Below are 102,752 nucleotides of genomic sequence, written 5' to 3' on the forward strand. Positions count from 1 at the left end.
TGCGCAAAGGTGGCGCGGGGTGGAGCAGCCCGGTAGCTCGTCAGGCTCATAACCTGAAGGTCGTTGGTTCAAATCCAACTCCCGCAACCAAAATTCAGCCCGCTAAGTCAATGACTTAGCGGGCTTTTTGCTGTGTGGATGCTCTGCGATTGAAGAGGTCGTGGAAGCGCTGTGGAAGCGCCGGGGAGAATATTGTAGCGAGAAATCGGCGGCGCGGAAGGGAGAGGAAATTTCGAATTGTTGCAGATGTGCAACACAAAGCTCGCAGCTAGCAGCAATGCGTCGATAGCTAGAGATCGTGTGCCGGCGAGCGGAGGGTATCGGATTTCCTTCTGGTCACTCCGTCCGACACGGCTATGGCCTGAGACGGCTCGTAATCTCCGTGGAAAAAGCCTCCCATCATGTCGCATGCGATTCTTGTTGGCGATTGAGGCATGCAAATAGTCTGGACCGGATCCCCAGATAGCAAATCTTGTGATGCATGCTAGAGCGGCTAGAGCAGTTTCGGCGTCGGTTGAGCCGCTGGCCAAGTGATGGCGCAACCGCGGCCTGATTCAAAATGATCGTTTGCTGAGGTTGCGTATGGCACGAGCTCAGCAGGACGACGGCGCGGGCTCTAATGCGGGTGGTGACGCTCGCGCCTGGATGTGCATGAGGCCTCCATCGTCGGATTGATTGGAGGACGGCAGAACATCACGCTGAACGAGATGATGGCGCACCAGTTGGGCGAGCGGCCGGTCATAACGCGCTAACCGCCTGGCTTCGTGGACGAGGCTGAACATTCAAAAAGGACCGCCCATGAACTGAGGGTCATAGGCTTGTATCTGCTGTGGACTCGGAGCCTGGTTCACGTCCTGTAAATGTGTGGCCGCTGATGTACATGCTCTGCATTTTATCTCGAGGATGCCGAAACAACTGTCAGAATTGAATCAAACGCAAACGAGACGAGTCTTCTCCTCGTACTCACTCCTTAAGGCTGCCTTAAGGATAGTGTTCAAGGGCGGTCAGGTCGGTCGGGCAGGTGCTATGCGAATTCTTGTCGTTGAGGATGATACGATCTTGCGAGATGGGCTGAAGGTTGGTCTATCAATCGCTGGCTTCAGCGCGGATGTAGTTGAGACCTGTGAGGAGGCTCATGCGGTGCTTCAAAACCACAGTTTCGACGCGCTTATTCTCGATTTGATGTTGCCCGACGGCTCGGGATTGGATGTCCTCAGGTTCTTGCGTGATCGTCATGACGGTACGCCGGTGCTTCTTTTGACCGCACGAGATAATGTTTCTGATCGGATCGTTGGACTCGACAATGGAGCTGACGATTATGTGGGTAAACCGTTCGATCTTGACGAGGTCACAGCTCGCCTGCGCGCACTGGTCCGGCGATCATCCGGGCGAGTGCGATCCTTTCTGGAGTGGCGCGACCTACGTCTTGATCCCTCGTCGCAGGCAGTTGAGCGGAGTGGCGAACTTGTCCGGCTGTCGCGCCGGGAGTTTTCTATCCTACATGCGCTGATGGTCCATCCAGGTCAGATACTCTCGAAAAGCCAGATCGAGGACAAGCTTTATGGTTGGCAAGAGGAGGTGGAAAGCAATGCCGTCGAGGTGCACATCCATCACCTAAGGGCCAAGCTGGGGGCTGCGATGATCCAAACGGTTCGTGGCATCGGCTATCGTCTTGGGGGCGAACCTTGATGCCCTCAATCAGCAATCGGCTTTTTTGGATCCTCGTACTGACCACCGGCATTGTCTGGTTGTCAGCTGTATTGTGGATTTTCCTCAGTACCCGCGCGGAGGTCGAACGTGTGCTTGATTCCCGCCTAATTGAAGCTGCGCGTATGGTAAGTTCCCTTGTGGTGAAGCAGGAAGTTGGGATTGATCCGGGCCTAACGGGGAGCGTCGGGCAGTCGGCTAGGGTGCATCCCTCGTACAACCGCCACCTTTCATGTCAGGTCTGGTCGCTGCAGGGAACGTTGATCGGTCGTTCAGATAGTGCCCCGGATCGAAAGCTTGCAGAGAGCACAGACGGTTTCTCGGAAACTGAGATCGACGGAGAGCAGTGGCGTGTCTATGCGGTCACCAATGCTGAACTTGGCGTCCGTGTTATGGTAGGGGACAATCTTAGGATACGCGACGGCCTGGTCAACGATGTCATTCGCGGCCTTCTGCTCCCGGTCATGTTGATCTTGCCTGCGCTTGCAGCACTGATTTGGCTCAGTGTGAGGCGTGGTCTGGCGCCTTTAAACAAGATTGCACATGACCTTGCGCGCCGACAGGCATGCGATCTCAGGCCGATCGCGAATGTCGAAACAGCCAGAGAGATTGTGCCAGTTCTTCAATCGTTGAATGGTCTTTTTGAACGTGTTGCGGGGCTGCGCGAGCGCGAGCGCAACTTCACTGCCTTTGCGGCACACGAACTGCGCACGCCGCTGGCCGGCCTGAAGACGCAGGCACAGGTTGCGCTCGCCAGTGATGATCGTACGATCCGAGATCAGGCTCTTCGCCAGATAATGATTGGCGTCGACCGCACCGGCCGATTGGTTCGGCAGTTACTCGATCTGTCAGCGGTTGAGGCGCGGGAGAAGGCGGATCGGCAAGATTTGGTGAATGCGGGAGAGATCCTACGTTTGTTAGCAGCGGAACTCAGTGATTCCACAAGGCGCGTATCAATCGAAGTATCACCCATACTAGATACGATCGAGCTTGAGATCGAGCCGGACCTGTTCATGCTTGCCGCACGCAATCTCTTCGAGAATGCAGTGAATCACTCGCCTCTGGGTGGCGCGGTTCGCTGTCGAACGGCGTCCCTAGGTGAAGGCGCCACTATCATCATTGAGGACGACGGCCCAGGCATCCCGGAGGAGGAGCTTTCCAGAGTGACTGAGCGCTTCTTTCGAGGGCGCAATAAGGTGCCCATAGGCTCGGGGCTCGGCTTGGCGATCGTTGAGCTGGCGCTTGGACGAAGCGGCTGGAGCTTGCAGTTGAGGAATCGGCCGACAGGTGGGCTGAACGCTGAGATAGTGCATCGACAGGCGTCGTAGGTGAGTTGTGGCCTAATGCCTGATCTGGAAGACAAGTTAACGACAGATCGCATCCCGGTCCTCCTGATGGACGTCCAGAAAAATCTTGAGATTGTTTTTTTTGCTCTGTTCTCCGTCAAGACGCTGACTCTTAAGGCTGCCTTAAGCTGAAGCGAGACGGATGGGGCACCGTGCGCGGTCAGGGAGCCCCGAGTGCCTAGTCAGCGCGATTTTGCATCATAGAAGGTCTTTGATCATCGCCGACGTGGAAGCGTATCGGTCTTCGGTAAAATTGGAGACCAGTATGGGGATAACAGGCTCCAGAGCATTGAGTTTCGCAAGATTATCGCATTTGTCGCGCGGCTGATTCGAGCCAGGAAAGGTTAATGTCGCCCGCATTTCGGACGTTTTGAGGAGAGCGAGCGAACATGTCGGAAGAAGGCGCATCGCGAGGAGGAACTATTTTTGAATACATCAAGCTCGCCAGAGATTTTGACCTCAGGCCCCTAAGGTATGTGCTTGCCGCAGCTGAACACATGAGCATCCGAGCTGCTGCCGAAATGCTGGATGTGGAGCCGTCCAGCGTCAGTAGGGCGATTCGAGATTTTGAGGACCGTATAGGCGTTGGCTTTTTCGAGCGCGGCCAGTTTGGTGTTCGGCTGACCGATGCGGGACGGAAGTTCATTGAGCAAACAGTCCCAGCGCTTCAGCAGATCGGACATGCAATTCATCATGCAGGTGCGGCAGGGCGTGCGGAGACCGGTACACTAAGGGTCGGGGTGATCTCAACGCTTGCCGGAGGTTTTCTGCGCGAACTCGTATCGAGATATGAGGCTGCTTACCCCGGCGTTTGGGTGGACATTTATGATGGTACAAGACCAGAGCACATTAAAGGCATTCGCACCCGAAAACTGGACATAGGCTTTTTTACCGGCAATGGTGAGGTAAAGGGGTGCGAAACTATAGAGCTTTGGGACGAGCGTGTTCACATCGCGATGGCTCGATCCCATCCCCTGGCACGCGAAAAACAGATTGATTGGCTTCAGTTGCGCGATGAGATGTTCATCATTTCTCGCTTCGGGCCAGGGCCGGAGATTCGAGATTACATTGTGCGACGGATATGTGACTACAGCACTTATCCGACGATCGTGTATAGGGATGTGCACCAGGACACTTTGATGCACATGGTAGCTATGGGAAAAGGCATCACTCCGGTCGCCGAGGCGTGGAGCTGCGTTCCGTTTCGGGACCTCAGCCTCATTCCGCTGAGCGCTGATGCGGATATCGTACCGTTCAGCGCTGTGTGGTCTCCGAGAAACGACAATCCGAGTTTGCGACGGCTGATAAAGTTCGCAGAGCGGCTGGCAACAGAATCATCGAGACAGAATTGGCTAGCTTAAAGCCTCGAGCTTGCATTCTTAGGCGGTGAAGGATGATTGCGTCTCCGGTGACATTCGCCGAAATTTGGCAAAGCCCCGATCCGTAGCGATGAAGCGCTCCAACATGGGGATGATCAGCTTCTTAGGATCAGCGGGGATGTGCCCCGTTTCTCGACCGAGCGCCTCCGCATAAGCGGCAAGATCTCGATACAGTGTTCCCGGTAAGTCCAGGGTCACTTTCACCGGCTTGTCCTCAGTGATCGGGCCGAGTTTCAACTTCGTCATTGGGGAACTCCGTAAGGTTCGAGGATGAGATCACGGGTGACAATTACGCGAACTGGGAAGCCTGGCCGGATCGTTAACGTCGGTGCCACCTGCAACTGACGGCGGATGATTTGCTGGCCAGCGTCATTGATCGTGTCCTGCGCCCCATCGCGAATGGCGCGGATGAGGCGGTCCTCGTCATCGACGGCAAGCTCGGCGCCGACGGCGAGAAGGGTCGACAGACCGGCGGCCTTCGCCAGATCCCACCAATGATAGTCGACGCCGTCTTCCAGCCCTGCATAGCCTTGCGTGTCGGCGCCGGGCTGGCGTTCGAGCACGATGGAGCGTCCGTTCGGCAAGATCAGCCTGTTCCAGACCAAGAGCACGCGGCGCTGTCCGAAGCCGACATCATTGCTGTATTCGCCGATGATCCGCGTTCCCTGGGGCACGAGGAGGATGCGTCCGGTGGGACTGTCATAGATATGCTCGGTCACCTGGGCCGTAATCTGGCCGGGAAGGTCGGAGCGGATGCCGGTGATGAGCGCGGCGGAGATCACCGCGCCCGCCTGCAGCACATAGGGCGATGCCGGCGCCATGACACGATCTGCTGAGACCGTGCGCCGATCGACGGCGGCGTTGAGGAAGGCGCTCTGCCGATCCTGGGCGGTGGGTGTTCCGATCTGCCCGGGAAGACCGAGGCCCGCGAGCGACGGATTGGTCATGGCGGGAGGTCCGGATGGAGCGCCAGTTCCAGGCCCGCTCTGGAAGAACACTCGGCTCGTCCGGGCGGCTTCTTCCTCGGCCAGGCGGCGTTGTTCCTCGGGATCGACCTGAGGTGTAGCCATAGCTGGGGGCACGACGGGCTGACCGCGATTCTGGGCGTCGAGGATCGGCCCCCCGAGATCGCCTGGTAAGGGCGGGCCGAGGACGGGTCCTGTGTAGTCGCGCGGCAGGCCGGCAAGACCATCGGCGGTTGCTCTGTTCTCTGTGGAATAGAGCTCTTCGTTGCCAGGCCCCCCTTCGCGCGTCTGCAACGCATAGATCAGCGCGCCGCCGATGCCGATGCTGGCGACCAAGCCTACACCGGCCAGCACCTTACGGGACAGCCGGGTGACGCGGGGGAGCTCGGCGCGCAAGCGCATGGTCGAGGCGGTATCGATGTTGGGCCCGCCAGGCGTCACGGCCTCATCGCGGTTATCGTCTTTGTTGCTCATGACGCTGGCCTCCCGTCTGTGCGGACAATCCTGACGGTTTGCTGGCGATCGCCGCCGCCGAGTCTCAGTTCGGCCGCGCCGAAGAGACGATCGACGATCAGGATGTTCTGGAAAATGCGGCTGTTGACGATTTGAGCTTCGCCATCGGAACCAATGACGAAGAGCGGCGGCATTTCGCCCTGGACGATGCCACGGGGGAACTCGACATAGACCCGTCGGCCATCATCATAAACCGTGATCGGACGCCAGGGCGGCGTATCGCCGGTCAGGCCGTAGCGATAATTGCGCGCCGAGGCGACGGGGATGACGGGCGTTGCCGGGACGCTCTGTCTCTGACCGGTGGGCGGCTGCGGATAGGCCCAGGCGACAGCGGGCATATAGGGCGCTTCGCCGGAACGCAGCTCGAGCATATAGACGCGGCGATCCGTCGTGACGACGAGATTGGTCGTGATGTCGGCGCGGCTCGGTTTGACGAGGATATGGACGCGACGGGTCGTGCCGCTGCCGCTTTCAGTATCGCCGATGATCCAGCGCGCCGTGTCGCCGGCTGCGATCGGGCCGGCCCCCGTCAGGCTCTCTCCAGGCTCAAGCGCGATGTTGGTGATCTGGCCTGGCGCCGCATAGACCTGATAGAGCGCGCCTTCGCTCCAAGGGTAAATCTGGATGGAGTTGAAATAGCCTTCGCGGCGAGGCTGCACGCGGGCGGCCGCGTTGGCGTTCTGGACGCGTCCTTCCGGCGTGCTGGCTGCGGTTCCACCCCTTGCGGGAGTCCATGCCGGCGGAACATGCAAGGGCCGTGGCCGCTGATCGGTAACAACCGCCGGGACGGCGGGCAGCGGCGGCACATCCGCGTCGTAGCTGATCTGGGGCGGCCGATTGGTTGCGCAACCGGCCAGTATGGTCGCGGAGAGCAGGACAATCGCCAGGCCGGGTTTACGGAAACCCTGAAACGCGGCTTTGCTCATCTGGGGGCGGCTCATTGGCTCATCTCCCGAGACCAGTTGATGGCGTTGACGTAGATTCCCAGCGGATTGGCTCGGAGGCGCTCAGCGTCCCGCGGTGTCTGGATCACGATGGTCAGGATCGCGGTCCATCGCTCGGTTCTGGAAAGTTGTCCGTTTTCGTAATGACGCTCGGTCCAGGCGACTCGGAAGCTGTCGGGGGACGCCCGGATCACGCTTGAGACTTCCACGGCGATCTGCTGACGGCCGACCCGTGTGAACGGATCATTGGCGCGGGCATAATCGTTGAGCGCTGCCGCGCCGCGATCCGTGGTCCATTCATAGGCGCGGAGCCAGTTCTGGCGCACGATGATGGCGTCCGACGGAATCGAACGGGTCTGCTCAATGAAGCGGGCAAGGTGGAAAGCGATCTGAGGGTCGTTGGGGCGATAGTCCGCCGAGGCGGGCGCGACGGTTTGCGCCTGGCCGAGATTGTCGACCTGCACCACCCAGGGCACAACGGTTCCGCGCGCGGACTGCCAGACCAGGGCCGCGGCAAACCCTGCTGTGAGAATCAGGCTGCCGAACGCCATGTAGCGCCAGTTTTTCGCCTGCACGCGGGCTGAACCGATGCGTTCGTCCCAGACCTGAGCGGCCTTCTGATAGGGCGTTTCAGGCGCCGGCGTTTTGCCAAAATGGGTTGCGGGTCGTTTGAAGAGGCTCATGAGCGATCACTTTCAGAAAGGTTGACGGAAGAGCCGCCCCCATGGCTGTCGCCGGAGCGCACGGCGTGACCGGCGGCTGAGACGCCGTGGCTGAGGGACTGGCTGCGTTTCATGCGCTTCGCCCAGTCAGGCGCTCCATCTCGCGGGGTGCTGGCGGAAGCGGCGTCGGCATCGGCGCCGCCAATAGTGCCCATGGTCGAGGAGCCGCCGGTGGCCCCAAAGCCGGCCTTCGCGCCTTCGGAGAAGCTCGACTTGACGCTTTCGCTGGCCTTCGACGCAGCGCGCTTGAGCGGTGACGCGGCCGCCGAACCGGCGGCGCGCGCGACGCCTCCAAGGCCCGAGGCCACGCCTGATGCGCCGGTTTGACCGAGGGAGCCGAGGCTGTAGGCCGAAGATGCAGCGCCGGCAGCGGCAGCACCGCTGCGCACTGCGGCAGCACCGCCGGAGACGGCGGCGGCCCCTCCCTTCATAGCAAGGCCTGCAGCACCACCAGCGGCAAGCGCCGCACCGCCAACGGCAAGGCCGGTTCCGACCGCGGCGCCTGCGCCGAGCTGCGGACCACCTGAGACGAGGCCGCTGGCGATGCCAGGACCGAAGATGCCCAGGCCGAGCAGCGACAGCGCGGCAAGGACGACGGCCATGGCCTCGTCAATCGTAGGGGTCTGGCCGCCGAAGCCTGAGGTGAACTGCGAGAAGAGGGTCGAACCGATGCCGATGATGACGGCTAGCGCCAGAACCTTGATGCCGGAGGACACGACATTTCCCAGCACGCGCTCGGCCATAAAGGCCGTCTTGCCGAACAGTCCGAAGGGGATCAGCACAAAGCCGGCGAGCGTCGTCAGCTTGAACTCGATCAAGGTGACAAAGAGTTGGATGGCGAGGATGAAGAAGGCGAGCAGCACCAGAGCCCATGCGAAGAGCAAGCAGGCGATCTGGATGAAATTCTCGAAGAAGGCGACCCAACCCATCAGATCGGAGATGGATTCGAGCAATGGTCGCGCGGCATCGAGGCCGGTCTGCGCCACCTTGCCGGGGCGAAGGAGATCCTGAACGGTGAAGCTGGTGCCCGAGCCCTTCAGGCCGAGGCCGGCGAAACTGTCGAAGACGATGTTCGCCAGGTTGTTCCAGTTGCCGATAATGTAGGCGAAGACGCCGACGAACAGCGTCTTTTTGACAAGGCGAGCGATGATGTCGTCATCGGCTCCCCAGGACCAGAAGAGCGCGGCAAGCGTCACATCGATGACGATGAGGGTTGTGGCGATGAACGCGACTTCGCCGCCGAGCAGGCCGAAGCCGGAATCGATATAGCGGGTGAAGGTCCCGAGGAATGTGTCGATGACGCCGGTGCCGCCCATGGATCACTGTCCTTGATTTTGATGTGGGGCGGCGGGCGCCGGAGCCCGACCGAGGAAACGGTCGCGGGTTTCGGCCCACACGCGCATGCAATCGGCGTCGCTGGCGGCCGCCTGGCCAAGCTGCTGGCACCGGCGCTGCGCCTCCCGTAGGGGATCGCGCACCGGCTCTGTGAGACGTGCGGGCTCCTCTAAGGGAGCATCCTCCTTCCGGGTCATCTCGATCGCCGTCGCTGTTACTGCGATGGCGACAAAGACGACGGCGCCCAACCGGGCCAGCAGCTTGCCATCCACGCGCGCGCCCTCAGTTGCCGTTGTTGAACATCTGCGCGTTGCCCGGCTGGTAGCCGGAGCCGGGCGTCAGGAAGCGACGGCGTTGCTCGCGGCCTTGTTCGGCCGCGGCCGCGCGTTCCGCCTCGGTCAGCGCGCCGGCTCGGCCATCAGCCGCAAGCAGTGCGACGAGATCGGAGAGCTGCTGCGATTGAAGGGCGAGGAGCTGGTTGCCGGCCTGTGTCGCCTGCAGCGCGCCTGTCGCCCCCTGACTTTGGCCGACCAGCGTCGAGACTTCGGCGCGGTTGGTGTCGATATTGCCGACCACGCCGGCCTGGACGCGCATGGCGTCCTGCAGGCCGCCAACAGTGTTCTGCCAGCGCGAACGTGCGTCGGCGACGAGTTGCTGGTCCGTCGTGGACAGCGAGACATTGCCGTACTGCTGCTGAAAGGCCCGATCGATGCTCTGCACGTCGAAGGCGATGTTCTGCGCCTGTTGCAGAAGCTGCTGCGTGCGCTGGAAACTCTGCTGAAGCTGCTGGAGCGAGGAATGCGGCAGGCTTGCGAGATTGCGCGCCTGATTGATGAGCATCTGCGCTTCGTTCTGAAGCTGCGTGATCTGCTGATTGATCTGTTGCAGCGTGCGAGCAGCGGTGAGCACGTTTTGAGCGTAATTGGACGGGTCATAGACAATCCGTCCGAACTGAGCGTGCGCCGGTGTCGTGAGGATCGGCGATAGGGCGATCGGGGTCGCCAGCATGGTCGCGGCCATGAACAGGGCGCGCGCGTGGGAACGATGGGTCGTCATGTCGTAGACTCCTTGGGGGCTGAGGGAACAAGATTGGCGAGATCGGGGATCAGGTCGGCGGCCCAATCGACACCGCGCAGGCGCAGCCATGCCGCCAGGAACCCGTCCGGCCCATGTTCGGCGAAGATTCGGGCGATGGCCGCCTGATCGGATTTTGAGGAAGCTGCGGTGAGCGCCAGGCCAACTTCAGAGAGACCCAGATCGAACAGGCGATTGCCGCGTCGCGACTGGCAGTAGTAGTCCCGCTTTGGGGTGGCCCGCGCGAGGATTTCGATCTGGCGATCGTTCAACCCGAAGCGACGATAGATGGCGGTGATCTGGGGCTCGATCGCGCGTTCGTTCGGCAGGAGCAGCCGTGTCGGGCAGCTTTCGATGATGGCCGGTGCGATCGCAGAGCCATCGATGTCGCTGAGCGATTGGGTGGCGAAGATGACCGATGCGTTCTTCTTGCGCAGGGTCTTCAACCACTCGCGGAGCTGACCTGCGAAGCCGTCATCATCAAGGGCGAGCCAGCCCTCGTCGATGATCAGTAGCGTAGGCGACCCGTCGAGGCGGTCGCCGATGCGGTGGAAGAGATAGGCAAGAACAGCGGGTGCGGAGCCGGTGCCGACAAGCCCCTCGATCTCGAACGCCTGCACTGCCCCATGCCCGAGATGTTCTTTCTCGGCATCGAGCAGCCGGCCATAAGGTCCGCCAACGCAATAGGGCCTCAAGGCTTGCTTGAGATCGTTCGATTGCAACAGCACGCACAGACCGGTGATGGTGCGCTCTTCGACCGGCGCCGACGCGAGCGATGTCAAAGCGGACCAGAGGTGTTCCTTCACCTCGGGCGTGATCTGGATGCCCTCGCGCATCAGGATGGCGACAAGCCAATCGGCGGCCCAGGCGCGCTCGGGCACGTCATGGACGCGCGCAAGCGGCTGAAGCGAGACCGAAGACTCGGCGCCCTCTGTCAGATCGCCGCCAAGGTCGTGCCAGTCGCCGCCCATCGCCAGGGCGGCGGCTCGAATGGAGCCGCCGAAGTCGAAGGCGAACACCTGCGAGTTTTCATAGCGCCGGAACTGGAGGGCCATCAGCGCCAGAAGGACGGATTTGCCGGCGCCGGTCGGACCGACGACGAGCGTATGGCCGACATCGCCGACATGAAGGGAAAACCGGAACGGGGTGCTTCCTTCGGTCTTGCCGAACAACAAGGGGGGCGACCCGAAGTGCTCATCCCGTTCCGGCCCCGCCCACACCGCTGAAAGCGGGATCATGTGGGCGAGATTGAGCGTGGAAATCGGCGGTTGCCGGACATTGGCGTAGACATGGCCCGGCAGCGAGCCGAGCCAGGCGTCCACGGCGTTGATCGTCTCGGCCATGGCGGTGAAGTCACGGCCCTGGACCACCTTTTCGACCAACCGGAGCTTTTCGTCGGCGATCCGAGGGTCGGCGTCCCACACCGTGATGGTCGCCGTCACATAGGCCTGGCCGGCATAGTCGGCCCCGAGTTCCTGAAGTGCGAGATCGGCGTCCGCGGCCTTGTTTGCGGCGTCGGTGTCAACGAGGGCGGACGCCTCGTTGGTCATGACCTCTTTCAGGATCGCGCCGATAGACTTGCGCTTGGCGAACCATTGCCGCCTGATCTTCGTGAGGAGCTTGGTGGCGTCGGTCTTGTCGAGCAGGATCGCCCGTGTCGACCAGCGATAGGGAAATGCGAGACGGTTCAGCTCGTCCAGGATTCCTGGCGTCGTCGCCGTCGGGAACCCGACGATCGTGAGGATTCGGAGATTGGATTTACCCAGACGCGGCTCAAGCCCGCCTGTAAGCGGCTGGTCGGCGAGCAACGCGTCCAGATAGATCGGCGTTTCGGGAACCCGCACGCGGTGACGGTTGGTCGAAACGCAGGAATGCAGGTAGGTCAGGGTCTCGGCGTCATCGAGCCAGCCGCACTCCGGCATGAAGCCGTCGAGCAGCGACAATACCCGGTCGGTTCGATCGACGAAGCCGCGCAGGACCTCATGCGGATCGACGCCGGCTCGGTCGCGCCCTTCATAGAGCCACGCTTCCGTGCGTGCGGCATCTTCAGCCGGCGGCAGGTAGGTGAAGGTCAGGAAGTAGCCGGAAATGAAGTGCGTGCCGGCCTCCTCGAAATCCGCCTTTCGCTCGGCGTCGACCAGAGCGGATGCCGGATCGGGGAACAGGCTTTCGGGATAGGTCGAGGCTTCGTGGCGCTGCGCCTCAACGAAGATCGCCCAGCCGGAGCCGAGACGCCTGAAGGCGTTGTTAAGGCGTCCGGCCACGGCGACCAGTTCGGCGGCGACCGCGCTGTCGAGGTCTGGACCGCGAAAACGAGCGGTGCGCTGGAATGAGCCATCCTTGTTGAGGACGGCGCCCTGACCGACCAGTGCGACCCAGGGCAGGAAATCCGCGAGGCGGCTGGCGGTACGGCGATATTCTGCAAGGTTCATCACAGGCGGCGCTCCTTCAGACGGACAGGTGGCCGGGGATGCGCAGATGCCTCCGGCCGACCTCGACGAAGAGGGGATCGCGCTTGGCGGCCCAGACGGCGGCGAAGTGGCCGACGACCCATATGGCGAGGCCGACCAACCACAGGCGCAGACCGAGGCCGACGGCCCCGGCGAGTGTGCCGTTCATGATCGCGATGGAGCGCGGGGCGCCGCCCAGCAGGATATGCTCGGTCAGCGCCCGGTGGACCTGCACGGTAAAGCCCGGCACCTCGTCGAGCTGTTCGAGGCCGCTCGCCATCAGACCAGCGCTCCGCCGCCGAATGAGAAGAACGACAGGAAGAAGCTGGATGCGGCGAACGCGATCGACAGGCCGAAGACGATCTGGATCAGACGGCGGAAGCCGCCGGACGAGTCGCCGAAAGCCAGCGTGAGGCCGGTGACGATGATGATGATGACTGCGACGATCTTGGCGACCGGGCCCTCGATCGACTGCAGGATCGACTGAAGCGGCGCTTCCCACGGCATGGACGAGCCGGACGCGTGCGCGGCCGGTGTGAGGATCAGGGTGGCGTAGGTGACGGCGACGGCCGTCGCGACATGGCGACGGAGGCGCAGGGTATGAGGGCTCATGATGGTTCTCCTGTTTCGGTGGGGGATGAGGTTGCGGGGATGACGCGGTAGTCGCCTTCCGGGCCGAGTCCATCGACGCGAGCAAGTTCGGCGAGCCGGCGCTGCGATCCACGACCGGCGAGGACGGCGACGAGGTCGATGGTCTCGGCGATCAGCGCCCTTGGGACGGTGACGACAGCTTCCTGGATGAGTTGTTCGAGGCGGCGCAGCGCACCGATCCCCGTGCCGGCGTGGATCGTGCCGATGCCGCCGGGATGGCCGGTGCCCCAGGCCTTGAGCAGGTCGAGAGCTTCAGAACCGCGAACCTCGCCGATGGGTATGCGGTCGGGGCGCAAGCGAAGGGAGGAGCGGACCAGATCGGACAGGGTGGCCACGCCGTCCTTGGTGCGCATGGCGACCAGGTTGGGCGCGGCACACTGGAGTTCGCGCGTGTCCTCGATGATGACGACGCGATCCGTGGTTTTGGAGACCTCGGCAAGCAGGGCATTGGTGAGCGTAGTCTTGCCGGTCGAGGTGCCCCCGGCGACAAGGATGTTTGCGCGCGAGGCGACAGCCTCACGCAGAGCCTCGGCCTGGTCCGCGGACATGATGCCGGACGCCACGTAGTCGTCGAGGGTGAAGACGGCGACGGCGGGTTTGCGGATTGCGAAAGCGGGCGCTGCGACGACCGGGGGCAGCAACCCCTCAAACCGCTCTCCCGTCTCGGGCAGCTCGGCAGACACCCGCGGATTGCCGGGGTGGACTTCGGCGCCGACATGGTGAGCGACGAGGCGGACGATCCGTTCGCCATCCGCGGGCGCCAGTCGTTCACCTGTGTCGGAGAGACCTTCGGACAGTCGGTCGATCCAGAGCCGGCCGTCGGGATTGAGCATCACCTCGACGATCGACGGGTCTTCCAGAAAGCGTGCGATGGCCGGTCCAAGGGCTGTACGCAGCATGCGCGCGCCGCGCGTGATCGCTTCCGATTTCTGGTGAGATGCCGCCATGTCGTCCCCTTGCGGCCAGGGACCGTTCAGCCGGCCCTGGATCGGGGACGATTAAAGGAGCCCGAAATTGGGCTGATTCAACAAGTCTTTGTCGTAGTAGTAGTGTGGCGTGCAAATACAGGAGAACGGCGGTATCGCCGAAGCCGAAGTTACGATGTATTTGAGGTGGTGGTGGCCATAAAGTTACGAATCGCAAGACCCCGGACGAAGTTTATTTTTAATAGAATGGTGTGTGATCGCCTGCTTATGACTTTCGTTCCAGAAATGCTGAAACGATTTCCCGATATCAATGATACGTGGGTTGTCTGCAGCGTTCTGGTTGGGGAGCTTGTTGCGATTTAGCGGAAATGCAGCGTTGTGCATTTCGCTTAGGTGGGTATGAGCGCGAATACAAGGCGGCTATCCGCTACCCTGAACTCCGGCATCCCGCTCGTTCGCACAGTCCATTTGCCAACCAGCCTTTGGTCGAGTGGCAAACCCCGATCCCGCCCTCTCCGATGGTCGAACCAATACGTGGTGCTGAAGCGTTACTGTAAAAGTGCCGTTGTCTGTGTGCTGGGCCGAAGGTGTGAACGATCTAGGATCGCCCGCGTCGCCCCTGACGCATGCAAGGCCGGACTTTCCCCGCCGGAAGGGTTTGTATTCGCTTTCGACCGCCGGATACCGACTGTGCGTCAGTCAATCAGCTTGGTAAGCCAGTTGGCCTCCTGTATGCCGGAATCAACCTTGCGCAATTCCTGCGCGAGGTCATCTGCTGTTTTCTGAACCTTGGTCACGTCGACGGCCGAACGGAACCGGACCTCGCTGCGTGTCCCGATCATCTGGGAGACTGTTGCTTCCGCCGCGAGGTCTCGCCAGGCGGCCTGGCGCTGGCGCAGGACATCACGTTTCGCCAGCGCGTCCGTCAAGGCGCCTTCCCCAAAGGCCGTGCTGCTGTTGGTTCGGTTGATGCGACCGATCAGCACCTCGAGCTCCAGGGCGAGGCGATCGTGCTCTGCCATCAGTTCCGATGGATCCTCCGCCGGGGAGTCGCCGTCCTGAACCTTGGCATTGCGCAGGGAGCGGGCCCTGATCTGTTCCATCCTTTTGGCGAGGTCACTGCGTAGCACCAGTGCTTCTGCAAGCTTCATAGTCTTATCCCGTAGGCATCATCTCAGTTGAAGACGCGAGAAACAAAGAACGGTGAGGCGTTACACGCAGACTACGATATGGCGTAATCAATGACCTCATCCGCATCACATTTCAGCTCGCTTCCGCCCGATGCAATTAAAATTCATGTTCCTTTTGGGGAACTAAACGTCGGTTGAGACGTAGTTATCCCCATACCGATACCGGGTAGGGGTACAGGATGTGCACGAAGAACGCAAAGCCGATTATCGCCTCTCTCAACCGGATCGCCGGCCAGGTTCGCGGCGTGAGCCAGATGGTCGAGGACGACCGCTATTGCATCGACATTCTCAACCAGATCCATGCGGTCAAAGCAGCTCTGTCAAAGGTCGAGAACCAGATTCTGAGATCCCATGCGGCAAACTGCGTTGAGGAAGCGATCGCGTCCGGCGACGCTGACCTTCAGCGCAGCAAGTTCAACGAGCTCGTCGAGGTGTTCGCGAAAGCAAAGCTTTAGGAGAAGGATCGCCAATGGCCACCCACACAGCAAAACATGCAGAGCTTCACCGGATGGTGATGGCTGACCACACGTGCCCTTATGGGCTGAAGGCGTTGGACCTTCTCAAGCGCGAGGGCTACGAGGTCGACGACCATCATCTGACCACCCGCGAAGAGACTGACGCCTTCAAGGCAAAGCATAATGTGAAATCGACACCCCAGACCTTCATCGGCGGCAAGCGGATCGGCGGTTATGACGATCTGGTCCTGTTCTTCGGTGGAGAGGTCAAGGACAAGAACGCGGTCACCTACACGCCGGTGGTTGCGCTGTTCGCCATGTCGGCACTGATGGCGCTCGCCGCGAGTTGGGCCGCGTTCGGCAACCTTGTGAACATACAGGCCGCCGAGTGGTTCATCGCTATCGCGATGTGCCTGCTTGCGCTGCAGAAGCTCAAGGATGTGGAAGGGTTCGCCACCATGTTCCTGAACTACGACCTGCTGGCGCAGCGTTGGGTCCGGTACGCTTACATTTATCCGCTCGCTGAGGCTCTTGCCGGCATCCTGATGATAGCAGGCGCTTTGATGTGGGTTTCTATTCCCGTGGCGCTCTTCATAGGCGGTGTCGGTGCGATTTCTGTTTTCAAGGCTGTCTACATCGACAAGCGCGAGCTCAAATGTGCGTGTGTCGGCGGCGATAGTAACGTGCCGCTCGGCTTCGTGTCCCTGACCGAGAACCTCATGATGATCGCAATGGCTGTCTGGATGATGCTTAAGCCTGCAATCATGATGCACTGACCAAAACAACGTCATTCGGGAGGACAAATCGATGACACATGATCATGCGGCGCATGACAGCAAGAAAGACAGCCACGGTGCCCACGGGCGACCCTATCTCATGTTCTGGGTGAACATGGTGCTTGGGCTCATCGTCATGTATGTCGTCATGTTCTCCATGATCGACGGTTGGGGCGACTTCCGAAACAACCTCAACATGTTCTACATGGCAGTCACCATGTGGGCGCCCATGGGCATCTTCATGCTGGCGACAATGCCTGGCATGTATCCGAAGCGCGGCGTGAACCTGGCTATGTATGTGCTTTTCGTTGTCCTGACGCTCGCCTCATTCTGGGCCACGCGCTCGCAAACGCTGATCGATGACCGCCAGTTCATCGAAAGCATGATCCCGCACCATTCCGGTGCGATCCTGATGTGTCGAGAGGCAAAGCTCACCGATCCCGAACTGGTCGCATTGTGTGGGGAAATCACAAAGGCGCAGCGTGAAGAGATCCAGCAGATGGAAACCATCCGCAATCGCCTGAACTGAACCACCGAGGCAGAAGTTCCGTTTGTAATAAGGTCGGGTCTGCGTTTGGGTAGAGCACGACCGATCCAGGTCGACAGGAAACAGACGCTCCTGTGTGTGTTGTCAGTTCCGCCTGAGCCCTGTGGTAGGCAGGCTTACGGCAAGCCAGCCAGGCTGGTATCGGTGAGCATCAGAACAGCTTTGCCGCGAACCTGATTATGCCCGACTTGCACAATTGCATCGGCCGCCTGGCTCAAAGGCATCACGGCGCCGATCACGGGTGACAGACCGAGGCTCTCGATTTCGACAATCATGAGCGAAAGCTGCGGATCGAAGGCGGGGCCATTCACGACAGTGCAGCTTACGCCTCGTTTCGCCCAGCGTTCAACAAAGTCACCGCCCGGCAAGCGCGTCACGGTCGCGAGGCGACCGCCAGGTCGAACCAGGCTGCATAGAAGTTCGTAGTCCGGGGACAGTGCGGTGTTAAGCACGGAATCGAACTGACCGAGCCCTTCGCTCCATTCCGGCTCTGCATAATCAATCGCCATGTCGGCGCCCGCCTGCGCGACGAGATCGATCTTTGCCGCTGAGGCGGTGCCCACGACCGAAGCGCCGCGCATTTTCTTGGCCAGTTGCACTGCAATGCTGCCGACGCCGCCGGAGGCCCCATTGACCAGGAGTCTTTGCCCCTGTTTCAGGTCCAGGCCGGTCGTCGCGCAAAACACGCTGGCCCATGCAGCGATCAACGTATCGGGCAAGGCGGCAGCTTCCTTATGGCTCAGCCGATCCGGCTTGCGGGCGCAGTATAGCGCAGGCACAGTTACGTATTCTGCGAAGGCTCCCGGCAAGTGCGCCGGAACATGGCCGAGTACGGCATCACCGACAGAAAATCCGTCGACGCCTGCCCCAATGGCTGCCACCGTTCCGGAGAATTCTCGGCCCAGAACTGCCGGCAGGTCGAACTGAATCAGATCCTTGAGATAGCCATTGATGGCATACCAGTCGAAGGGATTGACGCCGGCGGCGTGAACACGGACCAGCAGTTCACCCTCTCTGGCTGTCGGGCGTACGACAGTCATCAGCTTAACCGCCTCTGCACCCGTATAATCGTCGAAACATGCTGCCAGCATTGGCGTGCTCCTCAGTCGGCTGGCGGTGGCGCAAAGCGCACGCCGGATTCCATGTATAGATACAAATTGTGCGTTAGATTAATATGCATCCCATAAGCGTTGATGCAAGGAGGCACAGTTCCGGTGACTACGAACATCTTTGTACCTGAGTCAGGCCCTGAAGCATCCGACTGCAAGGCGCTCGCGTCGATCCTGTCCCGGATCGGCGACAAATGGACGGTGATGGTGGTCGGCGCTCTTTCCGACGGTCCCCGGCGGTACAATGAGTTACGGCGGATAATCGATGGCATTTCGCAGCGGATGCTGACGCTGACGCTCAAGGGCCTTGAACGCGACGGCTTGGTCAGCCGGACTGTCTATCCAACAGTCCCAACCCGCGTGGACTATGAATTGACCGAGCTCGGTCGAACGCTGATCGCCCCGCTCAAACCGCTGTTTGATTGGGCACGGCAAAACAGAGAGGCGATCGAAGCGGCCCGGGCGCGATTTGCAGAGCAGTAAGCAACCGGAGCTGCTATCGCACATCCGGTCTGTGACCACGCCCCTGCTACCGCGTCTCGGTCGCGAGTTTCACACCTACGCTCACCATGACCATCCCACTGATGCGATCGAGCCACGCGCGCATTGTTTCATTGAGCAGCAGCCGGCGCGCTTTCCCAGCAGTCCAGATTATCAGAGTGAACCAGGCGAAGGTCACGGTAATGTGGATGCCGACCAACATGGCGCCCCATGCGAGCGCCCCGGAACCTGATGGAAGGAACTGCGGCAGAATACTGATATAGAAGACGCCCACCTTCGGATTGAGCAGATTGGTGACCGCCCCGGTCCGTAGCGCCGTCCACGTCCCCATTTTCGTTTGCGGCGCATTGACGAGACCGCCGGCAGGAAGCTGACGGTGGAACGAGTGCCAGATCGCTGCCCCTCCGAGCCAGATGAGATACGCTGCTCCGGCGATGCGGACGAGATCATAGGCAAGCTGGGACGCGGCGAGCAGGGCTGTCAGGCCCGCGAGGCTGGCGCAGGCCCACCCCAGATATCCGACAGCGATGCCAATCACGGTTGCAAAGCCGGCCCTGCGACTGCTCAGCAAGGTGTGACGCAGCACCAGAAGCGTATCCGGACCCGGGGTCATCACACCAACGAGCGCGACCAAAAGCCATGCGAGGAGCAGCGTTGCGTCGTCCATCCCGTCCTCTGCCTTCTGGCGCTTTGACGTACCCTTGTTAGCACGCCGTGTGCCTTGCCAATAAGGCCATTGATGCATTTTGATTCAGGTAATGCAGGGAAAGGCTGCCGCTCAACTGAAGGCGTCGATCAGAAAATCCAGGAAGACACGTCTCTTCGGCGCGAGGTATTGACGTGAGGAGCACACTGCATAGAGCGTCGTTTCTGCCGTACCCCAATCCTGCAAAACGCATAGCAGCTGACCTGAGGCCCTGATCTCCTCCGGCTTTGGGGAGAGCCCTGGGTTTCACCTGAGCATCTCTCTTGTTCGCCGCAACGTACGCTCAGCTTGGCTTCCGTCAAAAATGCTCAGGGAGCCATTGACAACGCAGCACATGAACAGATATTCAATTGTAATGTTCTGGTGTTTTCTGACTGATCGGCGATCGGTTTGTGAGCAGGGGTTCGTCTGATGCTGTCGCTCCTGCTTGAGAAGGCCACCATGGCCGGTCGGGTGCGGATGACGACAAGAGGCGGTGAGCAGGAGCGGACGACTGGGCGCAGAAGGTAGCGAATTTGGACGAGAAGAGCAAAGCCGGCAACAGACAGAGAGCGGTGAACCCTGTGTCGGCCGACTGAGCTGACCCACTACACGCTCACGCGAGCAGAAAGTACTTCGTATGGCCGTTAGCGCGAACGTTTGGTCCGTGTCACGAGGGGAATCCTATGGGCAATAAAGCAAATGAAGCCATGCAGTCGCGCCGGGGTTTTCTCAAACAGAGCGGCGCGATGCTTGGGGGTGTGGTTGCGGGGGCTGCGATTCCTGCCAGTGCTGTGGCTGAAGACAAGGCTGTAGCCGGCAGCAATCTTCCTCCAAATGTTCCGGAATGGATGCAAGTGCCCGGTGCCGATGTTGGTAGTGAACTTTATGGGGCACCTTCGCCATTTGAGGCCGAAGTGACCCGCATCGTACCGGATGGGCTCCAACAATACACATCTGCCTGGAGTTGGACGCCGATCGAGGAGCTTGATGGAACGATAACGCCCAACGGGCTGTTCTTTGAGCGTCATCATGGAGGCATTCCGGAGATAGACCCGGCACAACATCGCCTCATGATCCATGGGCTGGTAAATAATCCGCTGCTGCTGACTGTCGATGACGTCAGGCGCTTTCCTTCCGAGAGCCGTGTTCATTTTCTCGAATGCTCGGGGAATCCCAGCTTTAAGAAGGAGAGCCCCGGCTACAAGGGCATATATGCTGAAACGGCTTCACAGCTTGCAGGACTGGTAAGCTGCGCCGAGTGGACAGGGGTTCCAATTAGAACCCTTTTGCAGGAGGCAGGACTAAAACCGGAAGCGAAATGGATCGTAGCGGAAGGAGCGGATGCCGCTGCGCTTACCCGCAGCATTCCGATTGAAAAGTGCCTGGAAGACGGCATGATCGTCTACAGCCAGAACGGCGAACGGTTGCGGCCGGCCCAGGGTTATCCGTTACGAGTGCTCTTGCCTGGCTTCGAAGGCAACATGAATGTGAAGTGGGTTCGTCGACTTCACGTTACAGCCGAGCCTGCCTATTCCCGCGAAGAAACCGCAAAGTATACGGACCTCATGGCAGACGGGACGGCTCGGGAATTCACTTTCTACATGGAAGCGAAGTCGATTATCACGCGGCCCTCCGGCAAACAGACCATTGAAAAGGGCTTCAATGAAATCACTGGTCTCGCATGGAGTGGTCGCGGCAAAATTGCGACTGTCGATGTTTCCGTCGATGGCGGACAGACCTGGCAGCCAGCTCGGCTGCAGGAGCCTGTTCTCTCGCGAGCGCTTACTCGTTTCCGCCTGCCGTGGAGCTGGAATGGTGATCCCACAGTGATCATGAGCCGGGCGACCGATGAAACCGGCTATGTCCAACCCACTTTTGAGCAATTGACTGCCGTTCGCGGGATCAACTCCTTGTACCATAACAACGGAATTATACCGTGGAAGATCGTTGCGAATGGGGAGGTGTCCAATGCGTTCATTCAATCTTAGAACCGCTTTTGCGGTGACCTTTCTCCTAGGATTCGGCTCGCCATCTCAAGCACAAACTCTTCTGGGAATTGGCCAGACGCCATCGCCGGAACAAATCGCAGGCTGGAACATCGACATCAACCGGGAAGGCGTGAACTTGCCACCTGGAAACGGTAGCGTTGCATCCGGTCGGGATGTTTTCGAAATGCAGTGCTCCGCCTGCCATGGCGACAAGGGTCAGGGCGGCATTGGTGACAGGCTCGTTGGCGGAAAAGGCTCACTCACGACGAGCCAGCCAATCAAGACGGTCGGAAGCTACTGGCCCTATTCAGCGACATTGTTTGATTACATTCGTCGGTCTATGCCACTTCATGCGCCCCAAACGCTTAGCAATGACGAGGTCTATGCCGTCACGGCATATATTCTGAACTTGAACGGGATTATTCCGGACGGCACGACATTGGATGCGAAGTCCCTGCCAGCTGTCAAAATGCCTAACCGAGACGGTTTTGTTCAGGATCCAAGGCCAGACGTTTTTAATAAGCTTGAGGAGTAGATCTGCCACTACCCTGGCATTCTTATGTGCTCGAGCGCCAATGGAGTGCAGTTCGGCTTGGTTCGGCGTCTAAACATACTCGGCACCCGTAATAATGCTGAGGATGAGTGGAATTGAATAGGCCTGAACTGGCCAAATCTGGCGGGGAATTGAATTTTTCTTTAAGAACGAACAAGGAGATCAACATGTTCACAAGACGCAAGATACTTGTCGGTGCGACGGCGCTGACTGCCGTATCTGTAATACCTTCTTACGCGAACACCGGAACGAATCATGAAGTTCGGATGCTTAACAAAGGCGTTAAGGGCGTGATGGTGTACGAGCCGGATTTCGTGAGCGCATTGCCTGGCGATACTGTGACATTCATTCCCGCCGATAAGTCTCACAATGCCGAGAGTATCAATGGTATGCTGCCTGAAGGTGCGGAGCCCTTCAAGGGTAAGCTTAATGAGAAAATCGCTATCACCTTGCAGAGCGAGGGGGTCTATGGAGTTAAATGTGCTCCCCACTACGGCATGGGTATGGTGATGCTAATTTCCGTTGGGTCACCAACCAATATTGATCAAGCAAGAGCAGTCAAGCACCCTCCGAAAGCAAAGAAGCTCTTTGAAGAACTGCTTGGTGCGGTTCCGGCCACCTGAGCCTGGTCGAATCCATTATCTCTGCTCCGCCCGGAATTGACCGGGAATTGCCTGTAATTCTATAGAGCAGCCAGTTTGGCAGTAATTTGCAAGGCTGCGGTCTCTCCAGGAAAAAACGGAGTCTGGAACCATAGGTTGGATAGGCGTGTGCCGCGGACGTCGCGTGGCTCCTGTATGGGGAAACTGATAAATGGAGTTGCCCCTAGAAGAGTTGTCCGGCATTCGCCGCCGATCAATGAGAAGCTTTTTCTGGGCGCCATGCGTCTCGCGTTTTGCGATAGTTTGCCAGCAACATGCGATACTCAAGCCGTCTTCCAGCTGATAAACAGCCCGCTTTCCTTGCCAACCTCAAGAACACCATTGCCGGCCTGAAACGCTTCGGAGATCGCATCCCGAAACGCGGCAAGTTGCGCCTCGTCGGCCCTGTCACCGGGCGGGTAGGAGGTGAGGGCAAGGAATACGTCCTCCGGCTCCGTTACTCGCAGACGGGCCGGGTGCTGCGTCATGGTCATATTGCCGAACCGCGCCTGCATGAATTGCTCGGCAGCTTCGTAACCGAAGGAAGCGCCGGCCGGGTCCAAGGGGGCGCTGCCAAACACGGTTGTCAGCGCATACAACTCGCGCATGTTCCCGCCCCCGTTCGTCGTCACCGCAAGAAATCCGCCTGGCTTCAAAACCCGGTGCATTTCCGCAATCCCCTTTGACGGGTCGGGGAGGTGATAGAGCATGTGCATGGCGATGACGGCATCAAAGGAACCGTCCTCGAAAGGCAGGGCGGTCGCGTCGGCCTGCTGGCCTGTGATCGATGCAAACGGCAATGGGCCGCATCGCTCAACGGCTTCCTGAACCATGCCCGGCGACAGATCGGAAAGGGTGAGGTTCAGGTTGTCCGGCAACTCACTCGCGGCGCTCGCCCAAAACCAGCCCGGGCCACATCCAACATCCAGAACGTTGTCGCCAGCGTTAAGGGGCAGTTGCTTTGCCACCCACGGAAACCAGCCGATTTCGGCAATCGTGTATTCACTATTCAGTCGAGCGCGGGCCGCAAGCTTCCGGCTGTCGCCATATTGCTCTGCGTTGCCGGACTTTATTGGCGACATGGACCTCTCTCTTCTCGCGGGAATCTCAGAACCCGCGGCATATGCTCAACTTAGCCTCCATCCCAAAATCCTCAAGAAGTCGTTGACAACATAACACATGAACAGATATTCAAGTGTTATGTTCAGCAGTGTGCCGGGTGCCTGCTGATCGGTTTGTAAGCCCGGTCGGGTCTCGTGATGTCGCTCGCGCTCGGGAGGAAGACCACCAGGGGCGGACGAACGGCGCGAGCCTGGACGAGAGAGAGGCAATGCCCGGATCAGGCAGAGAGATGTCGGCCTTGTTTGTCGGCCGATAGCGCTGACCGTCTGCGCGCTCACTCGAACATGAAAAATATCGTAGGGCAGCGCGCACGTGGGTTGCAGACTCCCAATTGCCATCGAAAGAAGCGGATGCAACCCAATACCATTCAGGCCGGCATGGCGGCCGTGCTTTCCGGCGAACGCAAGGGTGTCTTCAGCAAGCTGCTGTTCGCCGGGCCTGCCGTAATCGCCTCGATCGCCTATGTGGATCCCGGCAACTTCGCGACCAACATTCAAGCCGGCGCCGGCTACGGATATCAGCTGCTTTGGGTCGTCTTGTTGGCAAATCTGATCGCGATGCTGTTCCAGAGCCTGTCGGCTCGCCTTGGCATCGTCACCGGCAAGAACCTTGCCGAAGTGTCCCGGGACAATCTGCCCAGACCGGTCGTATGGATCATGTGGGCTGTAAGCGAGATTGCGGCGATGGCCACCGATCTTGCCGAGTTTCTCGGGGGAGCGATCGGGCTCGCTCTTCTGTTTGACCTGCCTATCTTCTGGGGGATGGCGGTGACGGCCGTCATCACCTACGGCATTCTTATCTTTGAAAAGAAGGGCTTTCGCACGATGGAGCTGGTCATTGGCTCCATGGTCGCAATTATCAGCCTGTGCTACGTGATCGAACTGGTGATCGCCCCCGTCAGCTGGGACGATGCGCTAACCGGATTGACGACGCCACAACTGCCCGACGCCGCAGCACTGACTATTGCGGTGGGAATTATCGGGGCAACGGTCATGCCGCACGCGATTTACCTGCATTCGAGCCTGACGCAATCTCGCGTCAAGGTCCGCAATGAGGCCGAGCGTCGGAAAGTCCTGCGCTATTCGAATATCGAGGTGGTCATCGCGCTCGCCATAGCCGGCATGGTCAATATGGCAATGGTCATCATGGCGGCGAGCGCCTTCCACCAGGGCAATAGCAACGTAGCAGAGATCGAAACGGCGTATCACATGCTGACGCCGATTCTTGGGGCGGCAGCCGCTTCGGTATTTCTGGTTTCTCTGATCACCTCTGGCATTTCCAGTTCGGTCGTCGGCACGATGGCAGGGCAGATGATCATGCAGGGGTTCCTGCATTTCCGGGTTCCGGTATGGCTGAGGCGTTTCGTGACCATGGCTCCTGCCTTCGCTGTGGTGGCGATGGGTGTCAATCCAACGCAAGCGCTCGTCATGAGCCAGGTGGTTCTGTCGATCGCCTTGCCCGTGCCGATGCTTGCGCTGGTGGCCTTCACGTCCCGGCGCGACCTGATGGGCGCGTATGCGACTGGTCCAATCATACGCTTCCTGGCCGTTGCCGGCGCCATACTTGTGCTTGGGCTGAACTTCCTGTTGCTCGCTGGCACTCTTGGCGTGCAGTTGCCTATGATCAATGGGAATAGCTAAGGTGGCGCGCGCGGTGCACGAACAATTCGGGCCATTCCTGCCGGGTCAGCCTTGGCGACGGACTTCCGCGCGACAGCAATACAATCAGAGTTTCAGCAAAGGAGGTGACAATGTCCACACTAGCAGACGTCAGGGTTGGTATGACCGTGATTGGCGCCGATGGCGCCCCGGTCGGAAAGGTCGCCGCCATTACAGGCGACCGTATAGCGCTCGAGGCCGTTGAGGCCGGCCAGCATGCAGGGCACACGCATTATGTGCCAGGAGGCCTGGTCACGATCGTCGAAGACGGAACGGTCCGGCTGTCGGCAACGGGCGCCAATGCGGTGCTGCTCGATGAAGAGCAGGATGGATCTTCGGCGGACTGAAATCGATGCACAAGGCGACTTGTCTCAGGCAAGTCGCCAACAAGCCGCGCCTTAGACGGGCAGGCGAACAGGGTGTTGCACCCGCCCCGATAGCTCACCTGTTTTTGTCAAAGCGCGCTCTCGCCGCGACGATCGTTTCCCGATTGCCCATTGCCCAGTCGGCGAGCACGCTCAGCGGACCTATCAACGAATGCCCGAACGTGGTCAGTTCGTACTCCACCTTTGGCGGGCTGGTGGGGTAGGCGTGGCGATCGACCAGGCCGTCGCGCTCCAGTGCCCGCAGCGTGATCGTCAGCATGCGATGCGACAGGCCGGGAATTGCACGCTGAATGGCGTTGAAGCGCAGGGGGCCTGAGCCAAGAACCCCCACGACCATGACCGTCCATTTGTCGCCAACCCGGTCGAGAACTTCCACGACGGCGCGACAGTCTTCGGGATCACGATGATCCTTCACGATCACACTTGTCTTCTCGTCTCCAGACAATCTGCGCCTCCGAACAGGCGATACGATCAGGAATGATCGTATCGAAGAAAAAAGTGCGTTCTTGTCCTTCTATCGCGGCGCGCGCATATTTGCACGCACTATATGTTCGTAGCGATAGATTGGATATTGCATGAAGATTGGCGTCAGTGGTGCAAGCGGGCAACTTGGCAAAGTGGTTGTGGCCGAACTGGTCAGGCTGGGAAGCGGACACGACGTCGTCGCGATCTCGCGTACGCCGCAATCGGGCGCTGCCGGGATAGAAGGCCGCCATGGTGACTATGACCAACCGGAGACGCTGAAGGACGCCTATCGTGGCCTGGACAGGCTGCTTCTCATTCCAAGCGCCGACATGCGCCCCGGTGTGCGAGGCCGACAGTTCAAGGCGGCCATTGACGCGGCCGTCGAAGAGGGTGTCGGGCATATCGTCGTGGTCTCAACGGCCGGCACCCGCGAGGCGGTCGAGCCCTCGATGTTCGCGGCCTATTGGGATGCCGAGCAGCACCTGATGAGAGTCGCGCGCCAATGGACCATTCTGCGCATGAACTTCTATGCAGAGTCGTTCGCCCAATTCGTTCCCATGTCTCTTGGTTCGGGCGTGCTGACCGGCGTCGGAGAAGGAAATGTTGCCTTCGTCTCACGCGATGATGTCGGTGCGGCAGCAGCGGGCATTCTGTTGGGCAAGGGTAAGCCAGGTGCGATCTACAACGCCACAGGCCCTGTCGCTCTCTCCGGTTCGGCGCGCGCGGCGGTGATAGCCGAGGTGACCGGCAAGCCAATGAGCTTCGTGATCCTGGACGAAGAGCAACTGAGGGCAGGCATGACGAGCGCGTCCGTACCGGAGCCGCTCGTCAATGCGATGATCGAGATCGAGACGAAATTCGCCGAGGGCAGCTTCGACGTGGTGACGGGCGATGTCGAGAAGCTGGGCGGGCGCAAGCCTCGCAGTCTCCAGGAGGTCCTGCGAGTAGCCCTGTCGCAGGGATGATCGGGGTCACTATTGCTAAGCGGGAGAGGAGCGTCCCATGGCCATTCAACAGCGCGCTGTGCGCAAAATCGACTGGTGGAATATCGGATTGTGGGCGGCCCAGCTTGTGCTGGCGCTGGTCTTCGGTTCGGCAGGCGTGATGAAGCTGTTCATGCCGATAGAAACACTGGGGACGTCACTGAACTGGGTGACCCATTCTCCAGCCCTGCTGGTGCGCTTCATCGGCTTTGTCGAACTGGCGGGCGCGATCGGGATGATCCTGCCCGCCGCCACGCGCATCCTGCCTTGGCTGACGCCGCTTGCCGCACTCGGTTTCGCCGTGATCCAGGTTCTGGCGATAGGTGTCCACGCTTCCCTGGGTGAACTGGCCCTATCGCTGCCTTTGAACCTGGCTCTGCTTGCGCTGTCCGCATTCGTGATCTGGGGAAGAACGCGCAAGTCTGTGGTGACATCCCGATCCTGACCATGCCTGCGGTCGCGGCAAGGATTGGTGCGGGGCAAAATGTCGTCGCGCGAGCTGGTGCCATAGCGGTCCGACCGGATCCAGATTTGTTCGACAAGGGAGTTGACCATGACTGACCTGACCATCGACCTTTACACCGATGTTTCGTGCCCCTGGTGCCTGATCGGCCAGTATCGTCTGGACAAGATGCTGGCGGAGCGTTTTGCCGACGCCTGTGTTGACATCGTGCATCACCCGGTGTTGCTGGTTCCGGACTGCCCGCCCGAGGGCGTGCGGGTCGCCGATATGCTGCGCCTGCGGCACGGTATTACGGATCCCGCTCAGGCCTGGCATCGGCCGCAGGCGGAAGCCCGACTGTCCGGCCTCGAGGTCGACCTCGCCAAGTTGCCATTCGCCTATCGTACCCAGCCGGCACATACGCTCATCCGGCTGGCGCGGGATCGGGGGACCCAGCACGCTCTGGCGGTCGCGCTGTCGCAGGCCTACTATATCGACCTCCAAAACATCTCCGACCCGGCCGTGCTTGCCGATATCGCGTCCAGGTACGGCTTTGAACATGATGAGGCCCACGCGTTTGCGACCGATCTCGCCGAACTGGCCTTGACCGAAAGAGAAGCCCAGGCGTCTCGTGAGGCTGGCGTGGGGACCGTCCCCCATTTCGTTTTCGGCAAGGACATCATGTTGACAGGTGGCCGGAGCGAAGATGAACTGGGGGCTGCAATCGAGCAAGGTCTGACCAAGCTTACAGCGTAGACCTCTCTGTCATTTGAGCAATCGGCCTATGCCTGTGCCGCTCGATGGACCGGCAACAGCGTGTCACTTTAGTGATGCTGCGTGGAGATCAGGCGTTGCGCGGCGGCCCTGGCCTTAGAAGCGGCGTCGAGATCCGAGGCGACATGGGCACGGACGATCGCGCCTTCGATCAGCATCGCGATCGTGTCTGCAACTTCGAGGACAGCAGGGTCGGAGCCGAACATCTTGCCAACGTGAAGCCTGATCAAATCAAGCATCGCTGTTTTGTTTCGTGCGCAAAGCTGGTGCACCGGGTGGTCCGGGCTGCTGAACTCGGCACTGACATTGATGAAATAACATCCGTAGAAGGCCTGAACCGACGGGTCGCGCCCTTTGAAAAGATCATCCAGGGCGTCGAATATCGCGTTCAGCGTTGCTTCCCCGTCTGCCGCTCCCTCTATGCGCGCATTGAGCCACGAGAAGTATCGTCGGTCGCAATAATCGACGGTGGCCGCGACCAGATCGTCTTTGCCGGGGAAGTGGTTGTAGAGCGTTTTCTTCGCCACTCCGGATTCAGCAAGCACACGATTGATGCCGACCGCATGCACGCCGTGCCGATAGAAGAGCTCGAAGGCTGCGGTGACCAGTTGTTCTCGCTTGTCCATTGGCGGCGGCCTCGTTTGTTTCGGATGCCGTATTGACATATGGAGACCGATTTGTCTACTAGGAGTGAAGTAGACCGATTGGTCTCCCCCTAACAGAAAGAGGCGCACCCCATGCAGACAGATCAAAACAACCCCGCTCGAAATGACTCGACCACCTATGATCTGGTCACCATCGGTTCCGGATCGGCAGCAAGAGCCGCCGCGAACGAGGCGCGCAGGCTCGGCAAGACCGTGGCGATGATCGAGCATGGAGCCGCCGGCGGGACGTGCCTCAACGTTGGCTGCGTTCCTTCAAAGTTCCTGATCGCAGCCGCGGCGGCTCGTTTTTCTGCGCAGCATAGCAGGTTCGCAGGTATCGAGACTTCCGCAAGTGGCGCTAATCTTGGGCTTCTCGTCGACGACAAGGATCGAATGATCGGTGGGTTTCGGGAAGCATTCCATGTCAAGGGACCGATTGAGGCTGGTATCGACGTGCTGCGCGGCACGGCGTCCTTTGCCGCGTCCGAGAGCGCCGACTTTGTGGAGCTGACTGTCAGCAAACCCGATGAAGAGGCGGTACGAGTTCGCGCCGGACAGGTCCTCATCGCAACCGGCGCAGCTCCGTTCATCCCGGATATTGCAGGGCTCGGCGACGTCGAGGTCCTGACCTCGTCGTCAGCGATGGCCCTTGATCGTGTGCCTGCGTCGCTGCTGGTCATCGGCGGAAATGCGATCGGCCTCGAACAGGCTCAACTGTTCTCCCGGCTGGGGGCCAAGGTCACTGTCGTGGAAGTAGCGCCTCGGATTGCACCCTTCGAAGATCCGGCCATCTCGACCGCCCTAATGCTGGCCTTGTCGGAAGAAGGGATCGAATTCCGTACGGGCGCCAACCTGACGAGGGTCGAAGCTCAGGATGGCGGGGTTCGCGCAACGATCGCGATTGGTGACGACACCTATCAGCTTTCAGCGGAGAAGCTCCTGATGGCGACCGGGCGCCGGCCCGTGACGGGAGATCTCGAGCTCGAAATGGTCGGCGTTCAGACCGGTCCGCGTGGCGAAGTGCCTGTTGACGAGTATCTTCGCACGGCGAACCCCCGGATCTGGGCCGCAGGCGACGTCACGGGGCTTGCGCAACTCGTCTATGTTGCCAGCGAGCAGGGAACGACTGCTGCCCACAATGCTCTGACCGGCGATCTGCGGGCGCTTGACTATACGACGCTGCCGCGTGTTACCTTCACCTCTCCTGAGGTCGCGGCCGTTGGGATGACACCGGCTCAGGCGCAAGCAGCAAAGATACCCTACGAGGTTCGGGAATTCCCTGTATCCTTCGTGCTTCGCGCGATCGTCGCACGCCATGCCAGCGGTCTGATCAAGCTTGTCTCCAATCGGGAGACGGACAAAATTCTCGGGGTGCACATGGTGGGCGAGGCCGCAGGCGAGGTGATTGCCGCTGCGACATATGTTTTGTCCGCGGGCTTTACGGTCACGCAGCTGGCAACGCTTTGGTCACCCTACTTCACCATGGCGGAATCCCTCAAGAACGTTGCGAAGGCCGCCCCGGTATCGCAGGGCTGACCGAATTTTCCCGCCGCTGTCACCTGATCGCATGACACGGGAGCGAGCGTCTTCATGGCGCTCGCTATCGCCAGTCGGCTGAGAGAAATTTCACCAGAACGGGATTTGGCATCCTTGCTCTACTGCACGACCCCGGCGATAGCGCCCGTGCGCGGCTTGATCGAGTGATCCTCGCCATCGAGGTCGGTTTCAAGGCGTTGCAGGATCGGGCAGTGCGGGCGGTGATCGCCATGGCAGGCGTTCACCAGCATCTGTAGCGTGTGGGACATGTCCTGGAGATCGGCGATCTTCCTTTCCAGTTCGTCGATATGCCCCTGGGCCAACCGTTTGACCTCTGCGCTCTGACGTGTCTCATCACGCCACAGGCCGAGAAGGTCGCCGATCTCTGCCACGGAAAATCCAAGATCCCGCGAGCGCCGGATGAAGCGCAGCATATGGACGTCCGTGTCGGAGTAGTCACGATAGCCGGATGCTGTCCGGTCGGCGGCCGGAATGAGGCCGGTCTGTTCATAGTAGCGGATCATCTTGGCGGAAACGCCTGAAGCCTTGGCAGCCTGTCCGATGTTCATTGTGTTTCTCCCGAAATGGCGACAGCCGACCCTTTATATAGGATCGGCTGTCTGGCTTTGTCAGTTTGCGGCCTTGAAGGTCTTGAGCCGCAGAGCGTTGCCGAGCACGAAGACGCTGGAGAGCGCCATCGCGCCGGCGGCGAAAACCGGCGAGAGCAGGATGCCGTAAGCCGGGTAGAGCAGACCTGCGGCAACCGGGATCAGCGCCGTGTTGTAGGCGAAGGCCCAGAACAGGTTCTGCCGGATGTTGCCGATCGTCGCCTTCGAAAGCGCGATGGCGTTCGGCACACCCTTCAGGCTTCCCGACATCAGCACGACGTCGGCCGCTTCGATGGCGATGTCGGTGCCCGTGCCGATTGCGAGGCCGACATCCGCCTCGGCCAGAGCCGGGGCGTCATTGATGCCGTCGCCCACGAAGGCAACCTTGCCATGCTCGGCCTTCAGACGGCGAACCGCATCGACCTTGCCGTCCGGCAACACTTCCGCCACCACCTCATCGATCCCCAGCCGCGCGGCGATTGCCTGTGCCGTGCGCTTGTTGTCGCCGGTGATCATCGCGACCTTGAGCCCAAGATCATGCAGCGCCCTGATCGCATCAGGCGTCGTCTCCTTGATCGGGTCGGCGACCGCGATGATCGCCGCCAGCTTGCCGTCGATCGCAGCATAGAGAGGCGACTTGCCCTCGTTCCCGAGGCGTTCGGCGGTGCTTGCGAAGCCGGCGACGTCGTGGCCGAGTTCGACCATGTAGCGGTCGGCGCCGATCTCGATGCGGTGGCCGTCGACACTTGCCTTGACGCCGAAGCCGGTAACGGATTCGAAGTCCGACACGGCGGGCAATGCAATGCCTTCCGCCTCGGCCGCATCGACGATCGCACGGGCGATCGGGTGTTCCGATTTGGCTTCGACGGCGGCAACGAGACCCAGGACAGGCGTCCGATCGAAACCGGCCGCCAGTTCGAGATCGGTCAGGGCCGGCTTGCCTTCGGTCAGCGTACCAGTCTTGTCGACGGCAACGACCCTGGCGTCCTTCAGCAACTGCAGCGCTTCACCCTTGCGGAAGAGAACACCCAGTTCCGCCCCGCGGCCGGTTCCGACCATGATCGAGGTCGGGGTTGCCAGACCCATCGCGCACGGGCAGGCGATGATCAGGACAGCGACTGCATTGACGAGAGCGAAGGTCAGCGCGGGCGAAGGTCCGAACCAGAACCAGGCGGCGAAGGTCAAGGCGGCGACGGCGAAGACGGCCGGCACGAACCACATCGTCACCTTGTCCACGATCGCCTGGATCGGCAGCTTGGAGCCTTGCGCTTCTTCGACCATGCGGATGATCTGCGACAACACCGTGTTGCCGCCGACCGCGGTCGCACGGATTGCGAAGGCGCCCTTCTGGTTGACCGTACCCGCAACGACTTCGCTGCCATTGGTCTTGGAGACCGGGATCGGTTCGCCGGTGATCATCGACTCGTCGACATAGCTTTCGCCTTCGACCACTTCTCCATCGACCGGAACCCGCTCACCAGGACGGACCTCGACAATATCGCCCGACTGCACAGAGTCGATCGGCATGTCGACGGTCCTTCCATCGCGACGCACGCGTGCGGTCTTGGCCTGCAGGCCGACCAGACGCTTGATCGCCTCCGAAGTCCTGCCCTTGGCGCGGGCCTCGAGCAGGCGGCCGAGCAGGATCAGCGTGACGATGACGGCTGCCGCTTCGAAATAGACGTTGACGGTCCCCGCCGGCAGGAAGCCCGGTGCGAAGGTTGCGACCAGAGAATAGCCGTAGGCGGCAAGCGAGCCGACCGCGACCAGCGAGTTCATGTCGGGTGCAAGACGCCACAGCGCCGGCAGGCCCTTGTCGTAGAATCGGATGCCGGGCACGAACAGCACCAGCGTCGTCAGCACGAACTGGAGATACCAGCTGTTCTGCATGCCGATGGTGGATGCGATCAGTTGATGGGCGCCGGGAATGAGGTGCGAGCCCATCTCCAGGATGAAGACGGGAGCCGTCAGCACCGCTGCGATGGTGAAGTCGCGGGTCAACTCACGGCGCTCGGCATCCTTCTTTTCCGCGCGCTCATCCGCTTCTGCCTGTCCGCTTGCCGCACTGGCGGCGGAGACGAGTTTGGCGTCGTAGCCCGCATTCTCGATGGCAGCGATCACGGCAGCCGCATCTGCGGCTCCCTGAATGGTCGCCTTCTCGGTGGCGAGGTTGACGACGGCATTGGTGACGCCGGGTACAGCCTTCAGCGCCTTTTCGACACGGCCGACGCACGAGGCGCAGGTCATTCCCTCGATTGCCACTTCGAGTGAAGCGGGTGCGGGCGCAGCAAAACTTGCCGGAACGCTATAGCCGACGTCCTCGACGGCCTTGACGAGTGTTGCGCGGTCGACCGTGGCGCTGGTCGTGATGCTTGCCTTTTCGGTGGCAAGATTGACGACAGCGTTCGAGACGCCGGGAACGGCCTTGAGAGCCCTTTCGACGCGGCCGACGCAGGATGCGCAGGTCATGCCCTCGATGGGCAGGGAAATGGCTGCGTTGGTTATGTCCGCAGCTCGAACAGGGGCATTCATAGCCGCCTCCTTTTTGGTTCAGGATTCGAGTTCGGACACAGATATGGTCCTTCCAACCATAGGAAGGTCAAGAGTGAATTTTCCTTTTGTTGGGGTCTTGACCTTCCCACCGTTGGAAACCCCACCTTGAGTGTCATGAGACCGAAGCAAGGAGATTTCTCATGGAACTCAGAATTGAAGGCATGACCTGTGGCGGCTGCGCCAAGTCGGTCACCAAGGCGATCCAATCGGTAGATCCGAACGCACGGATCGAGACCAATCCTGCCGCCCGCACCGTCAAGGTCGAGACGGCCGCAAGTCAGGCGGTGCTTCAGCAGGTTCTCGAAGAGGCCGGATATCCGGCCACCACGAACTGAGCTGGAGCCAGCACAATGAACAAGCTCACCCCGATCTTTATCGCAGGCGCCCTCGCTATCAGCGTGGGGCTTGCCATCGCACAGTCGCAGATGAACACGGAGAACACCATGCAAGGTCACGACATGCCGGGCCATTCGATGTCGGGGGCGTCGATGCCCACATCCGACAATCCTTCGACCAAAGCCTATATCGAGGCGAATAATCGCATGCATGCGGATATGACGGTGGAGTTCACCGGCGATGCCGATATCGACTTCATGCGCGGCATGATCCCCCACCATCAGGGCGCGATCGATATGGCCAAGATCGTTCTCGAATATGGCAAGGATCCCGAGGTCCGCAAACTCGCACAAGATGTGATCACGGCGCAGGAAGGCGAGATCGCCATGATGCAGAAGTGGCTTGCGGCCCGCGGCAAATAATGACGGCCGTCCGGCGACCGCCGTCTTTTCATCATCTGATGGTGTGAGATGGCGGTTGCGGGCGTTATTGTCGGCGTGGAGTCGTGAACAACTGTAGTTGGCTGGCGAAGAGGTTTGAAGCGATGCAACGGTTCTTCATCGCATTGCTGATGATCGTCTCGGTTGTCATGGTTGGCATCGCGGCGCCGGCGCACAGCGCCGGCATGGCCGCGACACCGCAGGCAACGGCCGCAGAACATGGTTCGCAGCATTCCAGCGCCGACAAGCCATCAACCTCATGCCATGCTGTAACGGTCTGTCAGGAAAACCCCAGTCTTTGCCAGTTTATCTGCGCCGGCATGATGATCTGGCTCGCAACTGAGCAGATGCCCGATACGATCTTCCCATCGAAAGCGAACTGGACGATCTCACATAAATCCAACCCGGATGGTGTGGTCCCCAGCCGCAACGAGCGCCCTCCCAACGCCGGTCTTTCCGAAAACCAGTGGCGGCGCTTGCGCCTGCCGACCTGAATTTCAGCGGGAGCGAAGTCCTCCCAGGAGACCGAAATGACACATATTTCACGACGCGGCTTTCTTGCCGCCAGCGCTGCCACCTTGTCCGCAGCAGCTCTACCGCGCCCGGCGTTTGCCCAAAGCGCTTTGTCGCTCAGCGCTGCAACACGCGTTCTGGACGTTGACGGGCGGGCCGCTACTGTTCTGGGCCTCGCGGGGCCGAACGGCCAGGGCCTGATCCTCAACCCGGGTGAGCGCTTCCGCGTCGATCTGACCAACAGGCTGGATGCACCGACGCTCATCCACTGGCATGGTCAGATCCCGCCCAACGAACAGGATGGCGTCCCGGACCTGCCGCGTCCGATGCTGCAACCGGGCGAAACGCGCTCCTACGATTATGAGCCGCTCGAAGGCACCTACTGGATGCATGCGCATATCCCGTTGCAGGAAATGAACCTTCTGGCTGCGCCGCTGATCGTGCGCAGCGCCGAAGACGTGAGGGCTGACCGCCAGGAGGTGGTGATGTTCCTTCACGACTTCTCGTTCAAGGCGCCCGAAGAGGTCATGGCAGAAATTACGGGTGGCCATGGCGGCGGTCATGACATGCACAATATGGGTGGTTCCGCGCCCGGAGCCGCGATGGACCACTCGGGCATGCAGATGGGTGGCTCGCCGATGCAGATGGACATGTCGTCGATGCAGGGCATGGCCATGGACCTGAACGACTATGACTGGGACGCTTACCTGACCAATGACCGTACCTTGACCGATCCGGACGTGATCCGGGTGGAGAAGAACGGCCGGGTCAAGCTGCGGGTGATCAACGGAGCCTCGGCCACCGTGTTCTGGATCGATACCGGCGCATTGTCCGCCCGCCTGGTTGCGGTCGATGGTCATGCAGTGGAATCCATCGAAGGCACCCGGTTCGGGATCGCCATGGGCCAGCGTCTCGATCTGGAGCTGGACGTTTCCGGAGAGGGCGCATGGCCGGTGCTGGCACTGCGCGAGGGGGCCAGGGAGCGCACGGGGTTGGTCCTTGCGACACCCGGTGCGACGATCCCAAAGCTTGAGGCGCTTGCAGAAACGAATGCGCCGGCCTTCGATATCGACCTGTCGCAGGAGCTGAAGCTGCGCGGCGCGGACAATCTTGCGGAGCGAGCGACGCAGCGCAGCCACATGGTCATGCTGGGCGGCTCGATGCAGCCCTATGTCTGGACGATCGACGGCAAGGTCTGGGGCGATCACAAACCCGTCGTCGCCAGGAGTGGCGAACGGGTCGAGATCATGTTCCACAACATGTCGATGATGGGACACCCAATGCACCTGCACGGCCATGTCTTCCAGGTCGTCGACATCAATGGAAGGCGGATCAGCGGTGCGCGCCGCGATACCGTCTATGTCCCCCCGATGGGCATGGTCACGGTTGCCCTCGATGCCGGCGAGGCAGCGCGCTGGATGCTGCATTGCCACCACATGCCGCATCTCCAGACCGGCATGATGACCGAGTTCAGCGTTTCCGCCTGATCGTAAAAGAGCTGCGCCGCGCAAGCGGCGCAGCTCTGTATGCTTGCGCTTTCGGTATTGGCGAGCCGACGGCTGCTGATCGCAAGGGCATACGCATGATAACCATACGGGCTTCCTGCTCCGCAAATCAGAGGAAAACAAAATGACCCTTTCCCGCCGACATTTGATGGCCCTTGCGGCTGTTGGAGTTGCCACCACACTGGCGATATCCGGGGCGCGTGCTCAAGCGCCCCTGCCTGAAATGGAGGTCGCGCGATCGGCCAGTTGCAGCTGCTGCGCCGTCTGGATCGATCATGTCCGCAATGCCGGTTTCATGGTTCGCGAGACAATTCGCGAGGATCTCGACGTCGTCAAAGCGCAACTTGGAGTACCTGTCGACTTGCAGTCGTGCCATAGCGCGACGATCGACGGCTTTGTCATTGAAGGACACGTTCCCGCAGCAGATATCCGACGGCTGTTACAGGAGCGGCCTGCCGCGGCTGGCCTGGCGGTTGCTGGTATGCCGATAGGTTCTCCGGGCATGGAAGTGCCAGGCCGGTCGGATTCCTATGACGTGATCCTGTTCGCCGATACGGGTCGGCAGGTATTCGCTCGACACTGATCTTGGTCATCCGCCCCGGCGGCAGCGTCCCGAGTGCAAGTTGCCGTAGTGGTTGCTGTAACGACCATCGCAGCAACCACTACATGTCCGGCTTATCCGCTCAGGGACTTGGGGTGAACGGGCTGACCCAGCCGCCGCCCGGCGCGGGATCCTTCGGCGGATAGGCCTGAGCGAGGTAATCGAGCAGGACCTTGCGCGTATCCGCGTCCGGCTCGAACATGTTGTGTTTCTGGGTCATCCAGGTCAGCGTCTCATCCCAGCGGTTCCGATCCATACCTTGCCGGGCAACTACCTTGATTGAGTGGCATCCCACGCAGTATCCGAACGTCTCGTCACGGCCCGGGAAATCCGGCATTGATTCGGGTGAATCATCCTGACTGAAGGCTGTGGTCGCGGAGAGGAGGACGGCCGCAGTCGTGGCTATCCGAAGTGCTCTGAACTTCAGCATGGTCAGCCCGCCAGGATCGCGATGCGATGCAGCGGGTTGGAGCCATAGCCCTGCGGATTCCAGTTCGTCGCGACATGCGGTTGAGCGACGCCTCTGGAGTCCGTCGCTCGCGCCCAGATCTCGAAATAGCCCTCGCTCGGCAGCTTGATGTCCCCGGTCCAGCGGACCCAGTCGTAGCGGTTCCGCGGTTTTGCCAGCGCCATCGAATGCCAGCGTTCACCGGCGTCAATCGAGACCTCGACTTTCGTAACTTCATGGTCACCGGCCCAGGCTGCTCCGCGTATACTGACCTGACGCGCGGAGACCGGGAGGCGCGTCCCATTCGCTGGCGCCGTAATGATTGACCGCACGGGCATCGAGGTCATATCTGCGAAGTTGGTTTTCCCATCAACGTTAGACCCTGGGATGAGTGGAACCGTCGGGATTCGGTAGGAGGTTCCACCCATTCCCTGGCCATCATGCGGCGTTGCGCGCACCAGGATGCGGTTGAGCCATTTCGAGGACAGCGAAGCAGGCCAGCCTGGCACCAGCAGACGCAAAGGCCCACCGTGAATATGCGGCAGCGGTTCGCCATTCATGGCCCATACGATCAGGCTGTGGGGTTCAAGCGCCTTTTCGATCGGCATGCCCCTTGAGATGGCGGCGCGTTCGGTGTCACCGGAGAGATGGGGATCGGCCCCAAAGTGACCGGTGAACTTGGCCGAAGACTTCAGCCCGCATGCCTGCAGCACGTCGGCCATCCTGACACCGGTCCATTCGGCACAGCCAGCACCGCCGTTCTTCCACTGGTTGCCACGCGCTGCAGGTTGAAAGAAGGAACGGCCATTGCCGCCACATTCCAGGACCATTCGGAAGGTGTGCTGGGTAAATTTCGATTTCAGTTCGGCGAGGGTGAGGATCAGGGGTGTGTCGACCTCTCCATCGACCCTGAGCTGCCAAGCCTCCATGTCATCCACCTCATCCGGGAGCTGGCCGTTGTTCCGGATGAAGAACTTCGAGATTGGTGTGGTGTCATCGTCGAGCAGGCTTTCCGGAGTCTCGGCAACAAGCGGCCGGTCACCGAGCAGAATGAGCCCCTTGTCCTTCCCCGGGAAGTCGAAGGGCTGAGGTCCGGTCGAGGCGCCACTGGCAGATGTACCTTGAGCGGCCGCAGGCGTGACGACAGCCAGACGAGGCAGCGCGCCGAACGCGACACCCAGGGCAGCAAGGCTCCCGCCGAGCACCAGTCGCCTGGAGGCACCGGACGAGAACGAGTGGTCCGCCCGGTGAACTTCCGCGCCTTCGTCAGCGTTTTCCCGCGTCGAATTCCTGTTGAGCATGTCATTCCTCCCAAAAAACACATTATCCCTTGAAAGAGACGACGGATAACAGGCCGGATTTATTCCATCTCGTGACGGATTATTCAGCGACCGCAGGCAGGCGCGACTCTTCGCGCTTCGGACAATGCAGCGATCTCGTCGCCTGGCAAGTCCGCATCTTCTACGGTGAGGCGCGCAACGAGCGCGGCGGCGTCTTCCGAAGCCAATTCGCCGTCCACATAGGCGTTGAGGCTTTCCCAGGGAACAGTGCGTTCTTTCCTCACAATGCTATCGATCATTGTTTTTTGCCAAGGCTGCGGGCGGGCGATAGTTTCCGCCCTCTATGGCCTCCAGAAGGCTCAGTCTTGCGCGGCTCAGGCGGCTCATTACCGTACCAACCGGCACGGAGAGGATTTCTGCCGTCTCGATGTAGCGAAAGCCTGCCAAGTCCACGAGCTCGATGATTTCGCGATGCTTGGGCTCCAGGCGCTCCAATGCCTGCCGGACGGTGATAGCCGCAATAAGAGGCTGATCGCTACACCATAGGAAGGTTTCGGGCACCGCATCTTTCGCATTTTGAGACACTCTCTGGTGGCGGTGGTCATCGATCCAGACATTACGCAGTATTGCGAAAAGCCAGGGTCGCAATCTGCCATCCTCTTCAGGTGGCGATGCCGCCAGCGCTCTGACCGCACAGGCCTGCAGCAAGTCGGCGGCGTCTTCGCGGTCGCCGCATAGCCGAAGCGCGTAGGAAAACAGTCGCTGCCAATTTTCGCGCAAGGCACGTTCAACTGCGAACTGCCGGGCCATTTCCTCAAGTGACCCGGTCTGGATTTTCTGGTTCGGGCTCGTGCAGGTGGCGACCCACACGGTCGAGCAGATCCAGCAACTCGGCCTCATCCACCGCATCAGCCAGCATGAGAGTACGAACGATCGGATCAGCGAGAAGCTCATCAATAGTTAGTTCGGGTGAGCATGCGCTGTTGCAGTTCAAGGCTCTCGATCTCCGTCGTTCAGGTTGAGGTGTCGGGCGTGAAAAACACGTCCGCATGCATATCGTCGCTCTGCAGGCCGCGGGCGAAGACTGCTTCCATTGTGGCGTCGACCATGGCGGGCGGCCCGGCGACGTAGGCCTTCCATCCATCGAAGTCGGCGAGATCCTCGACTATTGCCTGGGTGACAAAACCGCGCCGATAGCCTTGCGTGGCCGCCTCCGACAGGACAGGGGTGAAGGAAAGCGTCGGGTGTCGGCCGGCCAGACTCCTGAAGTGATCGACCAGATAGAGATCGCGCTCGGTGCGGGCTCCGAAATAGACGTGGATCGGCTGCTTCATGCCGTGCGCAAGGGCGGTTTCGACGATCGATTTGATCGGCGCCAGACCTGAGCCGCCGGCAACGCACAGGATCGGGCCGGAATGATGCTGGCGCAGATAGGATGATCCGAGGGGAAACTCGAGCCGGGCTCTATCGCCGATTTTCAGCGCGTCATGGACATGCTGGGACGCGACGCCGCCCGGGACACGGCGAACATGGAATTCCAGGCTGTCGTCGCCATGCCGGTTGGCCATCGAATAGCTGCGCGACGGCATGCCATCGAACCCGACCTGCGCATATTGTCCTGCGGAGAACAGCAAGGGCTCACCGTCCGAAGACGCAAGCCGCACAAGCTTGATATCGTGCGTCAGATCCTCGAGGCCGGTGACAACCGTCTGAATCTGCCGTGGCGTTTCGACGGCGTCATCGTCATCGCTGCCCAGCCAGGCGACGGCCGCATCCGTCTGCGGCACCGCACGACAGGCGAGGATCAGGCCGTCAGCCTTTTCGTCTTCGGTGAGCGCGAAGCGAGAATGCTGAAGGAGCTCAACCTCACCCTCGATCAGGCGCGACTTGCAGGATCCGCAACGGCCGGATCTGCAGCCATGCGGATAGGGGATGCCAGCGGCAAGTGCCGCATCGAGGATGGTGTGCCCATGCTCGACCTTCAGACTGGTTCGCGCCTGCCGGATATCAACGAGTTTTGGCGTCATGTCGGGTACTTACCTGGCCTCGGCCAATCCGAGAGCCTTGATGAGGCCGGGTTTCTGGCTGGGAAATGTTCCGTAGAAGACCTCCTCGCCGACGATGGTGATCGGGGCCACCCGGACGCCGGTGCGCGCTTTGGCTTCCTCGGCGATATCGCGATTGGTGAGGTCGCGCTCTTCATAGGTGAGGTTCTGCTGGTCGAGCCAACGCTTGAGCGCATGGCAGTCCGGGCAGGTGGGGGTCGTGTAGATCAGTATCGGTGGCGTGCTTTTCCCGGTCATCCTGTCTGCCTTTCGCGGATTTTGGCGTGTGGGCACGTCGACGAGCCATCAAACGAGAGCTGTCGAGGTGCGATTTTCAGCAGGTTGCGGGTTCCAGCGCTTGTAAGGTCAAGCCCGATTCTGTACCCACAGGAGAGATTTTGTGGTGTTCGGCGTAGAAATCCGCGCAACGCGGGAAGTTTTCGACCCGGACAGACACGGGGCTGTCGATCCGCGACGCGCTCTGGCGGGGCACTCCTTCTGCGGAGAACGCCCGACAAACAATGTGGACGGGGCCACGCCCTCACAGGCAGCTTTCGTCCCGAGCAAAGGTAGAACAGGCGAATGACGAGCCGGAAGACGAAACCCAAGGACGACACGCGGGAGGAACCGATCAAAGGCGGTGACACTGCGCCGCATAGCCACCTGGACCATTCCTCGCTGTCGCAAAACGAGGTCACGATCCTTGCGGAAACCTTCCGGCTGCTTGGCGATCCCTCGCGGCTGAAGATCCTGCTCAGCTGTCTGCCGGGGCCGATTTCGGTCGGCGACATTGCAGAAAAGCTGGAACTGTCCCTGACGCTCGTCAGTCACCATCTGCGCCTGCTGCGCGGGGCCCGGCTCGTCAAGGGCGAGCGGCAGGGCAAGCATATCTTCTATGCGATCGCCGATGAGCATGTCAGCCAGGTCCTGCAGGATATGGCCACGCATATCGCCGAGGACCATGCGGACGATTGATTGCGCGTGTGGGGCATAATTTTCCTACTAACACTTGAATAGCTGTTCAAGTGTGTTAATAAATCCTTCCGAAGCCACGCAGGACGTGCGCGAAAGCGCGCGCGCCCGCTGCGCCGGTCAGAAAGGAGATCGCAATGACAACTGGACTTTCAACGCCAGGCGTTGCCGGGGAACGGCTCGGCTTTCGCGTCGATGGCATGGACTGCGCGAGTTGCGTCGGCAAGATCGAGACGGCGTTGGGCCGTCTTGGGGGTGTCTCGGACGTTACCGTCAATTTCGCCAGCGAGACGCTGGTGCTTTCGCGCCAGACAACAAGCAAAACGACGTCAAAGGACATCGCCAAGAAGATCCGTTCGCTGGGCTTCGACGTGACTGAACTACCGGCGGCGGCGGTTCCCGCTGCTCCCGTAGAGCGTTCCGAGTGGCATTCCGGGCACGATCACAGTGGTTGCTCGGGCAATCATGCTCATGATCATAGCGGGCATGATCACGCGGGACACAAACATGGCGAGCATGATCACTCCGGCTGCGGCGGTCACGACCATGCGCACAAGCACGACCATTCCGCGCACAATCATCACGGTGGAAACTGTGATGGTCATTCGCACGACCACGACCACGGTCACGGTCATGAGCATCACGGCAGCTGTGCCGGCGATCACAAGCATGACCATCACGATCATGACCATGACCACGGCGGTTGCGGTGGCCACGACCATTCCACCCATGCCACGCCCGTATCACGCGCTGCTCCGGCTACTCCTCCCAACGTCTCGATGCGGGTCGAGGGCATGGATTGCGCGAGTTGCGTCGGCAAGATCGAGGTGGCGCTGGCGCGAATGCCGGGCATTTCCGACACGCGCGTGAACTTCACGACCGAAACGCTGGAACTGACCCTCGCCGCAGGTGCAGCGACCAAGGTCAGCGATATCGAAAAGACCATCAAGAGCCTGGGCTTCGGCGTCTCCAATACGCGCGAGCTGTCGTCCTCATCCGATGCCGTGGTCGATATCGCCCCCGCGCCGATGCGCAATCAGCGCTGGTGGCAGACCCGCAAGGGCAAGCATGTCATCGGCCTCGGCCTGCTGATGGGCTCGGCCTACGGCGTCGCGCAGTTCATTCCGCTTTATGCAGAGTGGATCTTCGCGGCTGCGGTCATTGCCGGCGTCATTCCGTTTGCCCGCAAGGCGTTTGCGCTGGCGACCTCGGGGTCTCCCTTCTCCATCGAAACGCTGATGGTAGTCGCATCGCTGGGCGCCCTCGTGATCGGGGAAGCCGAAGAGGCGGCAGCGGTCGTGTTCCTGTTTGCGGTCGGAGAGTTGCTCGAAAGCGTGGCTGCCGGGCGGGCACGCGCCGGCATCAAGGCCCTCGCGTCGCTGGTTCCCAAGACGGCGGTGCTTCTCGACCCGAATGGCGGCCAGCGCACGGTGCCGGCATCGTCGCTGCGCGTAAACGATCTCGTTCTGGTTCGACCCGGTGACCGCGTGCCTGCCGACGGCCAGATCGTCCAGGGGACCTCCAGCCTCGACGAATCGCCGATCACCGGCGAATCCGTTCCGCGCTCGAAGGCCAGGGGCGAAACTGTGTTCGCCGGTTCGATCAACGTCGATGGCGTTCTGCAGGTCAGTGTCGAGAAGACAGCATCGGACAACACCATCTCGCGCATCATCCAGCTTGTCGAGCAGGCCCAGTCCGCCAAGGCGCCGACGGCCCGGTTCATCGAGAACTTCAGCCGCTACTATACGCCGGCCGTGATGCTGATTGCTGCGCTGATCATCACCGTGCCTCCGCTGGCGATGGGTGGAGACTGGGATACCTGGATCTATCGTGGCCTTGCCCTGCTGCTGATCGCGTGCCCCTGTGCGCTCGTCCTGTCGACGCCAGCGGCTATCGCTTCCGGCCTCGCTGTCGGCACGCGCCGTGGCCTGCTGATCAAGGGCGGCAACGCCCTCGAGACCATCGGCAAGGTGCGCGCCATTGCCTTCGACAAGACGGGAACGCTGACCGAAGGCAAGCCGCGCGTCACCGAGGTCCTGGCATTCGGCAAGACTGAAGAGCGTGATGTCGTAGCCCTTGCGGCGGCGGTCGAGACGGGGTCGAACCACCCGCTTGCGAAGGCGATCATCGGCCGCGCCGAAACCGACGGCATCGCTGTCCCCGCCGCGCAGGATGCATCGGCGACGGCGGGCAAGGCCGTACACGCAACCGTTGCCGGACGTCGCCTGGCCGTCAGCTCCCCGACCCATGCCGGACAGGTGGCAACACTCAACGCGCTCGAGCGTGCGGCAATCGAAAAGCTTGAAGATCGCGGCAATACGGTTGCCGTCCTCTTCGACGAGCAGGCGAAGGAGATCCTTGGTCTTATCGCGCTGCGTGACGAACCGCGTCGCGATGCGCGCGAGGGCGTCGCCCAGCTCAAGGCAATGGGCGTGCGATCGGTGATGCTGACGGGCGACAACCGGCGCACCGCCCAGGCGATCGCCAAGGGTCTTGGCATCGAGTGGAGCGCTGAGCTCCTGCCGCAGGACAAGCTCAATCTCGTCAACGAGATGAAGAGCCAGTCCAAGGTTGCCATGGTCGGCGATGGCATCAATGATGCCCCGGCGCTTGCGACGGCCGATGTCGGCATCGCCATGGGCGGTGGCACCGACGTTGCGATCGAGACGGCCGATGCTGCGCTGCTCAAGAGCCGCGTCACGGACGTTGCCCATCTCGTCGCGCTGTCGCGCGCCACCATGGCCAACATCCATCAGAACGTTGTCTTCGCGCTGGCGTTGAAGGGGCTGTTCCTGGTCACCAGCGTTATGGGCCTTACCGGCCTGTGGATTGCGGTCCTTGCCGATACCGGGGCAACGGCCATCGTGACGCTCAACGCCCTGCGGTTGCTGCGCTTCAAGGGGGCGAAGGCGGCCGAAGACGATGGCCGCGACGAAGGCATGCCTTCTCGCCCGCTGGTCCCTGTCGAAAGCCACTGACCGCTTGATTGATGAAGCCGCCAGTCATCCACGACTGGCGGCCTCGGTGACCGGACCTGCTGATTTATCGCGCTCATTCAGGAACGGATTTCGGCTCGAAAGATGTCGGCGAAGTACGGAATGCGGTTGGCCGCTACATGACTTGACGACTGCGTCAAGGGTCCGCTTGGAAATAGTTTTCCAAGGGCCTTGACCTTCCTATCGTTGGAAGCCCCACCTTCGCCAAAAGTGATCGCCGCTGTGTCCCGCTGGCCGGAAACGCGCGCTCTTAGGAAGGTGAACGAGAATGAGTAATAAAGCCGCCACTTTGTTTCTGGCCGGTGCAGTGGTTGCCGGCGGTACGCTTGCGATGGTCTATCGCGATGAGGTTGGCCCCTACGCGAAAAGCTTGCTGACGCTGGTCTCCTCGACGGTGGCGGCGGAAGCTGCGGCGCAGCCGGCCCAGATGCCTGTGCCGCAGGTGCCGGTCGCCGAGGTCATCACGCGCACGGTCGCGCCGTCTGCCGAGTTTACGGGCCATCTCGAAGCGACGAGGGCCATCGAACTGCGTTCGCGCGTCGGCGGCGCCATCGACACCGTCAGCGTCCCCGAGGGTGGCTTCGTGCGGCCGGGCGAGCTTCTCTTCCAGATCGATCCACGACCTTTTCAGGTTGCGCTGGACTCGGCGAAGGCTCAGTTGCAGCAGGCTCGCGTCCTGCTTGAACAGGCCGAGATCGATTTCAGGCGCGCAGAGCAGCTGGCGCCCAATGGCACGGTGTCGCGCAAGACCTTCGATGATGCGCGGGCCGTGCACCGTCAGCGCCAGGCCCAGGTCGAGATCGCCAAGGCCGCCGTTGCGGCCGCAGAGCTGGATCTGTCTTTCACCCGCGTCACCGCACCGATCGCCGGTCGCGTCGACCGGATTCTCGTTACGGAGGGCAATCTCGTCACGGGCGGGAATGCCGGAGCAGCAACCCTCCTGACCACGATTGTTTCGACCGATCCGCTCTATGTCTATTTCGATATCGACGAAGCCACCTATCTCGGCTTCGTGGGCAATGCGCGCTCGCCCGAGACGGGCAAGGTTGCCGGCAAGCTGCCGGTACAGGTCGGTCTGATGACCGATGCAGGCTTTCCCCATGCCGGTGAACTCGATTTTCTTGGCAACCGCGTCGACCGGAGCACCGGCACGATCAGGGCCAGGGCCGTTGTCAGGAACCCGGACGGCAGACTGACACCTGGCCTCTTCGCGCGGGTGAAGCTCGTCACCGCCGAGCCAGCCCAGACCGTGCTGATCGACGACCAGGCGATCGGCATTGATCAGGGACGCCGGTATGTCCTCGCACTCGGGGCCGACAACAAGGCGGAATACCGACCCGTCGAGATCGGGCCAATTGTCGATGGCCTGCGCGTTGTTTCGGCCGGTCTCAACCCGGCTGACAAGATCATCATCAAGGGGCTGGTTCGCCCCGGCATGCAGGTGGTCCCGCAGATGATCTCCATGCTGCCGGGCGAGGCTGCCGATGGCGACCGGGCTGCTGCGCAGGCGCAGGAGGCGCGTCAATGAATATCCCACGCTTTTTCGTCGACCGTCCCATCTTCGCCGTCGTCCTTTCCGTCCTGATGCTGATCGCCGGTGGCCTCACGCTGCTGAAGCTACCTTTGAGCGAGTATCCCCAGGTCACGCCCCCGACCGTTCAGGTCACCGCGAGCTATCCGGGCGCCAATCCGGCCGTGATCGCCGAAACGGTCGCCGCTCCGCTTGAGCAGGCGATCAACGGCGTCGAGAACATGCTCTACATGAGTTCGCAGGCGGCGACCGACGGACGCATGACCCTGACCATCGCGTTCAAACAGGGCACCGACCCCGACATGGCGCAGATTCAGGTGCAGAACCGCGTGTCGCGCGCCTTGCCCAGGCTGCCGCAGGAAGTGCAGCGCATCGGGGTCGTCACGCAGAAGACGTCACCGGACATCCTGATGGTCGTCCATCTCGTTTCGCCCGATAATCGCTACGATCCTCTCTATCTCTCGAACTTCGCGATCCTGCAGGTGCGCGACCAGCTCGCGCGGCTGCCGGGTGTCGGCGACGTCATTCTCGGCGGGGCCGGCGAGTATTCGATGCGCATCTGGCTCGATCCTGCCAAGGTGGCGGCGAGGGGGCTTACCGCAAGTGACGTCGTTGCGGCCATTCAGGAGCAGAACGTTCAGGTGGCCGCCGGCTCGGTCGGCCAGCAGCCCGATGCCTCGGCCGCTTTCCAGGTCACGGTCAACACGCTCGGAAGGCTTTCCAGCGAGGAACAGTTCGGTGACATCGTCGTCAAGACGGGCGCGGAGGGGCAGGTAACCCGTCTGCGCGATGTTGCCCGTGTGGAGCTCGGAGCTGACGCCTATGCGTTGCGCAGCCTGCTCAACGGCGAACCGGCGCTGGCGATGCAGATCATCCAGAGCCCGGGTGCGAACGCGCTCGACGTGTCGAGTGCTGTGCGCAGCACCATGGCGGAGCTTCAGAAGGGCTTCCCGGAAGGCGTTGAATATCGCATCGCCTACGACCCGACGGTCTTCGTGAAGGCCTCTCTCGAAGCCGTGATCGTGACGCTTCTCGAGGCGGTCGTGCTGGTCGTCATCGTGGTCGTGCTGTTTCTCCAGACATGGCGGGCGTCGATCATCCCCCTGGTCGCGGTTCCCGTCTCGCTGGTCGGCACTTTCGCGCTGATGTACATGTTCGGTTTCTCGCTGAACACGTTGTCTCTGTTCGGTCTGGTCCTCTCGATCGGCATCGTCGTCGATGACGCGATCGTCGTGGTTGAGAACGTCGAGCGCCACATCGCGCTTGGAGAAACGCCGAAGGAGGCCGCGCGCAAGGCCATGGACGAGGTGACGGGCCCCATCGTCGCCATCACCTCCGTGCTGTCGGCTGTGTTCATCCCCTCCGCGTTCCTGTCGGGATTGCAGGGTGAGTTCTACCGGCAGTTCGCGCTGACGATCGCGATCTCGACCATCCTGTCCGCAGTCAACTCCCTCACGCTGTCGCCGGCGCTGGCAGGTGTGCTCCTGAAGCCTCACCACGGCGATGTGAAGCGCGACCTCGCAACCCGCATGATCGACCTGGTGTTCGGTTGGTTCTTTCGGCTGTTCAACCGCTTCTTCGATGGGGCCTCGAACGCTTATGTGTGGTCGGTGCGCCGCGCCGCCAGGCTGAGTGTCCTCGTCCTGCTCGTCTATGCGGGCCTTGTCGGCATGACATGGGTCGGCTTCCAGGCCGTGCCCAACGGTTTTGTCCCGGCACAGGACAAGTACTATCTCGTCGGCATCGCCCAGCTTCCAACCGGGTCCTCGCTCGACCGGACCGAGGCAGTCGTCAAGAAGATGTCGGAGATCGCGCTGGCCGAACCAGGCGTTGAAAGCGTCGTCGCCTTCCCGGGCCTCTCGGTCAACGGCATGGTCAACATCCCCAATGCTGCCGTCATGTTCACGATGTTGAAGCCGTTCGAGGAAAGAAAGGATCCCTCGCTCTCGGCCTTTGCCATCGCGGGCAAGCTGATGGGCAAGTTCTCGCAAATCCCCGATGGCTTCGCCGGTATCTTCCCGCCGCCACCCGTTCCGGGGCTTGGCTCAACCGGCGGCTTCAAGATCCAGATCGAGGATCGGGCGGGCCTCGGCTTCGAAGCGCTTGCTCAGGCGCAGGGCGCAATCATGGGCAAGGCAATGCAGACGCCCGAGCTTGCCGGGATGCTGGCGAGTTTCCAGGTTAACGCACCCCAGGTGCAGGTCGATATCGACAGGGTGAAGGCCAAGTCGCAAGGCGTGCCACTCAACACGATCTTCGAGACCCTGCAGGTCAACCTCGGCTCGCTCTACGCCAACGACTTCAACAGGTTTGGACGCACATACCGGGTGATGGTGCAGGCGGACGCACCCTTCCGCATGCAGCCGGAGGACATCGGACGCCTGAAGGTCCGCAACGCGGCTGGCGACATGATCCCGCTCTCGGCCCTGCTGACCATCAGGCTCAGCTCAGGTCCGGATCGGGTCATGCACTATAATGGCTTTCCGTCCGCCGATATCAGCGGCAGTCCCGCGCCGGGCTATTCGTTCGGACAGGCGACGGCAGCGATGGAGCGTATCGCATCGGAAACTCTGCCATCCGGCATGGCGTTCGAATGGACGGATCTCGCCTATCAGGAGAAGCAGGCCGGCAACACCGCGATGTATGTCTTCCCGCTGTCGGTCCTGCTCGCCTTCCTGATCCTGGCGGCGCAGTACAACAGTTGGTCGCTTCCCTTCGCGGTCCTGCTGATCGCACCGATGGCCTTGCTCTCGGCGATTGCCGGGGTGTGGTTTACCGGCGGCGACAACAACATCTTCACGCAGATCGGCTTTGTCGTCCTTGTTGGACTCGCCGCCAAGAATGCGATCCTGATCGTCGAGTTCGCACGGGCGAAAGAGGATGAGGGTCTCGATCCGCTGGCCGCCGTTCTTGAAGCGGCTCGTCTGCGCCTGCGACCGATCCTGATGACGTCGCTTGCCTTTATCGCTGGCGTCATCCCGCTTGTCATCGCGACGGGAGCGGGCGCCGAGATGCGGCACGCCATGGGCATCGCGGTCTTCGCCGGCATGCTCGGTGTCACGCTCTTCGGCCTGCTGCTGACACCGGTCTTCTACGTCGTCGTGCGACGCCTCGCGATCAGGCGGGAGCGCCCGCTTCCCCATGGTGGCGAAGTCGAGGCGCAGACCTGAAACGTCAATGCAAACTCCCACGCCGGGGCAGCAGCGCCCCCGGCGTGATGTCCCGGGGATCGAGCACGTAGCGATGATGGGTTCGGGAGCCAATCTGGAAAGGACTTCAAACATGGAAATTGGCATTGGTGAACTCTCCCGGATCACGGGCATCAAGATTCCGACCATCCGCTATTACGAACAGATCGGGCTTTTGGCCGAAGGTTCACGCAACAAGGGAAATCAGCGGCGTTACGAGCATCGGGCGGTTCATCGCCTGCTGTTCATCCGTCGCGCCCGTGATCTGGGCTTCAGCATCGACGCGATCAGGGATCTTTTGCGTCTTGCCGACAAGTCAGTGCCGGACTCCTCCGAAGCGCTGAGGATCGCGAAAGAGCAGCTTGCTGCCGTCGAAGACAAGATTGCGCAACTGGAAACATTGGAAAAGGTGATGCAGCTCATCGCCGATGGGGAGGACAACACCAACCTGGCGCAGTGCGATATCTTGCTCCTCAATGACGAGAGTCATGGCGAGGAGTGTGCGGCGAAATCCTCAGGCAAGGGCCGTGAAACGGTCCATTAGCCGACGATGAAAGGTGGCATGGCATTGCGATACATCTATTCCCATGTGAACAGGAGCCAAAGCTGCATCGTGGTCGGTGCGGGGCCGGCGGGCCTGATGCTCGGGTTTCTCCTGGCCCGGGCCGGTGTCGATGTAACGGTCGTGGAAAAGCACCCGGACTTCCTGCGTGACTTTCGGGGAGACACCATCCACCCGTCGACCCTCGAAGCGATCCATGAGCTTGGATTGCTCGACGAACTCCTGGCGCTTCCCCACCAGAAAGCCTATCAGCTCCACGCCGAAATCGCCGGTCGCAAGGCGACGATCGCCGACTTTTCCAGGCTGCCGACACGCGCCAAATTCATTGCCTTCATGCCGCAATGGGACTTTCTGGATTTCCTGGCAAGGAAGGCCAAAGCGTTCCCGCGCTTCCGGCTGATGATGGCAACGCAGGTCACCGCGCTTCGTTGGGACAATGAACGCGTTGTCGGCGTTAACGCACACCATGAGGGACGCGACATCGTTCTGGAAGCCGATCTCGTCATCGGAGCGGATGGGCGCAATTCCGTTATCCGTGAGGCAGCCGGACTCGAGGTCCAGAGCTTTGGAACAGCGACGGATATTCTATGGATGAAGGTCTCGAAGCACGTCGACGATCCCCAGCAGGCGATGGGTCACGCGGGATCACGCCAGGGGATGGTTCTGATCGATCGCGGCGACTATTGGCAATGTGGTTATGTGATCACCAAAGGGACGGTCGACGCGTTGAAGCACGAGGGCCTTGAAGCGCTCCGCAGGAGGCTCTCGGCGATTGCGCCTTTGCCCTCGGACCGTTTTGAGGAAATCCGTTCCTGGGACGACGTGCATCTGCTCAGCGTTCGGATCGATCGTCTGGCAAAATGGTGGAAACCCGGCGTTCTTTGTATCGGGGATGCCGCCCACGCCATGTCGCCGATCGGCGGTGTCGGGGTGAATCTCGCCATCCAGGACGCGATCGCCACGGCCAACATACTGGCGGAACCCTTGCGGGAGGGGCGGATGGAAACGCGGCTGCTTTCTGCCGTGCAGCGCCGGCGCAGCTTTCCAACGAAGGCGACCCAGAAGCTGCAACTGATGATGCGCAGCCGCAAGCGGGCGGGCGAGGCGCCGCGCAATGCAGGAGATCGCAAGCCTCCCCTTTTTCTGCGCCTGATTGCGCGCTCATCGCTGTTGCCACGGTTGACCGGCCGTCTCATCGGGATCGGGTTTCGACCGGAGCATGTGAAGACGGCGCTCGTCGACTGGACCTGTTCATTGAATGGCCCTTCAAATCATTCACGGCAGGACAAGACGCCGGTGACACATTGAATGCCGTATTCGGAAACTCATGGATCTGAGGTGTCTCGTGAAAGACAACTGACGATCGAGCGAGTGCCAGGAGGTTAAGCCGTCACCCGATGCGTCTCGCCCTGCCAGATGACAGAAATATGCTTATCAGCTTTTAGGATTGCGCGCCGCTTGCCAGAGCAGTGGCACGAGGATCAATGCGACCGGAGGAAACAATAACCAGTTGATCGCTGCCCAGCCCGAACTGTGCAGGATGCTGCCGGCCAGAAACGAAACGGCGGCCGTTGTTCCGAATACCATGAAGTCATTCGCGCCCTGCGCTTTGGCGCGCTCGCCGGGCGTGTGGCAGTCGGTAACCATCGCGGTTGCTCCGATGAAGCTGAAATTCCAGCCGATCCCCATGATGGCGAGCGACCCCCAGAAATTGATCAGCTCAAGCCCGGCCAGAGCGACCACGGCCGAAACAGCGATAAGCAGCATGCCCGCCGCCGTCACACGCTCCTTTCCGAAGCGCGCCATCAGGCGGCCGGTGATAAAGCTCGGTGCGAACATCGCCAGGAGATGCCACTGGATGCCGAGCGCTGCGCTGTTGACGGAATGGCCGGTGTTGACCATCGCGATCGGAGCGGCCGTCATGACAAATGCCATGAGGCCATAGGAGACGACACCGGCTGCGACCGCGAGCATGTATCGGGGCATCGTCAGGATCTGGAACAGGGTACGGCCGGAGCTTTCGGAGGCGGGCTGCAAACCGGGTTGGGGTGTGCGCAACATCAACAGAACCGGAATGGACAGCAATGGCAGCGCGGCCTGACTGAGGAAACTGCCGACATAGGGCGTCTCGGGAAAGGCGTCGCGCGTCCAGATGACGAGCTGCGGACCGATGACGGCAGCGATCAGCCCACCGACCATCACCCAGGAAATTGCGCGTGCCTTCAATGCGCCTTCGGCCGCGTCCGCGGCAGCAAAGCGGTAGCTCTGGACATAGGATCCATAGAGGCCGGCGGTAAAGCAGCCGACGCAGAACAGCAGGAACGATGATGCGAAAATGCCGAATGCAGCGATAAGTCCTGCCGCGAGACCGAACAGGGCGCCGAACAGATAGCCACCACGCCGTCCCCAGGCGCGCATGACGAAAGCGGCGGGCAGCGTGCCGATCGCCAGGCCAAGGCCGAAGAGGCTGACAGGCAACGTCACCCAAGCGGGGTTTTCCGCAAGCTGCTGGCCGACCAGGCCACCGAGCGACATGACGATCGGTGCGCTCGATCCGCCGAGAGCCTGAGCGGCGGTCAGAACGGTTATGTTGCGCCGGACAGTGGCAGTATCGTTCATGGTAGCTCCCACAATAATTGTTTTGACGTTGACATGCCGGCAAAACGTCCGGGTTTTGCGGGAGCAGATCTTTCAATTTACGTATATATTCAAATACCGGGTAGGGGTATCTGTATGTTCGATGATTATTCGCAGTGAAGCCGATCAATCTGCGCTTTCGCAAGCGGCCCCGATCGAGCTTCTGCAAATCATGTGGTAACTGCTGTCATCCCGGTCCGGGATCGTTGTTGAAACCCGGCATGGTGCCAAGGAGGAGACTTGGAAGCGGACGATTATACGCCATTCCCGCAAATGCCTGCTATGTCCTGGCTGCATTGGCATGCTGCCTGCGCATTCGGCATGGCCGGCATCGAGGAACAGCTGATCGGCAATGTCCTGCACCCCGGGACAACACAGACGTGGGAAGATGCGAACAGTTTCTACGGCAATATCCATACCGAGGCACGCCACCCGACGGCGCTTGCGTTTTCAGACGAAATGCATGCATGGCAGCGGGCCTTCTTCATCGAGTTGATGGAGCGGGAAACTGGCTTCGACATCGCGCCCTTTGATCCCGGGCCGTTCATTGCCATGGCCCGTGAACAGGACGCAGCATTCGACTTCAGCAGCGCCGTCGATCGTGTTCGCGATGCAGTTTATGCAATGCCGCATATGGGGCCGTTTCGCGCAGTGCCGTGGACGGCACAACAGATCGGCCGCGGAATCAGTTCTTACGCAAGCTGGCTCTTCCACGATGGCAAGACGGTCCGTCTCTACGGCAAGCCTCTGATGGACAAGGATGGCAGGATCATCGAAGGCGTCGATCCTGCAGCGTTCCGGATGGTGGGCCAGTTCTTCGCCGTTGACCAGAGGCAGGGTTATGCCTTCGTTCAGCACAAACAATTTCCCTACGTCGATCATATCGTTCCGCTGCAAGGCGTCGACCTACAGAGCTTCGTTGCCCTCAATCATTCCTTCGCGAGAGACAATTCCGCTGTCTTTCACCGTTCGGGAAAGCGTCTGACGAAGGATGTGCGGGGATTCGAGATCCTGCCCGCACCCGATGGCAGCCCGGAGCGGAGCGAAAAGGCGCAGGACAGCAAGCACACCTATGCCGGCGACAAGGTTCTGGAGGGGCGATCCTGGATGGCGCCGGTCGACGCCGTATGCTGTCCGGTCAGGACGATCACGATCGATGAGCGGATCGTTTTGCCACCAGCCTATCGGCTTTTCGCCAGCATGGAACGCGACCCGGACGGATTGCCGCCGGCCGGCCTCAGGCCAATGCTGCGCGATTTGCGCGAGCACTTCGGGCAGCTGTTCAGGGTCGGTCGCGTGATGATCAAGGCGGGCAGGTTTCCACGCGTCAAGCTCACGCCTGCCCATTGGCAAAAGCTGGAGGAGGCGGCCCGGGGGAGCGGAGCGCACGAGACGTTCCGCGCCGAATTCTACGACAGGCTGGACCATGACGGACTTGCGGGCGAAACGCCGTCCGGCAACCTGAATGCTGGCGTGATGCGGATAACGCTCGACCTCGCCTTCCCGGCCCTGTTCGACTGGGCGCAGGTGGATGCGGTGCTATGGCCGCATCTTGAGGCGCTTCCCGTGCTCTATGCCGTGCAGGGCTACGGGATCGCGACGGAAATGCGCCATTGGGCTAATCGCGATCCGGCTCTGCATGCCCTGGCGGTCCGGGAGCATGCCGTCTGCGGGCTTGGACTGAGTGGCGCGGACATGGATGGCTTTTCGGACAGACCCGAGCATCGCAGTTTCGCCAGCACGCTTCCGGCCGGATACAGGCCGGTTCCTGATCTTGGTTTCAAGACGCTCGTAGCTGCCGATGTGCTCCGCGAAACCACGCTGGCGCGGCTCGCGAAGGTTCCGTTGGCTCAGCTTTCGACAGTCGCAGGCGGCGCTACACTGATCCAGCTCGGTGAAGTTCCGATCTGGGGGGTCGAAAGCGACGAGGCGGCCTTGATCGCGGCTTACAGGCAGGCCCGCAGCGCCCTGTGTGAACATGCTCTCTCGCAAGAGATGCTCGTCGGCGGCGCTTATGGCGATCTCGTGCCGGCAATTGCAGCCAGATATCTCGAGGACTGGCGATAGCACCGACGGCGCTCGCCGTTGCGGCTGGAATCAACGCCGACAGGCCGGATGATCTTGCGAGATCATAGCCACCCCCAAAGCGGGGGTGGCAGGGGCATGGTGCGGCGGTCCCTGGCTCCAACAGGGACGCAGTGATTACAGTCTAGTGCTTCTCAGCCGCAACGAGTTGGTAATCACGCTGACGGACGAGAGCCCCATGGCGGCGGCTGCAATGACGGGCGAGAGCAGGATGCCGAACCATGGGTAGAGGATGCCCGCTGCGACCGGAACACCGGCTGCGTTGTAGATGAACGCGAAGAACAGGTTCTGCCGGATGTTGCCCATGGTTGCCCGGCTGAGCTGCTGGGCACGAACGATGCCCTGAAGATCGCCCTTGAGCAGCGTAACGCCGGCGCTTTCGATGGCGACATCTGTTCCAGTGCCCATGGCGATCCCCACATCGGCCGCGGCAAGCGCCGGAGCGTCGTTGACGCCATCGCCGGCCATGGCGACGATCCTGCCTTCCTTGCGCAGCCGCTCGACGATCGCTCCCTTGTCCTCGGGAAGCACTTCCGCTTCGACATTTGTGATGCCGAGCTTGCGCGCCACCGCCTCGGCGGTGGTTTTGTTGTCGCCGGTCAGCATCACCACGCGGATGCCCTGTTCGATCAGCGCCTTGACCGCGGAGGGGGTCGAGGCCTTGATCGGATCGGCGATCGCGAACAGAGCAGCAGGCGCCCCATCCATGGCCATGAAGACGACTGTCGCACCATCGTTGCGGAGCTTGTCGGCGTCGCTCGCCAGAGCGGCAACGTCGATGCCTGCTTCTGACATGATACGCTGGTTGCCGATGATCAGCTTTTTGCCATCGACAGTCCCCGTGACGCCCTTGCCGGTCGGGCTTTCGAAGTCCTTCACGTCACCGATGGCCAGACCACGCTCCTGCGCGGCGCTGACGATGGCATCGCCAAGCGGATGCTGGCTCGAGCGTTCGAGAGCGGCCGCCAGACGCAGCAACTCGTCCTCCGGCTGACCGGCTGCCGGAACGATGGCCGTCACCTTCGGCCGGCCTTCCGTCAGCGTGCCGGTCTTGTCGACGACAAGCGTGTCGACCTTTTCGAAGCGCTCCAGTGCCTCGGCGTCCTTGATCAGCACGCCAAGTCCGGCGCCCCGGCCGACCCCGACCATGATCGACATCGGAGTGGCGAGGCCGAGCGCGCAGGGGCAGGCAATGATCAGAACGGCGACCGCCGCGACCATGGCATGGGCGAAACGCGGTTCGGGGCCGACCATGAACCAGACGATGAAGGCGACGATGGCGATCACGATGACGGCAGGCACGAACCAGCCAGAGACATCGTCGGCAAGACGCTGGATCGGCGCGCGCGAACGCTGGGCATCTGCCACCATGCGCACGATCTGCGACAACATCGTATCACGGCCAACCTTGCCGGCCTCCATCACAAAGCCGCCGGTCTGGTTCATTGTACCGCCGATGACCCTGGCGCCGACTGCTTTCGTGACGGGCATGGACTCGCCGGTGATCATGGATTCGTCAACGGAACTGCGTCCCTCGACGAGCGTGCCATCGACCGGGACCTTTTCGCCGGGGCGCACACGCAGGCGGTCGCCGACCATTACCGCGTCGAGCTCGACATCCTCGTCCGTTCCGTCCGCCTTGACGCGGCGGGCGATCTTGGGGGCAAGGTCGAGCAGCGCACGTATCGCGCCTCCCGTCTGCTCGCGGGCGCGCAGTTCCAGAACCTGCCCGAGCAGCACCAGAACGGTGATGACGGCCGCAGCCTCGAAATAGACAGCGACCGCCCCACCCATTGTCCTGAAGGTATCCGGAAATACGCCGGGCGCGACCGTGGCGACCACGCTGTAAATCCAGGCAACGCCGGTTCCCATCGCGATGAGGGTGAACATGTTGAGGTGGCGCGTGACGAGCGATTGCCATCCGCGCTGGAAGAAGGGCCATCCGGCCCACAGGACAACAGGCGTCGCCAGCACGAGCTGCAGCCAGTTCGACGTCTGCGGACTGAGAAACATATGCAGGTCAATGAGGTGTCCGCCCATTTCGAGCAGGAATACCGGGAGCGTCAGAACCAGGCCAATCCAGAAGCGGCGGCGCATATCGAGATATTCTTCGCTCGGACCAGTGTCGAGAGACGGCATTTCCGGTTCCAGCGCCATGCCGCAGATCGGGCAATTGCCTGGGCCTGGCTGACGGATTTGCGGATGCATCGGGCAAGTGTAGATCGTCCCTTCCGCCACTGGCGCGGCGGCGGCTTTTGCCTGCCCGCCATGCGGATCCGCATAAGCAGCCGGATCGGCCTGGAACTTGCCCTTGCATTTCGCCGAGCAGAAATGGAACGTCTTTCCATCATGCTCAGCATGATGTTCCGTCCTGGCCGGATCGACATCCATGCCGCAGACGGGGTCCTTCGCCATCCCCGTCTTGTGAGCAGAATGATCATGTGCCGCATGGTCGTGCGAACCATGCGAATGCTGGTGTTGATGCGCCGGCATCGACGAGTCCTCCGTTTTCGCTTTCGAGCGGCGTTTATCTATCGCTCCTGCCCATGGCAGATCATACGACCATCAAACGCACGATCCGGTTTGCCTTCCAGGAAGGTCAGTGTGCAGCTTGCCACCGTTGTAAGGTCAAGCCAAAAATTCGTTTTCGCAGCTCTTGACCTTACAACGGTGGCAAGCCCCATTTTCATGAAAGCCAAACAAGGAGGCCTTCATGTATCTCTTCAACGTTCCGAACATGACATGCGGCGGATGCGCCAAATCGGTGACCAAGGCGCTTCAGAGCGTCGATGCCAGTGCGAAGATCGAGACCGACCCTTCCAGGCGCGAAGTGCGCGTTCAGTCCTCGGCGACCGAAGCCGACTTTCGGGCCGTTCTGTCCGAAGCGGGCTATCCCGTCGACGACAAGCCGGCGGCGGCCTGACGCAAGGGCCGTAACGCCTGGCAGCTGGCCATGGGTCAACAATAATCTTCGAACGCAATGAAGGGGCGGCCATTTGGCCGCCCCTTTTCTTTTCTGTCATTTGACATGATCAATTGCGCTCTCCCCTGCACAGCCCGCGGCCATGGCCTGACATCGTGCACCGCCGTCGGGATCGGTGAAGAATGCGCCGGTTTGCCCATGCATAAGGATTTTGTTGCGAGGGGGAGTTGACACGATAACATATGAACAGGTATTCAAGTGTTATATTGATAGCACCAACCGGACTGGAACGGCCATGGCAGACAATCCTCACTCCCACGGTGACCATAAGGGTCACGATCATTCGAACGGACATGATCATGACCACGATCATGATCATTCACACGTCCCCACGGTGACGAAGGACAATGAGCGCAAGATCCTCATCTCCTTCCTGATCATCTTCTCCTTCATGGTCGTCGAGGCTGTCGGCGGCGTCATTTCCGGTTCGCTTGCGCTGCTTGCCGATGCCGGTCACATGCTGACCGATGCGATCGCGCTCGGACTTGCCTATGTCGCGTTCCGTCTCGGACGCCGTGCCGCCGATTCGCAGCGCACCTTCGGATATGCCCGCTTTGAAGTGATCGCCGGCCTGATCAACGCTCTGACCCTGTTCGGTATCGTTGGCTGGATCCTCTACGAAGCCGTCGAGCGCTTCCAGGAGCCGCAGCCGGTTCTCGCCGGATCGATGTTCGTCGTGGCCCTCATTGGCCTGTTGGTGAACGTCTTCGTCCTCTGGTTTCTGACGCGCGGTGATACCGATCACGTCAACGTCAAGGGTGCGGTGTTGCACGTGATGGGTGACCTGCTCGGCTCGGTTGGCGCCATCGTTGCAGCCGTGGTGATCTGGTACACGGGATGGACGCCTATCGACCCGATCCTGTCGGTCTTCGTATCGCTGCTGATCCTGCGCAGCGCCTGGAGCCTGCTCAAGAACACCATGCATATCCTGCTCGAAGGCGCGCCCGCCAATGCTGGCAGCACGCAGATTGTCGAGCATCTTCGCAAGACCGTTCCCGGAATCCAGAACGTTGGCCATATCCACGTCTGGTCTTTGACCTCGGGTCGGGTGCTGGCGACGCTTCAGGTGCACCCGATGGATGGTGTCGACGTCCGTGCGCTGGTCAGGCAGGTCGAGGCTGAGCTGAAGTCGAAGTTCAACATCGACCACCCCACGATCGGCATCGATTGGGATGGAGATGCGAGTTGCAGCATCGAAAAGCCCAGCGAAGCCTCCGTCTCGCATGCCGGTCATTCGCACTGATCAACCCGACCTGCTCACACAGCAATACTGGAGAAAGAGTGGTGAACAACATGGAACCGATCTCGACCCAGGAACTGGATGTGCTCTCCGAAACCTTCCGCCTGCTGGGTGACCCCAGCAGGCTCAGGATTTTGCTTCATTGCGAAGACGGACCGAAGTCCGTGACGGACATTTCCGAAACGCTCGACCTGTCACAGTCCCTTGTCAGCCACCATCTGCGCCTGCTTCGCGGCGCAAGGCTGATGACGCGGGTGAGGCAGTCGAAGCAGATGTTCTACGAAATCTCCGACCACCATGTCGGTGATGTCCTTCTTGAAATGCTCTCCCATGTCCGAGAGGAAAGAGATCACGGCTCGCTGGCTGAAAACGTCACTTCTCCCTCCTGAGCGAGCAGCAATCTGGTAGGGAGCGCTGCATTTGCAGAAGCGGTGTTCAGTTCGATAGTTTCGCGTCGATCAGCCTCGATATCTCCTCGAAGGACATCCCTCCGGTTGTGAGTTCGCCGTTGATGAAAAATGAAGGTGTCCCTGTCACGCCGAACGCATTGACCGCCTGTTGGGTGAGTTCCTGAAGAGGGGTCAGTCCGTTCTGATCGCTGAGGACCCTCTCGAACTCTTCACGGTCGATGTCGAGCCGAGCACTGCCCGCATGGCGTCTGTCGATTAGTTGGCGGGAGGACTGACCTGCCAGACTTCGGCCACAAGCTTGCTGTCGCGGTAGGTGGCGACATAGAGGACCGGCACGGTTGTCTTGCCCTTGAAAGTCACGTTGACGGAGACCGTGGTTCCAACAGGGTTCACGCCTTCGACACCATCGCCGATCTCGGCGGACAGCGTGCCTTGCGGACGGAGAACTTTGACCAGACCCCGGCGATTTCGTCCGACGTGGTGTAGGTCTTGCTCAACGGGTCACCCACCCATTCGAGGCGCGCGCTTTCACCATATGTGCGGTAATCGCTTCGACATTTCCTCTCGCGATTGCCGCGAGGCGGGATCTGTTCTCGTCGAGCGCCGGACTGGCGAAGCTGGATCTTGCGCCTAGAAAAGTGACTGCAAGAGCAGTAGCTCTGACAGCAGAGCTATGGTTCACGTCGATTTCCTTGTTCGATGACAGCTCAGAGACGCTGGTGGGGGTGCCGATATTCCAGCTATCGGCAAATAGTTCAGCGGATCGTGTACGATTACACACATCAGTCGCCTGGCTGGGGGTCTTGTTCCGATCTCTCCTTCAGCGGCTCCATCGAAGTGCGATCACTAAGGTGATCATCCGGTATCTCCCGAAGGAAGCTCTGCCCCTGTTGCAGGCGTCGTCCAACTGTCTCGATGAATCCCTCGTAGCGTTCGCGACCTTTGGCCTGGGCCGCAGCGTTCGCGTCGCCGGTCAGTGGCGGCGTGACGGACAGCCAGAAGCGGACGTAAAGGGCAAGCGTCTCGGCTGTAATGCCGAGGTCGCGCTCGATCCGCTGGATCTGCCTTGTCATCCGATCAAGGCGGCGCGTCAGGGCGGCCTCGCGCTTATCTGCGCCATCGGGTGAAAGAAACGATGCGACCGCGGCCTCGACGATCGCCGAACGCGAGATTTTCTTGCGGTCGGCGAGATCAGCGATCTGGCGCAGCATATCAGGCGGGAAATACACATTCATCCGGTCGCGCATGGTTCAAAGATCCATATTGTCGTTGGGGTCCATCGCGACCTGGCGAGCGATGCCGCTCATCTGGCGACGAAGCGCTTGCCGCTGGCGCGCGGCGTCCTCGGGTTCGTCGTCGAGGAAGGCCTTGAACTCGTCGGCAGGGTTCGGGTCGGTGGTTTCCTTGACGATGGCGACATGGTCGGGAAGCTCGGGTTCACGACGAAGGCCGCTATTCGCCGCGTCCTGCTCAGCCTTTTGAATCTCGGCGAGCAGGGCTGCGTCCGGCGCCTGTGGCTTCAGCTCCGTCCAGGCGTCCTTGCGCGTCGTGCGGCTGGTCTTGGTCGGGTCCGGTGGCGGCAGTACGCGCTCGGTGAAGCGCTTGTCCTCGAAGTAGCGCGCCTTGTTGGCCCGGATCGGCGGGGTCGCCGCCAGCATGACGATTTCGTCGTTGGGCGGAAGCTGCATGATCTCTCCGGGCGTCAGCAGCGGGCGAGCGGTTTCCGAGCGGGACACCATCAGGTGGCCGAGCCAGGGCGACAGGCGGTGCCCGGCATAGTTCTTCATCGCCTTCATTTCGGTAGCGGTGCCGAGCGCATCCGAGACGCGCTTGGCGGTGCGCTCGTCATTGGTGGCGAAGCTCACGCGGACATGGCAGTTGTCGAGGATCGAGTTGTTGGCGCCGTAGGCTTTTTCGATCTGGTTCAGCGACTGGGCGATGAGGAAGGCCTTCATGCCGTAGCCGGCCATGAAGGCGAGCGCGCTTTCGAAGAAGTCGAGGCGGCCGAGGGCCGGAAACTCGTCGAGCATCATCAGTACCCGGTGCCGTCGGGCCTTGGTGTGCAGATCCTCGGTCAGGCGACGGCCGATCTGGTTGAGCACGAGCCGGATGAGGGGCTTGGTGCGCGAGATGTCGGATGGCGGGACCACGAGGTAGAGGGTCGCCGGCCGCGTGTCCTCGATCAGGTCGGCGATGCGCCAATCGCAGCGCCGCGTCACCTCGGCGACGACGGGATCGCGGTACAAACCCAGAAAGGACATGGCGGTCGACAACACGCCGGAGCGCTCATTGTCGGACTTGTTGAGCAGCTCGCGGGCCGTCGAGGCGATAACGGGATGTGGACCGGCTTCGCCGAGATGCGGCGTGGTCATCATCGCCGCCAGTGTGGTCTCGATCGGACGCTTGGGGTCGGACAGGAAGCTTGCGACGCCGGCAAGGGTCTTGTCCTTCTCGGCATAGAGGACGTGAAGGATCGCGCCGACCAGCAGGGAGTGGCTGGTCTTCTCCCAGTGATTGCGCTTCTCCAGCGAGCCCTCGGGGTCGACCAACACGTCGGCCACGTTCTGAACGTCGCGCACCTCCCATTCGCCGCGCCGCACCTCGAGCAGAGGATTGTAGGCGGCCGATTTTGGATTGGTCGGATCGAACAGCAGCACGCGACCGTGCTTGGCGCGGAAGCCGGCGGTAAGCTGCCAGTTTTCGCCCTTGATGTCGTGGACGACGACGGAGCCCGGCCAGGTCAGAAGGGTCGGAACGACGAGACCGACGCCCTTGCCGGATCGAGTTGGCGCAAAGCACAGGACATGCTCGGGGCCGTCATGTCGCAGATAGTCGCGATCAAGCTTTCCGAGGACAACCCCATCGGGATTGAGCAGGCCCGCCGCCTTGACCTCCTGCGGTTTCGCCCAGCGGGCGGAGCCGTAGGTTTCGATGTTCTTCTGTTCACGGGCTCGCCAGACCGACATGCCGATGGCGACCGCGATGGCGATGAAGCCGCCGGACGCAGCGATGAAGCCGCCCTTGGTGAAGACGCCCGGCGCATAAGCGTCGTAGAAGTACCACCACCAGAAGATGGCGGGGGGATAATAGATCGGCGTCCCGGCCAGCACGAACCACGGCGTGCCGAGCTGGGCCTGATAGCCGAGTTGCCACGCGACATACTGCGTCGCCCCCCAGGTGGTGAGGAGGATGATCAGAAAGACAGTGAGGATTTGACCCCAGAGGATTTTGGTGGCGGACATTGGCCGGTTCCTTTCTTGCTGATTGTGGGGTTACAGGCCGAGGCCGCGCTGGCGCCCGAGACTCCATTCGATGCCGCCATTCCCCTTGGCGACGCCGGCGATATGCTGGCCGAGCTTCTTTTCGAGCGGCGGCGTCCAGGGCACGAGTTGGAAGCCGAGCCCGTTGTCGATCATGGCGAAGCGGCCTGAGGTGAGCGCGACACGCTGGCGATAGACCCCGGCGACATGCTCGCCAGCCTGCGCTTTCTGGTATGGCCGTCCGTGCTCGCTCTGTAGCTTCGCGCCAACGGCATCGAGCTCGCGTTGTCGCAGCGTGTTGAGGAGATCGCGTTGCAGGAGGATGCGCTGGCCCTGCCGCCGGGCAAGGCCTTCGTCAGCCAGATGCTCGGCGCGCGCCTGCATGGCGTCGCGCACCTCGGCGCCGAAGCCTCCCATGGACATCGGCATCGCCTCGCGCTCGACCAGGCGATGATCCAGCCAGGTCGCGCCCGGCGCTGTGATCTGGCGGTTGAGATCGAAATCTGATCGGTTGGCGAGCGCCAGTGTCGGGCGGGAATCGTCTGGGCCGCCGAAGCGGCGCACCTCGACGACGCCGCCAATCGGCGGGGCGTGCTCGAAGGCTTCGATTCCGCGGAAACGGACATGGTGCGCGCGGCCGTCCGTGCCGTCGATCACGGCATAGGCTTCGCCAGTCAGCTCGTCATGGAGACCGCGATCGACCAGACGGCCAATGATGGGGGAACCCGCCCCGCCGCCGTCGATCGTGTAATTGCTGACGCCCCGATCCTGGCCGCGTTCGGTGAAGGCCCGATGCATGGTCTTGATGATGTCGCCGCGCATGCCGAGGTCGCGCAGCGTGCGTTCGGCCTGCAGCCCGACGGTCCACTCGCCCGGAGCGCCTTGTGCAGCGAGCTCCATCTTTTCGAGGTGCTGGAGCCTGCCGACCATCAGGCGACGCAGCGACGGATCGGTCTTGCCGTTCGGTTCGGGGCGCAGGTCGATGAAGCCGGTCTCGTCGGCGGCGATGCGGATTTCGACATCGAGGCGCGTCCAGCGTTCTGCGGTGACCTCTTTCTCCAGGGCGTTGCGAACTTCGTGTTCGGGTTTGGGGCCGAGCTCGAGGGAGACGAGATCCTCGGCGCGGGAGCGCAGGCCGCGGCTGATGTAATCGCGCGAGATCACCAGGTCGGCGCCGGTCTCATCGACGCCGCGCACAAGAAGATGCACATGCGGATTGTCGGTGTTCCAGTGATCGACGGCGACCCAGTCGAGCTTGGTGCCGAGATCCGATTCCATCTGGCTAGCGAGGTCGCGGGTGAACGCCCGTAGATCGGTCATGTCGCCCGCGTCTTCGGGCGAGACGATGAAGCGAAAATGATGCCGGTCATCCTTGCAGCGATCGGAGAAGGCGAGATCGTTGGCGCGCTCGTTCGCCGCGTCGAACATCACTCCCTTCTCTCCATCCCGGCTGACGCCCTCGCGCTTGAGATAGGAGAGATGGGCCGAGAGCGGCGCTGAGCGGAACGATTTGCCCTGGTGGCGCACGACGCGCACCTTGACTACGACGCGGCGCGAAGCGCTGAAGATGCGCGAACGGCTGAAGCTGGTCCTGCCACGGCCAAAGGTCGAATGCCCTCGGCTGGCCCCTCGCTTGACCGCTTGCCGTTCTCCGGAACTGTGCCCGGCCTTCTTCGACGCCCTCAGCACCTGGTTGATGAAGCTCTTCGTCTTGGGTGCGCGGGTGGATTTGATACGGCCAGGCCGGATGCGGAAATCGCTGTCGCCCTCGCTCATGAGAGGGCCCTTTCCGAAGGGGCAAACGGGCACAGTGCCGGAAATGCCATTGAAATCGCTGTAGAAAACAACAATCGCGGCACGCGACCCGACCGACCGGCACGCCAAAAGCCAAGCCATATCAATGGCTTGTGCGAAATTGGTGATGGCCTTTTATCTCGCCGTCCTGCTGTCGTTGCTCTCTGATCCTCCCTGCCTTCCGCCCATCCCTCGCCGGACCGCGCCACGCTGCGCCATGGTGCGAACGTGGTCATGGCCGGTCACCCTCATCGGCGCGGGCGACGAAAATGCCGCCGGTTTGCGTGGTGCGGGCGGAATCTTCGCCTGATGACGGCGCATTCGCAGCGCCGATGTGCTGCCGTTCGGATGTCGGTTGACCGGCATCCAGGCTGTGGGCGGACGGCGTAACGAAGAGCGGCGCACGTCGCCAGGCGTGCGGATCGGCGGCGGCAACCGCGACAGTCCCTGACGTAGTTGCCGACAGATTTCCCCCGCCGACCAACGGCGCGAGCGTGGCGACATAGGCGCGGGTTTCCGCCGGGAGGGGGCGACCAGCGAGGTATTCCTCGTAGCGACCGGGGCCTGCATTGTAGGCCGCAAGGAAGCCCGGCGATCCGTAGCGATCGTACATTTCGCGCAAGTAGGCCGTGCCTGCGATGATGTTGTCGCGAGGGTCGAACGGATCGCGACCAAGGCCGTAGCGGACGCGTAGTTCCGCCCAGGTAGCGGGCATGACCTGCATCAGGCCCATCGCGCCCGCTGAAGAGACGGCGCGCACGTCATCGGCGCTTTCGACGCGGCGCACCGACCTGATCCAGTGTTCGGGAATGCCGAAGCGCTGCGAGGCCTCCGTCACGAAGGCGGCATGGGGATCGCGAGACGGTTGCGCGGCCGACGGCGCGCTCTGCGCCAGAACGGCGAGCGGTGGCGCGGCGGTAAAGGTCAGGCCGGAAAGGAGAAGGAGGATGATGTGCCGGGCAGCGCGAGGCCGCCCGGCTGACATCGGCGATTCGGGGTTCGCACGAACGATCCGCATGATCTATTCCCGTTCGCCGCGCTTTTGCGGGCGGCTCCAGTGCAGAGACCATGACGTCGCATCCGCGCCGTTCTGGAACAGGCGGGCGCGGACCGGCTGCAGGAAGCTGGGATCGTCGATCAGCAGCGACAGATACTCGCCGGCCTTCTCGCTGGACTCGGTCCAGGCCGCGCCGATCTCCGGTCCGTTGTCGTCGGAGCCGAGATGGATGCGGTAGTTGGGCGCGTTCTCGACATCGGACGGATCGACCGGAACGATGCTGAGTTCGCATGTGAGTGCGAGAGTCTGGATGCGGCCGGTGAAGCCGGTTTCCTCGCGGGTAAATTCGCCGATCTGTGGCATGATGGTTTCCTTTCGTGAAGCGGTGAAGAGGGTGGCGGCGAGCGGTCAGCCCGCCGAAGGCAGGGCGTTCACCGCGTTGGCGCCCGCCATTCGAAGCGGCCTTCGCCGTCCTCGTCGGTCCACAAGGGAACCGCGCGGCCGATGACCGAACTGGTTGGGATGGGACCGAAATAGCGCCCGTCGAGGCTGTCGGGCACGTCCCAGTTCATGAGGAAGACATCGCCCTTGGCGACGACACGGCAGCCCTGCCAGTCGGGCAGCGGACGGCCGGTGCGGTCACGTTCCAGCGCTGTTCCCATCTCCACGCTATCGACCGTGATCAGGAGGCCGGAGCGGCAGACGGTCTGGCCGGGAAGACCGAGTACGCGTTTCAGCAGCGGTGTGTCGCGCGGCAGATATCCGCCATTGGCTAGGAAGCTGGCGATCGGTTCGGGCGCATCCACCGCGACCAGATCGGTCACTTCCAAACGGCCTGTTGGCTCGACGGAGTAGAGACCGATCGGCGTGCTGGCCGACGCGTTCCAGATGAGTTTGGTGGGTGTTTCGATCCACGACGAGATAGCAATGGTGTTTGCCGCTACGAGGGTCGCCATGGCCCATTTGAGATCGATCATGGAGCGATCCTCCGTCGCTTGATCCACGCCTGATGCTGCGCACGCGTGTAGCTGCGCGGCTCGTGGCTGGCGGTGAGACGGTTGTGAACGTGCCGCCAGTAGTCGGGCGCGGCGGCAGCGGGATTGAGCTTCAGCGCTTCGATTCCGTCGATCAGTTGCAGGACGCGCTCGACCTTCGGCCAGCTCTCGATCTTGAGCAGTATGTCGCCGCCGGGGCGCACGAAGGGGAGCGTCTGGTAGGCTTCGCCGGGCTCGACCGCGCGCACGATGTCAATGCGCGAGATGATCGTGCCGAAGTCGTTGGAGGCCCAGCGGACGAAGGCGAAGATGGTGTCCGGCCGGAAGGAAAGGACACGGCGGCGGCGGTCGAGGATAGTTTCCTGCGCGTGGTCGCCGAACCTGATCCAGTATTCGATCTGCTTTTCCACCCATGTCAGCTCGACATGGGTGAGACGGTCGGATGGCGCTGACGACGGCATCGGGCCGCCGCGCATGCGGGGTGCCGCGATGCCGGTCATGAAGGATCTCCTGGGGTTTGCGGGAATTCGCGCGCGAGCAGGTCGCGCAACATGTCGGCGACGGTGACGCCGCGCTGGAAGGCGGCGATCTTGATCCGGCCGCGCAGGTCCGGCGTGATGTCGATCGTCAGCCGGGCGGTGAAACCAGGGCCGGATGACGGCTTGGACGACGGTTGCTCGGCGGCCTTGATCCAGTCGTCGGGATCGGTTGGGCGGGCGGCGAAGCCGTGCTTGCGAGGCGGTTTCGTCATTGGGCGTCTCCCCCGGAAAACGGGAGCAGCGCGGCGAACCGGACGGCGGCTTTGCGCGCCGTGGCCGGATCGATTTCGCAGCCGATGTAGCGGCGACCGGAGAAACGGCAGGCTTCGCCGGCCGCGCCCGATCCGGCGAACCAATCGCCGACGAGACCGCCGGGCGGGCAGCTTGTGCGGACGAGGTTATCGATCAGGCCGGACGGCTTTTCGGTCGGATGGATGGCACGGCCATGCGCGTTGCGGGCGTAGATGACCGAGCGCATCAGGTGCGGCCCGCCGTCCTCACTGACATAGTGCGTGGCGTTAATATGGCCGGTATGGGGCGGACGTTTCTTGCGGCGTACGGCGCGCGCGGCCGTGTCGGGCGTCGTCTGCACGACTTTGCAGGCAGAGCCCCATGGCGCATTGGCGCGGTAGAACTGGACGGCGAGTTCATGGACGCGCTTGAAGCGGTCGGCGTGGAAGCCGGAGCCGTTCTGCTTCTCCCAGACGATCTCCGGCGCGCATTTCCAGCCGGTGTCGTCGAACGACGCGGCGGTCGCTATGAAGCAGCACAGCGAGCCGAAGACCCACATCGAGCCGGACGGCCGCATCGCGGCCCTGGCGAGCAGCAGCCAGCCCTCAACACGGCGATCCCAGACGAGCGACGTGTCGCCGTAGGGCGGATCGGCGAAGATCATGTCGAACGGGCCATGCGACGGTATGAGGCGGCGGCAATTGCCTGCAAGAATTGCGGGAGCGGGGATGCTCATGGCGCGAGCCTCCCCACTTCCGCGGCGAGCGCAGTGACCTCGCGTGCGGCCGCGCTGTTATGGTCGGCCTCGAACACCAGGCGCCCGGATTGCGCCATGTCAGCGAAGGCGACGCGCTGGCCGATGGTCGCAGATAGCAACGGCGGGTCGTGCTCGGCCAGCGTCTCGGCCGTCTCGCGGGCAATGACGGTGCGTGCGCCGCAACGGTTGAGGACGAAGCGCGCGACGAGCTGCGGGCGGTAGATGCGCGCCTCGGAGAGCAGCGTCAGCATTTCCGCCGAGGCCCAGCCATCGAGCGGCGACGGCTGCACGGGGATCACGAGGAGATCGGCGGCGAGCAGTGCCGAACGCATGAGCCCTGCAACGCGCGGCGGTCCGTCGATGACGACATGATCGGCGTCACGCGCGAGCTCGGGCGCCTCGCGGTGCAACGTGTCGCGCGCCAGGCCAACGACGCCGAATAGGCGCGGCAGGCCCTCGCGGCTGCGCTGCTGCGACCAGTCGAGGGCCGACCCTTGCGGGTCGGCGTCGATCAGGGTGACGCGCTTGCCCTCGCTAGCCCATTGACCGGCGAGATGCAGCGCCAGCGTCGTCTTGCCGACACCGCCCTTCTGATTGAGGAGCGCGATAATCATTCCGCACCTCCGGGCTTGTCGCCGAAGGAGAGGTGCGGAGGACGGGAAGAAGAGCGGTCCGTAAACGCGGATTTACGGAAAGACTGATCAGGTGTAGTCTTTTGCAGTTGTGTTTTTTCGGCCTGTTCTGGCCTGGCGGCGATGTTTTCCACATCGCGCGCGCGCTCTTCAAAGTTAGATTCTTGGTTAGACTCTAAGTTAAGGGCGCGATTTTGTCTTTTGCGTCCGTAGCTTACACCCTGTTTCGGTTCCCGATAGCACGAGCCGTCGGTTCCCGATAGCACGATAGGCCGGGTTCCCGATAGCACGAGGCCGTCCACAGGTTGTCCACAGGTCGCGGCTGGTTCGAAAGCAAGCAGCAGCCGGCCGCCGACTTCGACTTCCAGGAACAGGCTGTAGCCAGGCAGAGGCTGGCGCCGGATGATGTCGCGAAGCTCGAAGGCGAAGCGTTTGAACGGCGACAGACTGCCGGACTTCTGATGCAGATGCCGGAAGTCGAAACGCCATCCGTTGCGCTGCTTGCCGCCGTGCTTGCGCACGATGCGGTAGAGCCAGCGATCAAGACCGCCGGTGAGGCCGAAGTAGTCCCTATCGATGGTTAGCACGAGCGCATCGTCGAGGACGGCGCGGTAGAACCAGTCCGGCACGATCAGTTCGATGCCGGCGGGCCGACCCTGGCGGTCGGTGCGCTCTTGCCACTCGTTGATCCAGGAGAAGCGGTGGCGGCGGCCCTCGGCCGGCTGGCGGATCGAGGTTGCGACCGTGGTCGACTGGAGCCTGTCGAGCGCGGCCTTCAGGCGCTGATAGTCGCGCATCGACACGCCGCGGCCGATGAAATTGAGAATCTCGTAGGGTGTCGCGGCCATCAGGCGCGAGGTGCGAAGACCCTTGTCGCGCGCCTCGACGATCTGGCTCGCCGCCCAGATCAGGATGTCGGCATCCCAGATCGTGGCCATGCCATGATCGGGAACCGCCTCGACGCGGATACTCACGTCGCCGGCGACGAAATCGATCGGCGCGGTGCGGTGTGACTTTGAGAGGGAGAAGAAGGGATAGGCCATGAGGTCCTGCGCGTCGCGGGGCGCGAAGTCGCCGGGGAGCGCGTGGAACAGATCGAGTTGTCCGCGCTCCGGGGATGGGCGATGCCGCGCCGTCATTGAGAAGACCGCGCCGATCAGCGGGCGTGACGACCGACATGGGCTGTCGGTGCGGGATCGTGGCGTTTCGCGGGCAGCACGCTGCCCCGCGGATCGGAGGTAGACGTCACGGAGCCGCGGTCAGCCCAGGCTTCCAGCTCGTCGACGGAGTAAACGACGCGTCCGCCGAGCTTGCGATAGGCTGGTCCGGTGCCGTAGGTCCGGTGCTTTTCGAGGGTGCGGGCCGAGAGGCTCAGGAATTCGGCGGCTTCCTTGGTGCGGAGGAAGCGCGGCGGCAGGGTCGCGAGATTGGCGTTCATGGTGGCCTCCGTGGTTTTCGCGGGAGCCGCTGGTGATCAGCGGCGGACGAAGGCCACGTTGGCGAAGAAGAATTGGCAGGGGGGAGTGCGAACTTAGGGTGGCTAAAATCGCACACCCTGAATCGCAGGAAAGGTTAGGAACGGCGGCGGTGGCGAAGCAACTTGCGATAGCCACTATCGATCATGGCGAAACCATCCTTGACCAGATCGATCACGGCGTCGCGCAATGCTGAGGTTTTCCAGGGATCGCTGGCCACGCGTTCGACACCGAAAATGGCCTCGGCTATCTGGCGGTAGTCGGCATCGTTCATGCGGCCGTCGACTGCCCGCATCATGTTTTTGAGGCGGCGGCGCTGCTGGGCGGTCATGCGGGTGTCCTTTGGGACCGCGAGACCGTAGAGGCTTCGCAACAGGCGCGTGAGGCTCTGGGCTCGATCGAGACCGTGTGCGTCGATCGGTATGACTGCCGCGATCGGCTGACCTGGCCACAGGCCCTTCAGCGCGATCAGATGGAGGCGGCCACTTTCGGTGAAAACCGAGATATGCAGGCCTTCAGACGAAGCTCGGTGAACATCGGTGTCGAGATCTGCGAGAACGCGCGGAGTCTGGGGCTGTCCTGGCGCGGCGCCGATATGCAGAACGCTGGTGTCAGTTTCCGGTGTCCAGAAGACGGGCTGCTCGAGAGCGTTCAGGCTTGGGCGAGCGGGGAAATCGCAAGCCCCAGCGATTGCCGATTTCTTCGGCTTTGATTTCCGCGTTCACGGGTGTTCTGACGATGTCAGCAAAGTCTTCCTGGTATTTTTGGTTGCGCCGCAAACATTCCCACGCGAGCGCATCTACATCGGCGTTGTTCCAGTAGTCATAGGTAGATGATGATCGCCATTCTTTTGTGTCGGGCGTCATGTTGATCCTCCCCGTGCAGCGAATACGCGTACAGTGCGAATTGATTCCGGGGATTCGAATGTTTTTCTAGGCCATGGCTAGCAACGCGTGTTGCGTAGCGGGCAACGCTCAGTGTGGACGGCCGCGTCTAAGCTGTCGATAACCGTGTTCTGTCATCCAGTGAGCGCGAGCTAAATGACTGTCGTGAACGCGATGCGCGCGTTCAGGTTCAGTCATAGGGCAGATGCCGAAGAGGATCTCTACGGCTTCGCGCCAGTCCGCACCATCGGCCTCGGCATCAAGCAGGCGGGCATAGAGCTTGACGTGCTGACGGTCATACTCAGTGAGCGCAAGACTTGTTGGAGCTTCGTCGAGGAAATCAATTGTCGTCATTAAAAAACACGCAGCGTCCTTGAATGGCCGTGGCAGATTCACTCGCCACTACAGCATGATGATGACAAGCAGGAGGCAGGGAATATGACGAACGGCTGTGCTTATCTGCGTTGGGCAGCTTCTTGCGCATCGACAAGCATGACTCCTTCATTGCGTCCCGATTTGATGAAGGCGATGCCCTCGGCCTCAAGCGCCCTGCGTACCTGATCGCTGGTGCTTTCGTACACACGAAGACCATCAGCCGACTCCATGCGTTTAAGCGCGGTCAGCGACACTTTGGCCTTGTCAGCGAGCATCTCCTGTGTCCAACCCAGCAATGCGCGCGCGGCCCGTGTTTGTCGGGCGGTGATCATACATGATCACCTCCACAGCCAGTAACCGTCACGCCAGAACTACGGCTATTATAGACGTAGTTTGCTCGGAATGCGACCTAAAATCGGTGTTCGTTTGCGATTCAGCAGGCTTCTCAACTCCGACTGATTCGGTCGCAGTTAGTGTGCTCTTTCCGGAGCGCGAGGGAGAGGAGATAGGGGTTTGGGGAAAGAGGAGGAGGGAACCGTCCCTCTTTCCCCATGGGAGGGTTCGAGGGAGGGGCTTGCCCTTCCCTCGAGGGGAGAGTTTGAGAGGGGTCGGCGAAGCCCCTCTTTCATAGCCAGGTCTGCCGGTCGAGCCGGCGGACCTGGCTCCTGACTGAAAGGAAGAGGCGAGAGGCGGCCTTTGCCGCCTCTCGCCTGATCTTCAGGCTTGCTTGCCCAGAGTATCCCCATGGACACGGTGATGGATGGCCGACAGCGGATCTTCGCTGTCGAGACCATGCAGGTCCTCGTAGCATTCGGGATCGAGATCGTCTGGATCGGGACGATCAATGTCCCATCCGCTGAGGTAGGTGGTGAAGCGCACGCCAGTTTCGCCGTGGATCTGCGCGATGATCTTGTCGAGGCCGCACAGTTCGTCGCCAGCGACGTCCTGGATGGGCGGGTGTGCATCGTGGAAGGACACCCACACCTGGCTGCGCGGATCGTACCATTCGCGCGACCCGTGATCGATGTAGATTCTGTTTTCAAGGAGATCGTTGCCTTCGGGATCGCACCAGAATTCCATGAACTTGTGTTCGCAGTTCCAAAGCCACTCGGCCAGATCCTCGCTCTTGGCGGGATCGGTATTGAGGAGGAGACGGCGCTGGGCAGTTATGGACCAACGCATGTCATCGGATAGTTGGCGCAACTCCTGCTCCAGACGATCGTGCGCCCGAAGCGCGAGATCGTTCGTGCAATCGAGACGGTTTGCAAGGACGAGGATGCGAAAGCCCGAGAACTTGGCGAACAGATTGAGGAAATCGATATCAGACATAAGAAGCCTCCTTTTCGTTCTGACGAAAAAGAGACCGCACTGTAGGCGCGAGGGGTCAGGGATCGCGTTAGCGACCGGTGGAGCCGGCGAGCGGAGGAACCGATTTTCTGACAGCGCCCTCGTGGCGTTGGCTGAAAATTGGAGGGGCCGCGATGTCCTTGACGCCGGAGTGGCGAGTGCAAAATAGCAAGTCAGAGAGAGATAGCCCGCGGTCCCGATCAGGGGCCGCGACCGTACTGGGATGGGGCGGTTTGGAGGGGGTGGTCCACCCCCTCCATGGGTGGGGGAGCTGGAGGGGGCGGGGCTTGCCCTGCCCCTTCAGGGGAGAGTTCGAGAGGGCGGCTTGCCCCCTTTCGTAGGACTCCAGGCCGGTCGATCCGGTCTGGAGTGCCTGTTTCTTGAGACTGCCGGGCGGGAACATGAATAGGCCCGGCGGCTTTTACCGCCGGGCCCTCCGACGTTCCCGCTCAGAACGGGATGTCATCGTCGTCGATGAAATTGCCGTCGTCGTTCTGGGTCTGCTTGGCCCGGCTCAGGAAGTCCACCGTCTCGGCGATGATCTCGCAGCCGTAGCGGTCAACGCCCTGCTGGTCGGTCCACTTCGTGTAGTGGAGACGGCCGCGGACCAGAACCTTCATGCCCTTTTCGCAGTGTTCCTGGACCGTCTTGCCGAGGCCGTTGAAGCAGGTGATGCGGTGCCATTCGGTGTCCTGCACCCGGTAGCCCTTCTCGTCGCGGACGACGCGGCCTTCGGAGTAGCGCGGGCGCGAGGTGGCGAGAGTGAAGTGGGTGATGTTGGTGCCGCCCTGGGTGGTGCGGGCTTCAGGATCCTGGCCGATGTTGCCTGCGAGGATGACGATGTTCTGCATGGTAGTTCTCCGTTGCTTCATCCGGAGGGACCGTCCCTCCGATGATGCCCGGCCAAGACCGGCGGGAGATGCCTGCACTGACGCTCGCGTCAGCTTGACCCGTAAGGCCCGGAGTGGTGCGGGCAGTCGCTTCAGCGACAACTCGGTCCGGAGCCGCGCGGGTTGCGGTCAGAAACCGAACGGGATTAGGGGATCAGTCAGGAGGAGGGATTGGTCTCTTCAGAGAAGCCACAGGACGGGGACAGCCAGCAGAACCTTCCTCATCATAGGCAATGACGGGCTCCCCCGGAAAACCCAGTGCCTCCCTGCGGTATCATCGCGCTCATCATGCAGCCGAATATCCTGCTTCCGCCACTCGGTTCCTGGCCGAGCTGTTCATTGCGAAGGGTTACCGGGTGCAGGAGACCGTTTGAATGGAACCAGCATCATTAAACCGCAGGAGCGTCGGGTCAGATTGCGAAGAACGCATGATGGTCGATGGCCTGTCCAGCCACTGCTATTGCGAAATGGACTGATGAAATTGGGCCGACCAACGCACGGCTGGCCTCTTCGTCATTGGATCGGGTTTCATGCTCATGCGGTTTGCGGCGAACGGCGATGGTGCAGGCTGGATCACGATGCTGCCCGGTTGTGTTCTGGCGGGAATTGGCGTGGGGTTGATCAATACGCCGGTCGCTAACACTGCCGCGGCGGCTGTGCCGGCGGAGCGAGCGGGGATGGCGTCAGGCATGGACATGAGCGTTCGCATGATTGTGCTCGCCATCAGCATAGCTGTGATGGGGTTTGTCCTACTTTATGGGATTCGGGGCGGGTTCGGACCTGATCAGGTGGCTGAGCCGCACTTCACGGCAATCGCCGAAGCGATCGCCGCCGGAAATTTCAAGGTGGGGGAAGGCGCAGGAATTGGCGAGCCTGCCGCCCGGCAGGCGCTCGCGAACGGCTTCACCTGGGTGATGCTTTACGGAGCGCTGTGCGCATGGGCACTTGCGACTTTGAGCGTCATTGTTCTGAGCGGAAGGAAGCTCGCCGCAGCGCGCTGATTTTGGGTCGGCACCTAATCGTAGGTGCTTTGGTCAGCGCGACAGGACGGCGGTGCCAAGCGCGTTGAGGTTGAGCATCGCGGCGATACCGATAAACAGGCCCCCCGCGCCGCCAAGCAGATTGAGCACGATCGACGAGTCGATCGCGTTCTTCGTGATGCCGTAGACGAGCGCATATCCAGCGATGGCGGCGGGCACGGCGAAGATGGCAAGAGCGATAAGGCGGAGTGCCGGGTTTCTTGCAAAGCCAAGCACGGCGATGACCAGGCCGACCGACAGCAACGCGGCGCCGAGGGCGGCGAGACCTGACATGAGGAAGCCAGCGCCCGTTCCATAGGCGTACTGGAACGCGGTCAGACCGACCATGAATGGAAGGGCATAGATGGCGAAATTGTAGGCGATGATGCAAAGCGCGATCGAGAGGGAGATAGCGAGCAGGATCAGGGTCATGGAAGCCTCCACACAAAGGTCTGTGGGTCACGACAGGCTGCCAAAGGATAATTCCGCCTGCGACTAATCTACTTCGCCGTTTCTCCAATAATCTTTGAATTGAGCCAGAAGACGCTTTGACAGTCAAGCAAAGCCGGCTGCTGGAGCCGCCTTTGGGCGGCGCTTTATGCGCCGCCGTCGAACTTCATGACCGGGATGCCGAGCTTGCGAGCCTTGTCCGCAAGGTTTTCCTGGATGCCGGTGCCCGGGAAGACGATGACGCCGACCGGCAGGATATCGAGCATCGCGTCATTGCGTTTGAAGGGCGCGGACTTGGCGTGTTTGGTCCAGTCGGGCTTGAAGGCGACCTGCGGGACTTTGCGGTTGTCGGCCCACTTCGCCGCGATCAGCTCGGCGCCCTTCGGAGATCCGCCGTGAAGCAGGACCATGTCGGGATGCTTGGCATGGACCTGATCGAGACGGGCCCAGATCAGGCGATGATCGTTGAAATCGAGACCGCCGGTGAAGGCGACCTTGGGACCGGCGGGCAGCATCACCTCGGTTTCCGCCCGGCGTTTGGCGGCGAGGAAGTCGCGGCTGTCGATCATCGCCGAGGTCAGGTTGCGGTGGTTGACCATCGACCCGGAGCGCGGGCGCCATGCTGAACCGGTGTGGCGTTCGAACTGCTCGGCGGCGACGTCGCGAAAGAGCTCCATGCTGTTGCGCCGCTCGATCAGGGTCTGGCCTTCAGATGTCAGGCGCTCCAGTTCGACGGACTTGACCTCACTGCCATCCTGTTCCCGCTGGCTGCTGCGCTGGGCCTGCTCGTTGTCGTCCAGTTCGCGTTCGATTCTGGCGGTGGCGCGATGGAAGAGATTGGCTGTTCCCCAGAGCAGCTCGTCGAGATCGGGTTCAAGGCGGGTGTCGCCGAGGGTGGCGATCAGGGCGTCGAAGATGTCGGCGACTGCGCCGGCGACGGCATTGCCTTCAGGAAGCGGCCTTGGATCGGGTTCATCCTGAAACGGACGGTAGCCATAGAGCTGGAGCTCGGTGAGGATGTGGTCGGTCGGGGATGAGGTGTGGACCGGCTCGAAACCTGTCTCGTCATATTCGGTTTGCATGGCGCTTCCTTCGTCGGATCGACCGCGCCCATCGCGGCCTTCATGGCGACGAAAGCCCACGGGCGGGACGGGCTGGCAGTCCTCGCGCTCGCGCGAGGGCCTTGATGGCCGGGTCCGGCTAATTTGTTTCGCGCTGCAAAGGCGGCTCTGCCGCCGGCGGAAATTAGCCGGACGCGGCCATTGCCTGCCTGGCCCGTTTGTGGGCCGATCGCCCTCTCAAGAAGGCCGTGGGCTGCGGACTCTCCGATGGCAGGCGGGAGCGCCAGACCGGATTGGGCTGAGACAGAAGACGGTTCCCATGCTCAACCCCTCTTCAACCGCCATCCTCATGTCTCCATGAAGCGGCTGACGTCTTCAGGTATGATCCGAGCCCGTAGGGCTGCCCGAAGCGCATCGATGCCGAGATGGCGCAGGTCCTCATTGAAGTCCCCGCACGCCGGTGACAGGACAACCGTTTCGATACCGACGTTTCGCGCTCGCTCGACCAGGCAGTCACGTGCGGCATCACCCGCCGGATCGGAATCGCGCACGACATAGAGCCGCCGTAGCGTTGCGGGGAACAGGATGGCTGCGAGGTGCGCGGCCGAGAGCGCCGCCATCATCGGCATACGCGGCAGACCCGAGCGTGCTGACAGCACGGTCTCGATCCCTTCGCCCGCCGCGAGAACATCGTCCACCATGCCGAAGCGGACGCCGTGTCCGAGGAGATGGCCCATCGCGCGCCGAGGCGTATCGACAGGGGCTTTGTCAGCGCCATCAGGCAGGAGCCAGGTGCGATGCGCGCCGGTCTGGGCGCCGCCAAGGTCGGTGACGGCAGCGATCATGGCGGGCCATGTTTCGGTGGGGCCGTGACCTTCGGGGCGATAGTAGCAGCGTGGATGGAAACGAAGGGCTCCGGTTTCGTGCAAAGCCGTAATGCCGCGTTTGCGCAGATGCGTCTCCACGACTGTGCCCGCAATCGGCTGCGCCATCGCGAACAGACGCCGGGACGCTTGCGGCGATCCGGCTGGTGCTGTTACCGGCCGGGAAACAGGCTGCGGTTCAGGCTCGGGTCTGGGCAGACTGAGGAATGATCGGGCTTCCTCGGCGACATCCTTGAAGTCGACGAGGCCGCAGCTCTCACGGATGACGTCGAGCAGGTCGCCATGTTCGGCCGTTGCGGCGTCGGTCCATTTTCCTGCTGCGCCCTTGCCGGATTCGGGTCCGGTAAGGCGTACGAACATCGAGCGGCCGGGGGTGTTCTGGACATCGCCGACCAACCAGTAGCGGCCCTCGCGGTGACCGTTCGAGAGATAATGCTTGCACACCGCCTCGGCCTGCCGACCGAGACGTTGCGCAAGTTCCGAAGCGTCGTAGCGAGCCATTTACGCCGCCTCTCGTTCGCCGATGCGCTGAACGGGGTAACGCTCCAGCACCTTGGCGAGGATCGCGGGGCCGGTGGCATCGGTGGGTACGAACATCCTCAGCTTCCACGAGATGATCTCGTGGAAGAGGCCGTAAGCTCGCAGGCGATCTCGCATGACATCGGTGAAGCCGGACAATTCTATCCGGTTGGCGCCCATGACGCGGCTACGGCGAAGCTGAAGGCCTTCGGTGAGATCAAGGATGGTCTTGCCGTCCGTCAGTGCCAGAAAGGCGTCATCGGAGGTCAGCGTCGTCGTGCCGGTCGTCATGGCGCTCGCGACCCAGGCCGGGGATACGCGGCGTCCTACGATGCGTTCGCCCTCGTCGGTCTGAAGCCGGTAAACTCGTGTCGAATCAGTCGGAAGGCGCTTCCAGATCGGCAACAGCAAGCCGCTGACGACATGGATCGTGCTGTCGACAAACTCCGGCACCTCGGCGACCTCGGCATTCCATGCCGATGTGAAAGCGGCCCGGTCCGATTCAACCCAATGGGTCTCGCCCATCATCTTGACCGGGACATTGTGCGCCTCCATTGGCCGGATCAGGCGAATGCGGCGCTCGATTTCGCCATCGTCGAGCATGACGCTGGTGGTCGGGATCTGCACGGCCGCACGGCCTGAGCGTTCATTGATGAGTAGCTTCGCCCGAGGATCGTTAAGCTGATCGAGAGCGTCAGCGAGGGACACTGGACGGTTGCGCTCACGCTGCGTGATCGTCAGTAGCCGGGCCTCCGCCCCGGTGGCGGCATGGACGTGGATGGTCTGGCGGTTGGTGACGACGAAGCTTTCCGCGCGCAGTGTTTCCAGGCCGATGTCGTAGTTGCCGCTGGCGATCGCGCCTTCGATCTTCGCATTGAGAAGCTGCTCAAACGCGGTGAACAACACGCCCTGCAATTCGATAGTGAGCGCCAGAAGGCGGTTGAGGAAAGTCGTGATCGGCGGGAGCTCGTCCTTGATGCCGGTGTCGTCCATCAGCTTGAGGCCGGTGGCTTCCTCGAACATCTGGAGAGAACAACCCTCGACTTTACCGCGGACCAGCAGAAGATAGAGCTGGCGCAGGGCGTCTCGGGCGTATTGGGATTCCAGATTATCCTCTGGGCGGAACAGTCCCTGGCCGCCGGTCTGGCGCTGGCCGCGCGTGATCGCGCCCAGCGTGTCGAGGCGCCGGGCGATCGTCGACAGGAAGCGTTTTTCCGCCTTCACGTCTGTCGAGATCGGACGGAACAGCGGCGGCTGCGCCTGATTGGTGCGGTTGGTGCGACCCAGCCCCTGGATGGCGGCGTCGGCCTTCCAGCCGGGCTCGAGCAGATAGTGAACGCGCAGGCGCTGGTTCCTGGCGTTGAGGTCGGCGTGATAGGAGCGCCCGGTGCCGCCCGCGTCGGAGAAGACCAGGATGCGCTTCTGATCATCCATGAATGCGGCGGTTTCAGCGAGATTGGCGGAGCCGGCGCGGTTCTCGACAGCGAGGCGATCGACACCGCCAGGGCTTGTCCTGCGGACGATCCGTCTTGAACGCCCCGTTACCTCTGCGACGACATCGGTCCCGAAGCGCTGGATGATCTGGTCGAGGGCGCCAGGAACGGGCGGCAGCGAAGCCAGTTTCTCGATCAGGCGGTCGCGACGGGCGACGGCTTCCCGGCTTTCGACGGGCTGACCGTCGCGATAGACCGGGCGGGAGGACATGTTCCCCTCACTGTCGGTGAAGGGCTCATAGAGCTGAACCGGAAAGGAGTGGGCGAGGTAGTCGAGGACGTATTCGCGCGGGGTGATGTCGACGCGCACGTCGTTCCACTCCTCGGCCGGAAGCTCAGCCAGGCGCCGTTCCATCAGGGCTTCTCCCGTGGACACGATCTGGATCACGGCGGCGTGGCCGTCTTCCAGATCGCGCTCGATCGACCGGATCAGGGTTGGGGTCTTCATCGACGTCAGGAGATGGCCGAAGAACCGCTGCTTGGCCGACTCGAAGGCCGAGCGGGCGGCGGATTTGGCCTGTCGGTTCAATGTGCCGGAGCCGCTGTCGCCGCCGGTGATGTTGGCGGCCTGCATGGCGGCGTCGAGATTGTTGTGGATGACCGCGAAGGCGCCAGCGTAGGCGTCGTAGATGCGCGTTTGCTCAGCGGTGAGCTGATGTTCGACCAGTTCGTATTCGACACCGTCATAGGACAGCGACCGGGCGGTATAGAGACCGAGGGCGCGCAGATCGCGGGCGAGGACCTCCATCGCTGCGACGCCGCCGGCCTCGATGGCCTCGACGAACTCCGCACGGGTCGAGAAGGGGAAATCCTCGCCGCCCCACAAGCCGAGCCGCTGAGCATAGGCGAGATTGTGGACCGTGGTCGCGCCGGTGGCCGAGACATAGACAATGCGCGCATTGGGCAGGGCGTGCTGGAGGCGCAGTCCCGCACGCCCTTGCTGCGACGCGGCGACGTCGCCGCGTTCTCCCTTGCCGCCTGCGGCGTTCTGCATGGCGTGGCTTTCGTCGAAAATGATAACTCCATCAAAGTCGGAGCCCAACCATTCGACGATTTGGCGGACACGCGAAACCTTCTCGCCGCGCTCGTCGGACCGTAGCGTGGCGTAGGTTGTAAACAGGATGCCTTCCGGCAGCCGAATGGCCTTGCCCTGGGCGAAGCGCGAGAGAGGCGTGACGAGCAGGCGTTCCATGCCCAGTGCGGACCAATCGCGCTGCGCGTCTTCCAGAAGCTTGTCTGATTTGGAAATCCAGACGGCTTTGCGGCGGCCTTGCATCCAGTTGTCGAGGATAATGCCGGCCGATTGACGGCCCTTGCCGGCGCCCGTTCCGTCGCCCAGCATGTAGCCGCGTCGGAAGCGGATGGCGTCCTCGACATCTTCAGGCGCCGCCGACACAACATCGAACGTCTCGTCCACGGTCCAGGACCCGGCGAGGAAGTCGGAATGGGCTTCGCCGGCATAGATGACGGTCTCCAACTGGGCGTCGGAGAGGATGCCATCGGTGGTAATGGTCGCCGGCAGTCGGGGTCGGTAGCTGGGTTTCGGTGGGGCGACCGAGGCCATGGCGGCCGATTGCACCAGCTTGGTCGGGTGAGCCTGAGAACCGGGAATACGGAGCGCCTGCAAACCGTATTCTTCGTAGATCGCATCGGTGATGCGGCCGTCCTCGGCGGGCGTCCAGTGCACAGTCTCATAGGTGAGTTCGACGCCTTCGGGTTCAGCGACGGGATGCACAGGAGCGGATGCGGCGACGCGGGTGAGATAGCCGCGAACGGTGCGTGGGGCGACAGGGGGAGCCGCCGGCGCCGGGAGCGCGACCTCGACCGGCAGCCGGGCCGGAACATGATCGCCGATCCAGCCGATCAGCGTAGCGGCATCGGGCGCGACGCCAATGGATGCCGGGAACGCGGCCGGATCATCGGCGGGTCGTTTGTCGATGACGATCAGCCGGGTGTCGATGGTCGTACCGTGCTTGGCATAGACCGAACCGTCGATCGCGGCGGTGAACACCACGCGACCATGTTCCTGAAGGCGGATGAAGGAGTCCCGCCAGGCCGGAGCATCGGGGGCAAAGTTCGCGCCGGTGATCGTCACCAGCCGCCCGCCGTCAGCCAAACGCGCCAGCGCCGAGGCGACATGGCGATAGGCGGCGTCAGCCATGCGGCCGGAGACGTTCGCCACCACGGAGAACGGCGGATTCATCAGCACGACGCTCGGTACGATGTCGGGGGGCAGATGGTCGTGGATCTGCGCGGCATCGAACCGGGTGGCGGGATTGTCCGGAAAGAGATGGGCGAGGAGAGCGGAGCGGGTTTCCGCCAGTTCGTTGAGCACAAGCGACCCGCCGGCGATCTTGGCCAGGATGGCGAGCAGTCCGGTGCCGGCCGAAGGCTCGAGCACCCTGTCGGCGGGCGTGATCGCGGCGGCGGTCGCGGCGATCAGCCCGAGTGGGATCGGCGTCGAAAACTGCTGGAAGGTCTGGCTCTCTTCGGAGCGGCGCGTGTGGGTGGGAAGAAGCCCGGCGATCTTTGTGAGAAGCGGCAGGCTGGCGGCGTGAGACCCGGCTTTCCGGAAAAGCGCCTTTCCGTATTTGCGCAGAAAGAGAACGGTCGCAGCCTCGCAGGCTTCGTAGGCGGTTTTCCAATCCCAGGAGCCGGTGGCGTCGGATGCGCCAAAGGCGGTTTCCATTGCGCCGCGCAGCGTGGGGGCGTCAACGCGTTGGCCGCGTTCGAGATGCGGCAGCAGCAGTCCCGCCGCGATGTATAGGGCGGCCGCGGTGTTCTTTTCAGCGGCAAGTGACAACGGCGCGGTCGAAACCGCTGCGGATGCAGAAATCATGTTCATGGGGAGACCTCGGGAGAGCGGATGGATCGAGCCGCACGGCGCTCTCTCTCAACCGCACCAGCTCAAACCCATCCCGGCCTTCCTCTGCCTCTCAAGACGCGGCATCGGTCGGAATGCAAAAGCGCCCCCGAAGGGGCGCTTGCCTTGATCATCCGAAGCGACGACCAGTCTCGGTGAAGGTGTATTGGTTTGCCGCGATGGAATCGTCCACGGCCTCGTCCGAGGAGAGGTGGTCGTACTCTCGTTCAAGTTGCTGGTAGAGCCAGCGGGCCAGATCGCGCAGCGCTTCGGTGATGGCCTCTTCGGCATCCGCCGTCATGTCCTGCCAGGACGGGCTGTCGCGCTCGACCGAAATCGACATGCAATATTCGTGATAATAGTGGCCGCGATGGCTGGCCTCGGCTCGAAGCTGGTAGAAGTTGCGGCGTTGCACGGCCTGAAGCCCATCGGCGATGCGGTGAAGCTCGGTGTCTTGCGGGGCGTATTCCCTGATCCTGCGCGGGGCCTCTTTCTGGTAGGAGTAGAAGGTCTCGAAGCAGGCGCCATCGCCCTGGCTCCAGAATCCGCGGAACCAGATGCAGGGGGTCTGGCGGGCGCCGCCGCCCATGAGGCGGATGGTCCGCGTCTTGAGCGCCAAGCCGAGGATTTCCGCGATCCGCTGGAAATCCTCGTAGACGGCGTCATGCCAATCGGAATCGAAGCCGCCTTCGCGATACCAGGCACGGGCTTTCTCCTTCGCCGCGTCGGAGAGCTCGTCTAGCCTGAAGACTGTGGTTTGGACGATCTCAGGCATCGGGATCGCCTCCATCGAGAACCTGGGCGAGCCAGCCATCGGTGTAGGTCCATGCGATCGTTTCGCCGGTGGCGAGGTCGAGGACGTGAGCGCCGCCGCCGAAACCGTCCAATCGGGGCCGGGAGCAGGTATTGGCGTATTGGAAACCCCAGAGACCGGTCAGGCCGAATGCCGTGGCGCAGTCTTTGACGAACCGGATCAGGTTCTCCGGATCGCCTGTGACGTCGTCGCGCATCCAGAGCTGCGTGCCGCCATGTTCGGGCTGGATTGACAGGAGGAAGCCCTCGGACGGCGGGTCTTCCGATGCGCTCTCCTTGGAGAGGCGGTTGTAGAGATCGAGTGCGCGCGCGGCGTTGTCGGGCGTACCGACATCGAGCAGGCAGGAGAAGTGGGTGAAATAGTCGGCCATCTCAGGCTCCTGAAACGAAAAATCCGGCGCGATGGCCGGACGTTGGGGTGGACGATGGTGGTGGTCAGGCGGCCAAAGCCAGCGCTGTGCGGGTGGGTTCGCGCCAGAACTTGTCGACCAGCCGGCTCTCCAGAATGCTGGCGCTGAAGCGCAGCTCTCTGGCGGCATCGGAATTCTGAACGGCCTCTTTGAACGCCTGTCCGCGCAGGCGGCTGGCGGTGGTTACGATCTTGCGGGCTTCGCCATCGGATGAGACGGGTTCACTCCATCGAATGATGTCGATGCGAACTTCGCCGGCAGCGACCAGGCCGCCCTCGGCGTCCAGAATGGCGACGATGCGCGGTGCGAAGGTCCAGGCGCTTTTGCCCGAGGCCCCGAAGTCCCCTTCGGCAATGCACCGTTCGGCTTCGGCGATGGCGTCACCGTGCGAACGGCGCTCAGCGATCCGAAGGGTGTGATCGAAGGAGATGGCTTCGGCGTCGGGGTCATCGTCGATGAAGGTCGCGACTCCGAAGCATGTGATGCGAAGCGGATATTTCGAGGCGCTGTGAAGGCGGGAGATCAGGCGATCGAACGGCAGTGCCTCAGTGCGTGCGAAGGTGCTGGAGTGAGAAACATAGGTCATGGTGCTGTTCCACGACGAGCGGCGGGAATCTCTTTCCCGCACCTCATCCCGTCACTGAACGCCCAGCCTTCCTCTCACTCTTTCGATCTGAAGGTGCGCCCAAGGGGCGCTCGGCCGTTTCTGGAATGGTGGCGCAAGCCGGCATGACAAAGCCCGGATGCGTGTCGCTCCGGGCTTCTGGCTTGAGGCGTAAACGCCTCATTGCCAGGGGTCGATTTCGAGCTGAACCATGTCCTCGTCGCCGTCGAACTCGCTCGCCACCATGGCGCTGTGGGTTCCGTCACCGGCGCGAAACACGATGATCGCGACCATCAGGGTCGAGGCGAGGCTGGCGGCGAAAGCGGTGGCATCTGCATAGGACATTGTTCCGGCTCCTGTCTTTTGGAGGCGGGGGACCATCCCCCGCCGCAACAGGCGCCCGAAGTGTCTGACCGGATCTGCAATCACCCTTGCGCGTTCGGCCTGTCCGAATCCGCAAGGGCGGCACGCTCGCGTAAGCCGACCCCTCGCGGGTTGAATGCAAAGAAGACGGATCAGACCAAGGTTGGCGAATGGAAGCGGGGGATGGTGTTTTGCCTCTGAAGGCAGCCGGATCATCAATCTCTGTGCATTGCCCCAGCTTGCGCCTGCGCGCGATGATGAAGTCGGGATGCTCGTAGGTTCGTGCCGATCGAACACGACCTTTGGTGCGCTACGGCGGCGTATGAGGCGAAGGATATTCGTTCGAATTAATGAGAATACTATGAGGCGAGGCTTACCTCAGAATGGCTTTCCTAGACGCTTGAAGCTTTGATGCCGCCTCTAGTTGAGGTGACACCATGAGCAGAAATGCACTCTTGCGGGAAACCATGAAGACGAACACGAACACCCCTTCGGCGTGGCGTATGGCGATGACCATCATCGGCGTCGCCTTTGGGGTGCGGGAAAAGCCTGACGCCCAAGACCAACGCGGCGGTCGAAGCTCATGATGAGTGGTTATGTGACACACAGCTCGGCGAATGCGGGCGTCAAGCGACGTCGGTATACGGTCGTCGAGAAGTCCTCGGGGTGGTGCATCAGCCTGAACGGTGTGACCACGGGAGCGTTTCCGAGCCGTGCGGCAGCCGCGAAGCTGGCCCGGAGCCTCCAGCATCAGGCCGACAATCTCAATCACGTCCAGGACCGGAAAGCTCATTGAGTGAGCAGAACCGGCTGGCCATTTGCGAGGAAGATGCAGAGGTCGGCGGACTCGCCGACATTGCCGCTCGAAATAAATGAAACTGACAAACCATCAGAAGTTCGTCGGCGTGATGGCGATGATCATGTTCCTGCTTGTCGGCGGGGCGCTGTTCATTCTCGCGCGCCTGTTGGAATGGATATGACAAGACAGATGCGTATGAGCGCCGTTCAGCCCGGGGATGTCCAGAAGGGCTCCGTGAAGTTCTTCAACGCTGAGAAGGGCTATGGTTTCATCGGGCCGAATGATGGCGGACCCGATGTCTTCGTCCATGTGTCTGCGGTGGAAGGCCCTGAAACCGCGGCCTTGGACAAGCAGGATCTTGTGGAGTTCGAACTGGGCCAGCCACAGGATGGTCGGCGAAACTTCGCCCTGCGGGTAAGGCTGCTGCAAAGGGCGCGCCGACCCTCCACCGGAAAGTCGACCGGGCGGTCTTTCCGAAGCGGCAGCGGGCTAGAAGCAGCGGGTCGGGGCTCCGGCGTGGTGAAATGGTTCGACGTCAGCAAAGGCTTCGGTTTCATCACCCCGAAAGATGGCGACAAGGACGTTTTCATTCACGCCAGGGTGCTGAAGCGCGCCGGCCTGACCGATCTCATCAGCGGCGAAGCCGTTTCTTTCGATCTCCAGGTCGACCGGCGCAGTGGCCGCCTTTCGGTTTCAAAGATCATGAGGCTGGCGCCCCTGTAGCAGCGATTGGGCGAGCCTTGATCTCCGATGTCGCGCCAAGAAAAAAGGGCTCCCCGCCTTGGCAGGGAGCCCTTCGGTCGTCGGTTCAGATTGACTGTTGGGGCGCCTCTGGGGCGATGTCCTCAACTTGGTGGCCGGCATAGGTTTCCAGAACGGCCTGGGCGTAGGGATTTCTTGCGAGCCATAGCTCGGCCGCCTCGCGATTCTCGGCGAGGTGCAACAGTTCGCGGTTTTCACCGACCTGTTGCAGCACACGGACCATTCCGATCCGGGGCTCTTCCACCACCTCGAAGGAGAGATCGCTATCGACCGAATGGGTGCGCATCACCATGACGAGGATGACGCCTTCGCTGGCGAAGTTGCCCTCATGCAAGGTGATCGATGCAGGCGATGTATAGGTCGGCCGCTGCCGGGCCGGTTCCTTGCGCACGAGTCTGCCGATCCCATTGCGGCGTTCCCAGGCTGCAAGTTTTTTGGTGAAACGAGCCGGCGGCTTCGGGGCATGGTCGGTGTAGCGAACGAGAGCCCCGAGCGGGGCGCTATCGTGGATGATATGCGCGGTCATGAAATGATCTCCGGAAACGGGAAGGCCCGGCGAATGCCGGGCCTGGATGAAGGTTTGGAAAGAGAAAGCGGGGCGGCTCGCGCCGCCCCGCTGGTGACGATCATTCAGCCGCGATCAAATGGGCTGCGTGGTCCTCGGCCTGTTCGTCCTCGTCGGCGTCCCCGGCAAGGAAGTCCGGCAGCACCTGGGTCTCGTCCTGGGCGTCGACAGGTTCAGGCGCCTGGGCGTCCTCGAACAGGCGGAGCGGCTCAGGCAGCCAGCCGGTATCGGCCAGAAGGCGTTCGGCTTCCTTGGCCATGTCGCCTTTCTTCAGATGCTCGATCAGCGAGGCGGCCCGTTCGCCCGCGCCCTCGCGCACCGCTTCGAGGATGCGGGGCTTGGTCACACGGCCGAGATAGTTGTCGACCGTCGGCCGCCATCCGGCGCCCTCCACCATGTCGAGGCCCGTCGCGCGCGCCAGCCGATCGGCGTGGGACATCCGCGTCTCCAGCCCATGCTGCGAGACGCCGTTGCCGCCATAGGGGTTCGGCTTCTCATAGAGGGCGTTGACGCCATAGGCGACGCAATGGGCGAGCAGCGCCATGCGGCTGGCGTCGTCCAGACCTGCGATCCAATCCCAAAGAGCGCCGTCGTCAGTGGGAAGATCAGCCTTCCAATCCTCGTAGCGAGCCGTGATGGCCTTGGCGGATGGACTGTCTTTCAGGTCCGCTCCCTGCGCCGAGAAGAAGTGATGGCGAACGGTGACTTCCAGGCATCCGTTCGGTGCGGAATACTGGTAGCGCTCCGTCACCAGCCGATGGAGCAGCGCCGTCATGGCGACATGGGGATTGTTGGCCAGGGCATCATGCAGGGCCAGCGTCCGATGCGCCGTCAGCTCCGAGACCAGCCGTTCGGGCAGAGGCTTGATGACATCGCCATCTTCCTCCTCAGGCTCGGACGGCTGGCCGCCGACCGTGATCACGGCGCGCTGCATGGCCGGAACGGCGGGAGCCGAACCGTTCGATTCGGCGCCATCGGGGTCGCTCTCGCCCTCGACGATCTCCGGGGCCTCGTCTTCGGGGCGAACATAGCCGCGATCGATGGAGAGATTGCCGTCGCGGTCGATGCTGATGAAGGCGCCGGCGCGAGCGACATCGGCCGGTTCGTAAATGACCGGACGATCCTCGAAGGCAGCGAGCGCGGTTTCGATTTCGCCGACACGCTCATCGACTTCTTCAGGGTACTCTTCGGCTTCGGCATACTGCGCTTCCAAGGCCTCATATTCCGCAGTCAGGGCGTCGAAGGTGCTCTGCTCTTCGTCGGTCAGGGGCGTGGTCACCCCGATCAGGCGACGCAGGCCATGACCATAGCCATAGGGCGCCTCGACCCGTGCATCGACCCATTTCCAACCCTCGGCGCCGATCGCCTCGGCTTCCGCCTTCAGCTTGTCGTCGGTGAGCTGGTCGAGCAGGCCGACATCCTGCAGCCACCCGCCATCATCGGATTGGAAGAGGTCGTTCAGCACGACGCCGCCTGCGGCCTCATAGGTCTCGATGCCGATGAACTGCGCCCGCTTGTCGGTCGCGCGGACGGTGGTCTCGGTCAGCATCCTGCGGATCTGGTAGGGCTCCTTCGACCATGAATCCTTGATCGCGTCCCAGACCTGTTGCTGGCGGGCATGATCGGGATTGACGGTGAAAGCCATGAGCTGTTCGAGCGTGACGCCGTCTTCGGCATAGAGCTCGAGCAGCGAGGGGGCGACAGACGCCAGGCGCAGGCGCTGCTTCACGACATTGACCGAAACGAAGAAGGCCGCGGCGATCTCCTCCTCGGACATGCCCTTGGTGCGCATGTCCTGGAAGGCCCGGTACTGGTCGAGGGGATGGAGGGGAGCGCGCTGGATGTTTTCGGCCAGGCTGTCGTCTTCCAGCAGAATGTCGCTACCGGCCTCACGCACGACACAGGGCACCGGCGCGGTCCTGGCGAGACGCTTGGCCTTCACCAGCAGTTCGAGTGCCCGGTAGCGGCGGCCGCCGGCGGGGATTTCGAACATTCCGGTCTCGTTGCCTTCCGTGTCAACAACCGGGCGGACGTTCAGACCCTGCAGCAGGCCGCGGCGGGCGATGTCTTGCGACAGTTCCTCGATGGACACGCCGGCCTTGACCTTGCGGACGTTCGACTGGCTGAGCACCAGCTTGTTGAAGGGGATGTCGCGCGAGGACGACAGGGTGATTTTCTGAGCAGCAGTAGCCATCGTGGTAGTCTCCGCGACGGGCGCCGAGAGCCTCTCTCTCGACCTCAAACCCGTCACGAAGCGAAGCGCCGCCCTCTTCCTCTAAAGGGGCAGCGGATCGTGGAGGGACCGTGCGTTCTATATCGCTAAGGTTGGGCCGATCCGGCTGCGCTGACCATCGTCGCGGACCTCTCCCGGTTCACCGCAGGAAGATCCGTGGACTTGCGCAACATATGTCCAGGACGGAAATCCTGTGCCATAGGGCGATGTCGGCTTCGGCTTGAACACCGCTCCGACCGCATCGTGCGCATGAACACTGGGCCTCCGACTATGTCGGGCGGCCCACGGAATAGAAGACCCGTCAGCGTTGCGGCTCGCCGCGGCGTGGGAAATACGTGGGGCGCGGTTCCCAGTGTTCACGCGTGTTCAACCGTCCCGGCGCCAGGCCGCGGATAGCGCGGAGAGCGTCTATGGACACACGTCTAGCAGCCGGAGATCGCCTGGCGCCCTGTCGCGGGTTGCGGGCTCTGAGGGATTTCGGAAAGCAGCGGCGGTATCGCTTGTCTCGGACAGAGCGCGCCCTGGTCGGTGCGCAAGGCAAAGCGCTGATGATGCTGGTGACGGCCTTGCAGGCTCGGGGCCATATCCAAACCAGCGAGTTCGCCGATATGCTCGGCGTTTTCAGCGTCGTCGTCAGCGAAGACGACGATCTGGAAGGCACCATCCTCGCCGGTTGGGCTGGCATGATGAAGGAGAGCCTCTGAGGCTTTGGTAAGGAGAGCCGGACAAGCTGGAATGAACTTTTCCGCATTGCCGGACTTCCGCAAATCCGGAAAGCCGAGGAGCCGCAAAGCTGTAAATCCGGGTCTACGCGCTTGCGGCTGTTAAGCGGATCACACGCCGCACATGCCTTCGCATTCGTTGGGCCAGAGATCGAGCTGGCCGTGGTCGGCGGCGGTCGAAAGATCGGCGCGATCGAGCGGAACGGCCGAGCGGTGGAGATAGACCTTGCCGCGGATGCCCCGGAAGCCGGTGCGAATGGCGGCGTCGACCGACACGGCGTCATCCCAGGCCTCGGGATCATGGTCGCGCAAGTGCCGCCAATAGTCGTCGGAATGGAACGGACAGCCGACGCAGGCGCTCTTTGGCGGGATTGGATAATCGTGCCGCTCCAGCCAGCGCAGGCAATCCCGGCGCGTCAGGCCTTTCTCGATCAGGGGCCAGCGGTTGACCTGCCACTCCTCAAACGACGGCTTCATACGCAGCGCCTCGTCGAGCGAAATGCCGATCCATTGCTCCGAGATCGGCGTTCGCGGCGAGCGGCGTCCGGCGATGCCGAGCAGTTCGCGCACCTTTCGCCTTATCGGGACGATCTTGTAGTCCCCGGTGCATTGGCGGCGGATCATGCCGATGCCGACCCGCTCGGTCGGCGTGACGCGGGTGCCAACGACCACCAGCTCCCCTGTTTCATCCTCGTCATAGACGGGCAACTCGGTTCCGGCCGGCGTTACGGTGCGGGTGAAGGCGGGAATTGACGCCCATCGCTCACCGCGCGCGCCGGCGAGGAGGTCGGCCCGCAAATCCCCGGCCGAGACGATGTGGACGGGAAAGGGCAGGACATTGGACGATTGCAGCCAGGCGAGATGGTCATAGACGGCCTTCGGCTCCCAGCCGGTATCGGCGAAGACCGCGCAATCCGGCATGGGGCCGATCTCGCCGTGCGCGGCCATGAGGGCGAGCGTGGTGGATTGGACGCCGGCGCCGAGGCTGAGGATGCGCAGGCGGATTTCGGCCGCCTGTTCTGGGTTGGGGACGAAGCCGGGAAAAGCGAGCGCGTTCATCACGCCGCCTCCCGCTCATCATCGACCGCGCCAAGACTGCCGCCGTCCGGCAGGAATCCGAGCAGCCAGTCGGCGGCCTTGCTCGCCTGACTGGCCGCCCGAACGATCGCTCGGTTGTCCTCGCGCAGCACCTCCAGCCAGGAGCCGATATAATCGGCATGGCGAACCGTCGGCACGATGCCCAGCGACGCGCAGCAGAAGGCCGCGTTCATCTCCGCGACCAGTTCCTCGAACGCGTATTTCTTGGTGCCGAAACTGCCCGAGAAGTCCCGGCCGAGCCGGGATGCATGGCCCGTCGCGTGCCCCTTATGCCGATATCGGCATAAGGGTCATTATGCCGTAAACTGGATTATGCCGCATGGCCGAGCTTGGTTACTGATATGCCAGGTCTTGGCCACGCGATAGTTCGGCATAATCAGAGCCATCCAGAATGACTTTTGTGGGGTGGACTCCTGCCAGACTGCTTCTGGGCGAGAAAGTTCGGAAAGCTGACATCGCTGGAGGTCAGCTCCATTCATGCCATCGCTGTTCGGGGGGATGCGCGACGAGATCCCCCAATGCTCGACCTGGGATCGAAGTCCTGGCGGCGGCTCATTAACGCCAGGAGCTTCCGTCATCGTGGCCAAGACACAGGAAGTGCAGCCAACCGTTAAGCTGGACATCCGGGGATTGACGCCGAAGCCGTGAACTGATTTATCGAAAACCGATATCGAAAAGCGTGGGTGTTCTCTTGACAGACCAGATGGAGCATCACGATCTGCTGTCCGGACTTGTGCGTCTGCACGTCCTGCATCATGCGGCGCAGCACCCGGTCTATGGCCAGTGGATGATCGACGAGTTGGCACGGCACGGTTACCGCCTGTCGCCCGGCACGCTCTATCCGATGCTCTCGAAAATGGAGCGGGACGGCTACCTGACCAGTGTCACCGAACGCGACGGGCGGACGTCACGGAAGTTCTACACCATTACGGCAAAGGGAAGCGAAGGGCTTGCGGTAGCGCGGGTTCGGTTGCGGGAATTGAAGGGCGAGGCAGGAACGGGATGATGGACACGACGGACGCGACCGAGGCTAGGTCAGCACAGGGTACGCCCGGAGAGGTGTTCGCTACCTTCTTCAAGCTCGGCTTGACATCTTTCGGCGGGCCTATCGCGCATCTCGGCTATTTCCGTGATGAAATCGTCTCGCGCCGCAAATGGCTGAGCGATCACGCCTACGCCGATCTGGTCGCGCTCTGCCAGTTTCTGCCCGGACCGGCGTCGAGCCAGGTCGGTTTCGCGCTTGGAATGATGCGCGCGGGCTGGCTCGGTGCGCTGGCAGCTTTTACGGCGTTCACGCTACCATCCGCGGTCATCCTCGTCGTGTTCGCTATATCCGCAGCGTCCATTTCCGGCCCCGTCGGGATGGGAATCCTGCATGGGCTCAAGATCGTCGCGGTCGCGATCGTCGCCCAGGCAGTCTGGGGCATGGCGAAGAATCTCTGCCCCGATCGTGAGCGCGCCGCGATTGCAGTCGGCGCGGTCGTCATGCTGGCGTTCCTACCCAGCGCCATCGGGATGGTGGGCGCGATCGTTCTGGGCGCACTTGCTGGCCTCGCGCTGGGACGCGGTTCGGGGGCGCCAGTCGGTGGGCATGTCACGATGCCAGTATCCCGAGGGATGGCGGCGGCGGCGGTCATCGCCTTCTTGATGCTGCTCCTCCTCCTTCCAGTTCTCGCCGAGCAAAACCAAGCTCTGGCGGTGGTCGACAGCTTCTACCGTGCAGGCGCGCTGGTGTTCGGGGGCGGTCACGTGGTCCTCCCGCTCCTTCAGGCCGAGGTGGTAGCGCCTGGTTGGGTTACTCCGGATCAGTTCCTTGCCGGGTACGGTGCGGCGCAGGCGGTGCCTGGACCGCTGTTTACCTTCGCAGCCTACCTAGGCGCGGTGCTTGGGCCAGAGCCAAATGGCGTGGTCGGGGCACTCATTGCACTTCTCGCCGTGTTCTTGCCCGGCTTCCTGATCCTGATCGGTGTGTTGCCGTTCTGGGATCGGTTCCGCGCCATGGCGTCGGCCCAGTCACTGATGCAGGGTGCGAACGCCGCAGTCGTCGGCATTCTGGGTGCGGCGCTCTATTCTCCGGTGTTTACCAGCGCCATTGGCGACATGCGGGACTTTGCGCTCGCGCTCGCCTGCTTCGTGCTGCTGATGGCATGGAAGGCTCCGCCATGGTTGGTTGTCATCGTTGCAGCAGTCGGCGGTGTGGGTCTCGCGCTTGGAGCCTGAGGGGGATGTACTCCCGACGTCCGAAGTCCTTCGCCGCCTGGCGGAGAGAGCCGAAGCGGGCGAGGTCTCGGTCGCGGACATCGCGGACATTGCCGGTCGACGAACGCACGCCGCGATACTCGCCCTCGTCGCGTTGCCGGAAGCCTTGCCGCTGCCGGTCGTCGGCATGTCGACGGCTTTGTCGATCCCGCTGATCATCGTGTCGGCTCACATGGCTGCGTTCGGCGCGGGAGGAGGCATACCAAAATCGTTGGAAAGGCGAAAACTGCCGGCATCGCTCGTCAGGGTCGTGGCAGGCAGGGCCTCATCCTTCCTCAAGCGTGTCGAGCGCATTTCGAAGCCGCGCCTGAGGATCGTGGCAGACAGAAGCCGGATCCTCGCGGCTATGTGTCTTCTGCTGGCCGCCGTGATCGCTCTACCAATTCCGTTCGGGAATCTGCCGCCTGCGATCTGCGTCCTCCTGATGGCCGTTGGCATGGTTCAGAAGGATGGCGCTCTCGCCGCGGCCGGGTTCGCAGGTGGCTTCGTCATATTGGGCGGAAGCGTGTTCGCAGCCGATTATCTGATCGGCTTCTTCCAGGCGTGATATCGCGGTCTGGGTTCAGCCGAATGAAAAATGGTACCACTGTTGGGCTGTTCGGGTCGCCTGCCGTTCGATCCCCGCAGCCGGCAGCGGCCTCCTTCAGTTCTCCGGCGGGTTTCGGGGGGCGGTCAGCCCAAGCCGAACGGCCGAAAAGGGGTCGGAAGCTGCCGAAATCTGTCACAAGATGCGGGTTTCGCGTGAGAATTGGTGCTCCAACAACATGGAGCACAGAAAATGGAAATATCCGACCAGCCTACTTGCCTTGATCCCTACCTCGTGTCGTTCGAGAAAAGTCTTTCATCCAGGAATTACAAACCAGCCACGCTCAAGAACTATCGTTGCCTACTGCGTCGCTTCGGTCAATTGCTCGACGCCGAGGGCATTGCGCCGTCGGCATTGACGCCGGAGCTTTCCATCGAGTTGGGACAGCGATTGCCGGCCACGCCGAAAAGCCAGGTCAAGTTGCCGAATCTTGCCAGATTATTCGTCGCGCATCTGATTGAAATAGGCATCGCGACACGACCGCCACAGACACCTGCGCAAGCTGAGCGCGCTGAACTGCTGGGCAACTTCGAGACATATCTGATCCGGCAACGCGGTCTCAGCCCGCGCACAATCTATCATGTGCTCCGGTTCGCGGACCGCTTTCTCAATCATCGCTTCGGCGACCATATGCTCGACATGCTGGCGCTGAACGCCCGTGATGTCGCAGCGTTCATGGAGTACCTTGTGACGCGCAAGCGTCCGTTCCGCGACAAGACACCGGCCACGCATCTGCGCAGCTTCTTCCAGTATCTGTTCGCTCAGGGCCTCACGACGACCAACCTGTCGCTCTGCGTCCCTCGGGCGCACAAGCCCTGGGGCGCGAGGCTCCCCCGATACCTGTCGCCTGATGAGGTCGAGGCCGTGGTGGCCTCGGTGCGCCACAATCCGCGGCGCGGGGCCCGGGACTACGCCATGTTGCTGTTGATGGCCCGTCTCGGCCTGCGTGCACCGGAGATCATCGCGATCCAGTTAGATGATATAGACTGGCGCGCCGGCGAACTGATGGTTCGTGGGAAAGGCCAGCAACATGATCGTCTACCTATCCCGCCGGACGTCGGCGAAGCGATCAGCGAATATCTGCGCGAGGATCGCTCCTCCGCAACCACGCGCGCGCTGTTCGTGACGCATCGAGCGCCCAATCGCCCGTTCAAGGACAGCCAAGTCATCAACGCCATATTGAAGGAGGCATTCGCGGCGACGGGTGTGAAGCCGCCAACCCCCTACGTCGGATCGCATGTTCTGCGGCACAGCCTGGCAACGAACATGGTTCGCGCTGGTGCCTCGCTGGAAGAGATCGGCGATCTGCTGCGACATCGGTCGCGGGCGACGACGATGATCTACGCAAAGCTCGACACGGACGGTCTGCGTTCCATTGCCCAGCCCTGGCCGGTCGCGGAGGTGGCACGATGAGCTTCCTCACCGAAATGGAACGATACCTCACCATCAGGCGGCAGCTCGGCGCCGACCTGAGCACCGATGAACGGATATTGCGCCGCTTCGTCACGTTTGCCGACCGAGATAGAGCGCAGCACATCAGCACAAGCCTTGTCATGCGTTGGCTCGAAAGCCTGCCTCTCGCCAGCTCCGGAACCAGGGCGACGCGCTTCAGGGTCGCCCGCCAGTTTGCCGAATGGTTGCACGGTCTGGACCCCAGGCATGAGGCACCTCCGCGGGGAATGGTGCCGGGCCGTGTTCAGCGTTCTCACCCCTATATCTACAGCGATGCCGAAATCGTTACGATCATCGAGCATGCGCGAATGCTGCCTTCCGTCTATGGCCTTCGCGGCCTGACCTGTTCGACGCTGTTCGGCCTGATCGCTGTGACCGGGCTTCGGATCAGCGAAGCTCTTGCTCTTGACCTTGCCGACCTTGATGTTGAACCCGGCGTGCTTCGCATCCGGCAGGGCAAGCTCGGCAAGGAACGGCTGCTGCCGCTGGACCCGAGTGTTGTGCATCGGCTGCAAAGCTACGGTCGCGAGCGGGATCGACTGCTTGGCCGCCGACCAGAGGCATTCTTCGTGACCTGTGAGGGGCGACGCTTTGGCGATTGCAGTGCACGCTACAACTTCGCGCATGTCTGCCAGCAGATCGGATTGCGAGAACCGCAGCTCTATCTCCGGCACGGTCGTGGACCGCGTATCCACGATCTTCGCCACACCTTCGCGGTGCGCACCATGCTGAGTTGGTACCGATCGGGCAAGGACGTCGGCCGCGAAATGATCAAGCTCACGACATGGCTCGGTCATGCGAACCCCGCTCACACATACTGGTATCTGGAAGCAGTCCCGGAGCTGCTGGAACTGGCTTCTGCCCGTATAACCGGCTCAGCGGCGGAGGTGGAAGTTCGATGAAGACGAGCAACTTCCCCGCGCTGATCCAGTGCTTCTTCACCGATCGGCTCTGCACCCAGATGGAGGCGAGCCGACATACCATAGCCGGTTATCGTGACACGTTCCGGCTGCTGATCCGGTACGCGAGCGCGCGCTGTGGAAAGCCGCCCACCAAGCTGACCATAGAAAATCTCGATGCTGATCTTGTCGCCGACTTCCTGACCCATGTGGAAACGGCACGCGGCAACACAGCGCGCACCCGCAATACACGGCTTGCCGCCATCCGCTCATTCTTCCGCTACGTTGCATTGACCGATCCGAGCTGGCTTCTTCATTGTCAGCGGATACTCTCGATGCCGAACAAGCGGTATGTGAAGCGCAGCGTAACGTTCCTCGACGCAGAAGAAATCGCGGCGCTGCTGGCTGCGCCGGATCGAACGACGTGGGCGGGGCGACGTGATCATGTTCTGCTGGTGCTTGCACTTCAGACCGGGCTGCGGGCGTCAGAACTGATCAACCTGCGCTGTAAGGACGTAGTGCTCGGCACCGGCGCTCACATCCGTTGTATCGGCAAAGGGCGAAAAGAACGCAGCACGCCTCTTCGTCGCGATACCGCGAAACTGATCCAGACCTGGATCGGCGAGCGCCGCGACAGCGATGGACCGTTGTTCTCCTCGATCCGGGGCTCACAGCTCAGTCGAGATGCGTTGGAGCACTTGGTACGCAAGCATTGCCTAACGGCATCGCGGGGATGTCCGAGTCTCGCAAGAAAACGCGTCACACCGCACTCGCTGCGCCACAGCACGGCGATGGAACTGCTCCATCATGGTGTCGATCAGTCCGTGATCGCGCTGTGGCTCGGACATGAATCCGTGGAAACGACCCAGATCTATATCCACGCCGATATGCGCCTGAAGGAAAAAGCCCTCTCTCAGGTCTCCAGACCTGAAACGCATCCCGGGCGGTATCGTCCCGATGACGAACTGCTCGCGTTCCTCGAAGCCCTCTGATTATGCCGAACCGCCGCATGGTCCAACTCCCGCAAACCAGCCACCGAGCTCGGCCATGCGGCATAATCCGGCTTACGGCATAATGACCCATCTCGTGGAGGGCCGTGCGGTGCCAGTTGATCGGCTCGAAATAGGCCTGGGGAGGCGGGACCTGGACGTAGTCGAGCGCGGGCACATAGAAGGCGCGATCACCGCCGATGCGGAAGTCGATGTCGGTGGCCTGGATTAGCGCCTCGACGCGCGGCTCGATCAAGCCAGGGGGCGGCGGGGGCGCCTCGACGGCGACGTCTTCGGGCAACCCCTCGCATTGCGCCGCATTGAACACGGTAAAGCGCTTCAGGAACGGGATCTGCCCCGGTTCTTCACCGGTGTCCCGCGCCCGGCGTTTTTCGTCCTCGGGTGTAAAGCGGTCGGCATAGACCACGGTCGTGCCGCGTTCGCCTTTCCTGACATTGCCGCCGAGAGACAGCGCCTGGCGGAAGGTGAGCCAATGCTGGGTGGGATAGCCATGTTGAACCACGGCGCCCCAAAGAATCAGCACGTTGATGCCGGAATACTGCCGGCCCGTGCTGGCGTTCCTGGGCATGGCGAGCGGGGCCTTCGCCGCCGCTGTTCCCCAGGGCTGGACCCAGGGGAGCCGCCCTTCCTCCAGCTCGGCGATGATCGTGCTGGTGATGTCGTCGTAAAGATTGCTGCGCGCGGCGCTGCCAAAGGCGGCGCGATCCTGTCTGGCCATCGGGATGATCTCCGCGACGGGCGCCGGAGACCTCTTCTCCAGCCCTCAACCCGTCACGGAAAACCCGTCCGCACTCTCACTCTCAGGGGGCGTTGCGGGGTCTCCCCGCAGAAGGGGTCGGTCGAGACTACAGGCTCGACCGCAGGGGAAGGCTTTCCCCCAAAACGCGCCAGTTCATTTGCTTAGCGTTTACTGTCTTTCGACATGCAATATTAAACGAAAACGACTATTATAGTCGCACTTTAATGGAGATGGGATGGGCCCAGTTTGTTGCAGGTTCAAAATCAGATACTGCGGATGATTGCGACGGGAGCCTCTTTGCAGGATACGACGCGGCAAATCTGCCTGAATGTCGATAGCCTCTTTGAAGGCGCAAGCTGCTGCATTCTGAAGATGGACGCGGCTGGCCGTCTTCACGTCTTGGCTGCTCCGCGTTTTACGGACGACTACAGGACGCTCGTTAATGGCATGGCGACTGATGCGCCGATCGGCGTGCAACTCACGCAAGAAGAAATGCGAACGCCTGCCGTGATCCTCGACATGAGGCTGTGTCATTGCAGCGAGCGTGTCTGCGATTATTTTGCGACTCTGGGACTGAAAGCGTGTTGGGTTCTGCCTGTCACAGACGTAAACGGGCACATGGCCGCGTTGTTCGTGGTGCATCTGCCGGAGCGGCGCGAACCGACAGAGACGGAGCGTGCCTATATCGAGAACTGTGCAGAGCTGTGCGGCATCGCGATCCAGAAGCACGAGCGTGTTGCGACACGGGAGAGGGGCGCTACTGTCGATGCGCTAACGGGGCTGCCTAACCGCTTTGCCTTCAACACCGCGATGAGTCTTTTGCCATGCGACACTGATGGCTCCTGGGCGCTGTTTCTAGTCGACCTCGACAATCTCAAGCTTGCCAATGACACCTTCGGTCACCTTGCGGGTGACGCGCTGATCAAGACGGCTGCACGGCGGATTGCCGAAGCTTCGGCGCCAGACAGGGTGTTCCGGCTCGGCGGCGATGAGTTCGGCGTGATCATCGAACGGGCCGGAGCCCTTTTCGATCTGGATGCGGTCGCGCGTTGGATTATCGAAGCGCTCGATAAACCTGCCGATTGCGCCGGGCATATGATCGTTCCGCGCGCGACAATCGGGGGTGCGGTGTTTGGCGGCGACGAGCAGACCGCCAAGGCCGTCATCGAGGCGGCGGATTTCGCGCTGTATCACGCCAAGGAGACTGGGCGCGGTGGATTTGTCCGATACTGGCCCGGGATCGGCACCCGGATGACACGGCAGATCAACGCCGTCCGCGAGGTCAGCGCCGCTCTCGATGAAGGGCGGATCGAGGCGCATTATCAGCCCATCGTGCGCCTCGATACGGGTGGTGTGGAAGGCTTCGAGACCCTATGCCGGATTCGGGCCGATGACGGCGCACTCATTCCTGCGAGCGAGTTTCGCGAGGCGACGAGCGATGTGCGGGTCGCGGCTGACCTCACGCGACGGATGCTGGAGCTTGTGGCGCGTGATCTTGCCGGATGGCGGGATCAGGGGCTTCCAATCAAGGCGATCGGCCTCAATCTTTCGGCTGCGGATTTCCACGTCAGCGATCTCGACGCGAAGCTGGAAGCTGCTTTCGGCGAAGCGGGATTTCCGCCTGAACTTCTTGTCGTGGAGATCGATGAAGCCGTCCATCTGGGTCGGCGTGATCCAGCCATACCCAGGCAGATCGGAAAGCTTCGAGCGCGCGGCGTGCGGGTCGCGATCCACGAATTCGGCGGGGACTATGCCTCGCTGGCCCAGCTCATCAACGTTCCGGTCGACATCATCAAGGTCGGACGAGGGTTTATCTCGCAGCTCGGCCAGGAAGGACCAGGCAAGATCGTGGTGGGCGGCCTGATCGATGTGGTGCACCGGCTAGGCATTGAGGTTATCGGAGAAGGGATAGAGACGGCTGAACAGGCGCAGCAGCTCTGGGCGATGGGTTGTAGGCTGGGCCAGGGCTTTGCTTTTGCTTCGGCAATGAACAGCGAGGCAGCAGCCGACCTGCTGGCCGGGCGTCGCCAGATCCAAGCTCCCGTTTCGACGATGGCTGAAATCGTCGCGATCGATGAGGCATCGCGATCTCGTGCAAGGGCGGGCCGGTAGGGGGCATCCAACGGCCCTGACGTAGCGACCAGCCGTTCCTTTGCTGGTCACAGGCTTAGGCCGGAAGCGCGTAGCGAACAACGCGCAGATATCCGTCGTCCTCCAGCGAGACTTCCAGAACCTGATTGACGAGATCGGGAGCGGCGTCGAGTTCACGCAGAGCCTGTTCGAACAGCTCGATCTGGACATCGCGGGTCATGCCGTCCGGACCATTGAGGCAAATCAGGCCGGCGTGCAGATCGACGCGAGTATATTGGCCCTTCTGTCCGGGGCGGTCAGCGGCACCTCGGAAATCGACCGAATTGCGCGTGACGAAGGTCCAGTCTCCGTCAATGATGAGGGGGAGCAGATCCCAGTCTTTTGCCCCGGCGCGACCGAGCCAGACGATGTGTGACGACTCGCCAAAGCCCCTTTCCAGGGCCAGCTCCGTCAGTTTTGGACTAAGGCATTCGTCGATCAGAAACTTCATCCGGCCCGCCGGCGTGGCACGCGATGCTCGGAGATGACCCGTGTGCCTTTTGGCAGACTGGACAGCACAGGTTTCGGACGGCCCCGCAACGGGTTTGCATCCGCATAGAGAACCGCAAGCTCCAGTTTATCCTCCGTCAAGGAGGGGTAATCCTCCAGGATTTCCTTGGTCGGCACGCCTGCAGACACGGCAGCAGCAATGTCATGAACAGGAACGCGCGTGCCGCTGATGACTGGGGCGCCGCCCATGATCTCGTCGGAGACGGTGACCATATCGCGGGCTGAATCCAGTGACGCCAGGCGCTCGATAGAGCGCTTGAAGAACGGGTGCAGGTCGATTGTCAGGAAGTCGTCGCGAACGGTCCAGTCGGCCGCCAGCATCGCCTTCGTTGCGGCGCGGTTCCAGCGACGCAGACGGGGTTCGGCCGAGCGAATCGCGAAGAGGCGCTCCTCTGAGGTCAGGCGTTTGGCGCTCTCGAAATAGAAGGCGATCAGGGTGCAGGCGGCCGCGAGCACGTATCGGCCGTTATCGACCGATACGAGCGTATCCGGGAGAATGCGCTCATCGATGACGCGGTTGACGTCGCGCAGGCTGACGCGCGCGACGACGGCCGCTTCTGTGGCTTTCAGCATTTCCGTAGCTGGCATGGCTGCCTCCGCGTATAAATCATCCGATGGTTCGGAATATATATAAAGTGCCCGGCGATTTCAAGGAAAAGCCGGGCACCGGAGGCGTGAGCAGGGTCGTTATCCGAGAGCGGCGGCAAGGCGCTCGGAGATTTTCGAAGCTGCGGCCTTGAGCGGATCATTCGCCAGATGCGCATAGCGGGCTGTCGTCTGAACCTGGGTGTGTCCCAAGAGCTTCCCGATCATAGGGAGGCCTTCTCCGACCAGGAGCCCTCCAGAGGCGAAGGTGTGCCGCAGGTCGTGGATGCGGACATTGTCGAGGCCCGCTTCTTTCCGGATACGCCGCCACGGACGCTGAAGATCGGTCAGGTGCGAACCTTCGAATTTGCCGACGATGACATAGGGATTGTCATCGACGCGAGGCAGGCTCTCCAGAATCTTGACCGAGGCGTCGCCCAGATGAATGGTCTTCGCGCCGGTCTTGCTGTCTGGGAGATTGAGCTGTGCTTCGTCCAGATCCACGTCCTCCCAGCGAAGGGTCTGGATTTCGCTCAGGCGGCATCCAGTGAGCAGCAGCAGACGGAAGGCTGCGATGGAATACTTGCTTTCAGAGCCGTCAGCCTCGAATTGCGACAGCACCTCACCGAGCCGCTTCATTTCCTTGGGTGAAAGGAAGCGTTCGCGCTTGTGTTCGGGATAGCGCTCGACGTCCTCGCAGGGATTGGTGTGTTTGTCGCGAATGCCCCAGGTCTCGGCGAGGTTCATCATCTTGGACAGGACGCCAAGGGTGCGATTGGCTTGGTAAGGGATATGAGCGTGAGCGCCGTGCATCTCGGCGACGTCGGCCGTGGTGACGGATCGAGCGCGTTGCTTGCCGAAGAACGGATTGATGAACAGTTCGACGCAACGCTTGTATTCGGCCTGGGTGGATGGCTTGCAGCGAACGGCGACGTGCTCCTTGAGGAAACGGGCGCCCAGTTCGGTCAGGGTTGCCGATTGACGCTCGCGATCGCGCACGGCGGCGGGGTCGCCATCGTTGCCACGGACATCGCCGAGCATGCGGATGGCCTCCTTGCGGGCGATCTCTGCTGTAACGGGACCGAACTGCCCGATCATCACGCGCCGCGTCCGGCCATGCCGACGATACTGGATGAGGAAGAAGCGCTTGCCGCTTGGCATCACGCGGATACCAAAACCGGGGAGCTCGGTGTCGAAAATGATGTAGTCTTTTTCCCGCTTATCGAGTCCCTCGACGAAGCGCTTTGTGAGTTTGTCCTTTGCCATTCGGTATCACCCTTTCTTTGCAATCTGGGCGATCTCCGATCCGATCCCGTGGAAGCGTCGTGGAAGCGCTGGGGGGTAAATCGTAGCGAAGATCATCGCGAAAAAGGATGAGTCTTCCGGGTCAAAAATGCAAGGTGTAACAGAGGGTTATGCGGAGTTCGGCGGGGTCCGGATAGCGTGGCGTGCAAATCGGAAAACGCCAAAAAACGAACTCATAACCTGAAGGTCGCAAGTTCAAATCTTGCCCCCGCAACCAACTTTCCTAACCAACAAGCGCGGCCGTCCGAGCATCCGGGCGGCCGTTTGCGTTTCCGGCCGCAACGACACGGCGGTTGCGCAGCCAGCAAGCCATCACCTCCCGCACAGGCAGACAGCCCGAAACGCCGGCGGAAAGGCGGCGCGCTCGCCCTCCCTGGCGAGGCAAGCCCCCCTCCTGCGGACCACGGGCTCAAGGGCGCAAGTCCAAATCTTACCCCGGCAACCAGCCTAACCTGCCGAACAAGCGCCCCCGCCAGCAAAACCTCAGATCAAACAGAAAGGGACGGGGCGAATCATCCATATGTCTCGATGTCGACAGCCAACGTGATTCGGACGTTCAAAGGCGCCGCCGGCGTCTTTAGAGCGGCGGGCGTTCTGACTGAATCGATAAGGATTCTTTGATGGGGATTTCGTGGTTCACTTCATTGAAGGTGATTTTGCGACCGGATCCTATCGCTTGATCTTCGGGAGCGTGTGACGCGGGTTTGTTGACGGTGGCGGTTCTTCGCGGGACGGGCCGGCGTCGCATTTTGGTGTGTCTGTCTCCTGCATGGTGAAGCTGATAGCGGCATACTGCAAGACGGGCAGCCTCAAGGCGAAGCCGGAAGGCGGCTGGCGCTATTTCCAAGTTCGATCCGCCCGGAACTTCCTGATGGGACGGGTGGCCGAGAAGGATGATATCACCTGCTCGAACTGGCCGAGCACGGCACGATGGTGGCTCGTCCTCGGGTCTCGCGCTGGCTGATCCGCAACCGCTATCCAATATGGCGGTTTGGGGGAGCGGTTTGTCGGCGCTTGCGCGGGGTTGGTGAGGGGGAAGT

103 protein-coding genes, 1 tRNA gene and 2 pseudogenes are annotated in these 102,752 nt (G+C 61.8%); 42 read left to right on the top strand and 64 right to left on the bottom strand.

Annotated features, from left to right (window positions below; all coding sequences use genetic code 11):
* Positions 1–13 precede the first annotated feature (13 nt).
* From ACLKMW_RS17205 to ACLKMW_RS17220, 4 genes are all read left to right on the top strand, one after another.
* Positions 14–90, top strand: a tRNA-Met gene (locus ACLKMW_RS17205).
* A gap of 936 nt (positions 91–1,026) precedes the next feature.
* Complete coding sequence (locus ACLKMW_RS17210) at positions 1,027–1,689, top strand: response regulator (RefSeq protein WP_415725717.1); 663 nt, start codon at positions 1,027–1,029, stop codon at positions 1,687–1,689.
* Entirely contained in the window at positions 1,689–3,035 is a 1,347-nt protein-coding gene (locus ACLKMW_RS17215) for an ATP-binding protein (RefSeq protein WP_415725718.1), read from the top strand. Before ACLKMW_RS17210 ends, ACLKMW_RS17215 begins: the two co-directional genes overlap by 1 nt.
* 407 nt (positions 3,036–3,442) lie before the next feature.
* Positions 3,443–4,414, top strand: a complete 972-nt coding sequence (locus tag ACLKMW_RS17220) for a LysR family transcriptional regulator (protein WP_415725719.1) — start codon at positions 3,443–3,445, stop codon at positions 4,412–4,414.
* An 18-nt stretch (positions 4,415–4,432) separates the two neighbouring features.
* Here ACLKMW_RS17220 and ACLKMW_RS17225 read toward each other — a convergent pair whose 3' ends face one another.
* The 12 genes from ACLKMW_RS17225 to ACLKMW_RS17280 all read right to left on the bottom strand — a co-directional run bounded on the left by ACLKMW_RS17225 (position 4,433) and on the right by ACLKMW_RS17280 (position 15,163).
* Complete coding sequence (locus ACLKMW_RS17225; protein ID WP_415725720.1) at positions 4,433–4,678, bottom strand: DUF2274 domain-containing protein; 246 nt, start codon at positions 4,676–4,678, stop codon at positions 4,433–4,435.
* A complete protein-coding gene (locus ACLKMW_RS17230) occupies positions 4,675–5,871 on the bottom strand; it encodes a TraB/TrbI/VirB10 family type IV secretion system protein (RefSeq protein WP_415725721.1) in 1,197 nt (398 codons plus the stop codon). The genes ACLKMW_RS17225 and ACLKMW_RS17230 overlap by 4 nt, the downstream gene beginning before the upstream one ends.
* Complete coding sequence (gene trbG, locus ACLKMW_RS17235) at positions 5,868–6,836, bottom strand: P-type conjugative transfer protein TrbG (RefSeq protein ID WP_415725813.1); 969 nt, start codon at positions 6,834–6,836, stop codon at positions 5,868–5,870. Before trbG ends, ACLKMW_RS17230 begins: the two co-directional genes overlap by 4 nt.
* 11 nt (positions 6,837–6,847) lie before the next feature.
* On the bottom strand, positions 6,848–7,537 hold the full coding sequence (trbF, locus tag ACLKMW_RS17240; RefSeq protein WP_415725722.1) for a conjugal transfer protein TrbF: 690 nt from the start codon (positions 7,535–7,537) through the stop codon (positions 6,848–6,850).
* Positions 7,534–8,892 carry a P-type conjugative transfer protein TrbL gene (trbL, locus tag ACLKMW_RS17245; protein ID WP_415725723.1) on the bottom strand — a complete coding sequence of 453 codons (1,359 nt, stop codon included), beginning with the start codon at positions 8,890–8,892 and terminating at the stop codon, positions 7,534–7,536. The genes trbF and trbL overlap by 4 nt, the downstream gene beginning before the upstream one ends.
* A gap of 3 nt (positions 8,893–8,895) precedes the next feature.
* Positions 8,896–9,183: a putative entry exclusion protein TrbK-alt gene (gene trbK-alt, locus ACLKMW_RS17250; protein WP_415725724.1), complete on the bottom strand. Its 288-nt coding sequence runs from the start codon at positions 9,181–9,183 to the stop codon at positions 8,896–8,898.
* 10 nt (positions 9,184–9,193) lie between these two features.
* Positions 9,194–9,967 carry a P-type conjugative transfer protein TrbJ gene (gene trbJ, locus ACLKMW_RS17255; RefSeq protein ID WP_415725725.1) on the bottom strand — a complete coding sequence of 258 codons (774 nt, stop codon included), beginning with the start codon at positions 9,965–9,967 and terminating at the stop codon, positions 9,194–9,196.
* On the bottom strand, positions 9,964–12,420 hold the full coding sequence (gene trbE, locus ACLKMW_RS17260) for a conjugal transfer protein TrbE (protein WP_415725726.1): 2,457 nt from the start codon (positions 12,418–12,420) through the stop codon (positions 9,964–9,966). Before trbE ends, trbJ begins: the two co-directional genes overlap by 4 nt.
* 13 nt (positions 12,421–12,433) lie before the next feature.
* A complete protein-coding gene (locus ACLKMW_RS17265; protein WP_415725727.1) occupies positions 12,434–12,715 on the bottom strand; it encodes a VirB3 family type IV secretion system protein in 282 nt (93 codons plus the stop codon).
* Positions 12,715–13,047, bottom strand: a complete 333-nt coding sequence (locus tag ACLKMW_RS17270; RefSeq protein ID WP_415725728.1) for a TrbC/VirB2 family type IV secretion system protein — start codon at positions 13,045–13,047, stop codon at positions 12,715–12,717. The genes ACLKMW_RS17265 and ACLKMW_RS17270 overlap by 1 nt, the downstream gene beginning before the upstream one ends.
* Positions 13,044–14,033 (bottom strand): P-type conjugative transfer ATPase TrbB, encoded by a 990-nt coding sequence (gene trbB, locus ACLKMW_RS17275; RefSeq protein ID WP_415725729.1) that lies wholly within the window; start codon positions 14,031–14,033, stop codon positions 13,044–13,046. The genes ACLKMW_RS17270 and trbB overlap by 4 nt, the downstream gene beginning before the upstream one ends.
* A gap of 674 nt (positions 14,034–14,707) precedes the next feature.
* Entirely contained in the window at positions 14,708–15,163 is a 456-nt protein-coding gene (locus ACLKMW_RS17280) for a DIP1984 family protein (RefSeq protein ID WP_415725730.1), read from the bottom strand.
* Between the two features lie 218 nt (positions 15,164–15,381).
* Between ACLKMW_RS17280 and ACLKMW_RS17285 the strand changes: the two genes are divergently transcribed.
* Genes ACLKMW_RS17285 through ACLKMW_RS17295 form a run of 3 tightly spaced genes read left to right on the top strand, consistent with a single transcriptional unit; the run spans position 15,382 to position 16,962 of the window.
* Positions 15,382–15,657, top strand: coding sequence for a metal-sensitive transcriptional regulator (locus tag ACLKMW_RS17285; RefSeq protein ID WP_415725731.1), 276 nt, complete (start codon positions 15,382–15,384; stop codon positions 15,655–15,657).
* A gap of 14 nt (positions 15,658–15,671) precedes the next feature.
* Positions 15,672–16,433 carry a MauE/DoxX family redox-associated membrane protein gene (locus ACLKMW_RS17290; protein ID WP_415725732.1) on the top strand — a complete coding sequence of 254 codons (762 nt, stop codon included), beginning with the start codon at positions 15,672–15,674 and terminating at the stop codon, positions 16,431–16,433.
* A 31-nt stretch (positions 16,434–16,464) separates the two neighbouring features.
* Complete coding sequence (locus tag ACLKMW_RS17295; protein ID WP_415725733.1) at positions 16,465–16,962, top strand: DUF305 domain-containing protein; 498 nt, start codon at positions 16,465–16,467, stop codon at positions 16,960–16,962.
* Between the two features lie 134 nt (positions 16,963–17,096).
* Here the strand turns inward: ACLKMW_RS17295 and ACLKMW_RS17300 are convergent, their stop codons facing one another.
* A complete protein-coding gene (locus ACLKMW_RS17300; protein ID WP_415725734.1) occupies positions 17,097–18,071 on the bottom strand; it encodes an NADP-dependent oxidoreductase in 975 nt (324 codons plus the stop codon).
* 102 nt (positions 18,072–18,173) lie between these two features.
* Here ACLKMW_RS17300 and ACLKMW_RS17305 point away from each other — a divergent pair, with 102 nt between their 5' ends.
* Complete coding sequence (locus ACLKMW_RS17305) at positions 18,174–18,572, top strand: winged helix-turn-helix transcriptional regulator (RefSeq protein WP_415725735.1); 399 nt, start codon at positions 18,174–18,176, stop codon at positions 18,570–18,572.
* A 46-nt stretch (positions 18,573–18,618) separates the two neighbouring features.
* Here ACLKMW_RS17305 and ACLKMW_RS17310 read toward each other — a convergent pair whose 3' ends face one another.
* Positions 18,619–19,257: a LysE family translocator gene (locus tag ACLKMW_RS17310; RefSeq protein WP_415725736.1), complete on the bottom strand. Its 639-nt coding sequence runs from the start codon at positions 19,255–19,257 to the stop codon at positions 18,619–18,621.
* A 704-nt stretch (positions 19,258–19,961) separates the two neighbouring features.
* Here ACLKMW_RS17310 and soxC point away from each other — a divergent pair.
* From soxC to ACLKMW_RS17325, 3 genes are all read left to right on the top strand, one after another.
* Positions 19,962–21,266, top strand: coding sequence for a sulfite dehydrogenase (gene soxC / locus ACLKMW_RS17315; protein ID WP_415725737.1), 1,305 nt, complete (start codon positions 19,962–19,964; stop codon positions 21,264–21,266).
* Positions 21,247–21,801, top strand: coding sequence for a c-type cytochrome (locus ACLKMW_RS17320; protein ID WP_415725738.1), 555 nt, complete (start codon positions 21,247–21,249; stop codon positions 21,799–21,801). The genes soxC and ACLKMW_RS17320 overlap by 20 nt, the downstream gene beginning before the upstream one ends.
* A 185-nt stretch (positions 21,802–21,986) precedes the next feature.
* Positions 21,987–22,442 carry a pseudoazurin gene (locus ACLKMW_RS17325; protein WP_415725814.1) on the top strand — a complete coding sequence of 152 codons (456 nt, stop codon included), beginning with the start codon at positions 21,987–21,989 and terminating at the stop codon, positions 22,440–22,442.
* 302 nt (positions 22,443–22,744) lie between these two features.
* On the opposite strand, the gene ACLKMW_RS17330 is transcribed toward ACLKMW_RS17325, so the two are convergent.
* A complete protein-coding gene (locus tag ACLKMW_RS17330) occupies positions 22,745–23,542 on the bottom strand; it encodes a class I SAM-dependent methyltransferase (protein ID WP_415725739.1) in 798 nt (265 codons plus the stop codon).
* Between the two features lie 390 nt (positions 23,543–23,932).
* On the opposite strand from ACLKMW_RS17330, the gene ACLKMW_RS17335 reads away from it, so the two are divergent.
* Both ACLKMW_RS17335 and ACLKMW_RS17340 read left to right on the top strand, forming a co-directional pair.
* Positions 23,933–25,222 carry an Nramp family divalent metal transporter gene (locus tag ACLKMW_RS17335; protein WP_415725740.1) on the top strand — a complete coding sequence of 430 codons (1,290 nt, stop codon included), beginning with the start codon at positions 23,933–23,935 and terminating at the stop codon, positions 25,220–25,222.
* A 110-nt stretch (positions 25,223–25,332) separates the two neighbouring features.
* Complete coding sequence (locus ACLKMW_RS17340; protein WP_415725741.1) at positions 25,333–25,587, top strand: DUF2171 domain-containing protein; 255 nt, start codon at positions 25,333–25,335, stop codon at positions 25,585–25,587.
* Positions 25,588–25,681: 94 nt separating this feature from the next.
* Here ACLKMW_RS17340 and ACLKMW_RS17345 read toward each other — a convergent pair whose 3' ends face one another.
* Positions 25,682–26,071, bottom strand: a complete 390-nt coding sequence (locus ACLKMW_RS17345) for a winged helix-turn-helix transcriptional regulator (protein WP_415725742.1) — start codon at positions 26,069–26,071, stop codon at positions 25,682–25,684.
* Positions 26,072–26,201: 130 nt separating this feature from the next.
* Here ACLKMW_RS17345 and ACLKMW_RS17350 point away from each other — a divergent pair, with 130 nt between their 5' ends.
* The 3 genes from ACLKMW_RS17350 to ACLKMW_RS17360 all read left to right on the top strand — a co-directional run bounded on the left by ACLKMW_RS17350 (position 26,202) and on the right by ACLKMW_RS17360 (position 28,272).
* Positions 26,202–27,056, top strand: a complete 855-nt coding sequence (locus tag ACLKMW_RS17350) for an SDR family oxidoreductase (RefSeq protein WP_415725743.1) — start codon at positions 26,202–26,204, stop codon at positions 27,054–27,056.
* Positions 27,057–27,093: 37 nt separating this feature from the next.
* The gene (locus ACLKMW_RS17355) at positions 27,094–27,519 is read left to right on the top strand and encodes a DoxX family protein (RefSeq protein ID WP_415725744.1); all 426 of its coding nucleotides are present in this window, start codon (positions 27,094–27,096) and stop codon (positions 27,517–27,519) included.
* 108 nt (positions 27,520–27,627) lie between these two features.
* Entirely contained in the window at positions 27,628–28,272 is a 645-nt protein-coding gene (locus ACLKMW_RS17360; protein WP_415725745.1) for a DsbA family oxidoreductase, read from the top strand.
* Positions 28,273–28,340: 68 nt separating this feature from the next.
* Here the strand turns inward: ACLKMW_RS17360 and ACLKMW_RS17365 are convergent, their stop codons facing one another.
* Positions 28,341–28,955, bottom strand: coding sequence for a TetR/AcrR family transcriptional regulator (locus tag ACLKMW_RS17365; RefSeq protein WP_415725815.1), 615 nt, complete (start codon positions 28,953–28,955; stop codon positions 28,341–28,343).
* A gap of 72 nt (positions 28,956–29,027) precedes the next feature.
* On the opposite strand from ACLKMW_RS17365, the gene ACLKMW_RS17370 reads away from it, so the two are divergent.
* Positions 29,028–30,470, top strand: a complete 1,443-nt coding sequence (locus tag ACLKMW_RS17370) for a dihydrolipoyl dehydrogenase family protein (RefSeq protein WP_415725746.1) — start codon at positions 29,028–29,030, stop codon at positions 30,468–30,470.
* A 119-nt stretch (positions 30,471–30,589) separates the two neighbouring features.
* Here ACLKMW_RS17370 and cueR read toward each other — a convergent pair whose 3' ends face one another.
* Both cueR and ACLKMW_RS17380 read right to left on the bottom strand, forming a co-directional pair.
* Complete coding sequence (gene cueR, locus ACLKMW_RS17375; RefSeq protein WP_415725747.1) at positions 30,590–31,039, bottom strand: Cu(I)-responsive transcriptional regulator; 450 nt, start codon at positions 31,037–31,039, stop codon at positions 30,590–30,592.
* Positions 31,040–31,099: 60 nt separating this feature from the next.
* Entirely contained in the window at positions 31,100–33,610 is a 2,511-nt protein-coding gene (locus ACLKMW_RS17380) for a heavy metal translocating P-type ATPase (protein ID WP_415725748.1), read from the bottom strand.
* A gap of 161 nt (positions 33,611–33,771) precedes the next feature.
* Here ACLKMW_RS17380 and ACLKMW_RS17385 point away from each other — a divergent pair, with 161 nt between their 5' ends.
* The 5 genes from ACLKMW_RS17385 (at position 33,772) to ACLKMW_RS17405 (ending at position 37,008) form a co-directional block, all read left to right on the top strand.
* A complete protein-coding gene (locus tag ACLKMW_RS17385) occupies positions 33,772–33,966 on the top strand; it encodes a heavy-metal-associated domain-containing protein (RefSeq protein WP_415725749.1) in 195 nt (64 codons plus the stop codon).
* Positions 33,967–33,981: 15 nt separating this feature from the next.
* Positions 33,982–34,389: a CopM family metallochaperone gene (gene copM / locus ACLKMW_RS17390; RefSeq protein WP_415725750.1), complete on the top strand. Its 408-nt coding sequence runs from the start codon at positions 33,982–33,984 to the stop codon at positions 34,387–34,389.
* Between the two features lie 122 nt (positions 34,390–34,511).
* Entirely contained in the window at positions 34,512–34,901 is a 390-nt protein-coding gene (locus tag ACLKMW_RS17395; RefSeq protein ID WP_415725751.1) for a hypothetical protein, read from the top strand.
* Between the two features lie 36 nt (positions 34,902–34,937).
* Complete coding sequence (locus tag ACLKMW_RS17400; protein ID WP_415725752.1) at positions 34,938–36,407, top strand: multicopper oxidase family protein; 1,470 nt, start codon at positions 34,938–34,940, stop codon at positions 36,405–36,407.
* Between the two features lie 142 nt (positions 36,408–36,549).
* Positions 36,550–37,008 (top strand): DUF411 domain-containing protein, encoded by a 459-nt coding sequence (locus tag ACLKMW_RS17405; protein WP_415725753.1) that lies wholly within the window; start codon positions 36,550–36,552, stop codon positions 37,006–37,008.
* Positions 37,009–37,108: 100 nt separating this feature from the next.
* Here the strand turns inward: ACLKMW_RS17405 and ACLKMW_RS17410 are convergent, their stop codons facing one another.
* The 7 genes from ACLKMW_RS17410 to ACLKMW_RS17440 all read right to left on the bottom strand — a co-directional run bounded on the left by ACLKMW_RS17410 (position 37,109) and on the right by ACLKMW_RS17440 (position 41,057).
* Positions 37,109–37,456: a hypothetical protein gene (locus ACLKMW_RS17410; protein ID WP_415725754.1), complete on the bottom strand. Its 348-nt coding sequence runs from the start codon at positions 37,454–37,456 to the stop codon at positions 37,109–37,111.
* A gap of 2 nt (positions 37,457–37,458) precedes the next feature.
* The gene (locus tag ACLKMW_RS17415; protein ID WP_415725755.1) at positions 37,459–38,775 is read right to left on the bottom strand and encodes a sulfite oxidase; all 1,317 of its coding nucleotides are present in this window, start codon (positions 38,773–38,775) and stop codon (positions 37,459–37,461) included.
* 83 nt (positions 38,776–38,858) lie between these two features.
* Positions 38,859–39,053 carry a hypothetical protein gene (locus tag ACLKMW_RS17420; protein ID WP_415725756.1) on the bottom strand — a complete coding sequence of 65 codons (195 nt, stop codon included), beginning with the start codon at positions 39,051–39,053 and terminating at the stop codon, positions 38,859–38,861.
* Positions 39,043–39,564 (bottom strand): RNA polymerase sigma factor, encoded by a 522-nt coding sequence (locus ACLKMW_RS17425; protein ID WP_415725757.1) that lies wholly within the window; start codon positions 39,562–39,564, stop codon positions 39,043–39,045. The genes ACLKMW_RS17420 and ACLKMW_RS17425 overlap by 11 nt, the downstream gene beginning before the upstream one ends.
* A 4-nt stretch (positions 39,565–39,568) precedes the next feature.
* Positions 39,569–39,748: a hypothetical protein gene (locus ACLKMW_RS17430; RefSeq protein WP_415725758.1), complete on the bottom strand. Its 180-nt coding sequence runs from the start codon at positions 39,746–39,748 to the stop codon at positions 39,569–39,571.
* Between the two features lie 19 nt (positions 39,749–39,767).
* Positions 39,768–40,781: a 2Fe-2S iron-sulfur cluster-binding protein gene (locus ACLKMW_RS17435; RefSeq protein WP_415725759.1), complete on the bottom strand. Its 1,014-nt coding sequence runs from the start codon at positions 40,779–40,781 to the stop codon at positions 39,768–39,770.
* A gap of 9 nt (positions 40,782–40,790) precedes the next feature.
* Positions 40,791–41,057: a glutaredoxin family protein gene (locus tag ACLKMW_RS17440; RefSeq protein WP_415725760.1), complete on the bottom strand. Its 267-nt coding sequence runs from the start codon at positions 41,055–41,057 to the stop codon at positions 40,791–40,793.
* A gap of 324 nt (positions 41,058–41,381) precedes the next feature.
* On the opposite strand from ACLKMW_RS17440, the gene ACLKMW_RS17445 reads away from it, so the two are divergent.
* From ACLKMW_RS17445 to ACLKMW_RS17470, 6 genes are all read left to right on the top strand, one after another.
* A complete protein-coding gene (locus ACLKMW_RS17445; protein ID WP_415725761.1) occupies positions 41,382–41,774 on the top strand; it encodes an ArsR/SmtB family transcription factor in 393 nt (130 codons plus the stop codon).
* A 134-nt stretch (positions 41,775–41,908) separates the two neighbouring features.
* Entirely contained in the window at positions 41,909–44,749 is a 2,841-nt protein-coding gene (locus ACLKMW_RS17450) for a heavy metal translocating P-type ATPase (RefSeq protein ID WP_415725762.1), read from the top strand.
* Between the two features lie 286 nt (positions 44,750–45,035).
* The gene (locus ACLKMW_RS17455; protein WP_415725763.1) at positions 45,036–46,295 is read left to right on the top strand and encodes an efflux RND transporter periplasmic adaptor subunit; all 1,260 of its coding nucleotides are present in this window, start codon (positions 45,036–45,038) and stop codon (positions 46,293–46,295) included.
* Positions 46,292–49,468: an efflux RND transporter permease subunit gene (locus ACLKMW_RS17460; protein WP_415725764.1), complete on the top strand. Its 3,177-nt coding sequence runs from the start codon at positions 46,292–46,294 to the stop codon at positions 49,466–49,468. The genes ACLKMW_RS17455 and ACLKMW_RS17460 overlap by 4 nt, the downstream gene beginning before the upstream one ends.
* A gap of 7 nt (positions 49,469–49,475) precedes the next feature.
* Positions 49,476–50,030 carry a MerR family transcriptional regulator gene (locus ACLKMW_RS17465; RefSeq protein WP_415725765.1) on the top strand — a complete coding sequence of 185 codons (555 nt, stop codon included), beginning with the start codon at positions 49,476–49,478 and terminating at the stop codon, positions 50,028–50,030.
* A gap of 18 nt (positions 50,031–50,048) precedes the next feature.
* Positions 50,049–51,356 carry an FAD-dependent oxidoreductase gene (locus ACLKMW_RS17470; RefSeq protein ID WP_415725766.1) on the top strand — a complete coding sequence of 436 codons (1,308 nt, stop codon included), beginning with the start codon at positions 50,049–50,051 and terminating at the stop codon, positions 51,354–51,356.
* Between the two features lie 126 nt (positions 51,357–51,482).
* On the opposite strand, the gene ACLKMW_RS17475 is transcribed toward ACLKMW_RS17470, so the two are convergent.
* Positions 51,483–52,667, bottom strand: coding sequence for an MFS transporter (locus ACLKMW_RS17475; protein WP_415725767.1), 1,185 nt, complete (start codon positions 52,665–52,667; stop codon positions 51,483–51,485).
* Positions 52,668–52,925: 258 nt separating this feature from the next.
* On the opposite strand from ACLKMW_RS17475, the gene ACLKMW_RS17480 reads away from it, so the two are divergent.
* A complete protein-coding gene (locus tag ACLKMW_RS17480; protein ID WP_415725768.1) occupies positions 52,926–54,752 on the top strand; it encodes a hypothetical protein in 1,827 nt (608 codons plus the stop codon).
* 135 nt (positions 54,753–54,887) lie between these two features.
* On the opposite strand, the gene ACLKMW_RS17485 is transcribed toward ACLKMW_RS17480, so the two are convergent.
* A complete protein-coding gene (locus tag ACLKMW_RS17485) occupies positions 54,888–57,263 on the bottom strand; it encodes a heavy metal translocating P-type ATPase (RefSeq protein WP_415725769.1) in 2,376 nt (791 codons plus the stop codon).
* Between the two features lie 220 nt (positions 57,264–57,483).
* Here ACLKMW_RS17485 and ACLKMW_RS17490 point away from each other — a divergent pair, with 220 nt between their 5' ends.
* The 3 genes from ACLKMW_RS17490 (at position 57,484) to ACLKMW_RS17500 (ending at position 59,382) form a co-directional block, all read left to right on the top strand.
* Entirely contained in the window at positions 57,484–57,693 is a 210-nt protein-coding gene (locus ACLKMW_RS17490; RefSeq protein ID WP_415725770.1) for a heavy-metal-associated domain-containing protein, read from the top strand.
* Between the two features lie 295 nt (positions 57,694–57,988).
* Positions 57,989–58,996, top strand: coding sequence for a cation diffusion facilitator family transporter (locus ACLKMW_RS17495; RefSeq protein WP_415725771.1), 1,008 nt, complete (start codon positions 57,989–57,991; stop codon positions 58,994–58,996).
* A 50-nt stretch (positions 58,997–59,046) separates the two neighbouring features.
* Complete coding sequence (locus ACLKMW_RS17500; protein ID WP_415725817.1) at positions 59,047–59,382, top strand: ArsR/SmtB family transcription factor; 336 nt, start codon at positions 59,047–59,049, stop codon at positions 59,380–59,382.
* A gap of 46 nt (positions 59,383–59,428) precedes the next feature.
* Here the strand turns inward: ACLKMW_RS17500 and ACLKMW_RS17505 are convergent, their stop codons facing one another.
* The 20 genes from ACLKMW_RS17505 to ACLKMW_RS17600 all read right to left on the bottom strand — a co-directional run bounded on the left by ACLKMW_RS17505 (position 59,429) and on the right by ACLKMW_RS17600 (position 73,540).
* Complete coding sequence (locus ACLKMW_RS17505) at positions 59,429–59,686, bottom strand: DsbA family protein (RefSeq protein ID WP_415725818.1); 258 nt, start codon at positions 59,684–59,686, stop codon at positions 59,429–59,431.
* On the bottom strand, positions 59,659–59,796 hold the full coding sequence (locus ACLKMW_RS17510; RefSeq protein ID WP_415725772.1) for a hypothetical protein: 138 nt from the start codon (positions 59,794–59,796) through the stop codon (positions 59,659–59,661). The genes ACLKMW_RS17505 and ACLKMW_RS17510 overlap by 28 nt, the downstream gene beginning before the upstream one ends.
* A 389-nt stretch (positions 59,797–60,185) precedes the next feature.
* The gene (locus ACLKMW_RS17515) at positions 60,186–60,650 is read right to left on the bottom strand and encodes a CopG family transcriptional regulator (protein WP_415725773.1); all 465 of its coding nucleotides are present in this window, start codon (positions 60,648–60,650) and stop codon (positions 60,186–60,188) included.
* Between the two features lie 3 nt (positions 60,651–60,653).
* Positions 60,654–62,645, bottom strand: coding sequence for a conjugal transfer protein TraG (locus ACLKMW_RS17520; RefSeq protein ID WP_415725774.1), 1,992 nt, complete (start codon positions 62,643–62,645; stop codon positions 60,654–60,656).
* Between the two features lie 30 nt (positions 62,646–62,675).
* On the bottom strand, positions 62,676–64,439 hold the full coding sequence (locus ACLKMW_RS17525) for a relaxase/mobilization nuclease domain-containing protein (protein WP_415725775.1): 1,764 nt from the start codon (positions 64,437–64,439) through the stop codon (positions 62,676–62,678).
* Positions 64,440–64,689: 250 nt separating this feature from the next.
* On the bottom strand, positions 64,690–65,475 hold the full coding sequence (locus tag ACLKMW_RS17530) for a lytic transglycosylase domain-containing protein (RefSeq protein ID WP_415725776.1): 786 nt from the start codon (positions 65,473–65,475) through the stop codon (positions 64,690–64,692).
* Between the two features lie 3 nt (positions 65,476–65,478).
* Entirely contained in the window at positions 65,479–65,817 is a 339-nt protein-coding gene (locus ACLKMW_RS17535; protein WP_415725777.1) for a DUF736 domain-containing protein, read from the bottom strand.
* Positions 65,818–65,885: 68 nt separating this feature from the next.
* Positions 65,886–66,410, bottom strand: a complete 525-nt coding sequence (locus tag ACLKMW_RS17540) for a S26 family signal peptidase (protein WP_458575176.1) — start codon at positions 66,408–66,410, stop codon at positions 65,886–65,888.
* Between the two features lie 17 nt (positions 66,411–66,427).
* Positions 66,428–66,949: a DUF2840 domain-containing protein gene (locus tag ACLKMW_RS17545; protein WP_415725779.1), complete on the bottom strand. Its 522-nt coding sequence runs from the start codon at positions 66,947–66,949 to the stop codon at positions 66,428–66,430.
* Entirely contained in the window at positions 66,946–67,200 is a 255-nt protein-coding gene (locus ACLKMW_RS17550; RefSeq protein ID WP_415725780.1) for a hypothetical protein, read from the bottom strand. The genes ACLKMW_RS17545 and ACLKMW_RS17550 overlap by 4 nt, the downstream gene beginning before the upstream one ends.
* The gene (locus tag ACLKMW_RS17555; RefSeq protein WP_415725781.1) at positions 67,197–67,955 is read right to left on the bottom strand and encodes a DNA-methyltransferase; all 759 of its coding nucleotides are present in this window, start codon (positions 67,953–67,955) and stop codon (positions 67,197–67,199) included. Before ACLKMW_RS17555 ends, ACLKMW_RS17550 begins: the two co-directional genes overlap by 4 nt.
* Positions 67,952–68,590: a ParA family partition ATPase gene (gene parA / locus ACLKMW_RS17560; RefSeq protein WP_415725782.1), complete on the bottom strand. Its 639-nt coding sequence runs from the start codon at positions 68,588–68,590 to the stop codon at positions 67,952–67,954. The genes ACLKMW_RS17555 and parA overlap by 4 nt, the downstream gene beginning before the upstream one ends.
* Positions 68,587–69,747: a replication initiator protein A gene (locus ACLKMW_RS17565; protein ID WP_415725783.1), complete on the bottom strand. Its 1,161-nt coding sequence runs from the start codon at positions 69,745–69,747 to the stop codon at positions 68,587–68,589. The genes parA and ACLKMW_RS17565 overlap by 4 nt, the downstream gene beginning before the upstream one ends.
* 17 nt (positions 69,748–69,764) lie before the next feature.
* Positions 69,765–70,046, bottom strand: coding sequence for a helix-turn-helix transcriptional regulator (locus ACLKMW_RS17570; RefSeq protein ID WP_415725784.1), 282 nt, complete (start codon positions 70,044–70,046; stop codon positions 69,765–69,767).
* Between the two features lie 134 nt (positions 70,047–70,180).
* Positions 70,181–70,774 (bottom strand): DUF2285 domain-containing protein, encoded by a 594-nt coding sequence (locus tag ACLKMW_RS17575; RefSeq protein WP_415725819.1) that lies wholly within the window; start codon positions 70,772–70,774, stop codon positions 70,181–70,183.
* Positions 70,695–70,949 carry a transcriptional regulator domain-containing protein gene (locus ACLKMW_RS17580; RefSeq protein ID WP_415725785.1) on the bottom strand — a complete coding sequence of 85 codons (255 nt, stop codon included), beginning with the start codon at positions 70,947–70,949 and terminating at the stop codon, positions 70,695–70,697. The genes ACLKMW_RS17575 and ACLKMW_RS17580 overlap by 80 nt, the downstream gene beginning before the upstream one ends.
* Before the next feature lie 108 nt (positions 70,950–71,057).
* Complete coding sequence (locus ACLKMW_RS17585) at positions 71,058–71,321, bottom strand: DNA -binding domain-containing protein (protein WP_415725786.1); 264 nt, start codon at positions 71,319–71,321, stop codon at positions 71,058–71,060.
* Between the two features lie 101 nt (positions 71,322–71,422).
* Complete coding sequence (locus tag ACLKMW_RS17590) at positions 71,423–71,674, bottom strand: helix-turn-helix domain-containing protein (protein ID WP_415725787.1); 252 nt, start codon at positions 71,672–71,674, stop codon at positions 71,423–71,425.
* A 385-nt stretch (positions 71,675–72,059) separates the two neighbouring features.
* Positions 72,060–72,671 (bottom strand): hypothetical protein, encoded by a 612-nt coding sequence (locus tag ACLKMW_RS17595; RefSeq protein ID WP_415725788.1) that lies wholly within the window; start codon positions 72,669–72,671, stop codon positions 72,060–72,062.
* Between the two features lie 467 nt (positions 72,672–73,138).
* Positions 73,139–73,540: a single-stranded DNA-binding protein gene (locus tag ACLKMW_RS17600; RefSeq protein WP_415725789.1), complete on the bottom strand. Its 402-nt coding sequence runs from the start codon at positions 73,538–73,540 to the stop codon at positions 73,139–73,141.
* A 575-nt stretch (positions 73,541–74,115) separates the two neighbouring features.
* On the opposite strand from ACLKMW_RS17600, the gene ACLKMW_RS17605 reads away from it, so the two are divergent.
* Complete coding sequence (locus ACLKMW_RS17605) at positions 74,116–74,580, top strand: MFS transporter (protein WP_415725790.1); 465 nt, start codon at positions 74,116–74,118, stop codon at positions 74,578–74,580.
* 33 nt (positions 74,581–74,613) lie between these two features.
* On the opposite strand, the gene ACLKMW_RS17610 is transcribed toward ACLKMW_RS17605, so the two are convergent.
* The 8 genes from ACLKMW_RS17610 to ACLKMW_RS17645 all read right to left on the bottom strand — a co-directional run bounded on the left by ACLKMW_RS17610 (position 74,614) and on the right by ACLKMW_RS17645 (position 84,040).
* The gene (locus tag ACLKMW_RS17610) at positions 74,614–75,030 is read right to left on the bottom strand and encodes a hypothetical protein (protein WP_415725791.1); all 417 of its coding nucleotides are present in this window, start codon (positions 75,028–75,030) and stop codon (positions 74,614–74,616) included.
* A gap of 164 nt (positions 75,031–75,194) precedes the next feature.
* Positions 75,195–76,130: a DUF2493 domain-containing protein gene (locus ACLKMW_RS17615; protein ID WP_415725792.1), complete on the bottom strand. Its 936-nt coding sequence runs from the start codon at positions 76,128–76,130 to the stop codon at positions 75,195–75,197.
* Positions 76,131–76,456: 326 nt separating this feature from the next.
* Positions 76,457–77,494, bottom strand: a complete 1,038-nt coding sequence (locus tag ACLKMW_RS17620; protein WP_415725793.1) for a DUF7146 domain-containing protein — start codon at positions 77,492–77,494, stop codon at positions 76,457–76,459.
* A complete protein-coding gene (locus ACLKMW_RS17625) occupies positions 77,495–81,850 on the bottom strand; it encodes a strawberry notch-like NTP hydrolase domain-containing protein (RefSeq protein ID WP_415725794.1) in 4,356 nt (1,451 codons plus the stop codon).
* A 148-nt stretch (positions 81,851–81,998) separates the two neighbouring features.
* Positions 81,999–82,643, bottom strand: a complete 645-nt coding sequence (locus ACLKMW_RS17630) for an antitoxin of toxin-antitoxin stability system (protein WP_415725795.1) — start codon at positions 82,641–82,643, stop codon at positions 81,999–82,001.
* The gene (locus ACLKMW_RS17635) at positions 82,636–83,052 is read right to left on the bottom strand and encodes a hypothetical protein (protein WP_415725796.1); all 417 of its coding nucleotides are present in this window, start codon (positions 83,050–83,052) and stop codon (positions 82,636–82,638) included. The genes ACLKMW_RS17630 and ACLKMW_RS17635 overlap by 8 nt, the downstream gene beginning before the upstream one ends.
* Positions 83,053–83,116: 64 nt before the next feature.
* The gene (locus ACLKMW_RS17640) at positions 83,117–83,677 is read right to left on the bottom strand and encodes a hypothetical protein (RefSeq protein ID WP_415725797.1); all 561 of its coding nucleotides are present in this window, start codon (positions 83,675–83,677) and stop codon (positions 83,117–83,119) included.
* Between the two features lie 198 nt (positions 83,678–83,875).
* On the bottom strand, positions 83,876–84,040 hold the full coding sequence (locus tag ACLKMW_RS17645; protein WP_415725798.1) for a hypothetical protein: 165 nt from the start codon (positions 84,038–84,040) through the stop codon (positions 83,876–83,878).
* A 994-nt stretch (positions 84,041–85,034) separates the two neighbouring features.
* On the opposite strand from ACLKMW_RS17645, the gene ACLKMW_RS26565 reads away from it, so the two are divergent.
* Positions 85,035–85,580, top strand: coding sequence for a cold-shock protein (locus ACLKMW_RS26565; RefSeq protein WP_458575174.1), 546 nt, complete (start codon positions 85,035–85,037; stop codon positions 85,578–85,580).
* Positions 85,581–85,665: 85 nt separating this feature from the next.
* On the opposite strand, the gene ACLKMW_RS17660 is transcribed toward ACLKMW_RS26565, so the two are convergent.
* Both ACLKMW_RS17660 and ACLKMW_RS17665 read right to left on the bottom strand, forming a co-directional pair.
* Entirely contained in the window at positions 85,666–86,145 is a 480-nt protein-coding gene (locus ACLKMW_RS17660; protein WP_415725799.1) for a hypothetical protein, read from the bottom strand.
* Between the two features lie 100 nt (positions 86,146–86,245).
* On the bottom strand, positions 86,246–88,378 hold the full coding sequence (locus ACLKMW_RS17665; protein WP_415725800.1) for a ParB/RepB/Spo0J family partition protein: 2,133 nt from the start codon (positions 88,376–88,378) through the stop codon (positions 86,246–86,248).
* 449 nt (positions 88,379–88,827) lie between these two features.
* On the opposite strand from ACLKMW_RS17665, the gene ACLKMW_RS17670 reads away from it, so the two are divergent.
* On the top strand, positions 88,828–89,121 hold the full coding sequence (locus ACLKMW_RS17670) for a hypothetical protein (protein ID WP_415725801.1): 294 nt from the start codon (positions 88,828–88,830) through the stop codon (positions 89,119–89,121).
* Positions 89,122–89,250: 129 nt separating this feature from the next.
* Here ACLKMW_RS17670 and ACLKMW_RS17675 read toward each other — a convergent pair whose 3' ends face one another.
* Entirely contained in the window at positions 89,251–90,198 is a 948-nt protein-coding gene (locus ACLKMW_RS17675; RefSeq protein WP_415725802.1) for a hypothetical protein, read from the bottom strand.
* Positions 90,198–90,503: pseudogene (locus ACLKMW_RS17680) on the bottom strand (zincin-like metallopeptidase domain-containing protein); the annotation flags it as partial. The pseudogene ACLKMW_RS17680 and the gene ACLKMW_RS17675, both read right to left, overlap by 1 nt.
* A gap of 425 nt (positions 90,504–90,928) precedes the next feature.
* Here ACLKMW_RS17680 and ACLKMW_RS17685 point away from each other — a divergent pair.
* From ACLKMW_RS17685 to ACLKMW_RS17710, 6 genes are all read left to right on the top strand, one after another.
* Entirely contained in the window at positions 90,929–91,243 is a 315-nt protein-coding gene (locus ACLKMW_RS17685) for a PadR family transcriptional regulator (RefSeq protein WP_458575175.1), read from the top strand.
* Complete coding sequence (chrA, locus tag ACLKMW_RS17690; RefSeq protein WP_415725803.1) at positions 91,240–92,457, top strand: chromate efflux transporter; 1,218 nt, start codon at positions 91,240–91,242, stop codon at positions 92,455–92,457. Before ACLKMW_RS17685 ends, chrA begins: the two co-directional genes overlap by 4 nt.
* Positions 92,447–93,043 carry an exopolysaccharide biosynthesis protein gene (locus ACLKMW_RS17695; protein WP_415725804.1) on the top strand — a complete coding sequence of 199 codons (597 nt, stop codon included), beginning with the start codon at positions 92,447–92,449 and terminating at the stop codon, positions 93,041–93,043. The genes chrA and ACLKMW_RS17695 overlap by 11 nt, the downstream gene beginning before the upstream one ends.
* 231 nt (positions 93,044–93,274) lie before the next feature.
* Positions 93,275–94,495, top strand: coding sequence for a site-specific integrase (locus ACLKMW_RS17700; protein ID WP_415725805.1), 1,221 nt, complete (start codon positions 93,275–93,277; stop codon positions 94,493–94,495).
* On the top strand, positions 94,492–95,436 hold the full coding sequence (locus ACLKMW_RS17705) for a tyrosine-type recombinase/integrase (RefSeq protein WP_415725806.1): 945 nt from the start codon (positions 94,492–94,494) through the stop codon (positions 95,434–95,436). Before ACLKMW_RS17700 ends, ACLKMW_RS17705 begins: the two co-directional genes overlap by 4 nt.
* On the top strand, positions 95,433–96,425 hold the full coding sequence (locus ACLKMW_RS17710; RefSeq protein ID WP_415725807.1) for a tyrosine-type recombinase/integrase: 993 nt from the start codon (positions 95,433–95,435) through the stop codon (positions 96,423–96,425). Before ACLKMW_RS17705 ends, ACLKMW_RS17710 begins: the two co-directional genes overlap by 4 nt.
* Before the next feature lie 82 nt (positions 96,426–96,507).
* Here ACLKMW_RS17710 and ACLKMW_RS17715 read toward each other — a convergent pair.
* Positions 96,508–97,161 (bottom strand): annotated as a pseudogene (locus tag ACLKMW_RS17715) (ArdC family protein); the annotation flags it as partial.
* Between the two features lie 297 nt (positions 97,162–97,458).
* Here ACLKMW_RS17715 and ACLKMW_RS17720 point away from each other — a divergent pair.
* Entirely contained in the window at positions 97,459–99,294 is a 1,836-nt protein-coding gene (locus tag ACLKMW_RS17720; RefSeq protein ID WP_415725808.1) for a sensor domain-containing phosphodiesterase, read from the top strand.
* A 55-nt stretch (positions 99,295–99,349) separates the two neighbouring features.
* Here the strand turns inward: ACLKMW_RS17720 and ACLKMW_RS17725 are convergent, their stop codons facing one another.
* From ACLKMW_RS17725 to ACLKMW_RS17735, 3 genes are all read right to left on the bottom strand, one after another.
* The gene (locus tag ACLKMW_RS17725) at positions 99,350–99,763 is read right to left on the bottom strand and encodes a DUF5615 family PIN-like protein (RefSeq protein ID WP_415725810.1); all 414 of its coding nucleotides are present in this window, start codon (positions 99,761–99,763) and stop codon (positions 99,350–99,352) included.
* Positions 99,760–100,410 (bottom strand): DUF433 domain-containing protein, encoded by a 651-nt coding sequence (locus ACLKMW_RS17730; RefSeq protein ID WP_415725811.1) that lies wholly within the window; start codon positions 100,408–100,410, stop codon positions 99,760–99,762. Before ACLKMW_RS17730 ends, ACLKMW_RS17725 begins: the two co-directional genes overlap by 4 nt.
* 99 nt (positions 100,411–100,509) lie before the next feature.
* Entirely contained in the window at positions 100,510–101,673 is a 1,164-nt protein-coding gene (locus ACLKMW_RS17735; protein ID WP_415725812.1) for a tyrosine-type recombinase/integrase, read from the bottom strand.
* Positions 101,674–102,752 lie beyond the last annotated feature (1,079 nt).

Origin of the sequence: Borborobacter xinjiangensis (assembly GCF_047739745.1) — a bacterium.
GTDB lineage: Bacteria > Pseudomonadota > Alphaproteobacteria > Rhizobiales > Rhizobiaceae > Pseudaminobacter.

What these genes read in the sequence shown, in the direction of transcription:
- ACLKMW_RS17210 (WP_415725717.1), top strand. Translation starts at nt 1,027, where the DNA reads ATGCGAATTCTTGTCGTTGAGGATGATACGATCTTGCGAGATGGGCTG.
- ACLKMW_RS17215 (WP_415725718.1), top strand. Translation starts at nt 1,689, where the DNA reads ATGCCCTCAATCAGCAATCGGCTTTTTTGGATCCTCGTACTGACCACC.
- ACLKMW_RS17220 (WP_415725719.1), top strand. Translation starts at nt 3,443, where the DNA reads ATGTCGGAAGAAGGCGCATCGCGAGGAGGAACTATTTTTGAATACATC.
- ACLKMW_RS17225 (WP_415725720.1), bottom strand. Translation starts at nt 4,678, where the DNA reads ATGACGAAGTTGAAACTCGGCCCGATCACTGAGGACAAGCCGGTGAAA.
- ACLKMW_RS17230 (WP_415725721.1), bottom strand. Translation starts at nt 5,871, where the DNA reads ATGAGCAACAAAGACGATAACCGCGATGAGGCCGTGACGCCTGGCGGG.
- trbG (WP_415725813.1), bottom strand. Translation starts at nt 6,836, where the DNA reads ATGAGCAAAGCCGCGTTTCAGGGTTTCCGTAAACCCGGCCTGGCGATT.
- trbF (WP_415725722.1), bottom strand. Translation starts at nt 7,537, where the DNA reads ATGAGCCTCTTCAAACGACCCGCAACCCATTTTGGCAAAACGCCGGCG.
- trbL (WP_415725723.1), bottom strand. Translation starts at nt 8,892, where the DNA reads ATGGGCGGCACCGGCGTCATCGACACATTCCTCGGGACCTTCACCCGC.
- trbJ (WP_415725725.1), bottom strand. Translation starts at nt 9,967, where the DNA reads ATGACGACCCATCGTTCCCACGCGCGCGCCCTGTTCATGGCCGCGACC.
- ACLKMW_RS17265 (WP_415725727.1), bottom strand. Translation starts at nt 12,715, where the DNA reads ATGGCGAGCGGCCTCGAACAGCTCGACGAGGTGCCGGGCTTTACCGTG.
- ACLKMW_RS17270 (WP_415725728.1), bottom strand. Translation starts at nt 13,047, where the DNA reads ATGAGCCCTCATACCCTGCGCCTCCGTCGCCATGTCGCGACGGCCGTC.
- trbB (WP_415725729.1), bottom strand. Translation starts at nt 14,033, where the DNA reads ATGGCGGCATCTCACCAGAAATCGGAAGCGATCACGCGCGGCGCGCGC.
- ACLKMW_RS17280 (WP_415725730.1), bottom strand. Translation starts at nt 15,163, where the DNA reads ATGAAGCTTGCAGAAGCACTGGTGCTACGCAGTGACCTCGCCAAAAGG.
- ACLKMW_RS17285 (WP_415725731.1), top strand. Translation starts at nt 15,382, where the DNA reads ATGTGCACGAAGAACGCAAAGCCGATTATCGCCTCTCTCAACCGGATC.
- ACLKMW_RS17290 (WP_415725732.1), top strand. Translation starts at nt 15,672, where the DNA reads ATGGCCACCCACACAGCAAAACATGCAGAGCTTCACCGGATGGTGATG.
- ACLKMW_RS17295 (WP_415725733.1), top strand. Translation starts at nt 16,465, where the DNA reads ATGACACATGATCATGCGGCGCATGACAGCAAGAAAGACAGCCACGGT.
- ACLKMW_RS17300 (WP_415725734.1), bottom strand. Translation starts at nt 18,071, where the DNA reads ATGCTGGCAGCATGTTTCGACGATTATACGGGTGCAGAGGCGGTTAAG.
- ACLKMW_RS17305 (WP_415725735.1), top strand. Translation starts at nt 18,174, where the DNA reads ATGCAAGGAGGCACAGTTCCGGTGACTACGAACATCTTTGTACCTGAG.
- ACLKMW_RS17310 (WP_415725736.1), bottom strand. Translation starts at nt 19,257, where the DNA reads ATGGACGACGCAACGCTGCTCCTCGCATGGCTTTTGGTCGCGCTCGTT.
- soxC (WP_415725737.1), top strand. Translation starts at nt 19,962, where the DNA reads ATGGGCAATAAAGCAAATGAAGCCATGCAGTCGCGCCGGGGTTTTCTC.
- ACLKMW_RS17320 (WP_415725738.1), top strand. Translation starts at nt 21,247, where the DNA reads ATGCGTTCATTCAATCTTAGAACCGCTTTTGCGGTGACCTTTCTCCTA.
- ACLKMW_RS17325 (WP_415725814.1), top strand. Translation starts at nt 21,987, where the DNA reads ATGTTCACAAGACGCAAGATACTTGTCGGTGCGACGGCGCTGACTGCC.
- ACLKMW_RS17330 (WP_415725739.1), bottom strand. Translation starts at nt 23,542, where the DNA reads ATGTCGCCAATAAAGTCCGGCAACGCAGAGCAATATGGCGACAGCCGG.
- ACLKMW_RS17335 (WP_415725740.1), top strand. Translation starts at nt 23,933, where the DNA reads ATGCAACCCAATACCATTCAGGCCGGCATGGCGGCCGTGCTTTCCGGC.
- ACLKMW_RS17340 (WP_415725741.1), top strand. Translation starts at nt 25,333, where the DNA reads ATGTCCACACTAGCAGACGTCAGGGTTGGTATGACCGTGATTGGCGCC.
- ACLKMW_RS17350 (WP_415725743.1), top strand. Translation starts at nt 26,202, where the DNA reads ATGAAGATTGGCGTCAGTGGTGCAAGCGGGCAACTTGGCAAAGTGGTT.
- ACLKMW_RS17355 (WP_415725744.1), top strand. Translation starts at nt 27,094, where the DNA reads ATGGCCATTCAACAGCGCGCTGTGCGCAAAATCGACTGGTGGAATATC.
- ACLKMW_RS17360 (WP_415725745.1), top strand. Translation starts at nt 27,628, where the DNA reads ATGACTGACCTGACCATCGACCTTTACACCGATGTTTCGTGCCCCTGG.
- ACLKMW_RS17365 (WP_415725815.1), bottom strand. Translation starts at nt 28,955, where the DNA reads ATGTCAATACGGCATCCGAAACAAACGAGGCCGCCGCCAATGGACAAG.
- ACLKMW_RS17370 (WP_415725746.1), top strand. Translation starts at nt 29,028, where the DNA reads ATGCAGACAGATCAAAACAACCCCGCTCGAAATGACTCGACCACCTAT.
- cueR (WP_415725747.1), bottom strand. Translation starts at nt 31,039, where the DNA reads ATGAACATCGGACAGGCTGCCAAGGCTTCAGGCGTTTCCGCCAAGATG.
- ACLKMW_RS17380 (WP_415725748.1), bottom strand. Translation starts at nt 33,610, where the DNA reads ATGAATGCCCCTGTTCGAGCTGCGGACATAACCAACGCAGCCATTTCC.
- ACLKMW_RS17385 (WP_415725749.1), top strand. Translation starts at nt 33,772, where the DNA reads ATGGAACTCAGAATTGAAGGCATGACCTGTGGCGGCTGCGCCAAGTCG.
- copM (WP_415725750.1), top strand. Translation starts at nt 33,982, where the DNA reads ATGAACAAGCTCACCCCGATCTTTATCGCAGGCGCCCTCGCTATCAGC.
- ACLKMW_RS17395 (WP_415725751.1), top strand. Translation starts at nt 34,512, where the DNA reads ATGCAACGGTTCTTCATCGCATTGCTGATGATCGTCTCGGTTGTCATG.
- ACLKMW_RS17400 (WP_415725752.1), top strand. Translation starts at nt 34,938, where the DNA reads ATGACACATATTTCACGACGCGGCTTTCTTGCCGCCAGCGCTGCCACC.
- ACLKMW_RS17405 (WP_415725753.1), top strand. Translation starts at nt 36,550, where the DNA reads ATGACCCTTTCCCGCCGACATTTGATGGCCCTTGCGGCTGTTGGAGTT.
- ACLKMW_RS17410 (WP_415725754.1), bottom strand. Translation starts at nt 37,456, where the DNA reads ATGCTGAAGTTCAGAGCACTTCGGATAGCCACGACTGCGGCCGTCCTC.
- ACLKMW_RS17415 (WP_415725755.1), bottom strand. Translation starts at nt 38,775, where the DNA reads ATGCTCAACAGGAATTCGACGCGGGAAAACGCTGACGAAGGCGCGGAA.
- ACLKMW_RS17420 (WP_415725756.1), bottom strand. Translation starts at nt 39,053, where the DNA reads ATGATCGATAGCATTGTGAGGAAAGAACGCACTGTTCCCTGGGAAAGC.
- ACLKMW_RS17425 (WP_415725757.1), bottom strand. Translation starts at nt 39,564, where the DNA reads ATGGCCCGGCAGTTCGCAGTTGAACGTGCCTTGCGCGAAAATTGGCAG.
- ACLKMW_RS17435 (WP_415725759.1), bottom strand. Translation starts at nt 40,781, where the DNA reads ATGACGCCAAAACTCGTTGATATCCGGCAGGCGCGAACCAGTCTGAAG.
- ACLKMW_RS17440 (WP_415725760.1), bottom strand. Translation starts at nt 41,057, where the DNA reads ATGACCGGGAAAAGCACGCCACCGATACTGATCTACACGACCCCCACC.
- ACLKMW_RS17445 (WP_415725761.1), top strand. Translation starts at nt 41,382, where the DNA reads ATGACGAGCCGGAAGACGAAACCCAAGGACGACACGCGGGAGGAACCG.
- ACLKMW_RS17450 (WP_415725762.1), top strand. Translation starts at nt 41,909, where the DNA reads ATGACAACTGGACTTTCAACGCCAGGCGTTGCCGGGGAACGGCTCGGC.
- ACLKMW_RS17455 (WP_415725763.1), top strand. Translation starts at nt 45,036, where the DNA reads ATGAGTAATAAAGCCGCCACTTTGTTTCTGGCCGGTGCAGTGGTTGCC.
- ACLKMW_RS17460 (WP_415725764.1), top strand. Translation starts at nt 46,292, where the DNA reads ATGAATATCCCACGCTTTTTCGTCGACCGTCCCATCTTCGCCGTCGTC.
- ACLKMW_RS17465 (WP_415725765.1), top strand. Translation starts at nt 49,476, where the DNA reads ATGCAAACTCCCACGCCGGGGCAGCAGCGCCCCCGGCGTGATGTCCCG.
- ACLKMW_RS17470 (WP_415725766.1), top strand. Translation starts at nt 50,049, where the DNA reads ATGGCATTGCGATACATCTATTCCCATGTGAACAGGAGCCAAAGCTGC.
- ACLKMW_RS17475 (WP_415725767.1), bottom strand. Translation starts at nt 52,667, where the DNA reads ATGAACGATACTGCCACTGTCCGGCGCAACATAACCGTTCTGACCGCC.
- ACLKMW_RS17485 (WP_415725769.1), bottom strand. Translation starts at nt 57,263, where the DNA reads ATGCCGGCGCATCAACACCAGCATTCGCATGGTTCGCACGACCATGCG.
- ACLKMW_RS17490 (WP_415725770.1), top strand. Translation starts at nt 57,484, where the DNA reads ATGTATCTCTTCAACGTTCCGAACATGACATGCGGCGGATGCGCCAAA.
- ACLKMW_RS17495 (WP_415725771.1), top strand. Translation starts at nt 57,989, where the DNA reads ATGGCAGACAATCCTCACTCCCACGGTGACCATAAGGGTCACGATCAT.
- ACLKMW_RS17500 (WP_415725817.1), top strand. Translation starts at nt 59,047, where the DNA reads ATGGAACCGATCTCGACCCAGGAACTGGATGTGCTCTCCGAAACCTTC.
- ACLKMW_RS17515 (WP_415725773.1), bottom strand. Translation starts at nt 60,650, where the DNA reads ATGCGCGACCGGATGAATGTGTATTTCCCGCCTGATATGCTGCGCCAG.
- ACLKMW_RS17520 (WP_415725774.1), bottom strand. Translation starts at nt 62,645, where the DNA reads ATGTCCGCCACCAAAATCCTCTGGGGTCAAATCCTCACTGTCTTTCTG.
- ACLKMW_RS17525 (WP_415725775.1), bottom strand. Translation starts at nt 64,439, where the DNA reads ATGAGCGAGGGCGACAGCGATTTCCGCATCCGGCCTGGCCGTATCAAA.
- ACLKMW_RS17530 (WP_415725776.1), bottom strand. Translation starts at nt 65,475, where the DNA reads ATGCGGATCGTTCGTGCGAACCCCGAATCGCCGATGTCAGCCGGGCGG.
- ACLKMW_RS17535 (WP_415725777.1), bottom strand. Translation starts at nt 65,817, where the DNA reads ATGCCACAGATCGGCGAATTTACCCGCGAGGAAACCGGCTTCACCGGC.
- ACLKMW_RS17540 (WP_458575176.1), bottom strand. Translation starts at nt 66,410, where the DNA reads ATGGCGACCCTCGTAGCGGCAAACACCATTGCTATCTCGTCGTGGATC.
- ACLKMW_RS17545 (WP_415725779.1), bottom strand. Translation starts at nt 66,949, where the DNA reads ATGACCGGCATCGCGGCACCCCGCATGCGCGGCGGCCCGATGCCGTCG.
- ACLKMW_RS17550 (WP_415725780.1), bottom strand. Translation starts at nt 67,200, where the DNA reads ATGACGAAACCGCCTCGCAAGCACGGCTTCGCCGCCCGCCCAACCGAT.
- ACLKMW_RS17555 (WP_415725781.1), bottom strand. Translation starts at nt 67,955, where the DNA reads ATGAGCATCCCCGCTCCCGCAATTCTTGCAGGCAATTGCCGCCGCCTC.
- parA (WP_415725782.1), bottom strand. Translation starts at nt 68,590, where the DNA reads ATGATTATCGCGCTCCTCAATCAGAAGGGCGGTGTCGGCAAGACGACG.
- ACLKMW_RS17565 (WP_415725783.1), bottom strand. Translation starts at nt 69,747, where the DNA reads ATGACGGCGCGGCATCGCCCATCCCCGGAGCGCGGACAACTCGATCTG.
- ACLKMW_RS17570 (WP_415725784.1), bottom strand. Translation starts at nt 70,046, where the DNA reads ATGAACGCCAATCTCGCGACCCTGCCGCCGCGCTTCCTCCGCACCAAG.
- ACLKMW_RS17580 (WP_415725785.1), bottom strand. Translation starts at nt 70,949, where the DNA reads ATGACGCCCGACACAAAAGAATGGCGATCATCATCTACCTATGACTAC.
- ACLKMW_RS17585 (WP_415725786.1), bottom strand. Translation starts at nt 71,321, where the DNA reads ATGACGACAATTGATTTCCTCGACGAAGCTCCAACAAGTCTTGCGCTC.
- ACLKMW_RS17590 (WP_415725787.1), bottom strand. Translation starts at nt 71,674, where the DNA reads ATGATCACCGCCCGACAAACACGGGCCGCGCGCGCATTGCTGGGTTGG.
- ACLKMW_RS17595 (WP_415725788.1), bottom strand. Translation starts at nt 72,671, where the DNA reads ATGTCTGATATCGATTTCCTCAATCTGTTCGCCAAGTTCTCGGGCTTT.
- ACLKMW_RS17600 (WP_415725789.1), bottom strand. Translation starts at nt 73,540, where the DNA reads ATGCAGAACATCGTCATCCTCGCAGGCAACATCGGCCAGGATCCTGAA.
- ACLKMW_RS17605 (WP_415725790.1), top strand. Translation starts at nt 74,116, where the DNA reads ATGCGGTTTGCGGCGAACGGCGATGGTGCAGGCTGGATCACGATGCTG.
- ACLKMW_RS17610 (WP_415725791.1), bottom strand. Translation starts at nt 75,030, where the DNA reads ATGACCCTGATCCTGCTCGCTATCTCCCTCTCGATCGCGCTTTGCATC.
- ACLKMW_RS17615 (WP_415725792.1), bottom strand. Translation starts at nt 76,130, where the DNA reads ATGCAAACCGAATATGACGAGACAGGTTTCGAGCCGGTCCACACCTCA.
- ACLKMW_RS17620 (WP_415725793.1), bottom strand. Translation starts at nt 77,494, where the DNA reads ATGGCTCGCTACGACGCTTCGGAACTTGCGCAACGTCTCGGTCGGCAG.
- ACLKMW_RS17625 (WP_415725794.1), bottom strand. Translation starts at nt 81,850, where the DNA reads ATGAACATGATTTCTGCATCCGCAGCGGTTTCGACCGCGCCGTTGTCA.
- ACLKMW_RS17630 (WP_415725795.1), bottom strand. Translation starts at nt 82,643, where the DNA reads ATGCCTGAGATCGTCCAAACCACAGTCTTCAGGCTAGACGAGCTCTCC.
- ACLKMW_RS17635 (WP_415725796.1), bottom strand. Translation starts at nt 83,052, where the DNA reads ATGGCCGACTATTTCACCCACTTCTCCTGCCTGCTCGATGTCGGTACG.
- ACLKMW_RS17640 (WP_415725797.1), bottom strand. Translation starts at nt 83,677, where the DNA reads ATGACCTATGTTTCTCACTCCAGCACCTTCGCACGCACTGAGGCACTG.
- ACLKMW_RS17645 (WP_415725798.1), bottom strand. Translation starts at nt 84,040, where the DNA reads ATGTCCTATGCAGATGCCACCGCTTTCGCCGCCAGCCTCGCCTCGACC.
- ACLKMW_RS26565 (WP_458575174.1), top strand. Translation starts at nt 85,035, where the DNA reads ATGACAAGACAGATGCGTATGAGCGCCGTTCAGCCCGGGGATGTCCAG.
- ACLKMW_RS17660 (WP_415725799.1), bottom strand. Translation starts at nt 86,145, where the DNA reads ATGACCGCGCATATCATCCACGATAGCGCCCCGCTCGGGGCTCTCGTT.
- ACLKMW_RS17665 (WP_415725800.1), bottom strand. Translation starts at nt 88,378, where the DNA reads ATGGCTACTGCTGCTCAGAAAATCACCCTGTCGTCCTCGCGCGACATC.
- ACLKMW_RS17670 (WP_415725801.1), top strand. Translation starts at nt 88,828, where the DNA reads ATGGACACACGTCTAGCAGCCGGAGATCGCCTGGCGCCCTGTCGCGGG.
- ACLKMW_RS17675 (WP_415725802.1), bottom strand. Translation starts at nt 90,198, where the DNA reads ATGAACGCGCTCGCTTTTCCCGGCTTCGTCCCCAACCCAGAACAGGCG.
- chrA (WP_415725803.1), top strand. Translation starts at nt 91,240, where the DNA reads ATGATGGACACGACGGACGCGACCGAGGCTAGGTCAGCACAGGGTACG.
- ACLKMW_RS17700 (WP_415725805.1), top strand. Translation starts at nt 93,275, where the DNA reads ATGGAAATATCCGACCAGCCTACTTGCCTTGATCCCTACCTCGTGTCG.
- ACLKMW_RS17705 (WP_415725806.1), top strand. Translation starts at nt 94,492, where the DNA reads ATGAGCTTCCTCACCGAAATGGAACGATACCTCACCATCAGGCGGCAG.
- ACLKMW_RS17710 (WP_415725807.1), top strand. Translation starts at nt 95,433, where the DNA reads ATGAAGACGAGCAACTTCCCCGCGCTGATCCAGTGCTTCTTCACCGAT.
- ACLKMW_RS17720 (WP_415725808.1), top strand. Translation starts at nt 97,459, where the DNA reads ATGATTGCGACGGGAGCCTCTTTGCAGGATACGACGCGGCAAATCTGC.
- ACLKMW_RS17725 (WP_415725810.1), bottom strand. Translation starts at nt 99,763, where the DNA reads ATGAAGTTTCTGATCGACGAATGCCTTAGTCCAAAACTGACGGAGCTG.
- ACLKMW_RS17730 (WP_415725811.1), bottom strand. Translation starts at nt 100,410, where the DNA reads ATGCCAGCTACGGAAATGCTGAAAGCCACAGAAGCGGCCGTCGTCGCG.
- ACLKMW_RS17735 (WP_415725812.1), bottom strand. Translation starts at nt 101,673, where the DNA reads ATGGCAAAGGACAAACTCACAAAGCGCTTCGTCGAGGGACTCGATAAG.